This is a genomic window from Sphingomonas sp. CD22, assembly GCF_034556155.1.
GTDB lineage: Bacteria > Pseudomonadota > Alphaproteobacteria > Sphingomonadales > Sphingomonadaceae > Sphingomonas.
In genome coordinates, this window is the sequence record NZ_JAYDYX010000012.1 from 1 (window position 1) to 100,877 (window position 100,877).

General features: G+C 68.0%; 89 protein-coding genes and 2 pseudogenes. 46 read left to right on the plus strand and 45 right to left on the minus strand.

Going from position 1 to position 100,877, the window contains the following annotated elements; all coding sequences use genetic code 11:
- Nucleotides 1-152: 152 nt before the first annotated feature.
- A complete protein-coding gene (locus SFC76_RS18005; protein WP_322850789.1) occupies nt 153-2,369 on the minus strand; it encodes a beta-glucosidase in 2,217 nt (738 codons plus the stop codon).
- Between the two features lie 71 nt (nt 2,370-2,440).
- Complete coding sequence (locus tag SFC76_RS18010; RefSeq protein WP_322850790.1) at nt 2,441-4,795, minus strand: TonB-dependent receptor; 2,355 nt, start codon at nt 4,793-4,795, stop codon at nt 2,441-2,443.
- A gap of 252 nt (nt 4,796-5,047) precedes the next feature.
- On the opposite strand from SFC76_RS18010, the gene SFC76_RS18015 reads away from it, so the two are divergent.
- From SFC76_RS18015 to uxuA, 3 genes are read left to right on the plus strand one after another with little or no spacing between them, the layout of a single operon-like run.
- Nucleotides 5,048-7,741: a glycoside hydrolase family 2 TIM barrel-domain containing protein gene (locus SFC76_RS18015; protein WP_322850791.1), complete on the plus strand. Its 2,694-nt coding sequence runs from the start codon at nt 5,048-5,050 to the stop codon at nt 7,739-7,741.
- Nucleotides 7,738-9,021, plus strand: a complete 1,284-nt coding sequence (locus SFC76_RS18020) for an MFS transporter (protein ID WP_322850792.1) — start codon at nt 7,738-7,740, stop codon at nt 9,019-9,021. The genes SFC76_RS18015 and SFC76_RS18020 overlap by 4 nt, the downstream gene beginning before the upstream one ends.
- A gap of 10 nt (nt 9,022-9,031) precedes the next feature.
- The gene (gene uxuA, locus SFC76_RS18025) at nt 9,032-10,261 is read left to right on the plus strand and encodes a mannonate dehydratase (RefSeq protein ID WP_322850793.1); all 1,230 of its coding nucleotides are present in this window, start codon (nt 9,032-9,034) and stop codon (nt 10,259-10,261) included.
- On the opposite strand, the gene SFC76_RS18030 is transcribed toward uxuA, so the two are convergent.
- Nucleotides 10,218-11,678 (minus strand): PAS domain S-box protein, encoded by a 1,461-nt coding sequence (locus tag SFC76_RS18030; protein ID WP_416222443.1) that lies wholly within the window; start codon nt 11,676-11,678, stop codon nt 10,218-10,220. The two genes, uxuA and SFC76_RS18030, sit on opposite strands and share 44 nt — an antisense overlap.
- A gap of 160 nt (nt 11,679-11,838) precedes the next feature.
- Between SFC76_RS18030 and SFC76_RS18035 the strand changes: the two genes are divergently transcribed.
- From SFC76_RS18035 to SFC76_RS18045, 3 genes are all read left to right on the plus strand, one after another.
- A complete protein-coding gene (locus SFC76_RS18035; RefSeq protein ID WP_038658230.1) occupies nt 11,839-12,108 on the plus strand; it encodes a GlsB/YeaQ/YmgE family stress response membrane protein in 270 nt (89 codons plus the stop codon).
- A 144-nt stretch (nt 12,109-12,252) separates the two neighbouring features.
- On the plus strand, nt 12,253-12,555 hold the full coding sequence (locus SFC76_RS18040) for a hypothetical protein (RefSeq protein ID WP_322850795.1): 303 nt from the start codon (nt 12,253-12,255) through the stop codon (nt 12,553-12,555).
- Nucleotides 12,556-12,578: 23 nt separating this feature from the next.
- On the plus strand, nt 12,579-13,208 hold the full coding sequence (locus SFC76_RS18045; protein ID WP_322850796.1) for a hypothetical protein: 630 nt from the start codon (nt 12,579-12,581) through the stop codon (nt 13,206-13,208).
- A gap of 643 nt (nt 13,209-13,851) precedes the next feature.
- Here SFC76_RS18045 and SFC76_RS18050 read toward each other — a convergent pair.
- The 3 genes from SFC76_RS18050 to SFC76_RS18060 form a co-directional block, all read right to left on the minus strand.
- Entirely contained in the window at nt 13,852-15,672 is a 1,821-nt protein-coding gene (locus tag SFC76_RS18050) for a DUF885 domain-containing protein (RefSeq protein WP_322850797.1), read from the minus strand.
- Nucleotides 15,673-15,802: 130 nt separating this feature from the next.
- On the minus strand, nt 15,803-17,143 hold the full coding sequence (locus tag SFC76_RS18055; protein WP_322850798.1) for a sorbosone dehydrogenase family protein: 1,341 nt from the start codon (nt 17,141-17,143) through the stop codon (nt 15,803-15,805).
- On the minus strand, nt 17,140-17,622 hold the full coding sequence (locus SFC76_RS18060) for a DUF2231 domain-containing protein (protein ID WP_322850799.1): 483 nt from the start codon (nt 17,620-17,622) through the stop codon (nt 17,140-17,142). The genes SFC76_RS18055 and SFC76_RS18060 overlap by 4 nt, the downstream gene beginning before the upstream one ends.
- A 250-nt stretch (nt 17,623-17,872) precedes the next feature.
- Here SFC76_RS18060 and SFC76_RS18065 point away from each other — a divergent pair, with 250 nt between their 5' ends.
- The 3 genes from SFC76_RS18065 to SFC76_RS18075 all read left to right on the plus strand — a co-directional run bounded on the left by SFC76_RS18065 (nt 17,873) and on the right by SFC76_RS18075 (nt 21,943).
- Nucleotides 17,873-18,676 carry a hypothetical protein gene (locus tag SFC76_RS18065; protein WP_322850800.1) on the plus strand — a complete coding sequence of 268 codons (804 nt, stop codon included), beginning with the start codon at nt 17,873-17,875 and terminating at the stop codon, nt 18,674-18,676.
- Nucleotides 18,677-18,773: 97 nt separating this feature from the next.
- Nucleotides 18,774-19,772 (plus strand): ribosome small subunit-dependent GTPase A, encoded by a 999-nt coding sequence (rsgA, locus tag SFC76_RS18070; RefSeq protein WP_322850801.1) that lies wholly within the window; start codon nt 18,774-18,776, stop codon nt 19,770-19,772.
- A 560-nt stretch (nt 19,773-20,332) separates the two neighbouring features.
- Nucleotides 20,333-21,943: an FAD-dependent oxidoreductase gene (locus tag SFC76_RS18075; protein ID WP_322850802.1), complete on the plus strand. Its 1,611-nt coding sequence runs from the start codon at nt 20,333-20,335 to the stop codon at nt 21,941-21,943.
- 225 nt (nt 21,944-22,168) lie between these two features.
- On the opposite strand, the gene SFC76_RS18080 is transcribed toward SFC76_RS18075, so the two are convergent.
- The 7 genes from SFC76_RS18080 to SFC76_RS18110 form a co-directional block, all read right to left on the minus strand.
- A complete protein-coding gene (locus SFC76_RS18080) occupies nt 22,169-23,167 on the minus strand; it encodes an EthD domain-containing protein (protein WP_322850803.1) in 999 nt (332 codons plus the stop codon).
- Between the two features lie 37 nt (nt 23,168-23,204).
- The gene (locus SFC76_RS18085) at nt 23,205-24,068 is read right to left on the minus strand and encodes an NAD(P)-dependent oxidoreductase (protein WP_322850804.1); all 864 of its coding nucleotides are present in this window, start codon (nt 24,066-24,068) and stop codon (nt 23,205-23,207) included.
- Nucleotides 24,065-24,904 (minus strand): SDR family NAD(P)-dependent oxidoreductase, encoded by an 840-nt coding sequence (locus SFC76_RS18090; RefSeq protein WP_322850805.1) that lies wholly within the window; start codon nt 24,902-24,904, stop codon nt 24,065-24,067. The genes SFC76_RS18085 and SFC76_RS18090 overlap by 4 nt, the downstream gene beginning before the upstream one ends.
- Nucleotides 24,901-25,887: an aldo/keto reductase gene (locus SFC76_RS18095; protein WP_322850806.1), complete on the minus strand. Its 987-nt coding sequence runs from the start codon at nt 25,885-25,887 to the stop codon at nt 24,901-24,903. The genes SFC76_RS18090 and SFC76_RS18095 overlap by 4 nt, the downstream gene beginning before the upstream one ends.
- A gap of 109 nt (nt 25,888-25,996) precedes the next feature.
- Complete coding sequence (locus SFC76_RS18100; RefSeq protein WP_322850807.1) at nt 25,997-28,537, minus strand: ATP-binding protein; 2,541 nt, start codon at nt 28,535-28,537, stop codon at nt 25,997-25,999.
- An 89-nt stretch (nt 28,538-28,626) separates the two neighbouring features.
- Nucleotides 28,627-30,045 carry a M20/M25/M40 family metallo-hydrolase gene (locus tag SFC76_RS18105; RefSeq protein ID WP_322850808.1) on the minus strand — a complete coding sequence of 473 codons (1,419 nt, stop codon included), beginning with the start codon at nt 30,043-30,045 and terminating at the stop codon, nt 28,627-28,629.
- 102 nt (nt 30,046-30,147) lie between these two features.
- Nucleotides 30,148-30,318 (minus strand): hypothetical protein, encoded by a 171-nt coding sequence (locus SFC76_RS18110; RefSeq protein ID WP_322850809.1) that lies wholly within the window; start codon nt 30,316-30,318, stop codon nt 30,148-30,150.
- Nucleotides 30,319-30,475: 157 nt separating this feature from the next.
- Between SFC76_RS18110 and SFC76_RS18115 the strand changes: the two genes are divergently transcribed.
- From SFC76_RS18115 to SFC76_RS18140, 6 genes are all read left to right on the plus strand, one after another.
- Nucleotides 30,476-31,180: a DUF6607 family protein gene (locus SFC76_RS18115; RefSeq protein WP_322850871.1), complete on the plus strand. Its 705-nt coding sequence runs from the start codon at nt 30,476-30,478 to the stop codon at nt 31,178-31,180.
- A 207-nt stretch (nt 31,181-31,387) separates the two neighbouring features.
- Nucleotides 31,388-31,837, plus strand: a complete 450-nt coding sequence (locus tag SFC76_RS18120) for a DUF2721 domain-containing protein (protein WP_322850810.1) — start codon at nt 31,388-31,390, stop codon at nt 31,835-31,837.
- The gene (locus SFC76_RS18125; protein WP_322850811.1) at nt 31,834-32,391 is read left to right on the plus strand and encodes a DUF4337 domain-containing protein; all 558 of its coding nucleotides are present in this window, start codon (nt 31,834-31,836) and stop codon (nt 32,389-32,391) included. Before SFC76_RS18120 ends, SFC76_RS18125 begins: the two co-directional genes overlap by 4 nt.
- Nucleotides 32,392-32,443: 52 nt before the next feature.
- On the plus strand, nt 32,444-36,451 hold the full coding sequence (locus tag SFC76_RS18130) for a Pls/PosA family non-ribosomal peptide synthetase (protein WP_322850812.1): 4,008 nt from the start codon (nt 32,444-32,446) through the stop codon (nt 36,449-36,451).
- The gene (locus SFC76_RS18135; protein ID WP_322850813.1) at nt 36,448-37,023 is read left to right on the plus strand and encodes a hypothetical protein; all 576 of its coding nucleotides are present in this window, start codon (nt 36,448-36,450) and stop codon (nt 37,021-37,023) included. The genes SFC76_RS18130 and SFC76_RS18135 overlap by 4 nt, the downstream gene beginning before the upstream one ends.
- Nucleotides 37,020-37,553 carry a GNAT family N-acetyltransferase gene (locus SFC76_RS18140; RefSeq protein ID WP_322850814.1) on the plus strand — a complete coding sequence of 178 codons (534 nt, stop codon included), beginning with the start codon at nt 37,020-37,022 and terminating at the stop codon, nt 37,551-37,553. The genes SFC76_RS18135 and SFC76_RS18140 overlap by 4 nt, the downstream gene beginning before the upstream one ends.
- Here the strand turns inward: SFC76_RS18140 and SFC76_RS18145 are convergent.
- The gene (locus SFC76_RS18145; protein WP_322850815.1) at nt 37,550-38,278 is read right to left on the minus strand and encodes a potassium channel family protein; all 729 of its coding nucleotides are present in this window, start codon (nt 38,276-38,278) and stop codon (nt 37,550-37,552) included. The genes SFC76_RS18140 and SFC76_RS18145 overlap by 4 nt on opposite strands.
- Before the next feature lie 172 nt (nt 38,279-38,450).
- On the opposite strand from SFC76_RS18145, the gene SFC76_RS18150 reads away from it, so the two are divergent.
- The gene (locus SFC76_RS18150; protein ID WP_322850816.1) at nt 38,451-39,641 is read left to right on the plus strand and encodes an XRE family transcriptional regulator; all 1,191 of its coding nucleotides are present in this window, start codon (nt 38,451-38,453) and stop codon (nt 39,639-39,641) included.
- Between the two features lie 48 nt (nt 39,642-39,689).
- Here the strand turns inward: SFC76_RS18150 and SFC76_RS18155 are convergent, their stop codons facing one another.
- The 9 genes and pseudogenes from SFC76_RS18155 to SFC76_RS18195 form a co-directional block, all read right to left on the minus strand.
- Nucleotides 39,690-40,112, minus strand: a complete 423-nt coding sequence (locus tag SFC76_RS18155; RefSeq protein ID WP_322850817.1) for a flagellar export chaperone FlgN — start codon at nt 40,110-40,112, stop codon at nt 39,690-39,692.
- Nucleotides 40,109-40,411 (minus strand): rod-binding protein, encoded by a 303-nt coding sequence (locus SFC76_RS18160; RefSeq protein ID WP_416222444.1) that lies wholly within the window; start codon nt 40,409-40,411, stop codon nt 40,109-40,111. The genes SFC76_RS18155 and SFC76_RS18160 overlap by 4 nt, the downstream gene beginning before the upstream one ends.
- Nucleotides 40,408-41,922 (minus strand): flagellar basal body P-ring protein FlgI, encoded by a 1,515-nt coding sequence (gene flgI / locus SFC76_RS18165; protein ID WP_322850873.1) that lies wholly within the window; start codon nt 41,920-41,922, stop codon nt 40,408-40,410. Before flgI ends, SFC76_RS18160 begins: the two co-directional genes overlap by 4 nt.
- Nucleotides 41,923-41,925: 3 nt before the next feature.
- A pseudogene (locus tag SFC76_RS18170) lies at nt 41,926-42,126 on the minus strand (hypothetical protein); the annotation flags it as partial.
- On the minus strand, nt 42,120-42,737 hold the full coding sequence (locus SFC76_RS18175) for a HEAT repeat domain-containing protein (RefSeq protein WP_322850818.1): 618 nt from the start codon (nt 42,735-42,737) through the stop codon (nt 42,120-42,122). The pseudogene SFC76_RS18170 and the gene SFC76_RS18175, both read right to left, overlap by 7 nt.
- 17 nt (nt 42,738-42,754) lie before the next feature.
- Entirely contained in the window at nt 42,755-43,828 is a 1,074-nt protein-coding gene (gene cheB, locus SFC76_RS18180) for a chemotaxis-specific protein-glutamate methyltransferase CheB (protein WP_322850819.1), read from the minus strand.
- A 7-nt stretch (nt 43,829-43,835) separates the two neighbouring features.
- A complete protein-coding gene (locus tag SFC76_RS18185) occupies nt 43,836-45,437 on the minus strand; it encodes a chemotaxis protein CheW (protein ID WP_322850820.1) in 1,602 nt (533 codons plus the stop codon).
- Between the two features lie 28 nt (nt 45,438-45,465).
- Nucleotides 45,466-47,391 carry a methyl-accepting chemotaxis protein gene (locus tag SFC76_RS18190; protein ID WP_322850821.1) on the minus strand — a complete coding sequence of 642 codons (1,926 nt, stop codon included), beginning with the start codon at nt 47,389-47,391 and terminating at the stop codon, nt 45,466-45,468.
- 293 nt (nt 47,392-47,684) lie between these two features.
- Complete coding sequence (locus SFC76_RS18195) at nt 47,685-48,584, minus strand: LysR family transcriptional regulator (RefSeq protein ID WP_322850874.1); 900 nt, start codon at nt 48,582-48,584, stop codon at nt 47,685-47,687.
- Nucleotides 48,585-48,688: 104 nt separating this feature from the next.
- On the opposite strand from SFC76_RS18195, the gene SFC76_RS18200 reads away from it, so the two are divergent.
- The gene (locus SFC76_RS18200; protein WP_322850875.1) at nt 48,689-49,669 is read left to right on the plus strand and encodes an aldo/keto reductase; all 981 of its coding nucleotides are present in this window, start codon (nt 48,689-48,691) and stop codon (nt 49,667-49,669) included.
- A 158-nt stretch (nt 49,670-49,827) separates the two neighbouring features.
- On the opposite strand, the gene SFC76_RS18205 is transcribed toward SFC76_RS18200, so the two are convergent.
- Both SFC76_RS18205 and SFC76_RS18210 read right to left on the minus strand, forming a co-directional pair.
- Nucleotides 49,828-50,904: a catalase family protein gene (locus SFC76_RS18205; protein WP_322850822.1), complete on the minus strand. Its 1,077-nt coding sequence runs from the start codon at nt 50,902-50,904 to the stop codon at nt 49,828-49,830.
- A gap of 58 nt (nt 50,905-50,962) precedes the next feature.
- Nucleotides 50,963-52,084: an alpha/beta hydrolase gene (locus SFC76_RS18210; RefSeq protein WP_322850823.1), complete on the minus strand. Its 1,122-nt coding sequence runs from the start codon at nt 52,082-52,084 to the stop codon at nt 50,963-50,965.
- A gap of 107 nt (nt 52,085-52,191) precedes the next feature.
- Between SFC76_RS18210 and SFC76_RS18215 the strand changes: the two genes are divergently transcribed.
- Nucleotides 52,192-52,929: a Crp/Fnr family transcriptional regulator gene (locus SFC76_RS18215; protein WP_322850824.1), complete on the plus strand. Its 738-nt coding sequence runs from the start codon at nt 52,192-52,194 to the stop codon at nt 52,927-52,929.
- Nucleotides 52,930-52,940: 11 nt separating this feature from the next.
- Here SFC76_RS18215 and SFC76_RS18225 read toward each other — a convergent pair.
- Nucleotides 52,941-55,328: pseudogene (locus SFC76_RS18225) on the minus strand (TonB-dependent receptor).
- 280 nt (nt 55,329-55,608) lie between these two features.
- Between SFC76_RS18225 and SFC76_RS18230 the strand changes: the two are divergent.
- The 11 genes from SFC76_RS18230 to SFC76_RS18280 all read left to right on the plus strand — a co-directional run bounded on the left by SFC76_RS18230 (nt 55,609) and on the right by SFC76_RS18280 (nt 66,034).
- The gene (locus SFC76_RS18230) at nt 55,609-57,045 is read left to right on the plus strand and encodes a methyl-accepting chemotaxis protein (protein ID WP_322850827.1); all 1,437 of its coding nucleotides are present in this window, start codon (nt 55,609-55,611) and stop codon (nt 57,043-57,045) included.
- A gap of 286 nt (nt 57,046-57,331) precedes the next feature.
- Complete coding sequence (locus SFC76_RS18235) at nt 57,332-58,759, plus strand: methyl-accepting chemotaxis protein (protein WP_416222445.1); 1,428 nt, start codon at nt 57,332-57,334, stop codon at nt 58,757-58,759.
- Nucleotides 58,760-58,791: 32 nt separating this feature from the next.
- Nucleotides 58,792-59,097, plus strand: a complete 306-nt coding sequence (locus SFC76_RS18240) for an STAS domain-containing protein (protein WP_322850829.1) — start codon at nt 58,792-58,794, stop codon at nt 59,095-59,097.
- An 11-nt stretch (nt 59,098-59,108) separates the two neighbouring features.
- A complete protein-coding gene (locus tag SFC76_RS18245) occupies nt 59,109-61,283 on the plus strand; it encodes a chemotaxis protein CheA (protein WP_322850830.1) in 2,175 nt (724 codons plus the stop codon).
- Nucleotides 61,280-62,140, plus strand: coding sequence for a CheR family methyltransferase (locus tag SFC76_RS18250; RefSeq protein ID WP_322850831.1), 861 nt, complete (start codon nt 61,280-61,282; stop codon nt 62,138-62,140). The genes SFC76_RS18245 and SFC76_RS18250 overlap by 4 nt, the downstream gene beginning before the upstream one ends.
- The gene (locus SFC76_RS18255) at nt 62,137-63,177 is read left to right on the plus strand and encodes a chemotaxis response regulator protein-glutamate methylesterase (RefSeq protein WP_322850832.1); all 1,041 of its coding nucleotides are present in this window, start codon (nt 62,137-62,139) and stop codon (nt 63,175-63,177) included. Before SFC76_RS18250 ends, SFC76_RS18255 begins: the two co-directional genes overlap by 4 nt.
- Nucleotides 63,174-63,731 (plus strand): chemotaxis protein CheD, encoded by a 558-nt coding sequence (locus SFC76_RS18260; RefSeq protein ID WP_322850833.1) that lies wholly within the window; start codon nt 63,174-63,176, stop codon nt 63,729-63,731. The genes SFC76_RS18255 and SFC76_RS18260 overlap by 4 nt, the downstream gene beginning before the upstream one ends.
- Nucleotides 63,732-63,763: 32 nt before the next feature.
- The gene (locus SFC76_RS18265) at nt 63,764-64,129 is read left to right on the plus strand and encodes a response regulator (RefSeq protein ID WP_322850834.1); all 366 of its coding nucleotides are present in this window, start codon (nt 63,764-63,766) and stop codon (nt 64,127-64,129) included.
- A 23-nt stretch (nt 64,130-64,152) separates the two neighbouring features.
- Nucleotides 64,153-64,596 carry a chemotaxis protein CheW gene (locus SFC76_RS18270; RefSeq protein ID WP_322850835.1) on the plus strand — a complete coding sequence of 148 codons (444 nt, stop codon included), beginning with the start codon at nt 64,153-64,155 and terminating at the stop codon, nt 64,594-64,596.
- A gap of 89 nt (nt 64,597-64,685) precedes the next feature.
- Nucleotides 64,686-65,696 (plus strand): chemotaxis protein CheB, encoded by a 1,011-nt coding sequence (locus tag SFC76_RS18275; protein WP_322850836.1) that lies wholly within the window; start codon nt 64,686-64,688, stop codon nt 65,694-65,696.
- Nucleotides 65,693-66,034 (plus strand): hypothetical protein, encoded by a 342-nt coding sequence (locus tag SFC76_RS18280; protein ID WP_322850837.1) that lies wholly within the window; start codon nt 65,693-65,695, stop codon nt 66,032-66,034. Before SFC76_RS18275 ends, SFC76_RS18280 begins: the two co-directional genes overlap by 4 nt.
- Before the next feature lie 79 nt (nt 66,035-66,113).
- Here SFC76_RS18280 and SFC76_RS18285 read toward each other — a convergent pair whose 3' ends face one another.
- Both SFC76_RS18285 and SFC76_RS18290 read right to left on the minus strand, forming a co-directional pair.
- Nucleotides 66,114-66,494, minus strand: a complete 381-nt coding sequence (locus SFC76_RS18285; protein WP_322850838.1) for a hypothetical protein — start codon at nt 66,492-66,494, stop codon at nt 66,114-66,116.
- A gap of 121 nt (nt 66,495-66,615) precedes the next feature.
- Nucleotides 66,616-67,290: an MBL fold metallo-hydrolase gene (locus SFC76_RS18290; protein ID WP_322850839.1), complete on the minus strand. Its 675-nt coding sequence runs from the start codon at nt 67,288-67,290 to the stop codon at nt 66,616-66,618.
- Nucleotides 67,291-67,369: 79 nt separating this feature from the next.
- Here SFC76_RS18290 and pabB point away from each other — a divergent pair, with 79 nt between their 5' ends.
- The 4 genes from pabB (at nt 67,370) to msrA (ending at nt 71,398) form a co-directional block, all read left to right on the plus strand.
- Nucleotides 67,370-69,148, plus strand: a complete 1,779-nt coding sequence (pabB, locus tag SFC76_RS18295; protein ID WP_322850840.1) for an aminodeoxychorismate synthase component I — start codon at nt 67,370-67,372, stop codon at nt 69,146-69,148.
- A 34-nt stretch (nt 69,149-69,182) separates the two neighbouring features.
- Nucleotides 69,183-70,382: a pyridoxal phosphate-dependent aminotransferase gene (locus SFC76_RS18300; RefSeq protein ID WP_322850841.1), complete on the plus strand. Its 1,200-nt coding sequence runs from the start codon at nt 69,183-69,185 to the stop codon at nt 70,380-70,382.
- A 162-nt stretch (nt 70,383-70,544) separates the two neighbouring features.
- Nucleotides 70,545-70,691: a hypothetical protein gene (locus SFC76_RS18305; RefSeq protein WP_322850842.1), complete on the plus strand. Its 147-nt coding sequence runs from the start codon at nt 70,545-70,547 to the stop codon at nt 70,689-70,691.
- A gap of 53 nt (nt 70,692-70,744) precedes the next feature.
- The gene (gene msrA, locus SFC76_RS18310) at nt 70,745-71,398 is read left to right on the plus strand and encodes a peptide-methionine (S)-S-oxide reductase MsrA (protein WP_322850843.1); all 654 of its coding nucleotides are present in this window, start codon (nt 70,745-70,747) and stop codon (nt 71,396-71,398) included.
- A 158-nt stretch (nt 71,399-71,556) separates the two neighbouring features.
- On the opposite strand, the gene pdeM is transcribed toward msrA, so the two are convergent.
- Nucleotides 71,557-72,219 carry a ligase-associated DNA damage response endonuclease PdeM gene (gene pdeM, locus SFC76_RS18315; protein ID WP_322850844.1) on the minus strand — a complete coding sequence of 221 codons (663 nt, stop codon included), beginning with the start codon at nt 72,217-72,219 and terminating at the stop codon, nt 71,557-71,559.
- A gap of 137 nt (nt 72,220-72,356) precedes the next feature.
- On the opposite strand from pdeM, the gene SFC76_RS18320 reads away from it, so the two are divergent.
- Nucleotides 72,357-74,291 (plus strand): potassium transporter Kup, encoded by a 1,935-nt coding sequence (locus SFC76_RS18320; RefSeq protein ID WP_322850845.1) that lies wholly within the window; start codon nt 72,357-72,359, stop codon nt 74,289-74,291.
- Between the two features lie 152 nt (nt 74,292-74,443).
- On the opposite strand, the gene SFC76_RS18325 is transcribed toward SFC76_RS18320, so the two are convergent.
- On the minus strand, nt 74,444-76,849 hold the full coding sequence (locus SFC76_RS18325; protein ID WP_322850846.1) for a ligase-associated DNA damage response DEXH box helicase: 2,406 nt from the start codon (nt 76,847-76,849) through the stop codon (nt 74,444-74,446).
- Between the two features lie 174 nt (nt 76,850-77,023).
- Between SFC76_RS18325 and SFC76_RS18330 the strand changes: the two genes are divergently transcribed.
- Both SFC76_RS18330 and SFC76_RS18335 read left to right on the plus strand, forming a co-directional pair.
- Complete coding sequence (locus SFC76_RS18330) at nt 77,024-78,022, plus strand: ligase-associated DNA damage response exonuclease (RefSeq protein WP_322850876.1); 999 nt, start codon at nt 77,024-77,026, stop codon at nt 78,020-78,022.
- 172 nt (nt 78,023-78,194) lie between these two features.
- Nucleotides 78,195-78,491, plus strand: a complete 297-nt coding sequence (locus tag SFC76_RS18335; RefSeq protein WP_322850847.1) for a GIY-YIG nuclease family protein — start codon at nt 78,195-78,197, stop codon at nt 78,489-78,491.
- 62 nt (nt 78,492-78,553) lie between these two features.
- Here the strand turns inward: SFC76_RS18335 and rpoN are convergent, their stop codons facing one another.
- The 5 genes from rpoN to SFC76_RS18360 all read right to left on the minus strand — a co-directional run bounded on the left by rpoN (nt 78,554) and on the right by SFC76_RS18360 (nt 82,845).
- Nucleotides 78,554-80,038: an RNA polymerase factor sigma-54 gene (gene rpoN, locus SFC76_RS18340; protein ID WP_322850848.1), complete on the minus strand. Its 1,485-nt coding sequence runs from the start codon at nt 80,036-80,038 to the stop codon at nt 78,554-78,556.
- 53 nt (nt 80,039-80,091) lie between these two features.
- Nucleotides 80,092-80,871, minus strand: coding sequence for an LPS export ABC transporter ATP-binding protein (lptB, locus tag SFC76_RS18345; RefSeq protein ID WP_038661638.1), 780 nt, complete (start codon nt 80,869-80,871; stop codon nt 80,092-80,094).
- Between the two features lie 162 nt (nt 80,872-81,033).
- On the minus strand, nt 81,034-81,567 hold the full coding sequence (locus SFC76_RS18350; RefSeq protein ID WP_322850849.1) for an LptA/OstA family protein: 534 nt from the start codon (nt 81,565-81,567) through the stop codon (nt 81,034-81,036).
- Nucleotides 81,568-81,573: 6 nt separating this feature from the next.
- On the minus strand, nt 81,574-82,215 hold the full coding sequence (gene lptC / locus SFC76_RS18355; RefSeq protein WP_322850850.1) for an LPS export ABC transporter periplasmic protein LptC: 642 nt from the start codon (nt 82,213-82,215) through the stop codon (nt 81,574-81,576).
- A gap of 9 nt (nt 82,216-82,224) precedes the next feature.
- A complete protein-coding gene (locus SFC76_RS18360) occupies nt 82,225-82,845 on the minus strand; it encodes a ribonuclease D (RefSeq protein WP_322850851.1) in 621 nt (206 codons plus the stop codon).
- 273 nt (nt 82,846-83,118) lie between these two features.
- On the opposite strand from SFC76_RS18360, the gene SFC76_RS18365 reads away from it, so the two are divergent.
- The gene (locus tag SFC76_RS18365) at nt 83,119-83,982 is read left to right on the plus strand and encodes a cold-shock protein (protein ID WP_322850852.1); all 864 of its coding nucleotides are present in this window, start codon (nt 83,119-83,121) and stop codon (nt 83,980-83,982) included.
- Between the two features lie 613 nt (nt 83,983-84,595).
- On the plus strand, nt 84,596-85,447 hold the full coding sequence (locus SFC76_RS18370) for a glutaminyl-peptide cyclotransferase (RefSeq protein WP_322850853.1): 852 nt from the start codon (nt 84,596-84,598) through the stop codon (nt 85,445-85,447).
- Between the two features lie 55 nt (nt 85,448-85,502).
- Here SFC76_RS18370 and SFC76_RS18375 read toward each other — a convergent pair whose 3' ends face one another.
- A complete protein-coding gene (locus tag SFC76_RS18375; protein ID WP_322850854.1) occupies nt 85,503-87,077 on the minus strand; it encodes a cisplatin damage response ATP-dependent DNA ligase in 1,575 nt (524 codons plus the stop codon).
- Between the two features lie 50 nt (nt 87,078-87,127).
- On the opposite strand from SFC76_RS18375, the gene SFC76_RS18380 reads away from it, so the two are divergent.
- Nucleotides 87,128-87,946 (plus strand): metallophosphoesterase, encoded by an 819-nt coding sequence (locus SFC76_RS18380; RefSeq protein ID WP_322850855.1) that lies wholly within the window; start codon nt 87,128-87,130, stop codon nt 87,944-87,946.
- A 59-nt stretch (nt 87,947-88,005) separates the two neighbouring features.
- On the opposite strand, the gene SFC76_RS18385 is transcribed toward SFC76_RS18380, so the two are convergent.
- From SFC76_RS18385 to SFC76_RS18395, 3 genes are all read right to left on the minus strand, one after another.
- Nucleotides 88,006-88,497 carry a DNA starvation/stationary phase protection protein gene (locus SFC76_RS18385; protein ID WP_322850856.1) on the minus strand — a complete coding sequence of 164 codons (492 nt, stop codon included), beginning with the start codon at nt 88,495-88,497 and terminating at the stop codon, nt 88,006-88,008.
- 97 nt (nt 88,498-88,594) lie between these two features.
- Nucleotides 88,595-89,161, minus strand: a complete 567-nt coding sequence (locus SFC76_RS18390) for a TMEM165/GDT1 family protein (RefSeq protein ID WP_322850857.1) — start codon at nt 89,159-89,161, stop codon at nt 88,595-88,597.
- 7 nt (nt 89,162-89,168) lie between these two features.
- Nucleotides 89,169-89,507: a hypothetical protein gene (locus SFC76_RS18395; RefSeq protein WP_322850858.1), complete on the minus strand. Its 339-nt coding sequence runs from the start codon at nt 89,505-89,507 to the stop codon at nt 89,169-89,171.
- A gap of 172 nt (nt 89,508-89,679) precedes the next feature.
- Here SFC76_RS18395 and rpmG point away from each other — a divergent pair, with 172 nt between their 5' ends.
- Entirely contained in the window at nt 89,680-89,847 is a 168-nt protein-coding gene (gene rpmG, locus SFC76_RS18400; RefSeq protein ID WP_254289072.1) for a 50S ribosomal protein L33, read from the plus strand.
- 411 nt (nt 89,848-90,258) lie between these two features.
- Here the strand turns inward: rpmG and SFC76_RS18405 are convergent, their stop codons facing one another.
- On the minus strand, nt 90,259-90,621 hold the full coding sequence (locus SFC76_RS18405) for a response regulator (protein ID WP_322850859.1): 363 nt from the start codon (nt 90,619-90,621) through the stop codon (nt 90,259-90,261).
- Nucleotides 90,622-90,658: 37 nt separating this feature from the next.
- Here SFC76_RS18405 and SFC76_RS18410 point away from each other — a divergent pair, with 37 nt between their 5' ends.
- The 4 genes from SFC76_RS18410 (at nt 90,659) to SFC76_RS18425 (ending at nt 93,741) form a co-directional block, all read left to right on the plus strand.
- Nucleotides 90,659-90,934, plus strand: a complete 276-nt coding sequence (locus SFC76_RS18410; protein WP_322850860.1) for a DUF3572 domain-containing protein — start codon at nt 90,659-90,661, stop codon at nt 90,932-90,934.
- Nucleotides 90,931-91,551: an HAD family hydrolase gene (locus SFC76_RS18415; protein ID WP_322850861.1), complete on the plus strand. Its 621-nt coding sequence runs from the start codon at nt 90,931-90,933 to the stop codon at nt 91,549-91,551. The genes SFC76_RS18410 and SFC76_RS18415 overlap by 4 nt, the downstream gene beginning before the upstream one ends.
- Nucleotides 91,552-91,778: 227 nt before the next feature.
- Nucleotides 91,779-92,243 carry a RidA family protein gene (locus SFC76_RS18420; RefSeq protein ID WP_322850862.1) on the plus strand — a complete coding sequence of 155 codons (465 nt, stop codon included), beginning with the start codon at nt 91,779-91,781 and terminating at the stop codon, nt 92,241-92,243.
- Nucleotides 92,244-92,604: 361 nt separating this feature from the next.
- Nucleotides 92,605-93,741: a GNAT family N-acetyltransferase gene (locus SFC76_RS18425; protein ID WP_322850863.1), complete on the plus strand. Its 1,137-nt coding sequence runs from the start codon at nt 92,605-92,607 to the stop codon at nt 93,739-93,741.
- On the opposite strand, the gene SFC76_RS18430 is transcribed toward SFC76_RS18425, so the two are convergent.
- Nucleotides 93,722-95,341, minus strand: a complete 1,620-nt coding sequence (locus SFC76_RS18430; protein WP_322850864.1) for a hypothetical protein — start codon at nt 95,339-95,341, stop codon at nt 93,722-93,724. The two genes, SFC76_RS18425 and SFC76_RS18430, sit on opposite strands and share 20 nt — an antisense overlap.
- Nucleotides 95,342-95,532: 191 nt before the next feature.
- Nucleotides 95,533-96,750 (minus strand): argininosuccinate synthase, encoded by a 1,218-nt coding sequence (locus tag SFC76_RS18435; protein WP_322850865.1) that lies wholly within the window; start codon nt 96,748-96,750, stop codon nt 95,533-95,535.
- A 132-nt stretch (nt 96,751-96,882) separates the two neighbouring features.
- Between SFC76_RS18435 and SFC76_RS18440 the strand changes: the two genes are divergently transcribed.
- Nucleotides 96,883-97,281: an EF-hand domain-containing protein gene (locus SFC76_RS18440; protein ID WP_322850866.1), complete on the plus strand. Its 399-nt coding sequence runs from the start codon at nt 96,883-96,885 to the stop codon at nt 97,279-97,281.
- Between the two features lie 134 nt (nt 97,282-97,415).
- On the opposite strand, the gene SFC76_RS18445 is transcribed toward SFC76_RS18440, so the two are convergent.
- The 3 genes from SFC76_RS18445 to SFC76_RS18455 are packed head-to-tail and all read right to left on the minus strand — an operon-like array spanning nt 97,416 to nt 100,114.
- Entirely contained in the window at nt 97,416-98,645 is a 1,230-nt protein-coding gene (locus tag SFC76_RS18445) for a cyclopropane-fatty-acyl-phospholipid synthase family protein (protein WP_322850867.1), read from the minus strand.
- 18 nt (nt 98,646-98,663) lie between these two features.
- Nucleotides 98,664-99,410: a molybdopterin-dependent oxidoreductase gene (locus SFC76_RS18450; RefSeq protein ID WP_322850868.1), complete on the minus strand. Its 747-nt coding sequence runs from the start codon at nt 99,408-99,410 to the stop codon at nt 98,664-98,666.
- The gene (locus SFC76_RS18455) at nt 99,407-100,114 is read right to left on the minus strand and encodes a cytochrome b/b6 domain-containing protein (RefSeq protein ID WP_322850869.1); all 708 of its coding nucleotides are present in this window, start codon (nt 100,112-100,114) and stop codon (nt 99,407-99,409) included. The genes SFC76_RS18450 and SFC76_RS18455 overlap by 4 nt, the downstream gene beginning before the upstream one ends.
- Before the next feature lie 26 nt (nt 100,115-100,140).
- Between SFC76_RS18455 and SFC76_RS18460 the strand changes: the two genes are divergently transcribed.
- Nucleotides 100,141-100,758 (plus strand): flavin reductase family protein, encoded by a 618-nt coding sequence (locus tag SFC76_RS18460; protein WP_322850870.1) that lies wholly within the window; start codon nt 100,141-100,143, stop codon nt 100,756-100,758.
- Nucleotides 100,759-100,877: the final 119 nt, after the last annotated feature.

Below are 100,877 nucleotides of genomic sequence, written 5' to 3' on the forward strand. Positions count from 1 at the left end.
TCGTAAACAGCCCGCACGTCCAACGACTTGGCGGGCTTCTTCGCGTCTGGTTCATGAGCGTTGCGCTGAACCTTCGTCTCCTGGCGGGCCGAACCCAGCGCAAACGCCGCTGGATCCAAACGCAGGCCACCCGTCCTGTTCCAAAGCACCCTCTATCGGCGCAGCAAATTTCTCTCGCGCAGTCTTACTACACCGGTAAGGACCGGGTCCGATGCCGATTTGGCGACTGCCAGTGCGTATCGGCCGCGCTTGATGTGCCAGGCGCCCGCCGCCGTATCGTAACGGGCGAGCAGTCGCGGATCGGCGACGAGCGTCACCGTACGCTGTTCGCCGGGCGCCAGCTCGACGCGGCCGAAGGCGAGCAGGCGCGGCTCGGCGACGCCATCGATCGACCGGAGATACAGTTGCGGCACGTCGGCGCCGGCGAGCTTGCCGGTGTTGCGTACCGTCACGGTGGCGGTGACGGTCCTGCCGCCCTGGACCCTTAGCCCCGAATAAGCGAAGTCGGCGTAGGTCAAGCCATGGCCGAAGGCGTACATCGGCGTCAGACCCTTGCGGGCGAACCAGCGATAGCCGACGTCCGCACCCTCGTTTATCGCCACCGTAACGGGCGTGTTTTCGGGGGTGCCGAAGCTCGGGATCGTCGTTCGCGGCAATTGTTCGACGCCCATCGGGAAGGTGATCGGCAGGCGGCCCGAGGGATTGATCTTGCCGGTCAGCACGTCGGCAATGGCCTGCGCGCCTTCCTGTCCCGGATACCAGGCGGCGAGAATCGCCTTCACCTGGTCGCGCCACGGCATCGCGATGGGATTTCCGGTCTCGAGCACGACGATCGTATTGGGATTGGCCTTGGCGACCGCCGCGACGATCGCATCCTGCCCACGGGGGAGCGCCAGATCGGGCGAATCGAATCCCTCGACCTCATATTTGTTGACGAAGACGATCGCGACATCGGCGCGCGCCGCGACGGCGGCCGCCGCCTGCTGAGAGAGACCGGGATCGAATTCCACCTTCGCCTGCGGTGCGGCGGCGGCGAGCGCGTCGGTCGGGGCGCCGGCGAACCAGCGTGCGATACGCCAGCTACCCATCTGGCCGCTGCCGCCGATCGGATCGCTCGCCGCCCAGCCCTTGGGCGGCAGGCCCTGCGATGAACCGCCGCCGGATAGAACGCCGATCTGCGCCTTCTCGCCGATCACCGCGATCGTTCGTGCGGTCGCCGCGATCGGCAGCACGCCGTCGTTCTTGAGCAATACGATGCCCCGCCGCGCGACCTCGAGCGCGGTGGCGGCGTGCGCGGCCATGTCGACCGGCGCCTGCTGCGACCAGTCGGTGACACCGACCGCCTTCATCGAGCGCAGGATGCGCCGCACCATGTCTGAAAGGCGCGTCCGGTCGAAACTGCCGTCGGCGAGCTTCGCCTTCAGCGGCGCGCCGAACCAGATTTGCTTGTCGAGCTGGTCGCCGGATTGCTGGTCGAGGCCCTTGATCGCGAAATCGGCCGCGGAAACCGCGCCCCAATCGCTCATCACCCAGCCCTTGTAGCGCCAGTCCTGTTTGAGCACGCGATTGAGCAGGAAGTCGTTGCCGCATGCCTTGGCGCCGTTGACGAGGTTGTAGGCGCACATGATCGATCCGGGCTTGCCGGTCTCGATCGCGATCTGGAACGCGAGCAGGTCGGATTCGCGCAATGGCGCCTCATCGATCGTCGCGTTCCAGGTGTGGCGGTTCGTCTCGTTCGAATTGAGGGCGAAATGTTTGGCGGTGGCGATCACCCCGGCCTCCTGCGTGCCGCGGATCGCGGCGCCGCCCATCAAGCCGGAGAGCAGCGGGTCTTCGGAGATATATTCGAAATTGCGGCCGTTGCGCGGATCGCGGGTCAAATTGATGCCGCCGCCCAGCAAGACGTTGAAACCGCGCGCACGCGCCTCCTGGGCGACGAGGGTGCCGCCGCGCCGCGCCATCTCCGGGTCGAAGGTCGCGCCCAGCGCCAATCCGGCGGGAAGCGCGGTGGCGGTATCGTCCTTGCGGATCCCGAACGGATTGGTGACGCCGAGGCTCGCGTCGGTCTCGCGCAATGACGGCACGCCGAGCCGCGCAACGCCGGGAACATAGCCCGCGCCGGGTACGACATCGTCGGGCCAGACGAGATTGGGATCGCCGAAGCCGGGGATACGCAACGCCATGAAACCGTGGATCAGCGAGAACCGCTCGTCGTCGGTCATCCGCGCTTCGGTCTCCGCCGCCCAGCGATCCGCCGCCGCTTCGGCGGGCGCGACGGTGCGCGCCGCCGATCTGGCGAACAGGGGAGCATCGCAGCTTCCGACGACGGCAGCGCATAGCAGCAACAGCGTTCGCATCTTCGTCTTCATCGGGTCACCTGTCTGCGAAACGTGGATCGTAAGGGCCGGTCCCGCGACGCCGCCGCGGGACACGGACGGCATCAGAAGCGCGCGCGCGCGCGGATGCCGGCGTAGCGGCGGGCGTTGCGCGAGAAGGTCTGCGCGACCAGCCCGGCGGTGCCACCCGATGCGATGCCGAGCGCGCTGGCATAATGTTTGTCGAACACGTTGTTGACGAACAGCGCGACGCGCACGCCGCCGCGATCCTTCTGGTCGATGCCGATGCTGCCGTTGACGATCGCATAGGCGCCCTGCACGAGCGCGGGGTTGCTGAAGTCGAACTTCACCGCGCTCTGATAGCTGACGTCGGCCTGGACGAAGCCGTCGAACGGCAATTGCGGCATCGGTACGTCGTAATTGCCGCCGACGTTGAACTTCCAGCGCGGCGCATTGGCCAGGCGCTGCCCCGCCAGGTTCTGGAATCCCGTCGCCGATCCCGCCACCGGCAGGCAGCCCTGCGCCGCGGTCTGGCCGGTATAGCATTGCGCGTTGGGATATTCGCGGATCTTGGCATCGGTGAAGCTCGCGCCGCCGTCGATCGTCAGCATCTCGGTCGGCCGTGCCTGCCACTCCGCCTCGATGCCGCGGGTGCGTACCTTGCCGACGTTGTTGAGCTGCAACTGGATCGTCTGATCCGGCAATTGCACGCCGGACTGTGCCTGGAAATCCTTGAAGTCGGTCCAGAAGGCGGCGACGTTGAGCTGGAAGCGATTGTCGAGGAACCGGCTCTTGAGGCCAAGCTCATAGGCATTCGACGTTTCAGGCCGCACCGGCACCGCTGCGCGCGCGGCGGTGAAGCCCGTCGAGATGTCGTATCCCTGCCCCTTATAGCCGGTGGAATAGGACGCATAGGCCATGATCCGCTCGGCAAGATCCTGACGCAGCGCGATCTTGCCGGTCACGACGCTGTCCTTCGCCTTGCCGAGGCATTGGGCGAGGCAGGTGGCATTGTTCGCCGGCACCGTCGCGGGCGTCACCAGATTGATGAAACGGGCCGAAACATCCTCGTGATTGGCGCGCAGCCCGACATCCAAATGCGTCGCGCGGGCGAGGTCGTAGGAGGCTTGGCCGAACACCGCATAGGTCGTCGTGCCACTGGTCGAATTCCACCGGGCGACGACGGGACCCGAAGGGCCGCGGTCGAAGTTGCGATCGGTCTTGCCGTCGGAATAATAGAAACCGAAGACATAGCTTAGCGGATCGGAGCCCTTGGAGGCGATGCGCAGCTCCTGCGCGAACTGGCGGGCATGGAAGCCGCTCTGCGCGACGATGCCGTTGGCGAGGCCCAGCACCGGACTGGCGATATAGTCGAAATCCTCCATGAAGCGGAAGCGCCAGTCCTGATAGCTGGTGATCGAGACCAGGTTCGCCGCGCCAAGATCGACGGTGACGCGGCCGCTGCCGTTGGTCTGCAGGCTCTTGTTGAACAGCGGGCCGTTGAAGGCGGTGCTGAAATTGTCCTCGCCGGGGGTGATCCCCGTCAGCGTCGCGGTGAGCGGCGTGCCGTAGACCGCGGCGCCGGCGGGCACGGTGCGGAACGTCCGCGCCGTGCCACGGCTTTCGGACATCGAATGACCCGCGATCAGGTCGATGGTGAGGCCGGGCAGGGGATCGATCGCCAGGCGGCCACGCAGGCCGTAGCTGCGATCGTTGTTGAGCCGGCGGCCGTCGTAGACGTTCTTGATGAAGCCGTCGCGATCTCCGTAGAAGCCGTTGAGGCGGAAGCCGACATGCTCCGCGATCGGCCCGGAGATCACCGCATCGACGCGATATTCGTCATCCGTCGTCGCGGTGCCGCTGACCGCGCCGGTCAGCGTGGCGCTCGGCCCCTGCGATACGATGTTGAGCGCGCCGGCCGACGCGTTCTTGCCGAACAGCGTACCCTGCGGACCACGCAACACCTCGATCCGCGCTATGTCGCTGAGGCCCGAGAAGGCCTGCGCTTGCTGCAGCAGGGCGACGTCGTCGACGATGACGGCGACCGATGGCTCGATCGCGGTCGAAAAGGCGACCGTACCGATGCCGCGCAGGTTGATCGAATTGTTGGTCGGCACCGCGCCCGTAGTGACGGTGAGGCTGGGGGCTAGCCGCGTCAGGTCGCTGACCGTCGCGACGTTGCGATTGACCAGAGTATCGGCGGTGATCGCGGTGACCGCGACCGGCACATCCTGCAGATTCTGTTCGCGCTTCTGCGCCGTGACGACGATGTCCTCCAGGGCGCCGGTGTCGGTGGCCGAGGTGTTCGAACCCTGCTGGTCGCCGGGCGGCGAGAGCGGGCTGGCCGCGCCGTTACCGGATGGGGTGTTGGCGGGGGCGATGCCGCCCTCCTGGGCCAACGCCGGGTGCGCCAATGCCAGCGTCGCGACGCCACTCAGCCAAACGATACCTTTGCGCATGCTGTCCTCATCCCTGATGTAACGCCGCATGGTTGCGGTCTGGTAAGGCCACATTAGGTGACTGGTCTGTATAGTCAATATCACCTTATCCGACCACGGGTTGTCCGAAGGTGTTCATGGTCACCATGGGCTCGGCAAGAGGTGGTTTGAGGCCGCAGCGGGCAGGCGGAACGCGTGTCGCCTGATAAGTGGACGAGCCACTGGTAAGGCCGATATTTTGATGTTATCGCCGACCGGACAGGAGAGACAATCATGATGACTGACCGTTTCATGCGGCTGCTCGTCGCTGGCACGCTGGTATCCGGCGTGCCGATCGCCGCGGCACGGGCGCAGGTATCGACGCCGTCCGCGCAGGGCGACGCCCGCGCCAGCCAGCCGCTGACGACCGGCTGGCGTTTCCACCAGGGCGACGCGCCTGCGGACGTCACCGCCGAGGGCTTCGACGATGCGGGCTGGCAGGCGGTCACCGTGCCGCACAGCTGGAACCGCGTCGGCTTCTACCGCCCCGATCCGCAGAACCACATCCACCGTGCCGAAACGGTCGACAAGACGCAGGGGCTCGGCTGGTATCGCCAGCGCTTCGCCGTTCCGGCGGCGATGCGGGGCAAGCGTATCTGGCTGGAGTTCGACGCGGCGAGCCGGACCGCCAGCGTCTGGCTCAACGGCAGGAAGCTCGGCGATCATGCCGGCGGCTTTTCGCGGTTCCGGCTCGATGCCACCGACGCGGTGCGCAAGAGCGGCGACAACGTCCTGGTGGTGCGCACCGACAATAGCGTTCCCGCCGGCAAGGATGCGGCAACCGCCGACATCCTGCCGCTGACCGGCGATTTCTTCGTCCATGGCGGGTTATACCGTCCGGTGCGGCTGATCGCGGTCGATCCCATCCATGTCGATCTCTCCGATTCCGGCGGTTCGGGCGTCTTCGCGACCACCGCCAGCGCCAGCGCGACCGCCGCCCGGATCGATGTCCGGACGCGCGTCGCCAACGCCGGCCGTCGCGCCGGTGCCGCCCGGATCACCGCCAGCCTGATCGATGCCGAGGGACGCGTCGCGGCATCGGCCCGGTCGTCGCTGCAGCTCGCCGGCGGCGCCACGCAGGAGGGCGCGCTGGTCCTCGACGTCGCCGATCCCCACCGCTGGCAGGGGACCGACGATCCCTATCTCTACACGCTGTCGGTCGATGTCACCGATCCGCGCGGTCGCCTGCTCGATCGCGTCCGCCAGCCGTTCGGCATCCGCACGATCCGCATCGACCCCGATCAGGGTCTGTTCCTCAACGACAGGCACGTGTCGCTGCACGGCGTCGGCTATCATCAGGACCGCGAGGGGAAGGGCTGGGCGATCGACGCCGCCGATGTCGCCGCCGATGTCGCCATCATGCGCGAGATGGGCGTCAACGCGATCCGCCTGACGCATTATCAGCATGGCCAGACGATCCACGATCTCGCCGATCGTTATGGCATTCTGGTATGGGACGAGATCCCGCTGGTGTCCGCCTGGACGCGGCGCGGCGAGCTGGAGCCGCGCGCGGCGCTGGTCGACAATGCTCGCCAGCAGATGCGCGAACTGATCCGCCAGAACGGCAACCATCCCTCGGTCGTCACCTGGGGCATCGCCAATGAGGTCGATTTCGGCAATTCCTTCCCGGCCTTCCTGACCGGCTTCGCCGACGGCCGGACACCCGATCCGATGCCGCTGCTCAAGACGTTGCAGGACGTCGCGCATGCCGAGGACCCGAGCCGCCGCACCGCGCTCGCGACCTGTTGCGAAGGGCGGCTGTTCGACGACAAGGTGACCATTCCGACCACCGCAAATGCTGCCGATCTGGGCGGCGCGAACCGCTATTTCGGCTGGTATTTCGGCATTCCCGGCGATCTCGGCCCGCATCTCGACCTGCTCCACGCCAAACGCCCGCAACAACCTTTGTCGGTGACCGAATATGGCGCTGGCGGTGCGACCACCATTCATACCGACGACGTCCACGGCGGCCCGATCGACTCGCGCGGGCGCGTCCAGCCCGAGGAATATGAGAGCTATATCCATGAGGAGGCGTGGAAGACGCTGAAGGCGCGACCTTATCTCTGGGCGACGTTCCTGTGGAATTCGTTCGACTTCGCAACGACGATCCGGGCCGAAGGCGATGCGCAGGACATCAATACCAAGGGGCTGGTCACCTACGACCGGGCGATCCGCAAGGACGCGTATTACTTCTACAAGGCCAATTGGAGCCAGACGCCGACGGTCCATATCAACGGGCGGCGGTATGTAGACCGCGCCTATCCGGTCACCGACGTGCGCGTCTACAGCAACGCGGTCTCGACCGACCTGCTGCTCAATGGGCGCTCGTTGGGAACGCGCAGCGGCTGCCCGGATCGCATCTGCGTCTGGCAGAACGTCGCGCTCGCGGCGGGAAGCAACGCGCTCGTCGCGCGCGGCGGAACCACCGAGGACCGCGTCGATTGGACGCTCTCCGCTGACGCTGCTGCCAACGTCCGCATCGACGCCGGCGCGATCGTCCCTGCGCCCGCGACGCGGCGGTTCGGGTCCGACGCCTTCTTCACCGGCGGGACGGCGGGAACGCTGACCAAGCCCGCCGATTACGGCAAGCCTGCGGTCGCGGCGGTGATCGCGGGCACGGCGGATGCCGCGGTGGCGGCGACCTATCGCGAAGGCCGCTTCGCTTATGCGATCCCGCTGGCCGATGGTCGCTACACGGTGACCGTGACCTTCGTCGAACCGGCGCTGGCGGCGGGCGCACGCGTGTTCGACGTCACCGCCGACGGCAAGCCCATCGTCAAAGGGCTCGACATCGCGCGCCAAGCCGGCGGCACGGCGAAGGCGCTGACCCGCAGCGCGGTGGTCACGGTGCGCGGCGGCAAGCTCGATCTCGCCTTCGTCCCCGCCAAGGGCGACGCGATCGTCTCCGGCATCGAGATCGTGCGATGAGCCAGGCTCGGCGTAGCTGGCGCGACATTCCCTTACGCTGGCGGCTGATCGGGCTGGTGACGTTGGGGACGATCCTCAACTACCTCGCCCGCTCGACGCTGTCGGTCGCGGCGCCGCAGCTCAAGACCGAATTCGGCATGACGACCGAGGATTACAGTTGGGTCGTGCTGGCATTCCAGGCGAGCTATACCGTGATGCAGACCGTCGCGGGCGGGGTGCTCGACGCGCTGGGCACGCGGCTCGGCTTCTTCCTGTTCGCGATCGGTTGGGCGCTCGCCAACATGGCGCATGCGCTGGCGACGGGCTGGCCGAGCCTCGCGCTGTTTCGCGCGCTGCTCGGCGCCAGCGAAGCGGCGGCGATCCCGGCAGGCGCCAAGACGGTGTCCGAATGGTTTCCGCCGCGCGAACGCTCGCTGGCGACCAGCGTGTTCCAGATGGGCACCAGCGTCGGCAATATGATCGCGCCGCCGCTCGTCGCTTTCTGCATCCTCGCCTGGAACTGGCAGGCGGCGTTCGTCGTCACCGGGGGGCTCAGCCTCGTCTGGGCCTTGCTCTGGTATTGGGCCTATCGCAGCCCCGCGGATCATCCGGCACTGAGCGTCGCCGAGCGCGATGCGATTTCCGCGGCGCGTGACGAGGACGTCGGTGGCAAGCCGGCGACGCGCCGGGATCTGCTCAAAAGCCGCGCGTTCTGGGGTATCGCGGTCCCGCGGTTCCTCGCCGAACCGGCGTGGCAGACGTTCAACTTCTTCATCCCGCTGTATCTCGTCTCGGTCTGGCAGCTCGATCTGAAGAGCATCGCGCTGTGGGCATGGATGCCGTTCCTCGCAGCCGATTTCGGCAGTCTCGCCGCGGGCGTGCTGCCGAACTGGCTGATGCGGCGCGACGTGTCGCTGGTCGCGTCGCGCAAGATCACGATGACGGTCGGCGCGATCTGCATGATCGGGCCGGCGTGCATCGGTCTCGCCGCCTCGCCGGGGGTCGCGATCCTGCTGTTCTGCATCGGCGGATTTGCGCATCAGATGTTGAGCGGGGCGCTGATCACCTTGTGCGCGGACATGTTCGACAGCCGCACCGTCGGGACGGCGAGCGGCATGGCGGGCACCTCTGCCTGGGTCGGCGGCATGCTGTTCACCTTGCTGATCGGGCAGAGCGCGGATGCCTGGGGCTATGATCCGTTGTTCGCGGCACTGGCCGGCCTCGACCTGCTCGCCGCCGCCGTTCTGTGGAGCCTGCTGCGCGCCAAACCGCGCGCGGCCACGACGATTGTGGAAGACTGATATCGTGTTGATGACACAGACGATGCGCTGGTTCGGGCCGGCCGACCCGGTACGGTTGCGCGATATCCGCCAAGCGGGCGCAGGCGGTGTGGTGACCGCGCTGCACGAGGTGCCGAACGGCGCGGTGTGGCACCGCGACGCGATCGCCGAGCGCAAGGCGATGGTGGCGGCCGCGGGGCTCGACTGGACCGTGGTCGAGAGCCTGCCGGTCGACGAGCGGATCAAGACGCGCTCGGGCGATTGGGACATGCTGATCGACCATTACCGGCAGAGCCTCGTCAACCTCGCCAGCTGCGGGATCGATGTGGTGACGTATAATTTCATGCCGTTGCTCGACTGGACGCGGACCGATCTCGACTGGGAACTGCCCGATGGCGCGCGCGCGTTGCGGTTCGAGGCGGTGGCAGTCGCGGCCTACGACCTGCACATCCTGCAGCGGCCGGGCGCGGAGGACAGCTATGACGCGCCGACGCGCCGCGCGGCGGCGGCGCGTTTCGCCGCGATGGACGCGACGGCACGCGCAAAACTGGAGCGGACGATCATCGCCGGTCTGCCGGGAAGCGAGGAGGGGTTCACCTCCGCCGCATTCCTGCGGGCGATCGGCACCTATGCCGACGTCGATGCGGCGCGGTTGCGCGATCATCACGTCGCCTTTCTCGAGGCGGTGTGTCCGCTGGCGGACGAACTGGGGATCAGGCTGGTCGTCCATCCCGACGATCCGCCCTTTCCGATCTTCGGCTTGCCGCGCGTCGTCAGCACGGAGGCGGATGTCGCCGACCTCTTCGCGCGCGTGCCCAACGCATCGAACGGCCTGTGTCTGTGCACCGGATCGTTCGGGGTGCGGGCCGACAACGATTTGCCGGGCATGGTCGATCGGCTGGGCGATCGCATCGGTTTCCTCCATCTGCGCTCCGTCAAGCGCGAGGCGAACGGCGCGTTTCACGAGGCCGAGCATCTCGGCGGCGACGCCGGCATGACGGCGGTCGTCGCGGCGGTGCATCGCCTCTCGGTCCGCGAGGGGCGCAGCATCCCGATGCGACCCGACCACGGCCATCAGATGCTCGACGATCTCGGCCGGACGACCAATCCCGGCTATTCGCTGCTCGGGCGGATGCGCGGCCTCGCCGAATTGCGCGGACTCGAACGCGGCATCGCGCACGGCGCCGATGACTGTCGATCCGCGCTGGGGCCGCGAGCTACGAGCCGTGCGAGCCCATGCCGCGTTCCCGACCCCAGATGACCGCGCCGCTGCGCCGGCTCACCCCCAATTTGGCGTAGATCCGCGCGACGTGGTTGCGCACGGTGTTGCGTGACAGGCTCAGGCGCTCGGCGATGCCGGTATCGTCCAGATCGTCGCAGATCAGGCCGAGTACCTCCCGCTCGCGGGGGCTGAGGTCTTCGGCGGGAGACTGCGTCTGCGGGCGGCGGAGGGTGGCCAGCTTGTCGAGGATGGAGCGGCTCAACCAGCTCGTATCCTGCATCACCTCGTCGATGGCCTTGGCGAGTTCGAGTTCGTCGCGGCGGCGCTCGGTCACGTCCTGATAGACCCACAACACGCAATCCGTCCCATCGACGTTGATGGCCTCGCCCGACACGAGGCAGTCGATCAATCCGCCCGTGCGCGACCGCAGCCGCGCTTCATAGTGGCGCAGCGTGCCGTGTTCCGCCACGAGCCGGTCCGCTGCGTGATAGGCGTCGCGTACGTCCCACACGCCTTGGCCGTCCGTCGCGGGCCCGGTCAGCTCTGCGCCGTCATATCCCGTCAGTGCCCGGAACGCCGCGTTGACGCGGGTGATCGACCGGTCGGCGCCTTGCGTCACCGCCATGGCGACGGGGGCCATCTCGAACACGGTCAGAAGATGCCGTTCGCTGGCGGCGAGCGCCTGTTCCGCCTCGCGGCGCGGCTGAAGGTCGGCAAAGGTGAGCAGCAGCGCGTCCTCTTGCGTGACGTCGATCGGCTGGCCGGCAAACAAGACCAGCCGCCGCGATCCGTCCGCCGCGAGCAATTCGGCTTCGGCCTGGGGCACGACCCGCCCCTCCTCGATCAACGTCTTGACCTTTTTCGCGTCCGCCAAGCCGCCGAGCAGATCGAGGCCGAACAGCGCCTTGCCCCTCAGGTCGTCTTCGCCGAACCCCGTCAGCGCCTGGAATCCCTGATTGGCCCGCATCACGCGCAGATCGGACAGGCGCACGACCAGCGCCGGCGCCGGGTTCGCCTGGAACATCGCCTTGAACCGCGCTTCGGCATCGAACCGCGCGGAGACATCGCAGAGAACGAGGGCGAGATAGTCGGGCTCTCCGCCATCCACATCCATCGTGACGTCGCGAACCTGATGCACCCAGCGCACCTCGTCCTCGCCCGCCGGCATCACCTCGACGATCTCGTCCGGAAAGCTGTCCCCGGCGAGCAGCCGGAACAGCGGATAGTCGCGGCGCTTCAGCCGCCGGCCGGTGCCGGAGCGGAGCGTGAAGCGTTCGGCATAGCCTTCGGCGCTCGCACCCAGATCCTCGAGCTTTTCGATGCCGTGCATGCGCAAGGCCGCGGCGTTGGCACTCAGGATCATGCCGGTGGCATCGAGCAGGATCACACCGTCGAGCAACTGCGCCATAAGCTGTTTGAGGTGGCGGAGCGTCGGCGAGGAAGCGGGTGTCGGCATGGTCCTACAAGCGCGCGGGCGGCGCCGACGTTCCCGATCGATACTAGTCCGATTAGTGCTGGTGCACCAATGGTCCCGGCCCGCGATCCGGTGCCGATCTGAACATCATCGTGCCGTCGCCCGTTGAGCGACCACGAATTCATGATGTGAAGGAACCACCATGGGACTGATTGTACTTCTTATCGTCGGCGGATTGATCGGCTGGGTGGCGAGCATGATCATGCGCACCGACGGCCAGCAGGGGATTTTCCTCAACATCGTCGTCGGCATCGTCGGCGCCATGCTGGCGGGCTTCCTGATCACCCCGTTGATCGGCGGCGCACCGATCACCAGCGGCGTGATCAGCATCCAGTCCGTGGTGGTATCGCTGCTGGGCGCGGTGGTGCTGCTGGCGATCATCAACCTCTTTCGCCGCGGCGCGGTGCGCTGAGCGACAGCTCGGCCGTGCGTCCCGCCCGACCGGGCGGGGCGATACGGCCGGGCCGACGCGCGAGCGACATCGCCGGCCGGTCCCGCGAACGCGGGCCGTTCGCAGACCCGGCGAGCACACGACAACATCAACCCAGGAGAGTTTATGGTTCGATATCTGCTGGCCGCCTCGGCCGTCGCCCTGTTCGCCAGCGCCGCGCCGGCGCAGACGCAGGCCGGCTCCCATAACCCGGCGGTAAAGAACGGCGCGCCGCACGGCGTCGCGGCGCCCGCCAAGGGCGCCAATTCGTTCACCGAGGACCAGGCGCGCGGTCGCTTTGCGAAGGCGGGCTACACGCTCGCGTCCAAGCTCACCAAGCAGAACGGCCTTTGGCAGGGTGCGGCGACCAAGGGCGGAAAGCAGCTCACGGTGATGCTGGACTACAAGGGCAACATCACCACGCGCTGATCGAATTCACCAGGAGAGATTTCATGTCACAGACCATCACGCGACTGTTCGACAATTATGCAGATGCCACCACCGCAGTCCGCGATCTGGAACAGCTCGGGATCGCGCATGGCGATCTGAGCATCGTCGCGAGCAATGCCGACGGCCATCACGACGACCGTACCGCGCACGATCATGACGGTGTCAACGATCACGGCGATGTCAGCCGTGGCGTATCGACCGGCGCGATGCTGGGCGGGGCTGGCGGTCTGCTCGCGGGGCTCGGGCTTCTCGCCATCCCCGGGCTCGGACCGATCGTCGCTGCCGGATGGCTTGCGGCGACGGCCGCCGGCGCCGGGATAGGCGCAGCGGGCGGCGCGGCGACGGGCACCATCGTCGGCGCGCTCAAGGACGCCGGGCATGACGAGAACGACGCCCACGTCTATGCCGAGGGTGTCCGTCGCGGCGGGTCGCTGGTGAGCGCCAAGGTGCCCGACGCGTTGGTCGGCGAGGCCGAAGCCGTGCTCGACCGGAACGGTTCGGTGACGGCGGCGACGCGCGGCGCCAGCTATCGCGAGAGCGGCTGGAGCTCGTTCGATCCGGATGCGCCTGCCTATACCGCCGATCAGGTGCGCGAGGAGCGCACCCGCTACGCCCAGCCGGCGCGCTTCTGACCGCAGCCTCCGCTCCCGCCGACCGGCGGGAGCGGAGGGGCGGCGTTGATGTCGCAGGCCCTTGGATCGTCACCCCGGACTTGATCCGGGGTTCCGCTGTAGGCTTCGGCCGCAGGAAAGCGGGACCCCGGCTCAGGGCCGGGGTGACGGCTGATCACGGTTCCGATCAAAGCGATACGGCCTGGGTTGATGTCGCAGGCTCTTGGATCGTCACCCCGGACTTGATCCGGGGTCCCGCTGTGGGCGGGATCGACATTCATCGTCGGAGCGTAAGTCCTCCCCCGCCAGGGGGAGGTGGCATGCCGCAGGCATGTCGGAGGGGGAGGAAAGGGAAACGTCGGTTCCGTGTCCTCCCCTCCGTCACGGCTTCGCCGCGCCACAGTGCCGGGTCGGTCATGCCCCCGGCATGACCTTGAACGGCCGGGGGCCGTTCAACCCGGCACTCCCTGGCGGGGGAGGAATTACAATAGCCCACAAGCTGAATGGCGATCGGCCTTAGGCTCCGGCCTCGGGAAAAGCGGGATCCCGGCTCAGGGCCGGGGTGACGGTCGAAGGCACCGTTCGGATCAGAGCGATACGGGTTCGGCCCGTAACCCTGACCGTCGAACGGCCATGGCCCGATCGGCCATTCCTTCCCCGCCGCTCATGCGCGGCCGCCGTTGGCGATGAAGGCGTCGACGCGGGTTTCCAGTACCTTGAGCGGCAGTGCGCCGGCCAGCAGGACCGCATCGTGGAAGCGGCCGATCGAGAAGGCCGCGCCGAGGGCCGCTTTCGCTTTTTCGCGCAGGCGCAGGATGGTGATCTTGCCGACCATATAGCTGCTCGCCTGACCGGGGGAGACCGCATAGCGTTCGATCTCCTGCGTCGACAGCGAGATGGGGTCGCCGTCGATGCCGCTGAGCGTCGCGATCGCTTTCTCGCGGCTCCAGCGCTTGGCGTGGATGCCGGTGTCGACGACGAGCCGGCCGGAGCGGAGCAGCGCGTCGTGGATATAGCCCAGCTCCCACGCCGGCTGATCCCTGTAGAAGTTCATCTCGTCGGCGAGCTGTTCGGCATAGAGCGCCCAGCCTTCGATATAGGCGCCGAAGAACAGGATCTTGCGGTACATCGGCAGCGCCGATTCACGCTGCAGCGTGATCTGGAGATGGTGGCCGGGCACGCCTTCGTGGAAGGTCGTCGTCGGCATGTCCCAGAACGGCGCCTCGGCGGTGTCGCGCAGGTTGAGCCAGTAGATGCCGGGGCGCGTGCCGTCGAGGCTTCCCTCCGTATAATGGGTCGAAGAGGCCGCCTCGGTCGCTGCGGGGATGCGGCGGATTTCGAGCGGCGTCTTGGGCAGCGTCGCGAAATAGGCCGGCAGCCGCTGCTGCATCGCCTGGACCAGCGCGTTGAGGTCGGCGATCTCCTTGGTCTTGCCGGCGTCGGTGTTGGGATAGAGGTAGCGCGGGTCCTTGAAGAGGCCGGCGTACCGTTCGGCGACGGTGCCCTTGGTCATGCCGAGCTTGCCGAACAGCATGTCGGCGCGCGCACTCAATTCACGCGTGACGTCGAGCCCCATCTGGTGAACCTCGTCGGGCGACAGGTCGCTCGTCGTCGCCGCGCGCAGCGATGCGGCATAATAAGCGTCGCCGTCGGGCAACCGCCAGACGCCCGCATCGTGCACCGCCTTCGCCCGCAGCGTCGTGAGCAGCGCCATCTGCCGGTCGAGCGCCGGAACCACTTTCTTGTCGTAGATCGCGCTGGCACGGGCCTGCCAGTCGCCGGCGATCCCCTTCGCCTGCGCGCGGGTCGCGAGCGAGGTGACGAGCGTCGAGGATGCGGCGGGTTGGCGCAGCACCTTCATCTGCCCCAGCGCGCCGTCGATTGCGAAATCGGGCGGGACGACGCCGAGGCCGGCATCGTGGCGGACGCGCTCGATTTCCTGATCCATAACGACGGCGAAGGCGTCGAGGCGGGAGAGATAGGCCTCGCAGTCCGCCGCGGTCGCGATCGTATGCTGGCTGTCGAGGAAGTCGGGCGTACCCGAATAGGCGCCGCTCAGTTGCGACAGGACATACGGGCTGCCCGCACCGGTGCCGCCATAAGCGAAGCGGCGATCGGCGGCGTCGGTCGCTTCGGTGTCGTAGAGGACGGCATCATAATTGATCGCGGCAGGGGCGCTCAATTGCGCGCGGTCGATGCGGCGGAGCTGGCCGAGCTGCTCCGTCACCAGGCGCTTGCGCCGCGCGAGCGCGGCCGGCGACGCGTCGTCGAGGCGGCGCTTCGCCGACGCCCGCGTGTCGGTATCGACGCCGAGCGAGGTCGCCAGCGTCGGGCTCTCGTCGAGCGCGGTCTTGTAGAAATCGTCGAGCAGGCGCGCCAATGCCGCATCGGCGGGTCCGGCTGCCGTGGTCGCCGCAGCGGACGCGCCCCGCGACAGGGCCAGGGTCGCGGCGGAGCCCAGACAGAACAGACGGCGATCGAGCATCCATGATTTCCTTTGTCGCGCAACGGCTTCGGCCAGAATGCCGGGCGTTTCGCAGACGCCGCTATATCGAGCGGATTTGGGATAGGACAGTCGCGTAAGACCTATCGTCGCACCCCGGCGCGTCGCCTGCTCATCGTGCCGCGGACACCCGCCACACGACGTTGCCCGCATCGTCGGCGACGAGCACGGCACCGGTGCGATCGACGGCCACGCCGACCGGACGGCCGCGTACCTTGCTGCCGTCCGCGGTCAGGAAGCCGGACAGAAAATCCTGTGGCTTGGCGGAGGGGCGGGCATTGGCGAAGGGGACGAAGATCACCTTGTAGCCGTTGAGTTCGTCGCGGTCCCAACTGCCGTGTTCGCCGATCAACGCACCGCCGCGGTATTTCGCGGGCAGGCTGCTGCCGGTGTAGAAGGTGAGGCCGAGCGCGGCGACATGGCTGCTCAACGCGTAATCGGGGGGGATCGCGCGCGCGACGAGATCGGGGCGCTGCGGCATGACGCGGGGATCGACGTGCTGGCCGTAATAACTGTACGGCCAACCGTAGAAGCCGCCGTCGCGCACCGAGGTCAGATAATCGGGGACGAGGTTCGGCCCCAGTTCGTCCCGCTCGTTGGCGACGACCCACAAGGTGTTGGTGCCGGGATAGAAACTCGGGCTGTTCGGATTGCGCAACCCCGAGGCGAAGACCCGCGACCGGCCGGTCGCGCGATCGATCTCCCAGACTGCAGCGCGGTTCTTTTCCGCCTCCATGCCGTTTTCGGTGATGTTGCTGTTCGAACCGACCGTTGCGTACAACAGGGTGCCGTCGGGGCTGAGCGTCAGGCTCTTGGTCCAGTGATGGTCGATCGGGCCGCCGGGCAATTCGGTCAGGCGCACCGGCGCCGCGGTGATCCGGGTCTGGCCGAGCGCATAGGGATAGCGCAGCACCGCGTCCGTCGCCGCGACGTACAGATAGCCGTCGGCGAAGACGACGCCGAACGGCGAGTTGAGATGGCCGAGCAGGACGGTGCGCAGCTCCGGAACGCCGTCGCCGTCGGCATCGCGCAACAGGGTGATCTGGTTGGTCGCGCCCTTGGGCTTGGCGCCGCTCTGACCGGTTGCGCGCTTCTGCACCCAGGAGACGATCGGGTTCTTGGGGCGGGTGATCGGATCGAGATTGGGACCCTGCGATTCGACGACGAGCACATCGCCATTGGGCAGCGCGAGCATGTTGCGGGGATGGTTGAGATCGCGCGCCAGCGCCTGCACGCGCAGCCCGGCCGGTGCGATCGGCGTCTCGTTCGCGCCCCAGCCGACGACTTCGGCGACATGGATCGGTGGCACGAGATATTGCTGCGGGGCGGGCAGGACCGGATTGGGGCCGATCTGGCTGTTGCGATCGAATTTGGCACCGCCATCGTTACAGCCGGCTAGGGCCAGCACCAGCGCGGAGGCGGCGCCGGCGAGGATCGTACGGGTCACGGTCATGACCGAACCCCGACGCGATGCTTGTAGACGAGCGAACCGCCGAGCCACGCGCTGACGCCAAGCAGCAGCACCGAGATCGCCGACAGCGTCAGTCCGGTCGGCACCACGGCGGTCCAGCCGTCGCGGCTGTGGACGAAGGCGTTGACGATCTCGATCACGAAGACGCTGAGGTTGATGATCATATGCGGGGTCGCCGGGCGCGCGGCGCGGACGCGGCGATCGCCGGCGTAATCGATGATCCCGGTCAGCGCGGCGAGGCCGCCCATCACCAGTCCGGCGGTGATCAGCCAGATCGAGAAATTGCTCCACTGGACGTTGGCCGAGCCGAGATAGGCGAGATCGGTGATCAACGCGCCGACGAAGCAGACGATCGGGAAGGGCACCAGCATCGGATGCAGGGGGTGACCGAACAGCTTCGCCGTCGATCGCGGGTTGCCCTCGTCGCGCGCGGCGCGATCTGACGGTGTGTTGGCGCTCATCGCATTAGAGCGCAACGCACGCCGATCCGTTCCCTGATCGCGAAGATATGGCCGCGCCGTTCTTCTGTATAAACGTCGATCAAGAGCGTCGCGGGCAGGCGACGAATAGTCCGGATTATTTGCCGCCGGCGCAACGGACCCCGATCCTGCTTGTTACGAGCCGATGATGAGACGGATATCCCGAGGGGCAGGCCGCTGTGCCTGGATCGTCTGCGCCGGGCTGGCGGGTACCGGAGCGAGCGCGCAGTCGGTGCCGACGATCGATACCGAAGATGCCACGCTGGGCAGCGCCGATGTCGGCGACGGCCGGGTCCACCCGATGCTCGCATTCGATGCGCGCAACGGCGATTTCGCGCGCGGCAATTACGACGACGATCGCGCCGATCTCGCGCGCCTGCCCGTGCACGCGCAGATCGGCGCCGCGATCGACCTGTCGCACGGCGCGGACGGCGAGACGACGAGCTGGCTGGTGCTGCGCTCGTCCAACGGCGTCCACGCGCCGGGCCGAAGCGAGACGCGCGCGCCGCGCGCCTGGTACGAGAGCAACACCCTCGCCGCTTTGGTCTTCGCACCGTTGAAGGGGCTGCGGACCGCCGCGGTCTATACGATCAAGACCAGCCCCAACCACGTATCGGGCACGACGCACGAAGCCAGCGTGTCGCTCGCCTATGCCGGGAAGGACGGCTTCGGCAGGATCGCGCCGACCCTCGTCGTCACGACGCGGACCAGGGGGGACGGCGGCGTCTATGCGCAGGCGGCGATCGAGCCGGGCGTCGACCTCGGCAAGAGCGAACGCGCGCCGCGGTTCAGCCTGCCGCTCGCGATCGGGACGGGTTGGCACGGCTTCTACGGCACACGCAGCGGCAACCGATCGTTCGCCAGCGCCGGCGCGGCGCTGGAGGCGCCGTTCCTGCTCGGCGCGACGCATGGGACGATGCGCTGGGAGGCGCTGGCGCTGGTCCGCGACGACCGTCTCGCCGCGCTCAGCGGGCCGGGCGGCGAGACCGCGACGGTGATCCCGCTGGTGACCTGGTCGCTGTCGGTGGCCTATTGATCGCCGGGTCGCGACGACGATGGCGCATGACGGCCCGGGCAAGATCGTGCATGACCGGCGACGGGTCCGTGCTCAGAAAGATGCTGCTGCGAACATTATGAATTCGACCGACCAGACATTGCGCGACCTCGGGTGGGACGATCATTTCGCCGCCCAGTTGACGCCCGAGGAGGCGACGCAGACCCATGCCGTGCGGGTGATGGCGGTGCATCGCGGTCAGGTCGAAGTCGTTGGCGCGGGCGTCGACAGGCTCGTCTCGCCTTATGTGCAGGGCGCCAGACCGACCGACGATCATCCGACCGTCGGCGACTGGCTGCTGATCGCCGACGACACGCTGCTGCCCGTCCGCGTGCTCGCCCGCAAGAACCTGTTCAAGCGGCGCGCGCCCGGTGATGCCCGCAAGGAGCAGATGATCGCGGCGAACGTCGACACCGTCTTCATCGTCGCCTCGTGCAACCAGGATTTCAGCGTCGCGCGGCTGGAGCGCTATCTCGTCCTCGCCCGCGAAGCCGGGGTGCAGGCGGTCGTGGTGCTCACCAAGATCGACCTGACCGAGACGCCGGCGGACTATGTCGCCGCGATCCGCGCGATCGAGCCCGATCTGGCGATCGAGACGGTCGACGGGCGCGAACCGGCGCAGGTCGCGCGGCTCGCCGGCTGGTGCGGCGTCGGCCAGACGGTGGCGTTCCTCGGTTCGTCGGGGGTGGGCAAGTCGACCCTGGTCAACAGCCTGCGCGGATCGGACAGTATCGCCACCCAGGCGATTCGCGCGAACGACGACACCGGTCGGCACACGACGACGGTACGCCGGATGCATCGGCTCGACCACGGTGGCTGGCTGCTCGATCTGCCCGGCATGCGCGAGCTGCAATTGTCCGAAGCGGCGGAGGGCATCGCCGACGTCTTCGACGATTTCGCGCTGGCTGCGGCGGATTGCCGCTTCTCCAATTGTTCGCACGGCAACGAGCCGGGCTGCGCGGTGCGTGCGGCGATCGAGGCGGGAACGCTGACCCGCGAGCGGTTCGACCGCTGGCGCCTGCTCGCCGCCGCCGAGAGCGCCAACGCGGCGCCGGTCTACAAGCGACGGCCGCGCTAGGCCGGGTCGACATTCAAGTTGTGGAAGATGACAATTCCTCCCCCGCCAGGGAGTGTCGGGTTGAACGGTCCCCAGCCGTTCAAGGTCATGCCGGGGGCATGACCGACCCGGCACTGTGGCGCGGCGCAGCCGTGACGGAGGGGGAGGACACGGAACCGATGTTTCCCTTTCCTCCCCATCCGTCATGCCTGCGGCATGCCACCTCCCCCTGGCGGGCAGGGCGATCGCATATGGCCATTGGGGTGTTGCAACGGCTTTCCCATCCCCGTCATGCCGGACTTGATCCGGCATCCCGCTTCTTCGCGCCGTCCAAAGAAGCGGGACCCCGGCGCAAGGCCGGGGTGACGAAGTGGATTTGGAGGGCGAACGACTTACCGTGAGGGCCATATGCGATAGCCCTGCCCTGGCGGGGGAGGAATTCGGCTGATTATCGATCCCGCCTAGCGAGGCGTCGAGCGGGGGCGATACGGTAACGAACCGGCGTTCCGCGCCACGGACGATGACGGCGTTGCGGTGCGGTGATCGCGTCCTTAGCTTGGGCGCGATTGGGGAATGGGTCGATGGAAACGATTGGACGCGATCTCAACGAGATGCAGCGCATTCCGTTGGAGCCGGCGCATGTCCGCGCGATTCGCGCGACGGGCAGCGAGAGATGCTACCGCAAAGGTGAGCTGCTCGCCAAGATCGGCGATCCGGCGGACCGGTTCGTCTATGTCGAGACCGGCGAGATCGAGGTGGTCGATCCGTTCACCGGCGACCGTCTGGTCCCGTCGACGCTGGGACCGACGCAGTTCATGGCCGAAATCTCGCTGCTGTCGGGCGGCAGCTGGTCGATGACGATGCGCGCCGCCGCCGACGCCCGCGTCGTCGAAGTGCCGCGCGAGGACATGCTGCGGCTGATGTCCGAAATCCCCGAAATGTCCGACATTGTCATCACCGTGCTGGCGGCGCGGCGGCGGCGGCAGCTGGACGAGGGCACGGGCATGCTCGTGCTGGTCGGCGAGGAGGTCGACCGCGACGTGCGGCGGGTGGCGGAGTTCGCCGCGCGCAACCGCATGCCCTACCGCTCCTATCCGCTCGGCAGCGCGGATGCCGCGCGGGTGGCGGTGAGCTGCGGGACGCCGGACGACACGCCGGTGGTGCTCTACGGGCGCGACCTCATCGTCACCGATCCGACGCCGGAAAAGGTCGCGCGGCTGCTCGGGCTCGATCGCGACCTGCCCGAGCACGAGGCGTTCGACCTGCTGATCGTCGGCGCCGGCCCCGCCGGCGTCGCGGCGGCGGTCTATGCCGGCGCGGAAGGGCTGCGCGCGCTCGTCGTCGACGAGACCGCGATCGGCGGCCAGGCGGGCACGTCGAGCCGGATCGAGAATTACATGGGTTTCCCGACCGGGATATCCGGTGCCGATCTGGTCTGGCGGGGCGAGGTGCAGGCGATGAAATTCGGCACGCGCTTCGTCATGCCGCGGCGGGTCGCATCGCTGGAAACACTGCCCGACGACCAGTTCTGCGCGACCTTCGCCAATGGCGAGCGGGTGCGCGCCAATGCGGTGGTGGTCGCGACCGGGGTGCAATACCGCCGGCTGCCGCTCGACCGGCTCGCCGAATTCGAGGGCGTCGGCGTCTATTATGCCGCGACCGAGACCGAGGCGCGCTATTGCCGCGAGGCGGAGGTGGTGGTGATCGGCGGCGGCAATTCGGCCGGGCAGGCGACGATGTTCCTCAGCCGCAGCGCGCGGCACGTCCGGCTGCTGGTGCGCGGCGACAGTCTGGCGACGTCGATGTCGGACTATTTGTCGAGCCGGTTGCAGGCCGATCCCGGAATCACGATCGAATATGGCGCGCATGTCGCCGCCTTGCACGGCGCCGACCGGCTGGAGGCGGTGACGATCCGCGACAAGGCCGGCGACCGGCGGGTGGAAACCTGCGCGATGTTCGTGATGGTCGGCGCCGCGCCCAACACCGGCTGGCTGGCGCAACTGGTCGCGCTCGACGACAAGGGGTTCGTGCTGACCGGCGCGGACGCCGGTGCCGCCTCGCCCTATGCGACGTCGCGCCACGGCATCTATGCCGTCGGCGACGTGCGCGCAGGGTCGATCAAGCGGGTCGCCTCGTCGGTCGGCGAAGGCTCGGTCGTCATCTCCAAGGTGTGGGAATACGTCCGCCGCTGATCCGCCGCCGGTGGAGGGTTATCGGCTGTAGCTGCTCCACAGTGTTCCTGCGAAAGCAGGAACCCAGGGCCAGGCAGAACGATGATCTGCGGCGTTCCGGGCTCCTGCGTTCGCAGGCGCATCGGTGGGTTTACAGACGTCTCGGATCAGCCGGGGCTGGCAGGTTCGATTCGGAGGGCGCCGGCAGGGGCGCGCATATGCGTACCCCTGCTCGCCGACGGAGGGTCAGAACTCCGTCGCGCGCTCCGGGTGGAGGCGGTTGATGACGCTGTAGTTGATCGCCGTCCAATATTCCGAGCCTTCGCCGAGCAGATCGGCCTCCGCCGCGGCGATCGTCGCGCCATCCTTGCTCATCAGGAAATCCTCGACGTCGTTCATCGAGGCGAAGGCGAAGATCGACACCGCATCGATCTTGCTGCCCTCCGGGTCCTTCTGCGTCGAGCCGATATTGTGGAGCTGCGCATAGCGGCGGACGAATTCGCCCGTCGCCGGCTGCGCCATCACCAGCCGCGCATGCTCGCGCAACAGCCGCTCCTGGAACGCCTCGCGCGACAGATCGGGGCGGCGCATGTGGATCTTGACCAGGCTGACCGCGTCGCGGTGCCGCTCGCTGGGGATCAGGATATATTCGCGGGTGATCTCGCGCGTCACCATGCGGAAGGCGGTCTGTTCGTCGGCGATGATCCGCTTGGCGAATTTGTCCTGACTGAGCGTGCGCTCGATGTCGGCTTCCTCGGCATAAGCGATATAGGCGAGGCCGTCCCAGCGCGGGCGGACGAAGGCGGGCACCCGCTGCCAGGGATCGGCGGGCAGCAGACCGTGCTCGTCGACCATCGCGCGATAGGGCGGCGGGAAGGCGGAGGAGGGACCGCTCGCGACGCGGTGGATCTGGTCGTAGCGCACGACCCGCTCCGACGAGCTGCCCGGCTCGTCCCAGGCGAATTTCGGGCCGTGGACCTTGCGCCAATATTCGTCCCAATGTTCGAACGCGAGATTGGGGTCGCTCTCCAGCGCCAGTGCGCGCGGGCGCCAATTGGGCAGATGCACCTCATGCCCGTGACGGCTCTTCGCGGAGCCCGAATCCTGCGGGCGGTCGCCGCGCGCAGTATCGTCGACGCGGCTGACGAACGTCGGGGTGACGATCAGCGGCTTGCCGGTGGGTGCGTGCGTCTGGCCGAGGGGCGGGCGGTGAAGCGCGTCGCTACGGTCGAAATCGATGGACATGAACGTCTCCGGATCGAGGAAGGGATGAAGTCAGGCGTCAGGGCAGGCCGGCGGCGCGGCGCACCGCCAGCCCGGCGGCGGCCCAGTCGATATCCTCGCCCTCGGTGGCGATCGCGCTGCGCAGATGGTCGCGGACGATGCCGAGCAGCGGCATCGGCACGCGCGACGCGGTCGCCGCGGCATCGACCAGCCCCATGTCCTTGAGGCCGAGCGGCGCGGTGAAGCCGGCGGGGCGGAAGCGATCCTCGACCAGGAAGTCGCCATAGGTCTTGTAGATCGGCGCATTGAACAACGTGCCGGTCAGCACGTCGAGCAGGGTACGCCGATCGACGCCGCCCTTGTCGGCCAGCGTCATCGCCTCCGCCATCGCCTCGACCGCGGCCATGATCATGAAGTTGCCCGAGAGTTTGACGAGGTTGGCGGCGGACGGCGTATCCCCGACGCGGAAGGTGCGCTGGCCGATCGCCTGGAACAATGGCGCGCAGCGGTCGAGATGCGCCGCCGCGCCGGCGGCGACGACGAACAATTGCGCGGCCTCGGCGGCGGCGGGACGGCCGAAGACGGGCGCCGAGACGAAGCCGCCGGCGCCCGCCTCCGCGGCGAGCCGCTCGGCCATCGCGACGCCGATCGTGCTGTGCGAGACGTGCAGCGCCGGGCCGCCGGCGATCCCGTCGGAACCGAAGGTCACCGCCGCCAGCGCATCGTCGTCGGCGAGCATCGACATCACCACCTCGCCCTGCGCCGCATCCCGCGGGCTGGCGGCCAGCATCGCGCCTGCGGCGACCAGCGGACCGGCCTTGTCGGGCGAGCGGTTCCACACCGCGACCTCGTGTCCGGCGGTGACGAGGTTCTGCGCCATGGCAGCGCCCATCCTGCCGAGCCCGATGAAACCGACCTTCATCGTCCGTCCTCCATATATGCGGCGAAGGCCGCGGCGTGATCGGGGTGCCAGCGCGACAGCGCCGGTCGGTTTTCGATCAGGTCACCCGCCGCCCAGGCGATCCGGCGGCGGTCCTGTTCGGATGTCGTCTCATTGTCCGGGCAGATCAGGTAGAAATCGCCGGCGGCGATGCCGGTCATCATGAAGTCCACCACCTGATCGGGCGACCAGGCGCCCGGCGGCTGTTCGCTGCGGCCGCGCGCGGTCATGCCGGTCCAGGTGAAGCCGGGGACGAGCAGATGCGCGGCGACACGGTCGCCGGTCTGCGTGCGCAACGTATGCGCGAGGCCTTCGGTGAGCGCCTTCACCGCCGATTTGCTGACGTTATAGGCGGTGTCGCCCGGCGGCTGCGTGATGCCCTGTTTCGAGCCGGTGTTGATCACCACCGCCGGTCCGCCGTGCGCGATCATCGCCGGCACGAACGCCTGCACGCCGTTGAGTACGCCGAACAGATTGACGCCGAGCAACCGGTCCCAGCCGTCGCGGCTGGACAGCGCATCGCCGCCGCCGCCGACGCCGGCATTGTTCATCAGGACCGACACCGCCCCGAACCGCGTCGCGACATCCGCCGCCAACGCCTCGACCGCTTGCCGGTCGGACACGTCGCAGGCCATGCCGATCGCATCGCCCGCGATCGTCGCCACCGCCGCGTCGAGCGCATCCTGTTCGCGGTCGACGAGGCATAGCCGCATCCCCTCGCGGGCGAAGCGCCGGGCGGTGGCGAGGCCGATCCCGCCCGCCGCGCCGGTGATCACCGCGACCGCACCGGGTGCGAAGGCGCCTGCCGCGGCGCTCATCGGCCGAGCGACGCCATCTGCGGCGCGGCATAGCGCGTGCCGGTCGCCGCGCCCGGCGGCAGGATGCGATCGATCCGCGCGCGGTCGTCGTCGGTCAGCGTCACGTCGAGCGCGCCGATATTGTCCTCCAGATAGCGGCGCCGCTTGGTGCCGGGGATCGGCACGATATCGTCGCCCTGCGCCAGCACCCAGGCGAGCGCGAGCTGCGCGGAGGTGCAGCCCTTCTCCTGCGCCATCGCTTCGATCTCCTGCACCAGCGAAAGGTTCTTGGCGAAGGCCTCGCCCTGGAAGCGCGGATTGTCGCGGCGGTAATCGTCGGCGGGGATATCCTCGGGACGGCGGAACTGGCCGGTCAGGAAGCCGCGGCCGAGCGGGCTGTAGGGCACGAAGCCGATGCCGAGTTCGCGCACCGTCGGCAGGATCGCGTCCTCGGGATCGCGCGTCCACAGCGAATATTCGGTTTGCAGCGCGGTGATCGGATGCACCACATGCGCGCGGCGGATCGTCTCGGGCGCGGCTTCCGACAGGCCGAGATACTTGACCTTGCCCGCACTCACCAGCTCGGCCATCGCGCCGACCGTCTCCTCGATCGGCACCTCGGGATCGACACGGTGCTGGTAATAGAGGTCGATCACGTCGAGTCCGGTGCGTTGCAGGCTCGCGTCGCAGGCCTGACGGACGTAATCGGGGCGCCCGCTGATCCCCCGGAAGCTGCCGTCGGCGCCGCGCACGTTGCCGAACTTGGTCGCGACCACTACCCATTCGCGCCGTTCGCGCACGACGCGGCCGACCAGTTCCTCGTTGCGGCCGACGCCATACATGTCGGCGGTGTCGAGGAAGGTGAGGCCGAGGTCGATCGCGCGGTGGATCGTCGCCGCCGATTCGGCGTCGTCGCGACCGGCGTAGAATTCGGACATGCCCATGCAGCCGAGGCCGAGGGCGGAGACTTCGAGCCCTTGCGAGCCGAGCTTGCGCATTTCCATTGCCGAACATCCTATCTGGGGGTGCCCCCAAAGCGGATGAGGCGCGGCCATGTTCCCCGCGCCATGCGATCGGGCGACAGACAGACGCCGCCGCGATGCGTGCCGTCGATCAGCCGCCGAGCGCGGAGGCGGTGAGCGCCGACATGCTGGCGGCCAGCTCGGCGTTGCGGAACGGCTTGGTCAGCCGGGGAATGTCGGCATCGATCCCGTCCTCTTCGGCATAGCCCGAGACGATCAGCACCGGCAGGCCGGGATGGCTGTGCTTGAGCGCGCGGGCGAGCTGCGCCCCGCTCATCCCGGGCATCAGGTGATCGGTGACGACGATGTCGGGGGTCAGGCCGGCGTCGAGCAGCTGCAACGCCTCCTCGGCGGAGGCCGCCTCGACCACCGTGTAGCTCATGTCGGCGAGCATGTCCGCGGTGCTGAGGCGGACCAGTTCCTCGTCGTCGATCAGCAGCGCGGTGCCCAGACCCTGGATGGCGGGCAGGGGCTCGGCAGTGGCATCTTCCCGGCTGACCGCGATCGCGCTGATCGGCAGCCACAGGCTCATCGTCGTGCCGCGACCCGGCGCGCTCTCGATGGTCAGCCCGCCGCCGAGCTGCGCGGCGAGGCCGTGGACCATCGACAGCCCGAGCCCGGTGCCCTTGCCGACGCCCTTGGTCGAGAAGAACGGCTCGATCGCGCGCCGCTGCGTCTCGGCATCCATGCCGACGCCGGTATCGCGGACGCTGAGCCGCACGTAATGACCGCGCGCCAGCCCGCGCGCATCGCGCTCGCGCACGCTCTCCCGGCGCGCGGAAATGGTCAGAACGCCGCCATCCGGCATCGCATCACGCGCGTTCACCGCGAGATTGAGCAGCGCCATCTCGAGCTGGTTCAAATCGGCCCTCGCCGGCGGCAGGTCAGCGAGATCGACGCGGACCTCGATCATCGGGCCGATCGTCGAGCCGATCAGCCCGGTCATGCTGCCCACCACCCGCGTGACGTCGACCGCGGTCGGCTGCAACGGCTGGCGGCGCGCGAAGGCAAGCAGGCGCTGCACCAACGTCTTGGCGCGTTCCGCCGATTGCAGCGCGCCGCCGATCAGCCGCTGCTCGGGATCGCTGCCGATGCCCTTGCGCACCAGCATGTCGAGCGACCCGACGATCGGGGTGAGCAGATTGTTGAAATCATGCGCGACGCCGCCGGTCAGGCTGCCCATCGCCTCCATCTTCTGGCTCTGCCGCAGCGCCTCACGCGCGACCTCCAGATCGGCCTCGCGTGCCTTGCTGTCGCTGAGATCGCGGCCGACCGCGACGAAGTTGACGCCGTCCGCCTCGGGCGCGACGGTCCATTCAATGTCCTTCCAGCCGCCCTCGCGCGTCGCGATGCGGTTCTCGAAGCGCGTCGGCTGCCGCGTCTCGGCCATCCGGCCGATCGCCGCGAGCGTTTGCGGTTCGTCGTCGGGATGCATGAAGCTGGCATAGCCGCGCGCGAGCAGCTCCGCCTCGCTCCAGCCGAGCACCCGCGACCAGGCCGGGCTGACCGCCGACATCATCCCGCCGTAATCGGCGCGCGCCAGCATGTCCTGCGACAGGTTCCACAACCGGTCGCGCTCCGCCGAGCGCAGCGCGATCTGCTCCTCGAGCGTCTCGTTGAGCCGGCGCAGGCCCTCCTCGGCGCGGGCGCGCTCGACCGCGGTCTTGACCCGCTCGCCGACCTCCTGGACCAGGCTTTCCTCGGCGGGCGTCCAGACGCGCGGCGTCGCCGACTGGACGGCGAGCATCCCGACCCGGCCCGTCCCCTCGAACAGAATGACGTCGACGAACGCACCGACCTGCCGCTCGATCAGCCCGGTACGTGCCTCCTCGCTCAGCCGCTGGTCGCTGCCGACGTCGCGCACGACGACCGGCGTTCCGATGCGATAGGCGCCGAGCAGTTCGGGCCCGAAGGCCTGGAGCGAATGCTCGCCGACGATCGAGGCGACGCCGCGCGTATGATCGAAGGCGACCGTCATCCGGCCGCCGGCGATCTCGGCATAGAAGACGCGGCTGGCGTCGAGCCGCTCGCCGAGCCGTTCGGCGGCGAGGCGAGTGATCGCATCGGGCGTGTCGAGCGGGCGCAGCGCGTCGGCCAGCGCCAGCAGGAAAGCGGTGCGCCGCTCGCTTGCGACGCGCTCGGTGGTTTCCGCGAGGATGCAGATGACGCCGCCGGGCGTGCCGCTCTCGTCGAGCACCGGCGAATAATCGAGGTCCATCCAGACCTGTTCGGGCCGGCCGTGCCGGTACAATGTCAGTTCCTGGTCGTGATAGTGGAGCGTGCCGCCGGCGAGCCCGACCTTCATGACATTGTCGTTGAAGTCGGCGACCTCCGGCCAGCCCAGCCGCACCTCCGAGCCGAGCAATTCGGGATGGCGCCCGCCGGCGAACGCCGAATAGGCGTCGTTGTAGAGCATGACGCCGGCCTCGCCCCACAGCATCACGATCGGCACCGGCGAACGCAGCAGGATGGCGGTGGCAGTGCGCAGGCTCTGCCGCCACGTCGCGATCGGACCGAGCGGCGTCGCCGACCAATCGCGTGCCGCGATCAGCTCCGCGCACTCGCCGCCACCGGTCAGGAAGTCGAGCCCGGCGGCGTCGGGGTTGCGGTCTATCGCGATTAGGGCCGACATCGGGGCGGTAGGATCCTGCAGACTCTCGTGATCGGCCAGACCTTTACCCGCGCCCTCACACGATGGAAGAGGCAATGTCGCGCCGCGGTTCAGCCCGCATAGGCCTTCACCAGATCGTAGAGATAGTCGCGCCCGGTGTAGACCGCCTTGACGATCGCGCGTTCGTTGAGCCCGTGCGCGCCATTGCCGTCGGGATCGCCATACAGGCCCGGCGGGCCGTAGGAGGGGATGCCGATCGCGCCGAGATAGATGCCGTCGGTGGCGCCGGTCGACATCATCGGTGCGAGCGGTACGCCCGGATAATAACGCGCGAGCAGCCGTTCGGCGGGCTGGACGATCTTGGCGTCCAGCGGCGGCGGCACCGCGGCGGGGCCGCGATCGTCGACCTGCTTCACCGTCATCTTCGGGTCGGCGACGGCCGTCTGCAGCGCGACGCGGACGCTCTCCGCCGACACGCCGGGGAAGATGCGGCAGTTGACGTTAACGCCGGCGCGTTGCGGCAGCGCGTTGTTGGCGTGGCCGCCGTCGAGCAGCGTCGCGACGCAGGTGGTGCGCAGCATCGAATGATAGCTTTTGTCGGTATCGACCACAGCGAGCGCCGCCTTGTCGGTCGGGTCGGCGGCGACCCGCATCATCGCCGCGCCCATCGCGTCGCCGCGCGCCTTGCCGGCGATGCGGAAATAGGCGCGGGTGGTGTCGGTCATCTGCACCGGAAACTCGTAGTCGCGTACCTTGCCGATCGCATCGGCCAGCTCGTAGATCGCATTGTCGCGCACCGGCGCCGAGCTGTGGCCGCCCGGATTGGTCGCCTCGATTCGGTAATTGACCGCCGCCTTCTCGCCGACATGGATGTTGGCGATGACCAGATTGCCCTTGCCGTCGGAGCGGCCGCCGCCGCCTTCGTTGAGCGCGAATTCCGCCGCGATCAGGTCGGGCTTGTTCTGCGCCAGCCATTTGGCGCCGTTGAACGCCCAGCTCGTCTCCTCGCCGCAGGTCAGCGCCAGCTTGATCGTACGCTTGGGGCGATAGCCGTCCTGCTTGAAGCGGATCAGCGTATCGATCCAGATCGCGTCCATCGCCTTCATGTCCGAGGTGCCGCGGCCGTAGAAATAGCCGTTCTCCTCGACCATCTTGTACGGATCGCGCGTCCAATCCTCCGCCTTGGCGACGACGACGTCGATATGGCCGAGCAGCAGCATCGGCTTGGCGGTGCGCGACGACCCCGGCAGCACCACGACGAGGCCACCCTCCTTGGGATGGTCCGGCACGGCGAAGCGGGTGATCGCGCTATTCAGATAGCCCGCTGCCTTCAGCCGCGTTTCGACCTTGTCGGCGAGCGCGGCGCAGCTGCCTGTCGTGATGCTCGTGTCGGTCTCGACCAGCTCCTGGTACAAAGCGCGGAACCGCTGCTGGTCGGGACGCAGGCTTTGCGCGGCGACCTGCGCTTCCGCGGCGATCGGGACGCTGAGCGCCGCGATGGTGAGCACGATCCGGTTGCGCAGCGTCATGACGATCCCCCTGTGTCTATAGGGCTTACTATGCACGATCCCGATCCGGCGGGAACAGGCAAAGCGACCGCGTGCCCATCTTGATGACGCTATTGATTCGCATTAACGATCGCCCATCGGATTGGGGGATTGAGAATGATCGGTTTCGGTGGGCGGCGGGGCATCCATATCGCGGCCATGCTGGTCGCGCTCGCGGCGTCGGCGGGCACCGCCGCAGCGCGGCCGGCGGCGGCGGCGGTGCAGGCGGACTATGGCGACCAGGCGCGCGATCATGCCGCGATCCTGGCGATGGCCGGCACCTTCAAGGTGACGTTCGACATGCGCGAGACGACACCGCTCGTCGCCGGCTACACGCCCTATCCCGCCAAATCCCGCCAAGATCAGCGGCGGGCACGAACTGGTCCGCACGATCGTCGATACGCCGGATCATATCGTCCTCCAGCATCTGCTGGTCGTCGCGGACGGTTACGGCAAGACGATGGTGATCAAGCATTGGCGGCAGGACTGGACCTACCAGCCGCGCAGCGTGCTGACCTATGTCGCGCCCGGCCGCTGGACGCTGCGTCCCGTGGCGGAAGCGGAGCGGCGCGGCGCGTGGTCGCAGACGGTATGGCAGACCGACGACAGCCCGCGCTACGGCGGTCTCGGCCGCTGGCGCTACGACGACGGCGCGACCCGCTGGACCAGCGACGAGACGCGCCGGCCGCTCGCGCGTCGCGATGCGACGCGCGGCGTGCCCTACGACCATTATCTCGGCACCAACCGCCATGTCCTGACGCCGAACGGCTGGGTGCACGAACAGGACAATGCCAAGATCGGCAGCAGGGACGGCCGATCCGCGACCTTCGTCCACGAATATGTCGTCAACAGCTATGTCCCCGCGCGCGCCTTCCCCGTCGCGGCGGCGGAGGATTATTGGGCGAAGACGAAGGATTATTGGGCGATCGTCCGCGGCGAATGGGATGCGGCGATCGCGCGCGAGGGCGGGCTGGCGCTCGGCGAGGTCGCCGACAGCGGATCGGTGACCGGCCACCAACTCATGCTGCTCGCCGACGATATCGCGCACGGCGACGCCACGACCGCCGCCGCCGGTGAGGAGGCGCGCGACCTGATCCGCGGGGCGACGCGACGCTGACGGTTCATGCGGCAGAAACCGCGGTGGTTCCAAAGCCGGCGGCGGCAAGAAAATCGCCTGCCGATCGACGTTCTCTGCGGGACCAATAGACATCAGGGTCGTTATGTCCGTTATGACAAGGCCGGGGAGGATCGGGATGAGGGTAAGCGTCGCGTCGCGCGGTGACCGGCGCGATGGTCCCGCTCGCGCCGGGACGATGCCGCGATGATGTCGCAGCCGTTGAACGATGCCGCGCATGTCATCCAGCTCGCACTCACGCCGATTTTCCTGCTGACCGCGGTCGGATCGTTGCTCAACGTCTTCGCGACGCGGCTCGGGCGGGTGCTCGATCGCATCCATGTGCTGAAGGCGAGGGGGGAGAGCGCACCGGTCGAACTCGACCGGCTGCGGCTGCGCTCGAAGGTGCTCGATGCGGCGGTGCTGAGCGCGGCGCTGGCGGGTGGGCTCACCTGTTGTGCGGCTGCGACGATCTTCTTCGGCGTGCTGCGCGAGACGGGTACCGCGACGTTGCTGTTCGGCCTGTTCGGGGCGGCGCTGGTCGCCGCGATCGCCGCGCTCGCCTGTTTCGCCACCGAGGTCTTCCTGTCGGGACGGGCCGTGCGCGAGCATATCGACGAGGCCGCCGCGACTGCGGCGCAGACGGCGGACCGGGCATGAGCGAGGAGGAATGGGAAACGCGCGGCGCGCACGAGGACGCGGTCGAGGAGCGCGCGCATCACGAACCGCTCGGCCAGAAGATCGCGCTATTCTCGGCGATCCTCGCGACGCTCGGCGCGATCATCAGCTTCCTCGGCGGGCACGAACAGAATGACGCGCTCTATTACAAGAACGAGGCGGTGCTGATGAAGGCGCGGGCGTCCGATAATTGGGCTTATTATCAGGCGGAGGATCTCAAGCGTCACCTCGCCGAGATTGCCGCCTTGGTGCCGACTGCGACGCACGATTATGCCGCCGACGCCGCCCGTTACGCCAAACGCGGCAAGGCACTGCGCGCGGCGGCGGAAGCGTATGACCGTCGGTCGGAAGAGGCGGATGCCGAATCCCGGCGTGCGCTGCGCCCGCATACCAAGCTGGCGATCGCGATGACCTTCCTCCAGGTCGGCATCGCGCTCGCGTCGATCAGCGCATTGACCCGGCGGCGCTGGCTGCTCGGCGGGGCGGGACTGTTCGCGGCGGTCGGCGTCGCGCTCAGCATCGCCGCCTGGTTCTGACCCCGATACGATCGTAACGAAGGATTGAGACGTTGGGATGCACGCAGATTCTATGACGACTCTCGACCTCGCGCCGGCGGATCACACCATCCAGGCGTCGATCGCACCCGCGCCGGCGCTGCGCCCCGAAGAACCCTATGCACGCGACGAATTGCTGCACGAGCTGTTCGACGCGACCTGCCGGCGCAGCGGCGGCGTGGTCGCGCTGGAGCTGATCGGCGCCAGCGAGGAATATGGCCGCAGCACCAGCTGGAGCTATGACATGCTGGCGCGGCGCAGCCTCGCGCTGGCGCAGCGGCTGCGCGCGATGGGCATCGGCCGCGGCGATCGGGTGGTACTATGCCTGCCGCGCGGGCTCGACCAATATATGGCGATCCTCGGCGTGCTGCGGGCCGGCGCCGCCTACGTGCCGGTCGACTGGGGTTATCCGCAGGACCGGATCGACTACATCATCGAAGACAGCGGCGCCGCGCTGACGCTCACCGTCACCGGCCGTGCCGAGACGATCACCGGCGCGACGCTGGCGATCGACGCCGAGCTCGGCGACCTCGCCGCCGAGCCGATCGTCCCGCTCGGCCGCGACCAGACCGGCAGCGCGCCCGACGACCTCGCCTATATCATCTATACCTCGGGCACGACCGGCCGGCCCAAGGGGGTGATGATCACCCATGCCAACGCCTGCCACCTCGTCCGCTCGGAAAGCGCGATCCTGGCGCTCGACCCCGCCGATGTGGTGTTCGGCGGGTTCAGCCTCGCCTTCGACATGTCGGTCGAGACGATGTGGAGCGCCTTCTTCGTCGGCGCGCGGCTGCTCGTCGCGACCGAGGCGCTGGCGACGAGCGGCCCCGACGTCGCGATCGCGCTGGCCGCGGCGGGGGCGACGATCTGGCATGTCGTGCCGTCGCTGATCGCTCTGGTCGAGCATCCGGTGCCGACGCTGCGGCTCATCAACATGGGCGGCGAGGCCTGTCCGCCCGATCTGCCGCGGCGGCTCGCCCGGCCGGGGCTGCGGCTGCTCAATACCTACGGTCCGACCGAAACCTCGGTCACCGCGACCTGGACCGAGGTGCAGCCCGGCCAGCGCATCACGATCGGCAAGCCGCTGCCCGGCTATACCGCGTGGATCGTCGATGAGGCGTTGCAGCCGGTGCCGGCGGGGCAGGAGGGCGAATTGGTCATCGGTGGCCCCGGCGTCGGCGTCGGCTACGTCAACCGGCCCGACCTCACCGCCGAGAAGTTCACGATGACGCCGTTCGACACGGTGTCGGGCGGTCCCGAGCGAATCTACCGTTCGGGCGATCTCGTCCGGCTCGACGCAGCGGGCGACATCGATTTCGTCGGGCGCATCGACACGCAGGTGAAGATCCGCGGCTTCCGCGTCGAACTCGCCGAGATCGAGGCGGTGATCGGCGAATGGCCCGGCGTCGCGCAGGTCGTCGTGCAATTGTTCAACGACGACGACGGCTCCGAATTCCTCGCCGCCTTCCTCGTTGCGCGGGCGAACGAGACGATCGATCTTGCCGGCCTGCGCATTCTCGTCGCCGAACGGCTGCCCAATTACATGCGCCCCGCGGCCTATCAGACGCTCGCCGCGCTGCCGACCTTGCCCGCCTCGGGCAAGGTCGACCGCAAGGCGCTGGTCAAGCCGGCGATCACCGTCACCACCGATCGCGCGATCGTCGCGCCCGCGACGCCGATGGAGGAGACGTTGCACCGCGTCTGGGCAGAGGCGTTCGCGCCGCAGCCCGTCTCCGTGCTCGACGATCTGTTCGAAGACCTCGGCGGCCATTCGCTGAAAGCCGCACGGCTGGTGTCCGCCGCGCGCAAGGTACCGGGGTTGCAGGGCCTGTCGCTCGAGGACGTCTATGCCGCGCCGACGATCCGCGCGCTGGCGCTGCGCGTCGGCGGCAGCGCGGCGGTTTCGGTGCAGCAGGCGGACAGCTTCCACCATATCGCGGCGTGGAAGCGGCGGCTGTGCGTCGCGGCGCAGACGGTGGCGCTGCTGCCGATCTACACGCTCGCCGGGCTGCAATGGTTCTCGCCCTATATCGCCTATACGCATCTCGCCGGGCGGGTCGACCGGATCAGCGCGCTCGTGCTCAGCGCCTTGTTCTTCACGATCGTGCCGGTCGCGTCGATGTTCCTGTCGATCGCGCTCAAATGGCTGATCGTCGGCCGCTTCAAGGCGGGCGATTATCCGTTGTGGGGTTTCTATTATTTCCGCTGGTGGCTGATCCGGCGGATCATCGGCGTCACCGCGACGCCCTATCTGGCGGGCACGCCGATGATCCGCGGCTATTACCGGCTGCTCGGCGCCAGGATCGGCGCGCGCGTGCATATCGGCACCGGGATCATCGATACCGCCGATCTGCTCGACGTCGGCGACGATGCGATCATCAGCGACCAGGCGGTGCTCGCCACCAGCTCGGTCGAGCGCGGGCTGCTGCGCCTCGGCACGGTGACGCTGGCGCCGGGATCGTTCGTCGGGTCGCAGGCGGTGGTCGGGCGCAACGCGACGCTCGGCGAGGATGCGGTGCTCGACGATATGTCGGCCTTGCCGACCGATGCGGCGATCCCCGCGCGACAGCGCTGGACCGGATCGCCCGCGGCCTTCGCCGCCGACGCCCCGGCGCGGCCGCAGCGTCACGGCCGCGAGCCGCTCGGGCCGCTGCTCGGGCTGCTGCTCGGCGCGTTCATGCTGCCGATCATCGCCATCCTGCCGATCGCGCCGGGCCTGATCGCGCTGATCGAGCTGGACTGGGCGACCACCGGTTATGCCTATGTGCTCGTCTCGCCGTTCCTCGCGACCACCTATGTCGTGATGATGTGCGTGCTGACCGTCGCGGCCAAGCGGCTGATCCTCGGCAAGGTCGCGCCCGCCACCTATGCGCTCGATAGCTGGTTCTACGTGCGTTACTGGCTGGTCAAGCAGATCAACGATCTGGCGTTGCGGCTGCTGCATCCGATCTTCGCGACGCTCTACGTCATCCCCTGGTATCGCGCATTGGGCGTCAAGGTCGGGCGACGGGCGGAGATCTCCACCGCCAGCGCGATCGTCCCCGACCTCGTCGAGATCGGCGCGGAGAGCTTCATCGCCGATTCGGTCATCTTCGGCGCGGCGCGGATCGGCCACGGCACGATCGAACTTGCCCACACCCGCATCGGCCGGCGCAGCTTCATCGGCAATTCGGCGTTGCTGCCAAGCGGCGCGCAGATCGGCGACGAGGTGCTGATCGGCGTGCTCTCCAAGCCGCCCGAGGATCCGGCGCTGGCAATGGAGAGCGGCAGCACCTGGTTCGGCTCGCCCGCGTTCAAGCTGCCGGTGCGGCAGGTCGCGACGATGTTCGACGAGGGCGCGCGCTTCAATCCGTCGCGCGGGCTGATCGCGACGCGCCTGTCGATCGAGGCGGTGCGCACCACGCTGTCGCTCACCGCCTTCCTCGTCTTCTTCAGCCTGTTGCTGTCGGTGGTCGGCGACCTCGACGATCTCGAACGCGGTGGGCTGGTGATCGGCCTGGCCTTTCCGTTCCTCTACGTCGGCTTCTGTCTTGCCTGCGGCGGCTTCGTGCTGGCGCTCAAATGGCTGGTCGCCGGCCGCTACAAGGCGACGACCGCGCCGCTGTGGAGCACCTTCGTCTGGCGCAGCGAATTGGTCACCGCGACCTACGAGAATCTCGCGGTCGCCAATCTGCTCGAACCGCTGCGCGGGACGCCGTGGATCGCGGTCTATCTGCGGCTGATGGGGGCGAAGATCGGCAGGCGCTGCTATATCGACACCACCGATCTCACCGAGCACGATCTGGTGACGATCGGCGACGACGTCGCGCTCAACGACTTTGCGGGGCTCCAGACGCATCTGTTCGAGGACCGGGTGATGAAGGTCGGCCCGATCCGCGTCGGCGATCGCGCGACGATCGGTTCGCTGGCGATCGTGTTGTACGATGCGGAGATCGGCGCCGACGCGCAGCTCGGCGACCTCTCCGTGGTGATGAAGGGCGAGACGTTGCCCGACGGCACCAATTGGGAGGGCAGCCCCGCCCGGATCGCGACCGGCGCATGACGCCGCAATGGCACGACGGGCCGCTGGCGGCGCTGGACTGGAACGGGGAGGCGCCGGTGGTATGGCGCGCCGCCGCGGACGATGCGGCGGCACGGCGGGACCTCGCGCAGGCCCTGGTCGCGCGGCTCGCACGGCGGCGCGTCGAGGAGGTGCGGCTGGCGCGCACCGCCGCGGGGGCGCCGCGAGTCGCGGGGCCGCCGGGCTGGTACATCGGCCTGTCGCATCGCGGCGCGCATTGCCTGATCGGTGCCGCCACCCGCCCGATCGCGGTCGATCGTGAATTGGTCGATGACGCGCCGCCGCTGTGGGATATGCTGACCGATCGCGAAGGGCGCACGGTACGCCGGCTCGATCCGCTCGTTCAGCCGCGTGCCTGGCTGCGGCGCTGGACGATCAAGGAAGCACACGCCAAGCTGGTCGGCGAGCCGCGCCGCATCGCCCCGGAGACGATCGAGACCGAGGTGATCGACCCCGTGCACGCCACCGCCCGCTACGAGGGTGTGTCGCGCTGCTGGACGCGCGACGATGCCGAGGCGATCGAGACGGTCGCGTTGTGGCAGGCGGCGGCATGAGCCGGGTCGCGGTCCGCCCCTATGACACCGCGGATCGCGCGGCGGTGCTGGCGATCTTCGATTCCAACCTGCCCGAATATTTCGGTGCCGGCGATCGCGGCTGGCTGGAGGAGACGCTCGACGAGCCCGACGGCCCGGCGTTCGTCGTCACCGTCGATGGCGTCCCGGCGGCGTTCGGCGGGTATGAGATCTGGGACCATTACAACAAGGCGCTGCTCTATTGGGGCATGGCGGCGCGGCGCTTCCATCGCTGCGGGCTCGGCCGGCTGCTGCTGTTCGAGCGGCTGGTGCATGTCGCGCGTCATGCCGAGCCGCCGACCCGCTATGTCACCGTCGATACCTCGCCGTTGGTCGCGCCGTTCTTCCGCCGCTGCGGCTTCGCGTCGACCGCGGTTTGGCCGGAGGGCTATCGTTCCGGCATGGAGATGCACGAGCTGCATTTCGATCTCGCCGCGACGACGATCGACGCGCTCGACGAGCAGCGGCGTGCCGCGCTGATTGCGGTGGAGGCGGCGGTCGCGTCGGTCTAGCCGCGCTCCTCATGCGCGAGATGCAGGGCGACCAGCCGCGCGAGCAAAGTCGCCGGGAAGAGCTGGCCGATCACCGATTCCAGATTGGCGAGGCTGCGCGCCAGCGGTGCCACCGGGACGATGTCGCCGAAGCCGGTGGTGGTGATCGTCGCCAGGCTGAAATAGGTGAAGGCGGCATTCGCGCTGGTCGCCGTGTGCGGATCGAACCCGCTGCCACCGAACGCGCCCGGTGCATGCATCTGGATCGCGCCATAGGCGATAGCGAACAGGGCGGAGACGTTGAGGTAGAGCAGCACCGCGCCGCGGATGCGATGCGCGGTCACCCGCCCGGCGGCGAAGACGTGCGGCGCGACCACCGCGGTCACCGCCACGTTGAACAGGAAGGCGACCAGCGCGATCGCCTCATGCTGCTCGGTGGCGTCGAGCTGGAGCGAGGCGGAGACGACGCGGCCGAATGCCGGCCACGCCGTCAGCAGCGCGATCGACACGATCAGCAGCACCCGCCACAGCCGGTTCCGGGTGAAGACGGTGACGCAGATGAAGGCGAAGGCGAGGTGGCAGGCGTCGAGCAGGCTGCGGCCGGACGTCCAGCCCTGTGCCAGTGGCACGACCACGAACAAGGTGACGCCTTGCAGGACGAGCAGCGCCGACAGGCTGTGGTCGATCCGCCGGTCGCGGTCCGCCGCGGCGGTCTGCATCGCGGCGTGCTTCGGCATCGTCGGCATGATCGCGCGCATCCTCGTTCCCGGCAGCATCGTGGCGCTAGGCGCGGCCGGCTGAACGACGGGTTGATGAGCCGGCACCGCGGTTCGACGGGCCCGATCACGCGGGAATCGCACCGGAATGGCCACGAGCGCTGATCGACAGACCGCGCACATTCGGGCACAAGCTGCGCCGATGAGCCACGCAGACAGTGTCCGAGAGCAAGAAGGGGCGACCGAACAAGGGGTTAGCGCCGATGGCCCGGATATCGACCGCTATCGCTCGATCGTCTTCCCCAATGCCGTGCGCGAATTACGCAAGCAACAGGGCTTCGCCAGGCTGCTCGGATTGTCGGCTGTATTGCCCGACATCCCCTATGTCCGCCTCTCCAAGATCGAACGCGGCGAGGTGGTCGCCAAGGCGAGCGAATTGCGCAGCATCGCGATGGCGATGCGGGTCGCGCCCGAGGATCTGCTGCTCGACATCGACGATCCCGCCTTCGACATCGCCGCATGGGCGACCGAATTGCAGGACCTGACCGACGAGGAGATCGCCGAGGATCGCTTTGCGGTGCTGCTCGCCGCGGCGATCCGCGCGCGGCGCGATGCCGACCGGTCGCTGTCGATCGTCAACGTCGAACGCCGCTTCGGCATCGCGCCGGTGATCCTGTCGCGGCTGGAGAACGGCTACAAGCCGCTCGGCCGCTGGAATGCGCAGACCGTGGGTGCGGTCTGCCGATTGCTCGGCGTCGCGGATGCGCAAGCCCTGCGCGATTACGTCGCCCGGGCGGATGCCGATGGCATTTTGCGCGCGCATCTCCCCGCCGCGGCGAGCAGCGCGGCACGGATCGAGAAGACGCGCGCGCGCGTCGCGCTGCTGCGCGAGGAATTGCACGATCCCACCCAGCCGACGGCGATCCGCGCCAAGGCGGCGCAACCGCCGCGCGTCACGCCCGGCGCGACGCCGCCGAACGGGGTGGATGCCGCCGTCCTGGCCGCGATCGAACAGTCCGAGACCGCGACCGTCCGGCTGGTGCCGGTGTTCGGCGCGCCGCTCGCCGACGGGCTGGTCGATCGCGTGCCGATCGGCCGTACCGTCGAGGCGCCGCGCCATGCCCAGCCCAACAGCTACGGCCTGCGCGTCTGTCGTGCGACGCTGGGGCCGGCGCTGCCTGCGCATGCAATCGTGGTAGTCGATCCGGATCGTTTTCCGTCCTCGGGCGGCCTTGCCGTCGTGCGCGAGGCGGGCGGGTTGCGCCTGCTCGTCGTCACCTTCGATCGCCAGGGCCGGATGATCGGCTATAGCGTCAATCCCGATCGCGAGATCGACCTCGACACGCTCGACGCCGCCGACGTCGGCACCATCGTCGCGGTGCTGCTCGACTGACGCTGCCGCGGTCCGGCACGGGTTACGCGGGGCGGGCATCAATGGGGGTCAATAGCTCGAATTGACCGCGATCGGCATCGTCGGATCGAAGCGCGACAGATTGCCCTGTGCGCCATAGGTCGAGGTGGCGCGCCCCGCGAGCCGCTTCGCCTCGCTGGTGATCGCACCGATCATCTCCACCGACAGGTCGATCTGCCGCTCCAGCGCGGCGGCATTGGCGGCGGAGATCGGCTCCAGCCGCGCGAGCAGCTCTTCGAGCCTTGCGCGCTGCGCCTCGTCGAGCGAGCGGTTCCAGTCGACCGTGCTGCGCCCGTAGGCGGCGGTCATCTGTTCGAGCTGCCCGACGAGCCGCACCTTGGTCGCCGCCAATTCGGGCAACCCCGCGCCGAATGGACTCTCCTGCAGGTGCCGCGTCTCCTCCTCCATCAGCATCAGCAGCGATTCAAGCACGTCCGTCAGTCGTTCGATCACGCGCCGCCCTCCTGCAATTTGATGATCTGGTTGAGCACCGCCGGCGCGATGCCGAAGCCGCCGCGCCGCGCGATGGCATCGCCCATCTTCTCGGCGAGCACGCCGCGGAACATCTCCTCGCCATGGCCGCCGCTGAACGGGCCGTCCGATGGCGCGGTGTCCATCATGATCCGCACCATCTGGCCGACGAACACCGCCTCGAACGATTGCGCGGTCGCGGCGGGATCGTTGGCCTTGCGCGTCGGCTGCGGCGCCGGCGTCGCGGCAGGCAGAGGGGCGGAAAGGCTGCTGTCCATCATTGTACCTCGATTTCCGCCTGGAGCGCGCCGGCGGTGCGCAGCGCCTGGAGCACGGTGATCAGATCGCGGGGCGTGACCCCGAAGGCGTTCAACCCGGCGACGAGCGATACCAGGGACGTCGCATTGTGCAGGATGCCGAGCCCGCGGCCGTTGCCGTCGCTCACCCCGATCTGGGTGCGCGGCAGCACTTCGGTGGTGCCGTTGGAGAAGGGGCCGGGTTGCGACGCGATCGGCGTCTCGGCGATGCTGATCGTCAGCCCGCCCTGCGCGATCGCGACAGGGCTGATCCGCACGTCCGCACCCATCACCACCGTTCCCGACGATTCGTTGATCACGACGCGCGCGGGCAAATCGACCTCGACCGGCAGTTCCTCGATTCCGGCAATCAGATCGATGACGTGATCGGTCGAGCCCGCCGGCGGCGCGACTTCGATCGTGCCGGGGTCGAGCACGTGCGCGACGCGGTCGAAGCGGCGGTTGATCACCTCGGCGATGCGGAAGGCGGTGGTGAAATCTGGGTTCTTGAGCGCGAGCTTCAGCGTCGTCGCGGTGCGCAGCGTATAGGGCACTTCGCGTTCGACGATCGCCCCGCCCGAGATCCGCGCCGCGGTGGTCACGCCGCGGCTGATCGACGCGGCGGCGCCCTGCGCACGGAAACCGGACACCGACAGCGGCCCCTGCGCGACCGCATAGATTTCCCCGTCGAGCCCGCGCAGCGAGGTGACGAGCAGCAAGCCGCCCTGCAGACTGGTCGCGTCGCCCATCGCAGCGATCTGCACGTCGATCGCGCTGCCGGCCCGCGCGAAGGCGGGCAAGGTGGCGGTCACCGACACGGCGGCGACGTTCTGCGTGCGCATCGTGTCGCCGCGGATGTTGACCCCCATCCGTTCCAGCATCGACTGGATGCGGCTCATGCTCTCCGAATGGCCGAGGCAGATGACGCCGCCGGGCCGCATGCTGTCGTAGAGCGTCTCGACCGCCTCGCGCCGCGACACATCGTCGAAGTAGATCAGCATGTTGCGGCAGAAGATCACGTCGATGTCGCGGAACCGGCGCATCGCCATCGCGTCCGACACGTTGACGACCGTGAAGTCGATCGACTGGCGCAGCGCGTCGCAGATGCGGAAGCCCTCGGCGTGCTGCGTGAAATATTTGCCCTTGAGCTGCGCCGACAGGCGGTGGAGCGCGCGGTCGCTGTAGATGCCGGCCTTGGCATCGGCGATGACGCGGCTGTCGATGTCGGAGGCGAGGATCTGGATGTCATAGGCATCGGCCTGCGGCCAATTCTCCAGGATCTGCATCGCGATCGAATAGGGTTCCTCGCCGGTCGAACAGGGCAGCGACCAGATGCGGATCGGCTGGCCCGGTGCACGGTGCCTGGCGATCTCGGGCAGGACGTGCTGGACCAGCGCGTCGAACTGATAATCCTCGCGATAGAAATAGGTCTCGTTGACCGTCATCGCGTTGACGAGATGCTGCATCTCGACGCCCGCCGTTTCGAAGCGCACCATCGTGAAATATTCGCGGAACGTCGTCTTGCGCGTCGCCAGGATACCGTCCTGCAGACGGCGTTCGACGAAATAGGCCTTGGTGTCGCTGAACATCATGCCGGTCTTGCGGTAGAAGAACTCGCAGAACTTGGCGTAATCCTGGGGCGTGATGCTGGGCGCGCCCGGGGGTGGCGCGGCGTCGGCGTGTCTGGCTGCGCTCAGCACCGGTTGATCCTCTGCGCGGCGACCTGCACTGCGAAGGCGATGAAGCCTTCGCCGGGAAAACGGTCGGGCAAGGCGAGCAGCGCGGGCAAGGCGGTTTCGTCGCCGATCTCCGCCAGCCCGTCGATCGCCGCGGCGCAGACGTTGACATGCGCGTCGTCCAGAGCCGCGATCAGCCACGCGGCGGCGCGCGGATGCGGGAGCACGCTGAGCAGGTTCGCGGTGAAGATGCGCACGTCGTCGTCGGGATCGCGCAGCAGCTGTTCGACGTGCGGCGCGACCTCGTCGGGCATCGCCGCCAGCCCTTCCAGCGCGGCATTGCGCTGCGGCGCGCCTTCGCTGCGCAGCAACGGCAGCAGCGCGGTCACCACCTCGGGCGAGCGGCGCCGGATCAGCGCCGCCATGATCGCCTCGCGCACGCTCGGCGCATTCTCCTCGGCCAAGCGGGCGCAGAGCGGGGCGATGCCGTCGGCCTGCGCCTCCAGCCCGCGCACCGCGGCGCGGCGGTCCGCACCGCTCGGCGAGGCGAGCAGTTCGACCAGATCGGCGAGCGTACAGGCCGCCGCGGACGATGGTTCGGCGGGGGTGTCGATAGGGGCTTTGACCAGCGGCACGATACGTATCCTGTTCGTTATGACGCGCGCACGCGCCGGTTCGAGGCGAGCCAATTGGCGATCTGTCCGGCGATGGCATCGCTCGCCAGGACGAGGTTGGCCCCCGCGCGCCGGATGAGTTCGTTGGGCATGCCGAACACCGCGCAACTGTCGGCATCCTGCGCGATCGTGCGCATGCCGCGGCGGTGGCAGCGCGCCATCGCCTCGGCGCCGTCGTCGCCCATGCCGGTGAGCTGGACGCCGATCAGCCGGTCGGCGGGCACGTGCTCGGCGGCACTGTCGACCAGCCGGGTTACGCTGGGATGCCAATTATGCTGTTCGCTCGCCGGCACCGACATCGCGGTGAGCACGCCGCCGCGGCGCGCGACGATCATGTCGGCGTCGCCGCGCGCGATATAGACGTTGCCGCCGAGCAGCGGCGTCGGCGCGCGCACCTCCTGCACGTGGATCGCGCACAAAGCGTCGAGCCGGCGCGCGAAGACGCCGGTGAAGCTGCTCGGCATATGCTGCGCGACCAGCACCGGCCACGGCAGCGTCGCAGGGAGCGCCGGCAGGATCGTCTCGAGCACCGACGGGCCGCCGGTCGACACGCCGAGGATGACCAGGCCCGGCTCGATCGAGCCGTCCTTCATCATCCGCTCGGGCGGCGGGGCGGGGGCGGGGGGCGGCGGCTTGACCACCCCCGCGCGCCCGCGCACCCGCGCGCCGGCCGCCATGCGGACCTTGGCGACGAGCTGCGCGGCGATCTCGTCGAGCGACAGCGAGATCGTCCCGCCCGGTTTCTGCACGAAGTCGATCGCGCCGAGGCTGAGCGCCTGCAGCGTGGTCTCCGCGCCCGCCTCGGTGATCGAGGAGACCATGATGACCGCGCGGGGGCTGCCGACCATGATCCGCGACAGGCAGGTGATGCCGTCCATCTCTGGCATGTTGACGTCGAGCGTGACGACCTGCGGGTCGAATTCCGCGACGAGTTCCAGCGCCTCGACGCCGTTGCGTGCGGTGCGGACCTCGAAGCCGGGTTGCTGTTGGAGGAGCTGCGCGAGGTGACGGCGCATCAGGGCGGAATCATCGACGACGAGGACGCGGGTCATGGCAGATTCAAGCGGCGAGCGCCGGCTGGTGCGGCGGGAGCAATGCGTCGGTGGCCGGCTCGATCAGGCAGTCGACATCGAGCAGCTGGATCATGCGGTTCTGCGCGGTGAGGTTGGCGACGCCGCGCACCACCTTGGCGCGGGTGCCCGACAGATCGGGCGCGGCCGAGATCGTCGCATCGGGGATGCGACCGACTTCGGAGACGCTGTCGACGATGAAGCCGACGTGCTGGCCGTGGATGGTGAACACCATGATCCGCTGCCGGTCGGACCGCACCGCCTCTTCGAGGTCGAAGCGGCGGCGCTGGTCGATCACCGGCAGCACGGTGCCGCGCAGGTTGATGACGCCCTCGACGAAATCGGGGGTGCCGGGCACGTGGGTGAGCTGGTCGGGAACGCGGACGATCTCCTGCACCGCCTCCACCGGCACGCCATATTCCTCGCCCATCAGGCGGAAGATCACATATTGCGCATCTTCGGTGACGGCATCGCTCATCGTGGTCTCTCCTTCGGCGGCGCCGTCGCGTGCGGCACCGGCATCGCCCTGCGCGGCGCGCAGCGCGCGCAATTCGTCGGCGTCGAACATCGCGTCCGCCGACAGCACCGACACCAGCCGGCGGCCCTCGTCGAGGCGGCAGATCGCGCGGATATCGCTGTGTCCGCGCTGCGAGTGGAGCGCGGCAGGCACCGGCTCGACCAGCGCACGCTCGACGCGCAGCACCGCCTTCACCTTGTCCATCACCACGCCGACCGACAGCGGCTCGCCATCCTGTTCGCCGGGCAGCGAGACGACGACGACCTTGTTGGCGTCGGTGAACGCCTCCACCGGCATGCCGAACATCGTGCGCAGCGACACCAACGGCAGCAGCCGGTTGCGCAGCGTCGTCACGCCCAGCACATGGCCGGGGGTGCCGGGCACCTGGGTGATCGCGGCGGGAAGCTGGACGATCTCCTGCACCTCGCCGATCGGAAAGGCATATTCCTGGCCGTCGACCTCGAAACTGACCAATTGGTCCTCGTCGGCGGCACCGTCGGCGGCGTCGTCGTCGAGCGTGAGCGCGGTCGGCCCGGCGACGTCGGCGAAGCGCAGCGCCTCGTCCTGCGCCGCGAAGGTGCAGCCGATCGACTTGGACACGTCGAGCACCATGACGATGCCGCGGCCGTCCTCCTCCTTGATCATCCCGGTCAGCAATTCGGTATCGATCGTCGCCTGGATCTGCGTGACCGGCTCCAGCCGCTCGCGCTCGACGGTGACGACATTGGCGACGCGATCGACCATCAGGCCGACCGGGTGGCCGTGATCGAGCACGACGACGCGGCTGGCATCGTCGCTGAGCACCGGCGGCAGCCCGAACAGATTGCGCAGGTCGAGGACCGGCAGCACCGTGCCGCGGAGGTTGGCGAGGCCCATCAGCGCCGGCGGGCTGAGCGGCATCCGCACCACGTCGGGCACGCGGATGATCTCCTTCACCTGCTCCAGCGGCACGGCGAACATCTCGCCGGCGCTGTGGAAGATGACGAACTGGCAGAGGCCAGCGCGTTCGTTGGGTGCGGGTAGGGGATCGGCGGAGGCGATGTCCTCCGCCGTGATCGTCGTCATATCGTTCATGCGCCCGTCCTTTCGTTGCGGTCGGGGATCAGGCGGCCTGCAGTTCGTCGGCCAGCGAGGCGATCTCTTCGATCGCGGCGGCGAGCTGTTCGGCACCGCGCGCCTGTTCGCGCGCGGCGTTGCTCGCCTCGTTCGAGGTGCGCACCGCCTGTTGCGCGGCGGTGGCGATCTGCTCGATCGCGATCTGCGTCTCGCCGAGAGCGCGGGCGACGTCGCCGGCGGCATCGGAGATCTCGCCGTTGCCGCGCACGACCTCGCTGACGTCCGCGGCGATCCGCTCCAGCCCGGAGGAGATCGTCCGGCTCTTCTCGACCTCGCCCGCGGCGGTGTCGGCGATTTCCTGCAAATCGGTGCGGACGATGCCGATCGTGTCCTGGATGCTCTTCACCGTGTCCTTGATCCGCTCGGCATTCTCCGCCGAATCGCGGGCGAGGTTGCGGATGTCGGTCGACACGACCGCGAAGCCCTTGCCGAATTCACCGGCCCGAGCCGCCTCGACCGAGCCGCTGACCGCGAGCATGTTGGTCTGGATCGACACGGTGGTGATCGCATCGATGATCTTGTCGATGCGGCGGCTGACCTGTTCCAGCGCGCTGATCTGGTCGCGGCTGTTGCGGCCGGCGGCGACCGATGCGGCGACCCCCTGCATCATCGCACCAACCAGCGTCTTGTTCTCGTCGAGCAATTTGGCGATCTCCTCGCCCTTCTCGGCGCCCGACGCGGCGGCTTGCGCCGCGGCCTTGGCGTTCTGCTCAATCTGCTCGATCGCGGTCGCCGACTGCTGGGTGGCGGCGGCGGACTGCTGCGAGCCGCGGTTGATCTGCTCCAGCGCGGTCGACACCTGGACCGAGGCGCGGTTGATCTCTTCGACCGCGCTCGACAGTTCCTCGGCGGCGGACGCGACTTCCTCGGCGCTCTTGCTGATGTTGGTGCTGTTCTTCAGCTCTTCGGAGAGCTGGCCGAGTTCCTGCGCGGCCTGCTCGCTCTGTTCGAGCGCGCCGGTCTGCTGTTCGATCGTGTTGCTCGATTCCTGGCAGGCGGCGGCCTGCTGCTCGGCGGCGGCGGCGATCACCTCGGCGCCCTTCAGCGCTTCGTTGGCGGCCTGTACGGCATCCTCGGCGCCATTGGCGATAAGGGTGCAGCCCTTCAGGATGTCCGCCATCTCCTCGCGGATGCGATCGAGCCCGGCGGTGACGATCGTGCCCTTCTGCGCCTCCTCGCGCGCCGAGGTCGCCGATTCCTCGATGCCCTCGGCGACCTGCCGTACGTCGTCCTGCACCTGGACGATGAGGTCCTGGATGTCGCGCGCCGACTTCTCGCTGGTCTCGGCAAGCGTGCGCACCTCGTCGGCGACGACGGCGAAGCCCTTGCCGTGCTGGCCGGCGCGCGCCGCCTCGATCGCGGCGTTGAGCGCGAGCAGGTTGGTCTGGTCGGCGATGCGGGCGACCGCCTTGACCACCTCGCCGATCGCGCTCGCCTGACGATCGAGTTCCTCGACCAGCTTCACCGACGCCTCCTGACGCTCGGAGGCGCGGACGATCGCGCTGAGCGAATTGGCGACGTCGCTGCTCGTCGTCGCGACGAGGTTGGACAAAGACTGGGTCAGCGTCGCCGAGCCGTCGGCGCGCGTCTTCATCTCGCGCAGGCGGTCGGAGGCGAGCGTCATCGACTTCATCGTCTGCTGCGCCGCGGCCGACGCCTGTTCGGCACCGACGCTGATCTGCTCGGCGGCCTTGCGCAATTCCTCGGACGCCGACGAGGCTTCGGCGATGCCGCTGGACAGTTCGGCGGTGGCGGAGGCGAGCCGCTCCGAGCCCTTCTGCTGGCGCGCGAACGTGCGCGCACGGCGCTTTTCGGCATCGGCGGTCAGGCGGACGCTGCTGCTGTTCATGGCGCCGGCACGAGTGCTCGCCTCGCCGGAGAGGGAAATAGTGCTTTTCTTGGCGAGGGACATCGCGGGCTCCACTTGACGTTGTTATGTCCATATATGACCCAATTCGTGAAGATGAGTTAAAAATGGACCCAAAGCAGCTGTGGATCGTTTGCCCGGATAACCCTTTGTAAAAGCTCGATCTTTCCATGGCGGACGGAAGGCCGTGACGTCGGCGGTCGGCGGATTAATCTGGGTACGATAAGGATTTAGCCGCACCCCGCCCGCAGAGCTGTCGGCCATCGCCGTAGTTAAAAATTTGCAGGCGGCGACGACCGGCGCAGTTTTCTACCAAGATCGGGTCGTACGACGTTCGCTTATGCGAACGGATCGCGATAACGCAATGCTTCCAATACCAGCGCAAATGCCGCCGAGGGTTGGCGGCGCGACGGATAATAAAGAAAATACCCGTCGAACGGCGGACACCATTCAGCGAACAGGCGGACGAGCGTCCCGTCCGCGACCAAAGTTTGGACCCGATCCTCGACCACATGCGCGAGGCCATGGCCGGCGCGCGCCGCAGCGAGGATCAGATCGACGTCGTTGACGACGATCTGGCCCTCGACCTTGACGTTGAGCACGCGGCCATCCTTCTCATATTCCCAGACATACAGGCTGCCGTTGGGCATCCGCCGGTTGATGCACGCGTGGTCGGCGAGATCGTGCGGCGTTGCCGGCACGCCGCGGCGGGCGAGATAATCCGGCGCCGCGACCGTCGCCATCCGCAGCCGCGGGCCGATGGGCACCGCGATCATGTCCTGCTCTAGCCGCTCGCCGAGTCGCACCCCGGCGTCGAAACGTCCGGCGACGATGTCGGTCAGGCTCGCGTCGAGATCGAGTTCGACACAGATGTCGGGATAGGCGGCGGTGAGCCGGTCGATCGCCGGCCACAGGATGGTCCGCGCGGGCTGTTCGGGGGTGGTGATCCGCACCGTGCCCGCCGGCTTTTCGCGCAATTCGGTCAGCGCGGCGATGCGACCGTCGATCGCGTCGAGCGCCGGTCGCAGCGTCTCGATCAGGCGTTCGCCCGCTTCGGTCGGCGCGACGCTGCGCGTGGTGCGGGTCAGCAGGCGCAGTCCCAGCTTGGTTTCGAGCCGGCGCATCGCATGGCTCAACGCCGATTGCGACAGGCCGAGGCGGACGGCGGCGCGGGTGAAGCTGCGCTCCTCGGCGACCGTCAGGAACAACGCCAGGCTGGCGAGGTCTTCGCGGCGCAGATCGGAACTCATGACCGGCATTCATAGGCCCAAGCGATGTGGCCTGTCTAATCGCGCGCTCCCCGCCGCCCTATCTTGCGTCCGAACCAATCGGAGGACGAATGATGCAGACGCGTAAATTGGGCCGCGGGCTCGAAGTGTCGGCGTTGGGGCTCGGCTGCATGGGGCTGAGCCACGCCTACGGCCCCGCCACCGAACGCAGCGAGGCGATCAGGCTGTTGCGCGGCGCGCACGACCGCGGCGTCACCTTCTTCGACACCGCCGAAGCCTATGCGCAGGGCGCCAACGAGGATTTGCTCGGCGAGGCACTCGCGCCGGTGCGCGATTCGGTCGTGATCGCGACCAAGTTCGGCTTCACCAACGGCGTGACCACCGAAGGGCTCGATAGCCGGCCCGAGAATATCCGTGCGGTCACCGATGCGGCGCTGACCCGGCTGCGCACCGACCATATCGATCTGCTCTATCAACACCGCGTCGACCCGAACGTCCCGATCGAGGATGTCGCGGGCACGGTGGGTGAGCTGATCCGGGCCGGCAAGGTGCGCCATTTCGGTCTGTCGGAGGCGGGCACCGAGTCGATCCGCCGCGCGCATGCGGTGCAGCCGGTCACCGCGTTGCAGAGCGAATATTCCTTGTGGTGGCGCGAGCCCGAGGCGGAGATCCTGCCGCTGCTGGAGGAACTCGGCATCGGCTTCGTCCCGTTCGCGCCGCTCGGCCGCGGCTTCCTGACCGGCAAGATCGACGCGAACACGACGTTCGACGCCAACGACTTCCGCAGCAACGTGCCCCGCTTCGCCGCGGAGGCGCGGCAGGCCAATCAGGCGCTGGTCGATCTCATCGCGATGCTGGCGGCGGAGAAGGCCGTGACGCCCGCGCAGATTGCGCTCGCCTGGCTGCTGGCGCAGCGGCCGTGGATCGTGCCGATCCCGGGGACGACGAAGCTGCACCGGCTCGAAGAGAATCTCGGCGCGGCTGACGTCGTGCTGGGGGCCGAGGATCTGACGCGGATCGATGCCGCGCTGGCCGGGATCGAAATCCACGGCGCACGCTACTCGCCGTCACAGCAGCAGTTCGTCAGCCGCTGATCGAGTATCCCGCGGGGCCGTACCCCGGCGAAGGCCGGGGTCCAGTTGGGTAAGGGCTTGTAATGACTTACAACAGCCTCCCCAACTGGGCCCCGGCCTTCGCCGGGGTACATCAGACGTGACGTACGGCTCCTGATGCGCCTGCCCGATGGGTACGCTTACGCCCCCATCGGCTCGTGATACGGGCAGCCGTTCACCCGCGCGCGGAAGTCGGCGGAGTGGCGATAGGGTTCGTTGCGTGCGCGGTTGATGTTGCCGAGCGGGCGATGCGCGTCGAGTCCCGTCCAGATACTGAAGCGGCTCTCCTCGTTGATCGCGCGGACACTGTCCTCCGACCAGCTTTCCTGCGCGGCGGCGCGGACGATGCCGACGCGGTGGAACGGCGCCTCGTCCTCGTCCCATTCCACCGTCGGGTCCTCGATCGGCTGGCGGTCGAGGTCGCGGCACAATTGGACGCGAAATTCCCAGGCGGCGTCGATCGTGCGCATCTCGCTGCGCACTTCGTCGCGGATCGCATCTTCGCGACCGTCGACGTCGATCGTCTTGCCGGTCAGTGCCGTCATCTCCGGTGCGATCGGCTTCAGGCTGAACTTGGCGATATAATCGCCGTAGCGGAACGGCGTGACGCTGTAATAGGTCTCGCCGAGCGGCTCGACATTGGGCGCGCCGCCGAGCGAATTGAGCGCGGCGCTCTCGACGCCGACCGTCTCCAGCGTCGCGCGCACGCCCTGCAGCACCGACGACAGAACCTTCTTGGTGCCCTCCAGCCGGTCGGTGGTCTTGGCGAGGAGCTTGAGGTTGCCGAGGAATTTGTCGGCGGTCTTGGCCTGGAACACCGTGCCGTTGACCATGACGAAATCCTGCGACGTGCCCTCGGCGCCGGGCAGCCGCGCGCCCTTAACGTCGAACACCTTCATCGCGAGCCCGCGCGGCAGACTGATCGCGTCGGGCAGGATGTCGCCGGCGTTGGTCGACAGGCGCAGCAGCACCTTGTGCGTGCCGGCGTCGGCGAACAATCCCTGCGCAAGCTCCGGCGGCAGGCCGGCATCGACGGTCAGTTCGCCTTCGAGCAGGGCATGCGCCTTGGCGTGGACCGAGCGGACGGCGTGGCCGTAATCCTCGGCGGTGCGCTCCAGGATCGTGTCGAAGGTGGTGCACAACGCGGCGATCGTCTCGGCCTCGTCGGGCTGCACGTCCTCGACATCGGGGCGGTAGCGGATGGGGGCGTCGGTCATCGAAGGTCTCCTGTTCGAACAGGTAACGCGGGGCGGACGATTCCGCCCCGCGTACGGATCAGCGCTTGCGCGCCGGTGCGGCGAACGCCGTCTTCAGCCGTGCGACGGCGAGGTCGTTGGCGTCCTTGGCGCCGCGGACGACCTGTCCCATGCCGAAGAATTCGTGCGTAACGCCGGGGAAGGTGCGTTGTTCGACCTGATCGCCCGCCTTGCGCATCGCTGCGGCAAGCGTCTCGCCGTCCGAGCGCAGCGGATCGATCTGCGCGTTGATGATCGTCGTCGGCGGCAGGCCGCGCAGATCGGCGACGACGAGGTTGAGCCGCGGGTCCTGCGCATCGGCGGCACGCGTCTGATAGTAATACCCGAACCAGCCGAGCATAGCCGCATTCAACGGCTTGGCATTCGCCGAATCGCGACGCGAGGGCAGCGTCTTGCTGCTGTTGGCGATCGGATAGACCGAGACGACGTGCACCGGCGCAGTCAGGCGATTGTCGCGGGCATAGATCGCGGTCGCGACGGCAAGATTGCCGCCGGCGCTTTCCCCGGCGAGCGCGACCTTGGCGGGATCGCCGCCCCAGCCCGCCGCATTCTGCAGCGTCCAGCGATAGGCGGCGGCGGCATCGTCGTGCTGCGCCGGGAACTTGAATTCGGGCGCGTGGCGATATTCCACCGAGACGACGATCGCGTTGAGCGCCTTGGCCATCGCGCGCGGTGCCGCGTCATAGGTATCGACGTCGGCGATCACCCAGCCGCCGCCGTGATAATAGACGATCACCGGCAGCGGCGCACCGCCGGCGGGGGCATTGGCGGGCTTGTAGATGCGCACGAACTGCTTGGGATCGGCGCCATAGGGCTTGTCCTGCGTCGTCACGGAGGCGTCGGGCGTCGTCGGCATGCCGCGCTTCGCCATCACCGCCTTGGCGCCGTCGGCGGCGGACGGCTGCATACGTGCCTCGGCCGGGGTCAGCGTCTCGATCGGCTTGCCGCCGAGCCCGGCGAGCGCGTCGAGCACCGCCTGCATGTCGGGTGCAGCCTTGGGCGGCTGCGTCGCGGTGGCGGGCGGTGGGGGCGGCGGCGGCGCGCTCGGCGAGGGGGCGGACTGCGCCCGGACGGCGGTCGAGGCGAGCAGCGCGACGGCAAATGCGGTCGCGGTGCGCGCGGACGTGCGAGTGACGGACATGATTCCTCCTGTTGTTACTGTCGAGGAACAACCTTGATCAATCTATGTTGCTGTACGGAAGCGGACCAAAAGGTGTCGACGAAGCGGCGGGGGGATGCGGACGGCGGATGGCGACGGGGGTGAAGAGCGTGATCGGCACGCAGGATCGGGGCACCAGCAACCGGCTGCTGCTGCAATTGGCGGATGCGGATTGGGCGATGCTGACACCGCATCTGGAACGGGTGACGTTCGCGGTGGGCGACGATATCGCCAGCGCCGGCGAACGGATCGCCAGCGTCTGCTTCTTCGACGACGGCATCGCCGGCATCCTCGACGCGCTGGAGGGCGACCGCCGCTATGCGGTGGCGCTGGTCGGGGCGGAGGGGTTCATCGGCTGGCCGCTGCTGCTCGGCGACGACCGCTCGCCCTATGACGTGACGATGCGCGCCGAACATGGCGCAGCGCTGCGCCTGCCCGCCCCCGTGCTGCTCGCAGCGGTCGAGCAGAGCGCGGGATTGCGCGCGATGCTGCTGCGGTTCGTCCAGACGCTGATGCTGCAGATGGGGCGGACGATCGTCTCGTCACTGGCCCACCCGATCGAGCGGCGCATGGCGCGCTGGATCCTGCTCTATCACGATCGCGTCCGCGAGGATGATATCTGCATGACGCACGAGGAGTTCCGGCTGATGCTCGGCGTGCGGCGCAGCAGCGTCACCGACGCGCTGCACCGGCTGGAAGAGGAACAGGCGATCCGTGCCTTCCGCGGCCGCGTCGTAGTGCGCGACCGCGGCAAGCTGATGACGCTTGCCGGCGACACCTACGGGCATGCCGAGCAGGAATATCGTCGCCTGCTCGGCACCCGCTGACCCCCGGCGGGTCAGAAGCCGCGGCGTAAAGTGACGAACCACTGGCGCGGCGCACCGGCGAGCAGCGTCTGGTTGTCGCCGCTGGCGACATAGCCGTTGCTGCCGATCGTCGCGATGTAGCGCTTGTCGGTCAGGTTGGTGACGCTGCCCTCGATCGCCAGTCCCTCCAGAACGCCACCGAGGCCATGCAGCCGGTAGCCGATGCTCGCATCGACCAGCAGCCGCGCCCCGACCGACTGGTCGTTGAGATAGGTGAAGTAGCGCTTCGTCATGTAATCGCCACCGGCGCGCGCGAAGAAGCGGTCGTCGTCATAGACGATCTCGCCCTTGACCATATGTTCTGGCGTATCGACCACCGTCTTGCCCTTGGTCGGCGACAAGACGATGCCCGCCGCGCTGAGCACGTCGTCCTGATAGGTCGATTTGTTGTAGGAATAGCTGGCGAACAGCGTCAGCGGCCGGACGATGCGATAGCTTGCCGACGCTTCGGCGCCATAGCTCTCGACGTTGCCGGCGTTGTTCAGCGTCGGCGGATTGCCGATGATGCCGGCGCCGTTGGAAAAGGACAGCAGGCGATTGGCGAAGTCGACGTAATAGCCGACCGCAGACACCTGCAAGCCGCCGCTATGGAGGCGGACGCCGCCCTCGACGGTCTTCGACGTCTCCGGCTTCAAGTTCGAGCGGATCGCATCGAAGCCGTCCTTGCTCGTTGCGAAGGGCCCGGTCGTCGCAGACGATACGAAGGCACGCATGTTTTACGTGTAGCTGGCGAACAATTCAGCGCCGCTGCCGAGCCGGTACAGCGCACCGACCTGTGGCAGGAACCAGTCGCGCGCCTGGATTTTGCCGGTGCCAAGCGCACCGGTGAACAGATTGGCGCGGTTGCCGACGCGCATGCCCTTCCAGCCGCCGTTGAGCGTCAGCGCGCCGAGGTCGAGCGTATCGGCGACGTGATATTGCAGCGTTTCCGTATCGTATTTACCATCCCAGTCAGTCTGGAAGGGAGCGGACTGGAAGGACAACGTGTCGCGGTTGGGCGTATTGTCGCTGCCCATCCCGTAATAGCGGCGCGCCTGCCGGAAGCTGTTGCTTTCATACCAGCCGCCAAGTTCCAGCGCATTCGCCCCGGTCCGCAACGTCAGCCGGGTGATGTTTCCGGCACGGTCGATGCCATATTCCGTGGTGCGGAACGACAAGGGTGAGACCGCTGCGATCGTGCCGCCGCGGCCATCGGGCGCTCCGGCGGGAGTCTGGGCGTAAGGCGTGATCCACGAGCCTTGACCCTTGTTGTGATGATAATACGCCGTCGAGACGATCGACAGCGCATCGGTCAGCTTGGCGTCGAACGTGACGCCACCCAGCCAATCGCGGCGCAGGCCGCCGGCATCGTAATAAGCATCGTCTACCGTGGCGAAGCCGGCCGGATATGTGAAACCCGCGGTGGGCCAAGGCGGGATGAACCCCGCCGTCGAGCCATTGTTGGCATCCGAATATTGTTTGGCCTTGGCAAGGTTTTGGAACACGCGGCCGATTTGCAGCGCGAGCGGATAGTTGCCGGTGATGTTGTCGTTGTTCAGCCCGCGGCGGCGGATGATGTCGAGGCTGAGATCCTGATAGTCGTTCTCGCGCCGGTCGGAGAAATCGACGAAGCCGGTGATGCTGCCGCGCTCGCCGAAATCCTTGACCAGTTTGGCGTTGGCCTGGTGCTGACGCTGGACGCCCTGGCCCTTCCACTTGTCGGTGGTGAGGAAGCCGTAGCTCAGATAGCCCTTTAGCCCGCCGCCCATGTCGCCGCTCCCGGCGCGGACGAAGGCGCGATAGGTCTGGTCGCTGCCATAGGTGCCCGAGGCGACGAGATCGGGGGTATCGGAGGGCTTGCGGCTGGTGAATTGCAGTGTGCCGCCGAGATTGCTGGTCGATGCGGTGCCGAGCGCGCCGGCACCCTGCGCCACCGTCGTCGTCGCCAGGTTTTCGGAGATGATCGCGCGGCTGATGTGCAGCCCGTTGACGTTGCCGTAGCTCATGTCGCCGAGCGGCACGCCGTCGAGGGTGAAGCCGAGCTGGTTCTGGTTGAAGCCGCGCAGCGAGATGCGCGTCGACCATTCATAGGCACCGAAGGCGTCGGACGATTGGAAGTTGACGCCGGGCAGCTTGGCGACCGCCTTCAGCGGCGAGGTGCCCGGGGTCAGCCGCTCCATGTCGATCGCGGATACCGTCTGCACCTGCCGGCTCTGGCCGAAGCCCATGACGACGATGTCGCCGCCGGCGCCGCCGGTCGTCCCGTCGTCGCTCTGCGTCACCGCGGCGGCGGTGTCCTGCGGCACCTCCTGCGCCTCGGCGGCCTGCGCCATCAGCAATGCGGCCGAGGCGACGCCGACCCACCGAAACCGTTCGATCATGCTCTTATCCCCCTGGCGCCGATGCGCTTTCAGGGAGGCTGGTGACGTAGGCGCGTGACAGAATCGCGACCGTTGCACGACGGCGCGGTGACAACGGCGATCATGGCCGCATCGGGCACGATTCCTTTAAAAGCCGTTCTATAATGGCAACAGGTCCGTTCAGATTGGCTGTATTTAACGAGGTCTTCAGACTTTCGGTCCAATTTGAACGTTAGAGGCTGATTCGAAACGATGAAGAGGCCGGGATCGGCGGGAGCGTCCGCCTTCATCGAAGGACCTGATGATGTTTAAGTGGTTCGCGAATCACGCGCCCATCCGTACCAAGTTCAAGGTTTTGCTCGCACTGCACGGCACCGTGGCCGCGACCGGGGTCGCGACGACCTATCTCGCCGCGGAGGCGACGCCCGCCGAAGCGACGATCTACGTCGTCGTCGCCGCCGTGCTGTTCGTCGTGACGGTCGTCGCGGTCCTGGTCAGCGGCAAGGCGATCAGCGATCCCTATGTCGCATCGGTCGTCCGCATGGAGGAACTGGCCGCGGGCGACCTCAAGGCGCCGATCCCGTTCGCCGACCATCGCGACTGCATCGGCCGGATGTCGCGCGCGGTCAGCGTCTTCAAGCAGAATGCCGAAACCGTCCAGGCCGCCGCCGCCGCGCAGCAGCAGGTCGTCGGCACGCTCGGCGAGGGGCTGACGCGGCTGGCGGCGAGCGACCTCAGCTTCCGGATCGAGCAGAGCTTCCCCGCGGATTACGAGCGGGTGCGCGTCGATTACAACCGGGCGCTGGATGCGGTCGCCGAGACGATGCGCGCCGTGACCGAAGCGACCAGCGGGATCAACAACGGCGCGATCGACATCCGCCAGGCGTCCGACGATCTGTCGCAGCGCACCGAGCAGCAGGCGGCGAGCCTGGAGGAAACCGCGGCGGCGATGGACGAGATCACCTCGACCGTCCGGCAGACCGCCGCTGGCGCGGTGCGCGCCAACAGCGTCGTCGAGGAAGCACGTATCGACGCCGAGCAATCGGGTCAGGTCGTCCGCCGTGCGGTCGAAGCGATGGGCGGGATCGAGCGTTCCTCGAACGAAATCTCCGACATCATCTCGGTCATCGACGGCATCGCCTTCCAGACCAACCTGCTGGCGCTCAACGCCGGCGTCGAGGCGGCGCGTGCCGGTGACGCGGGCCGCGGCTTCGCGGTCGTCGCCTCCGAAGTGCGCGCGCTCGCTCAGCGGTCGGCCGAAGCGGCCAAGGACGTCAAGACGCGCATCACCGCCTCGTCCGAACAGGTCGATGCCGGCGTCGAGCTGGTCAGCGAGACCGGCAAGGCGCTCGACCGGATCATCGGCCGCATCGGCGAGATCAGCACGCTGGTCGGCCAGATCGCCTCGGCCGCCGAGCAGCAGGCGACCGGCCTGCAGCAGGTCAACACCGCGGTCAGCGAGATGGACGGCGTCACCCAGCAGAATGCCGCGATGGTCGAGGAAGCGACCGCCGCCGCGCGCAGCCTGTCGGCCGAGGCCGACGAGCTCGCCCGTCAGGTCGCGCGCTTCAAGCTGAACGCCGGCGAACCCGTCCTGCGCGCGGTGCCGGTGGTGCATCAGCTGCAGGACCGTGCCGCCGATGCCGGCCGCCGGATCGCGCGCTCGGCGCGGCGCACCGGCACCGGTGGCGGTGGTACCGCGGTCGCGGTCGCATCGGACGATTGGTCGGAATTCTAAGCGATCGCGACCGGCCACGGCCGGTCCGCTCTAGGAAGAAGGGAAGGGGGGCAGCGTGCAGTTTCATCGTATCGATCATCGCGACCGTGCTTGCCGCCGCTCTTCCGCCGGCCGCACGCGGTTCGTCACCGATCGCGGCCATGCCGCGCGGCGCGACCGCCGGCACCGCACCAATCTGATTACACCCAAAATGGGTGGTCAACGTCGCGTTAAGTCGATGCTGCCACCCCCCATCGTCATGGACCGGACGGACCGTTTCCGCCGGTCGTCGATGGAGACGTTGCCGATGTTGAGCTGGTTCGAGAAACGCGCGCCGATCCGCGTCAAATTCCGCGTCCTCGCAGGAATGCAGGCGCTGCTCGGTGCCATATTGGTCGCGATCACGGCGGGGGCGTCGACGGGCATGATCCATACCAGCCCGGCGATCGACATCGGCGTCGCGGCACTGACCGTCGTCGTGATGTGCGTGACGACGCTGTTCGCCGGCGGCATCATGTGCCGGCCCTATGTCCAGACGGTGCTGCGCATGGAAGCGCTCGCCGCGGGCGATCTGCAGGCGCCGATCGCGCATACCGACAACAAGGATTGCGTCGGCCGGATGACCAAGGCGATGGCGATCTTCCGCCACAACATGGAGGAAGCCAATACCGCCGGCGCGCAGCGGGCGATGGCGGGCGCGCTGGCCGAGGGGCTGGGGCATCTGGCGCAGGGCAATCTGACCTTCCGCATCACCAGCGACTTTCCGGCCGAGTTCGAGGCGCTGCGCAGCGATTTCAACATCGCGATGGAGGCGATGATGGCGGCGGTCGCGGCGGTCAATCACGCCGCCGCGAGCATCGACGGCGGCTCGGGCGACATCCTGCAGGCGTCGGACGATCTGTCGCAGCGCACCGAACAGCAGGCGGCGAGCCTCGAGCAGACCGCGGCGGCGATGCAGCAGATCACCGCCACCGTCCGCGACACCGCGGCGCGGGCCGAGCGCGCCAACGGCGTCGTCGGCGCGGCGCGCGGCGAGGCCGAGGAATCGGGCCAGGTCGTCGCCCGCGCGGTCGACGCGATGGGCGGGATCGAACGCGCCTCCGACGAGATTTCGGAGATCATCTCGGTGATCGACGGCATCGCCTTCCAGACCAACCTCCTCGCGCTGAACGCCGGGGTCGAGGCGGCGCGGGCCGGTGACGCGGGCCGCGGCTTCGCGGTCGTCGCCTCCGAAGTGCGGGCGCTCGCCCAGCGCTCGGCGGAAGCGGCCAAGGACGTCAAGACGCGGATCACCGCTTCGTCGGTGCAGGTCGATGCCGGCGTCGCGCTGGTCAGCGCGACCGGCGAGGCGTTGCAGCGGCTGATCGGCCGGTTCGGCGAGATCAGCGGGCTGGTGGCGCAGATCGCCACCGCCGCCGAGCAGCAGGCGACCGCCCTGCAGCAGGTCAACGTCGCGGTCGGCGAGATGGACGGCGTCACGCAGCAGAATGCCGCGATGGTCGAACAGGCGACCGCCGCCGCGCGCAACCTGTCTTCCGACGCGAGCGAGCTGGTCGCGCAGATGGTGCGCTTCCGCACCGGGCGCCCGGCCCAGCCCGCGCTGAAGGCGGTACCGACCGACAATCGCGTCCACCGTCTGCAGCGCCGCGCCGCCGACGAGGGCCGCCGCATCGCCGGACAGTCGCACCGGGGGACCGCCGTCGCGGTCGCCGGTGACGATTGGTCCGAATTCTAACCCGTTTCGAACGTATCGAAAGTCGAACCCGCATGTCCCTGCCCGCCACATCCCTGCTTCCCGAGATGCTCGATACGTCGGCGGCCGGTCCGCTGCGCGTCGCGCTGCTCGACCGGATCGACCGCGGTGAGCCGGTCCATCTCGACGGCAGCGAGGTGACGCGCGCAGGTCTTGCTTGCCTCCAGGTGCTCGCCAGCGCCCGCGCCACCGCGGTGGAACAGGATGTGGACTTCCGGATCGACCAGCCCAGCGAGGCGCTGGCGCGGATGATCGCGCTCGCCGGGCTCGATGCGGCGCTCGACCTGCCGGGCGACGACGACCGCGATCTGGCCGCCTGAAAGGATTGATGATGAACCTCGACGAGATCCAGCAGATCTTCTTTCAGGAATGCGACGAAGGCCTCGCCACGATGGAGGCGAGCTTCGGCAGCGTGCGCCAGGGCGATTACGATCCCGAGACGATCAACACGATCTTCCGTGCGGTCCATTCGATCAAGGGCGGCGCCGGCGCCTTCGGTCACGAGCGGTTGCAGGCCTATGCGCATGAATACGAAACGCTGCTCGACCTGGTGCGCAACGGCACGCTGACGCTGACCGCCGACCTGCTCGGCACGATCGTCGGCGCGTTCGACATGCTGAGCGACCACGTCACCGCGGCGCGCGACGGTGGCGACGCGCCCGCCGACGGCGCGATGCTCGCGCGGCTGGTCGCCGCCGCCTCGCCCGATGCGGCGCCCGCGCCGGTCGCCACCCCGGCGGCACCGGTCGCTGCCGAGGAGGTCGCCGACGAGATGGGCTTCGCGCCTGTCGCGTTCGCCGGCGACGATTTCGACGATCTGTTCGCCCTGTGCGAGGCGCCCGCGCCGGTCGGCGCGACCGGCGACTGGCAGGTGACCTTCGTCCCCGGTGCCGACGCACTGGAGAATGGCGGCGATCCGCTGCTGCTGCTGCGCGAATTGACGATGCTGGACGGCAAGGTGCTCGCCGCCGATCTGTCGGCGCTGCCGCCGCTCAACCAATTGCATCCCGAGCGCTGCTATCTCGGCTGGACCGCGATCGTGCCGGCTGCGGTCGCCGAGGACGACATTCGCGCGATCTTCGAATTCATGGGCGAGTGCGAGCTGCGCATCGAGCGGATCGGCGGCGCGGCGACCGCGGACAATGACGACGATCTGCCGTTCGACTTGCCGCTGCCGACGCTGGATGCGGACTTCGACGCGCCCGCACCGGCGCCGGCGCCGGCGCCCGCACCGGTGGCCGCGGCACCCGCGCCGGCACCGGTGGTGCCGCTGCTGCCGCCGGAGCCGGCCGCGCCGCGCGCCGCGGTGGCGCCGGCTGCGCAGACGATCCGCGTCGATCTCGACAAGCTCGACCGGCTGGTCAACCTCGTCGGCGAGCTGGTCATCACCCAGGCGATGCTGGCGCAGCGCCTGTCCGAACATGCGATGGCGGGGATTTCCGAGCTGACCGACCTAGACCATCTGACGCGCGAATTGCAGGAATCGACGATGGCGATCCGCGCACAGCCGATGAAGACGGTGTTCAGCCGCGTGCCGCGTATCATCCGCGAGTTGGAGGTCGAGACCGGCAAGCGCGTCCGCCTCGATATCGTCGGCGAGATGACCGAGGTCGACAAGACCGTGGTCGAACGGATCGGCGAGCCGCTGACCCACCTCATTCGCAACGCGGTCGACCACGGCCTGGAAACCCCGGCCGAGCGGCTCGCCGCGGGCAAGCCGGAAGAAGGTGTGGTAACGCTATCCGCGGCGCATCATTCCGGGCGGATCGTCATCACCGTCGCCGACGACGGCCGCGGCATCGATCGCAAGCGCGTCCGCGCCAAGGCGGTCGAACGCGGCATCATCGCTGCCGACGCTCTGCTGAGCGACGAGGAGACCGACAATCTGATCTTCGCGGCGGGTTTCTCGACGGCGGCGACCGTCTCCAACATCTCGGGCCGCGGCGTCGGCATGGACGTGGTGCGCAAGAACGTCCAGGCGCTCGGCGGCCGGATCGGCATCACCTCGCATTTCGGGTCGGGTTCCAGCTTCGCGCTGTCGTTGCCGCTGACGCTGGCGGTGCTCGACGGCATGATCGTCACCGTCGGCGACCAGACCTTCGTCATCCCGCTCGGCCATATCGTCGAGAGCCTGCGTCCCGATCAGGACGGTGTGAAGGTGCTCGGGCCGAGCGCCTCGCTGCTCGACGTCCGCGGCTCCTACGTGCCGGTGCATCGCGTCGCCGAACAACTCGGCATCGACGGCGCGCAGACCGATCCGTCGCAGGCGGTGCTGATCGTCGTCGAATCCGACGTCGGCCAGGCGATCCTGATGGTCGATACGATCCAGGACCAGCGGCAGGTCGTGGTGAAGAGCCTGGAGGCGAATTACACCGCGATCCCCGGTCTTGCCGGTGCGACCATCCTCGGCGACGGGCGCGTTGCGCTGATCCTCGACGTCGATGCGCTGATCTCGCGCTGGCGGCGCGACCGCGTCGCCGCCGCGCCGCTGGGCCTCGCCGCATGAGCGCGGTGATGCTGGCGGCGAACCGCCCGACCGAATTCCGTTTCGAACCCGCGGATCATGCGGCGATCAGCGCCTTCGTCTACGACGCGGCCGGCATCCTGCTGCCGCCGGGCAAGATGCAATTGGTCTATGGCCGGCTGGCGCCGCGGGTGCGCGCCTGCGGCCTGACTTGCTTCGCCGATTATATCGATCTCATCGATCAGGACGAGGTGGAACGGACCCGCGCGCTCGACGCGCTGACCACCAACCACACCAGCTTCTTCCGCGAATCGCATCATTTCGACCATTTCATGGAACATGCCTGGCCCGCTCTCGACCAGCGGCTCGCGTCGCGCGGCAAGGTGCGGATCTGGTCGGCGGCCTGTTCGAGCGGGGAGGAGCCGTATTCGCTCCTGATGGCGATGTTCGGCACCGAACGCGGCAACGGGCAGCGGCTGGCGCGGACCGATCTGCGCGTGCTCGGCACCGACCTCTCGACCGAGATCCTGGAGGCGGCGCGCGCCGGACGCTATTCGCTGGAGACGGCGGCGAGCATTCCGCAGCCGTTGCGCTCGGTCTGGGTGGCGCGCGACGGCGACCAGGCGGAGGTGCATCCGCTGGTCCGCGAGCGGGTGGCGTTCCGCAAGCTCAACCTGCTCGAATCGTGGCCGATGCGCGGCATGTTCGACGCGATCTTCTGCCGCAACGTGATGATCTACTTCGACGAGACGACGAAGGAACGGCTGCAGTCGCGGCTCGCCGACCAGCTCGAACCGGGCGGCTTCCTCTACATCGGTCATTCGGAGCGGCTTGCCGCGTCGGTGGCGCCGCGGTTCACCTGCGTCGGGCGGACCACTTTCCAGAAGGTAGCGTCATGATCGCCTCGCATCCCAAGACCGCGCCGACCCGCGTCCTGATCGTCGACGATTCGCCGACGATGCGCGCGATGGTGTCGCACAGCCTGTCGCGGTACGACGATATCGAGGTGATCGGCACCGCCGACGGGCCGCACAGCGCGCGCGAGATGATCAAGGCGCTCAACCCCGACGTGATCACGCTCGACATCGAGATGCCCGACATGAACGGCCTCGAATTCCTTGAGAAGATCATGCGGTTGCGGCCGATGCCGGTGGTCATGCTGTCGACGCTGACCGGGCGCGGTGCGGAGGCGACGATCCGCGCGCTCGAACTCGGCGCGTTCGACTGTTACGAAAAGCCCAAGACCGCGTTCGGCGAAGGTCTGGGCGACGATCTCGCCGAGCTGGTGCGCACCGCCGCCAAGAGCCGCCGGCGCCCGCGCTTCGTCACGCCGGCCGCCAAGCCCGCGACCGATTACGAACCGCGTGCCGATGCGATGATCGCGATCGGATCGTCGACCGGGGGCGTCGAGACGCTGATCGAGCTGTTGTCGGGCTTCCCGGCCAATTGCCCGCCGACGGTGATCGTCCAGCATATGCCCGAAACCTACGTGCCGACCTTCGCCGCGCGGCTCGACCGACTGTCGGCACCGCAGGTCAGCGTCGCACGTTCCGGCGCGACGCTGGAGCCGGGCCATGTCTATGTCGCGCCGGGCGGTTCGCACCATCTGGAGGTCACCGGCGGCACGCTGCGCCGCTGCCGCCTGGTCGCCGACGAGAAGATGAGCGGCCACCGCCCCTCGGTCGACCGGTTGTTCCTGTCGGTGGCGCGCTGGGCGGGGGCGTCGGCGGTCGGTGCGATCCTCACCGGCATGGGTGCCGACGGCGCCGAGGGCCTCAAGAAGATGAAGGATGCCGGCGCGATGACGATCGGCCAGGACCAGGATAGCTGCGTCGTCTACGGCATGCCCGCCGCCGCCAAGCAGATCGGCGCGGTGACGGTGCAATTGCCGCTGTCGCGGATCGCGGCACGCCTGCTCACCGAGTGCCGCGCATGAAAAACGCCGTACGGACGGTCGATGGCCTCCGCCGTATCACGATCATGCAGGGCGAGACCAAGGTCTCGGACGATCCCGAGGCGGTGCTGACCACCGTGCTGGGCAGCTGCATCTCCGCCTGCCTGTTCGACCCGGTCGTCAAGGTCGGCGGGCTCAACCATTTCCTGCTCGCCGAACCGGGGAGCAACGACACCGACGTCTCGTCGCTGCAGCGCTACGGCGTCTATGCGATGGAGGTGCTGATCAACGCGATGCTGGCGATGGGTGCGACGCGCACCAATCTGAAGGCGCGCATCTATGGCGGCGCCTCGCTGCGCGACGGCTTCCGCGACATCGGTGCGACCAACGCGCTGTTCGCACGCCGTTTCCTGCGTGACGAGCGGATCGCTTTGGTCGGCGAGGACGTCGGCGGCTACGGCGCGCGTCGTGTCGAGTTCCGCCCGACGCTGGGCCTCGCACGCTGTCGCGTCGCCAACGTCCGCCCGGTCGAGCAATTGCGCGTCGCCCCTGTCCCCGTCCCGGTCGCCGCGGTCGGCGACGTCGAATTCTTCTAATGCGCCCCAATTATCCCAGTGAAGGAAGTTCCGTGCCCAGCACCATCATGACCGTAGACGATTCGCCGAGTATGCGGATGCTGCTGAGAGCGGCGTTGACCGACCTCGGCTATGACGTTCTCGAGGCGGAAGACGGCGTGCAGGCGCTGGAACGGCTGGACGGAGTCGAGCCCGACCTGCTGATCACCGACATCAACATGCCCCGGCTCGACGGCTTCGGCCTGATCGAGAAGGTGCGCGAACAGGACCGGCACCGCAATTTGCCGATCCTGGTGCTGACCACCGAAAGCTCCGACGAGAAGAAGCAGCGAGCCCGTTCGGCCGGCGCGACCGGCTGGATCGTCAAGCCGTTCCACCCGGAAAAGCTCGCTGCGGCGATCCGCCGCGTGCTGCACTGATCGCCTTTTCAGGAGACCGTTCCATGTCCCGCCAGCTCATTACCTTCCAGATCGGCGAGCAGATCCTCGGCGTCGATATCATGGCGATCCGCGAAATCCGCGCCTGGTCGCCCGCCACCCCATTGCCCAACGTGCCGCCGCACGTCCGCGGCGTCGTCAACCTGCGCGGCATCGTGCTGCCGGTGCTCGATCTCAGTCATCGGCTCGGCTGGGGGATGACCGATCCGTCGGCACGCCACGTCATCATCGTCGTGCGCATCGGCGAGCAATTGCAGGGCCTGATCGTCGATGCGGTCAACGACATCGTCACCGTGCCCGACGACGGCATGCAGCCGCTGCCCGATATTGGCGAGACGCCCGCGGCGAATTTCCTGGAAGGGCTGGCGACGATCGACCAGCGTCTGATCCTGGTGCTGGCGCTGGAACGGCTGATCGACAGCACGATGGCGCTGCCCGACGCGGCATGAGTCGGCCGTCCATCGCATTTCGGTAAATCTGGCCGGTCCGCGGACGTTCCTCCCTTTTTACCTCCATTTTCGTTCAAGGAAGCCTGGCCATGGCCGCTGCGGTCAAAGTTCTCGTCGTCGATGATTCGCTCACCATGCGCGCCTTGCTGTCCGGCGCGCTGGAACGGATCCCCGGCGTCGTCGTCGTCGGCTCCGCCGACGGTGCGGAAGAGGCGCGCGCGATGCGCCAGCAATTCCACCCCGACGTGATGACGCTCGACGTCGAGATGCCGGGGATGAGCGGCATCGACTATCTCGCCGAGCTGATGGCGGACCGGCCGATGCCGGTGATTATGTTCTCCACCCGCACCGAGGCGGGGGCGGAGGCATCGATCGAGGCGCTGCGGCTGGGCGCGATCGACTGTTTCCCCAAGCCCAAGGTCGCGGTGGCGGCGGAGTTCGACAAGATCCTCGCCAAACTAGGCAAGCGGATCAAGGCCGCCAAGGGCGCCGTGGTGAAGAGCAGCACGGCGGGCAAGTCGGTCGCGGCGCCGCCGATCGACTGGAACGGCCGCCTGCTCGCGATCGGCGGCGAGGCGGCGGCGACGCAGGCGTTGTTCGATCTGTTCGGCAGCTTTTCCGCCAATTGCCCGCCGACGGTGGTCGTCCAGCACCTCGGTGCCGGGCTCGCCGGTACGCTGATCGACAAGATGGCCGCCGAGATCGCGCCGAAGATCGTGCTCGCCGAGGACGGTATGGCGATCGAACAGGGGACGATCTATCTCGCGCCGCCGGGCGATCATCACGTCGTCGTCGACGGGTGGCCGAACGGCAGGTTGCGCATGCTGCCGCGCGATCCGGTTGCGGGCGAACGGCCCTCGATTTCGATCCTTTTCGCCTCGGTTGCCAAAGCGGCGGGGGCGGAAGCGGTCGGCCTGCTGCTCGGCGCGGATGGCGAGGACGGCGATGCCGGCGTCCGTGCGCTGCAGGCGGGCGGCGGCTATTGCATCGCGCCCGCCGAACAGCGCGCCGACGGCTTCGTCATGACCCGCCGGATGGCATCGCAACCCGTGCCGCCCGACCAATTGTCGCGCAGCGTCATCAGATTGTGCTCGAAATGACCGGTCTCATCCAGAACGCTCCACTTGCCGTCGACGGCGTCGAGCCTGCGCTCGCGCATGCTTTGGCCGACGAGCTGGCCGGCCTCACCACCGTGCTCGCCGATCTCGCCTACGACCTCGCCGCGAATTCGGAGACGTTGCGCCAGCATATGCACAGTCTGCAGGCGATCGACCGGATCACCCAGGCGCAACTCGCGATGGCGGACGTGCTGCGCTCTTCGGCCTCGGCGGAGGAGCGGGTGGCGGCGGTGACGCTGGAGGAACTCGGGACCCGCCTGCTCGCATCGCTGCGGCAATATCGGCAGCAGGGTGTGCCGGTGGCATTCGATATCGCTTGACCGTATCCGCCGCGGGGCAGGGCGGCGGATGCGGCCGGGATCGCGGGCGGACGACCGGTTGGCCGTCCGCCCGTCGACGTTACGCCTTCTTGCGCGCGCGCTTCGGAGCGGCGGCGGCGGCGGTGTCTTCTTCCTCGTCGGGCTGGTCTTCACCCGCTTCGGTCAGCGCTTCGCCCAGTGCCTTCAGCTTGTCCTGCGACTTGTCCGCCTTGTCGGCGATCTTGGTCGTCGCCGCGCCGAGACGGTGCAGCAGCGCATGGACGCGATCGGCGTCCGGCTGGTCCTTTTCGAGCTGCTTGCGGAGCGAGCCCAGGTCGCGCAGGATGCCCTTGGCGCCCGTGACGTCCAGATCGGCCAGTGCCGCTTCCCAATCCTCGACCATGTCGGCGCCCTTGTTGGGCTTGGTTTCGTCGAGCCCGCGATTGATCGCGTTCATCGTTCCGGCAAACTTGATGGCCATGCGGCTTATCCTCTCGTCGGGGTAATCCCACGCCGCTAACGAGGCACCCTACATATGTGTCCGGTAGAAACGTTCTAATTCAGCAATTTACCGATTTCGCAGCCGCAACGATCCGCCGTCTTCATTCGGCCAGCGCGCGGTCGCTGACGAACATGTTGCTGGCCCGCTCGTGCGCGAAGGTGCTGGGGTTGCCGTGGCCGGGGATGAAGGCGGTGTCGTCGCCGAGCGGCCACAATTTGGTGACGATCGTCTCGATCAATTGCTTGTGGTTGCCGCCGGGCATGTCGGAGCGGCCGACCGAACCCTGGAACAGCACGTCGCCGACCTGCGCGAACTTCGAAGGCGCATGGTGGAAGATGACGTGGCCGAGCGTGTGGCCCGGCGTTTCGTAGACGTCGAGTTCCAGATTGCCGATCGTCACCGTATCGCCTTCGACCAGCCAGCGATCGGGTTCGAAGACGACGCCGGTCATGCCGTAACTGCGGCCGTCGTCGTCGAGCCGCGCCAGCCAGAACCGGTCCGCCTCGTGCGGCCCCTCGATCGGCACGCCGAGGTCGTCGGCGAGCGGCTTGGCCTCGCCGGCATGGTCGATATGGCCGTGGGTGAGCAGGATCTTCTCGACGGTGACGCCCGCCTGCGCGATCGCCGCCTTGATCCGCGGCAGATCGCCGCCGGGATCGACGATCGCCGCCTTCATCGTCTCGGTGCACCAGATCAGGGTGCAATTCTGCTGGAACGGCGTCACCTGGACGATGACGGCCTTCAGGGGCGTGGCGCGGGCCGGCGTGCTGGTCATGGCGGGGAGATAAGCCGCTGATGCCGTGGCGGCAATCGCCGCTTGCGCGGAGGGCGTCACGCCGTGCATTCGTGAGCGGATGCTGAACGCGCCCCTCGTGCTGCTCGACGATGCCCGTCCGGATGGCGCCGGCGCGCGGCTCTATACCGATCCGGTCGAGATCGTCAGTGCCGCGACGCCGGAGGCGGTGGCGCCGGCGCTCGCGACGTTGCGCGCGGCCGGGGCGCGGGGTCTGCATGCCGCGGGCTATCTGACCTATGAGGCGGGCGCGGCGCTGATGCCGCGCGCGGTCGCCACGCGCGACGGCGAGGGGCCGCTGCTGTGGTTCGGGCTGTTCGCCGGCTATCGCCGGATCGAGGCGGATGCGGTGGCGGCGTTGCTGCCCGATCCCGCCGGTGCCTGGGCGGCGGCACCGCGGCCGCGGATCGCGCGGGCGACCTATGACGAGGCGCTGGCACGCGTGCTGGAGATGATCCGCGCCGGCGACATATACCAGGCGAACTTGACGTTGCGTGCCGATGTCGCGGTGGCGGGCGATCCGCTGGCGCTCTACGCCCGGCTGCGGCGGAGCGCGGCGGCGGGCCATGGCGCGCTGGTCGCCACCGGGGAGCGGCATCTGCTGTCGCTGTCGCCCGAGCTGTTCTTCGCGCTCGACGGTGACCGGCTCACCTGCCGGCCGATGAAGGGCACGGCGACGCGGGGCGACGGCGCGGACGAGGATGCGGCGCGGATCGCGGGCCTGCGCGGCGATGCCAAGCAGCGGGCCGAGAATCTGATGATCGTCGACCTGATGCGCAACGACATGTCGCGCGTCGCGGTGGCGGGCAGCGTCGCCGTGCCGGAGCTGTTCACGATCGAAAGCTATCCGACCGTCCACCAGATGACCTCCACCGTGACCGCGCGGCTGACGGCGGGACGCGACGCGGTGGACGTGCTGGAGGCGCTGTTCCCCTGCGGGTCGATCACCGGCGCGCCCAAGCAGCGCAGTATGGAGGTGATCGCCGCGATCGAGGATGCGCCACGCGGCGTCTATACGGGCGCGATCGGCCGGATCGACGCGGGTGGCGACGCCGCGTTCAACGTCGCGATCCGCACGCTGGCGATCGCCGCCGGCGCGGATAGCGCGGAACTCGGCCTCGGCTCGGGGATCGTCGCCGACAGCCGCGCCGACGACGAATGGGCGGAGGTGCAGGCCAAGGGCGCGTTCGTCACCGCCGGACAGCGCCCGCTCGACCTGATCGAGACGATGGCCTTCGATCCCGAGGACGGCGTGGTGCTGCTCGAACGCCATCTCGCGCGGCTGACCGCGAGTGCGGCGGCGCTCGGCTTCCGCTTCGACCGGCATGGCGCGCGCAACGAATTGCAGGCGGCGACCTTCCGGCTGCGCGGGGCGGCGCGCATCCGGCTGCTGCTCGCGCAAAGCGGCGCGATCGCGATCGAGATCGCGCCGGCGCCCGTTTCGCGCACCGGTCCGCTGCGGGTCGCGCTGGTGCCGCTGCCGGTCGCGACGAGCGATTTCCGCCTGCGCCACAAGACCAGCGATCGCGGCTTCTACGATACGGCGCGGCATGCGGCGGGGACGGACGAAGTGGTGTTCGTGCGACCCGACGGGCTGCTGACCGAGGGCAGCTTCACCTCCTTGTTCGTGCCGGCAGGCGGCGGCGGGCTGGTGACGCCCGCGCGAGCACTCGGGTTGCTGCCCGGCGTGCTGCGCGCCGAAATGATCGAAACGGGCCGCGCGACAGAGGGTTATCTGTCGCGCGACGACCTTGCCGCGCCATTTTTTGTCGGAAACGCGCTACGCGGACTGATGCCGGCGGTTGTTGCGATTGCGAAAGAGCCGGTGCTGTCGCTATAGGCGCGGCGTCCTATCCGCCATCGAGGCCCGATTCATGAAGCCCTCCGCCGCCCTCGGCCGCATCAGCCCGTCGCCGACGCTCGCCATCACCAGCCGCGTGCTCGAGCTGAAGCGGGCGGGCGTCGACGTGATCGGCCTCGGCGCGGGCGAGCCCGACTTCGATACGCCCGACTTCGTCAAGGACGCGGCGATCCAGGCGATCCGCGACGGCAAGACCAAATATACCAACGTCGACGGCACGATCGAGCTGAAGCAGGCGATCGTCGCCAAGTTCGCGCGCGACAACCACCTGACCTATACGACCGATCAGGTGACGGTGAACGTCGGCGGCAAGCACACGTTGTTCAACGCGATCGTCGCGACGGTGGATGCCGGCGACGAAGTGGTGATCCCGGCACCGTATTGGGTGAGCTATCCCGACGTCGTCCAGTTCGCCGGCGGCACGCCGGTGTTCGCGGTCGCCGGGCCGGAGCAGGATTACAAGCTCTCGCCCGAAGCGCTGGAAGCCGCGATCACCGAGCGGACCAAATGGGTGATCCTCAACTCGCCGTCCAACCCGACGGGCGCGGCCTATTCGGTCGACGAGCTGAAGGCGCTCGGCGCGGTGCTGGCGCGGCATCCGCACGTCTGGATCTTCGCCGACGATATGTACGAGCATATCGTCTATGACGATTTCCGCTTCGCGACGATCGCCGAGGTCTGCCCCGAGCTGTACGAGCGCACGCTGACCGTCAATGGCTGTTCCAAGGCCTATGCGATGACCGGCTGGCGGATCGGCTTCGCCGCCGGCGCGCCGTGGCTGATCAAGGCGATCGCCAAATTGCAGTCGCAGTCGACCAGCAACCCGTGTTCGATCGCGCAGGCGGCGGCGGTCGCGGCGCTCAACGGCCCGCAGGATTTCCTGAAAGAGCGCAGCCGCGCGTTTCAGACGCGGCGCGATCTGGTCGTCGACATGCTCAACGCGATCCCCGGCATGCACTGCCCCAAGCCGGAAGGCGCCTTCTACGTCTATCCGTCGTTCGCCGAGCTGATCGGCAAGACCAGCCCGAACGGCCGCCGGATCGATACCGACGAGGATTTCGTCGGCTATCTGCTCGACGATGCCAAGGTGGCGGCGGTGCAGGGCGCGGCGTTCGGCCTCTCGCCGGCGATGCGGATCAGCTATGCGACGTCGGACGACCTGCTGCGCAAGGCCTGCGAGCGCATCCAGCAGGCGTGCGCCGACCTGCGCTGACCCGACGGCGGCGACCCTGCTGAGCGATGAACGCCGCGGCCACGCGGCGTTAATGCAGCGTTTCTATAAATGCTATTGCGAACGGGGCGCAGAGAGACGATCTCGGCGTCCACAATAGGGCAGGACGAATGACCTGCCCGCCCGACAACAAAGGCATGCGTCATGCGCAAGGTGATCAAGAGCGGCTTCTTCTGGCAATTCGTCGGCGGCTTCGCCATCGGCGCGGTCGGTGTTGTGACCTTGCACCCGGCGGCGGCGCAGACGGTGCAGCCAATCCCGGCCGCCTCGCCGATCGTACAGGCGCAGTGATTGTGTCGCCGGTCGCTCTTGGTGAGAGGCGGCCGGCACCCCATCTGGGTAACATGCTGAAAATCCTGTTGCCGATCGCCGGTGCCGCTGCCGCCGTGCTTGCCTCCACCGGCTTTGCCGAGGCCGAACGCGCGGTGCCGATTCCGGTCGCCAAGGCCGACGTGCCGGCCGCGACCGGTACGCAGACCGCGGTCTTCGCCGGCGGCTGCTTCTGGGGTATGGAGGCGGTGTTCGAGCATGTGAAGGGTGTACGCGTGGTCACCGCGGGTTATGCCGGCGGCGCGGCGCGCACCGCGACCTACGATCAGGTCTCGACCGAGCGTACCGGCCATGCCGAGGCGGTGAAAGTCGCCTACGACCCGCGTGTGGTGAGCTATGCGACCTTGCTGCGCGTCTATTTCTCGATCGCGCACGATCCGACGCAGCTCAACCGCCAGGGGCCGGACAGCGGCCCGAGCTACCGTTCGGCGATTTTCCCGCAGGATGCGCGGCAGGCGGCGGTGGCGCGTGCGTATATCGCGCAGCTCGGCGCGGCGAAAAGCTTTCCGTCGCCGATCGTCACCAAGGTGGAGCAGGGCGGCTTCTATCCCGCCGAGGCGTATCACCAGAATTTCTACGATCGCAATCCGGGGCATCCGTACATCGTCCATTGGGACAAGCCCAAGGTCGCGGCGTTCAAGACCGGTTTCCCGACGCTGTATCGTTAACGCGTAAGTCCTCCCCCGCCAGGGGGAGGTGGCAGCGAAGCTGACGGAGGGGGAGGAAAGGGCGGGAGCCTCGTTGCAGCACTCCCGACCTTTCCTCCCCCTCCACCACTCGGCTGGCGCCGAGCGGTCCCCCTCCCCCTGGCGGGGGAGGACTTTCGTCAGGCGGCGATCGGGAAGCGGAGCAGTCGTTGTTCCACCGGCACCAGCGCTTCCGCGCCGCGGCCGACCGCCTTGGTCAGCGCGGGATGGTCGACATCCAGCCCGCCGGTCAGCGCACCGAAGGCGGGCAGCACGATCTTGCGCGCGGTCGCGACGAAGCAGCGGCGCGCGACCTTCTTGCCTCGCACGTGGATGCGCAGCTTGGGGTGGAAATGCCCCGACAGTTCCGGCCGCGTCTCGGCCGGATCGGCCTCGTGGCGCAGGATCAGGCCGTCGACCTCCGCCTCGTCCGCCGTCTCGCCACCGCAGCGGTCCTTGATGTCGGGATCGTGGTTGCCGGTGATCCACGTCCAGCGCAGCCCCTCGGTCAGCGCGCGCAGCCGGATCTGCGCTTCCGGCGGCAGCCGTTCGCAGCCGTCGCTGTCGTGGAAGCTGTCGCCGAGGCACCACAATTCCTCGGCACCGGTCGCCTGCACCAGCCTTGCGAGGTCGGCGAGCGTCGCCAGCGAGTCATAGGGCGGCAGCATCTGCCCGCGCGCGGCATACCAGCTCGCCTTCTCGAAATGCAGGTCGGCGACGAGCAGCGCGCGCCGCGCCGGCCACAGCAAGGCCCCTTCGGGCAAAGCATAAAGCGCGTGACCACCGAACGAAAAGGGAACCATGGCCTCGCCTTGCCCGCAAAGGGACAGGCGATCAAGGCCTTGCGCGGCTTCACGCAAATCCGCTTGCGTGGCCGGCCAATCGGCGTAAAGCGCGCCGTCCTTCCGCCGGAAGGCTTTTGTCAGGGGTAGTCGCGCGCATGTCGCTCGCCGTCGAAGCACCCGTTTCCCAAGGCCAGTCCCACCCCGCATTGATCGGCCTCACTATCGGCGCGATCGGCGTGGTGTTCGGCGACATCGGCACCAGCCCGCTCTATGCCTTTCGCGAGGCGTTGCAGCAGTCCGCGGCGGATGGCATCGACCCGACCGAGATCCTCGGCGTGCTCAGCCTGGCGCTGTGGACGCTGACGCTGATCGTCACGGTCAAATACGTGCTGTTCCTGATGCGCGCCGACAATCACGGCGAGGGCGGCGTGCTCGCGCTGGCGGCGCTGGCGCGGCGCTCGCTCGGCATGCGCAGCCGCGTCGCCTTGGTGCTCGGCGCGGCGGGCGCGGCCCTGTTCTACGGCGACGCGATCATCACGCCGTCGCTGTCGGTCTTGTCGGCGATGGAGGGGCTGCGGACGATTCCCAGCGCCGCCAAATTCTTCGACGAGGGGACGATCCGCGCGCTGACGATCGCGATCCTCGTCGCTCTGTTCTTCATCCAGCGGCGCGGCACCGCGATCGTCGCCAAGCTGTTCGGCCCGGTCTGCATCCTGTGGTTCCTGACGATCGGCGGCCTCGGTATCTGGCATATCGCCGACGAGCCCTCGATCTTCCGCGTGCTGCTGCCGCAATATGGCATCCACTTCCTCGCGACGCACGGCACGATCGGGCTGTTCGTGCTCGGCGCGGTGTTCCTCACCGTCACCGGCGCCGAGGCGCTGACCGCCGACATGGGCCATTTCGGCAAGAAGCCGATCCGCATCGCCTGGCTGATCCTGGTCTTTCCGGCGTTGATGCTCAATTACCTGGGGCAGGGGGCGTTCGCGCTGTCGCACCTCGAAGCGGCGCAGGCGGCGGGCACCGTGTTCAAGAATCAGGACTGGTTCTTCCTGATGGCGCCCGAATCGATGCGCGGCGCGCTGATCGTCCTCGCCGGCTTCGCGACCGTGATCGCCAGCCAGGCGGTGATCACCGGCGCCTTCTCGCTGACCCAGCAGGCGGTGCAGCTCGGCCTGTTGCCGCGGATGAAGCTGCGCCAGACCTCGGCCGATTTCGTCGGGCAGATCTATCTGCCGACGATCAACTGGCTGCTGCTCGTCGGCGTGCTGATCCTCATCATCCAGTTCAAGACCTCGTCGGCGATGGCCGCGGCCTATGGCATCGCGGTGACCGGCACGATGGTGGTGACGACGCTGCTCGGCTATCTCGTCGCGCGGCACGTCTGGCACTGGAAGCGGGCATGGGCGCTGGCGGCGATCCTGCCGTTCCTGTGCCTCGACCTCGTCTTCTTCGGCGCCAACATCCTGCGCGTGGTCGAGGGGGGCTGGGTGCCGCTGGTGATCGCCGCGGCGATCGGGCTGCTGATCTACACCTGGGTGCGCGGCAAGGGCATCGTCCGCGCGTTCGAGGCGCGGCAGAGCATCCCGCTCGCCGACCTCGCCGCCGCGCTCGCCAAGCGGCCGCCCGAGCGGGTGCCGGGCACCGCCGTGTTCCTCACCGCCAACCCGCGCTCGGCGCCGGGCGCGCTGCTCCACAATCTCAAGCACAACAAGGTGCTGCACGAGCGCAATCTGGTGGTCAGCATCCGCACCACCGACCGGCCGGTGGTCGACGCCGAGCACCGCCGCACCAGCGAGCGGCTCGACGACAATTTCGAGATCGTCGTGCTCAATTACGGCTTCATGGAATCGCCCGACGTGCCCGCCGATCTGGGCGTCGGCGGCAAGACCGAGATGCGCAGCCTCGACGCGATGAAGACGAGCTTCTTCATCGGCCGCAATACGCTGAAGCCCGAGGCGGACGTGGGCATGCCGATGTGGCAGGACCGCATCTTCATGTTCATGCAGCGCAATGCCGCCGACCCGACGGAGTTCCTGAAGATCCCGCCGGGCAAGGTGCTGGAGCTGGGCGAGCAGGTGACGGTGTAGCTAAGTCCTCCCTCGCGCAGCGGGGGAGGGGGACCGCTCGGCGTAGCCGGGTGGTGGAAGGGGCGTTTCCGCATACGATTACGTTCGCCGCATCCTCCCCCTCCGTCACCGCTTCGCGGCGCCACCTCCCCCTGGCGGGGGAGGATTTTGGGTCAGTCGATCCGCATCGCTTCGGCCGCGAGCGCCTCGGCTTCGATCAGCAGATGGTCGTCGGCGGAACCGGTCGACACCTTCTCGCGGCCGATCAGCGTCAATACCGGCACCGCGAGCGGCGTGACGCGCTCCAGATCGACGTGGAGCATCGTTTCCGCCGCGCGGTCGAGAAGGCCCGCCAGACGCCCGACGTCGGTCATGCGGGCTCGGGCGTCGTCCCAGGCGGCCTGTAGCAGCAGATGCGTCGGCTCGTATTTGCGCAGCACGTCGTAGATCAGGTCGGTCGAGAAGGTCACCTGCCGCCCGGTCTTGCGCTTGCCGGGATGCTGGCGCTCCACCAGCCCGCCGATCACCGCGACCTCGCGGAACGCGCGCTTGAGCAGATGCGACTGTTGCACCCAGTCGACGAATTCGTGTTCGAGGATGTCGGGGCTGAACAAGGCGGCGGGATCGGTGATCTTCTCGATGCCATAGACCGCGAGCGCATAATCGTTGGCGACGAATCCCAAAGGCTTCAGCCCCTCCGCCTCCATTCGCCGGGTGATGAGCATGCCGAGCGACTGGTGCGCGTTCCAGCCTTCGAAGCTATAGGCGACCATATAGTTGCGGCCTTCGCGCGGGAAGGTTTCGACCAGCAGCTCTCCGGGGCGGGGGAGAGCTGAGCGTTTCCCCTGGAATTCTAGCCATTCGCGCACATCGTCGGGGAAGCGCGACCATTGCGTGGGGTCGGCGAGGAAGCCGCGGACGCGGTCGGCGAGGTTGGTCGACAGCGGCATGCGGCTGCCGCCATAGGTCGGGATACGCGCGGGCTTGGACGAGGCGCGGACGATCAGATCCTCGGTGTCGATCTTCTGCACCTCGCAACTGAGGCCCGCGAAGAAGAAGGTGTCGCCGGGGCTGAGCTGCGCGGCGAAGCCCTCCTCGACCTTGCCGAGATTGCGGCCGTTCTTGAAGCGGACGTTGAGCATCGTCGCCTCGACGATGATGCCGGCGTTGAGGCGATGCTGCGTCACGAATTTCGGATGGCTGACGCGCCACAGGCCGTCCGTCTCCTGCGTCAGCCGCTTGAAGCGGTCATAGGCCTTGAGGCTGTAGCCGCCGTCGCGGATGAAGCTCAGCACGCGATCGAACGTCTCGTCGGTCAGCGCCGAATAAGGGAGGGCGGAACGCACCTCGTCGAGCAGCGCCGCCTGATCGAACGGTGCCGCACATGCCATCGCCATGACGTGCTGCGCCAGCACGTCGAGCGCGCCGGGGCGGAACAGGTCGGGGTCAAGCTCGCCCGCCTCGACCGCGTCGAGCGCGGCGCGCGCCTCGAGATATTCGAAGCGGTTGCCGGGGACGAGGATCGCCTCCGACGCCTCGTCGAGCCGGTGGTTGGCGCGGCCGATCCGCTGGAGCAGGCGCGACGAGCCCTTGGGCGCGCCCATCTGGATGACGCAATCGACGTCGCCCCAGTCGACGCCGAGGTCGAGACTGGCGGTGGCGACCAGCGCGCGCAGCCGGCCCGAGGCCATCGCGCCCTCCACCTTGCGCCGCGCCTCCAGCGCGAGGCTGCCGTGGTGGACGCCGATCGGCAGGCTCAACGTGTTGACCTTCCACAGGTCCTGAAAGATCAGCTCGGCGAGGCTGCGCGTGTTGCAGAAGATGATCGACGTCTTGTGCAGCTCGATCTCGGCCATCACCTGTTCGGCGGCATAGCGGCCCGAATGGCCCGACCAGGGGATGCGATCCTCGGGAAGGAGGATCGCGATATTCGGGGCGGCGCCCGGCTCGCCCTGGACCATCGCGACCTGATCGATGTCGCCATCCGGGGCGAGCCACGCGCGATAGCCGTCGGAATCGGCGACCGTCGCCGACAGCGCGACGCGGCGCAGGCCGGGGCTGATCCGCTGCAACCGCGCCATGCACAGCGAGAGCAGATCGCCGCGCTTGCCGGTGGCGAAGGCATGGACCTCGTCGATGACGATCGTCCTGAGCCCTTCGAACATCGTGAAGCTGTCGGGGTAGCTGAGCAGCAGCGACAGCGATTCGGGGGTGGTGAGCAGGATTTGCGGCGGACGGACGCGCTGGCGCGCCTTGCGGTCGCTGGGGGTATCGCCCGTCCGCGTTTCGACGCGCAGCGACAGGCCCATCTCGTCGATCGGGGTGACGAGGTTGCGCTGGATGTCGACCGCCAGCGCTTTCAGCGGCGAGACGTAGAGCGTGTGCAGTCCCTCGGTCGGTGCCTCGATCAGTTCGGCGAGTGTCGGGAGGAAACCGGCGAGCGTCTTGCCCGCCCCGGTGGTGGCGACGAGCAACGCGTGGCGGCCGGCGCGGCCCTCGCGCAGCATGTCGAGCTGGTGGCGGCGCGGGCGCCAGCCGCGGGTGGCGAACCATGAGGCGAGCGGCTGGGGGAGGTCCATCGCGCCCTATGTAGGGCGCGGGGTGGGGCGGGGGAATGTATGGCGGCAAATCATCGGCTTCGCCCGAAGGTCGTAGATGGTCACGATGACGCGCGGAGGTCCACCAACGTCCGTGGAGCGGTGTGCGTCGCGATCATCGCGGCACCGACTGCCGCGCTGGCGCGTAGTGACGGTATGGCACGATTGGGCGACTGGCTGGAACCGCATCCGCATGGCATCTACGTCAGGCCGGCGGATGCGTGGATCGATCCGTCCGAACCCGAAGCGCGCGCGCTGGTGACGCACGGTCATGCCGACCATGCGCGCGGCGGGCATGGCGCGGTGTGGGCGACGCCGGAGACGCTGGCGATCATGGACGCGCGTTACGGCGAGCAGGCGGGACACCCGGTCGCTTATGGCGAGACGATCCGCATGGGCGAGGTCGAGGTGGGCTTCGTCCCCGCCGGGCACGTGCTCGGCTCGGCGCAGATCGTGCTCGACTATCGCGGCGAGCGCGTCATCGTCTCGGGCGACTACAAGCGCCGCGCCGACCCGACCTGCACGCCGTTCGAGCCGGTCAAATGCGACGTCTTCGTCACCGAGGCGACCTTCGCCCTGCCGGTGTTCCGCCATCCCGACACCGGCGACGAGATCGACAAGCTCATCGCGCGGCTCCACGCCAATCCCGATCGCTGCGTGCTGGTCGGCGCCTATGCCTTGGGCAAGGCGCAACGGGTGATCGCCGAGCTGCGCGCGCGCGGCCATGAGGCGCCGATCTACATCCACGGCGCGCTCCAGCGGTTATGCGACCTGTATCAGGAGCATGGCGTGCGGCTCGGCGAATTGCTGCCGGTCGCCGATGCGAAGAAGGCGGATATGGCGGGGCATGTCGTGATGTGCCCGCCGGGGGCGCTCAACGACCGCTGGTCGCGGCGGCTGCCCGATCCCATCACCGCGATGGCGAGCGGCTGGATGCGCGTGCGCCAGCGCGCGGTGCAGAAGAACATCGAATTGCCACTCATCCTGTCCGACCATGCGGATTGGGACGAACTCACCGACACCTTGTCGGAGATCGCGCCCAAGGAGGTGTGGGTGACGCACGGCCGCGAGGAGGCTTTGGTCCATTGGTGCGAACAGCGCCAGATGAAGGCGCGCGCGCTGGCGCTGGTGGGGTTCGAGGACGAGGATGATTGAGACCCGCCCGCCGTCATGCCGAACTTGATCCGGCATTCCGATTTGGGTTTGTGCGATTGCGACGACAAAGCGGGACCCCGGCTCAAGGCCGGGGTGACGGGATTTCGGGTGGCAGGTCGGAGCGTTAGTGATCGCGGCTTGACCGTGAAGCTTGCCAATTTCACGATGGGCTATGGCTTATGGTCGTGGCGGCTGGGTCTATATCATGAGCGATCGCTATCGCGGCGCCATGTACGTCGGCGTTACTTCGCATCTGGCCGCGCGCATTCATCAGCATCGAACCGGGGACGGATCAGACTTTTGCCGGCGTTACGGCCTGCACCTGCTCGTCTGGGCGGAACACGGCGACACCATCGATGCGTGCATAGCGCATGAGAAGCGGCTGAAACGCTGGCGCCGGGAGTGGAAGTTCGCGCTGATCGAACGCGGCAATCCCGACTGGCGTGACCTGTTCGATTCAGTGGCTTAGCGCCGCAACGATCTCTCTATCGTCACCCCGGGCTCGACCCGGGGTCCCGCTGACGGGCGCCGTTAGCCCGTCCCCTCTAAGGTCCGCGCGCGGCGGCGCTGGACCGAGCTGCCGATGCCCATCGCCTCGCGGTATTTGGCGACGGTGCGGCGGGCGATGTCGAAGCCCTTGGCCTGCAGCAGTTCGACCAACGTGTCGTCGGACAGGATCTTGGCGCCTTCGTTGGCGATCAGGCTGCGGATCGCGCTCTTCACTGCCTCCGCCGACACTGCATCGCCGCCGTCCGCCGCCTGGATCGCGCTGGTGAAGAAGTACTTCAGCTCGAACACGCCGCGGGCGCAGCTCAGATATTTGTTGCTGGTCACGCGGCTGACGGTCGATTCGTGCATCTCGATCGCCTCGGCGACCTTGGCGAGCGTCATCGGCTTGAGGTGCGCGACGCCCTTGAGGAAGAACGCTTCCTGTTGCTTGACGATCTCGGTGGCGACCTTGATGATCGTGCGCTGGCGCTGGTCGAGCGCCTTGATCAGCCAATTGGCCGAGGCGAGCGCATCCGACAGCCACGCCTTGGCCGTCTTGTCCTGCGGGCCGTGGCTGAGTTCGTGGTAATAGCGGCGGTTGACGAGGACGCGCGGCAGCGTCGCGGCGTTGAGTTCGATGCCCCAGCCCGCCTTCGTCCGGGCGACGAACAGATCGGGGGTCACCGCCAGCGCGGGCTCGCCGCCGTAGCGGCAGCCGGGCTTGGGATCGTAGCCGCGCAGTTCGCGGATCATGTCCGCCATATCCTCGTCGTCGACGCCGCACATCCGTTTGAGCCGGGCGAGATCGCCGCGCGCGAGCAGGTCGAGATTGTCGATCAGCCGCGCCATGCAGGGATCGTAGCGGTCCGCCTCGCGCGCCTGGAGCGCGATACATTCGGCGAGGTCGCGGGCGCCGACGCCGGTCGGCTCCAGCGTCTGGATCTGGCGCAGCACGTGCTCGACGCGGGCGAGCGCGGTGCCGAGGCGGTTGGCGATGTCGAGCAGCGGGACGGTGAGATAGCCGGCCTCGTCGATCTGGTCGATCAGATGCTGCGCGATGAACCAGTCGGCGCCGTCGATCACCGTCCCCGCTTGCGCGAGCAGATGGTCGGCGAGCGTGCCTTCCCCTTGCGCGAACGAATCGAAGTCGAGCCCGTCCTCGCCGCCCAGGCCTCCGCCGGTGCTGCCGCCGGTCATCGACAATGCGCCGTCGAAGCCGCCGCCGCCGTCGGCGACGCTGTCCTGCTGGTGGCTTTCGGTGGCGTAATCGAGGTCGAGCGGATCGGCGGCCGCGGCGCCGCTGACCAGTTCGTCGGCACCGGCGGGTTCGTCGCGCTCGACGCGTTCGGGGCGGACGATCTCGTCGGTCTGTGCGGCTTCGAGCAGCGGGTTCTTCTCGACCTCCTCGGCGATGAAGCCCTCGATCTCGAGATTGGACAGCGCCAGCAGCTTGATCGCCTGCTGGAGCTGCGGCGTCATCACCAGCGACTGCGACTGGCGCAGGTCGAGGCGCGGCGCGAGGCTCATGAAACCGCTGCTTCCCGCGCCGTGACGGAACAAGGCGGGACCCAGGCCATATGCTAGAGCGAGAAGCCCTCGCCGAGATACAGGCGGCGGACGTTGGCGTCGGCGACGAGTTCCTCGGGGCTGCCGGCGAACAGCACGCGGCCGTCGTAGATGATGTAGGCGCGGTCGACGATGTCGAGCGTCTCGCGGACGTTGTGATCGGTGATCAGCACGCCGATGTCGCGGCGCTTGAGATCCTTCACCAGATCGCGGATGTCGGCGATCGAGATCGGGTCGATGCCCGCGAAGGGTTCGTCGAGCAACATGATCGACGGGTCGGCGGCGAGCGCGCGGGCGATCTCGGCGCGGCGGCGCTCGCCGCCCGACAGCGCCATGGCGGGGCTGGCGCGCAAACGGGTGAGGCCGAACTCGTCGAGCAGCTTGTCAAGCTTGGCGGGGCGCGCCGCAGGATCGGGCTCGGACAGTTCGAGCACCGCGCCGATGTTCTTCTCGATCGACAGACCGCGGAAGATGCTCGTCTCCTGCGGCAGATAGCCGAGGCCGAGGATCGCGCGGCGGTACATCGGCAGCTTGGTGATATCCTCGCCGTCGAGCATGATCCGGCCCGAATCGGGCTTCACCAACCCCATCACCGAATAGAAGCAGGTCGTCTTGCCGGCGCCGTTGGGGCCGAGCAGGCCGACCACCTCGCCGCGATCGACCGAGACCGAGACGTCGGTGAGCACGACACGCTTGTCGTAGGATTTGGCGATCGAGATCGCCTGTAACCCGCGATTGGCGGGCGGCTCGTGGATCGGCTCGGCGGTCTGGAGGTCGGAAACGGCGGCGTCCATGGGCTCGATGCCTCGCATCAAAAGAGTGGCAAAGCCTTGGCAGGCTTCGTGCATGCCGTTGCGTCATGGCGCGGAGACGCGCGCGAGGGAAGACCCTTTAGGTCGTACGGATTTCCCGTCGGCATGTCGCGGGGGTGGGCGCGCGCATCGGCCCGCCGGGCCTCAGTCCCGCTTGGGGACCGAGAAGGTGCCGGTGACGCGGCCGCTCGGGGCGGTGGTGGTGGTGCTGCCCGGGGCGGCGCCGCTGGAGTCGCGGACCGAATTGCCGTCGACCACGGCGCGGCCGGTGTCGAGGTTGATCGTCAGCCGGCCGCCGTTGACCGTATTGCCGCCCTGCGTCAGCGTCACCGCGCCGAGCATGGTGATGACGCGGCGGTTGAGGTCGTAGATCGCATATTGGCTCTTGGCGGTCTGGTCGGGGCGGCGGACGGTGACGCCGCCGCTCGCGTCGATGCGCGACACCTGCGGGCTGCCGCCGACCACCTGGCCGGTATAGCTGACCGTCATCCGCGCCGAGTTGAGCGTCATCTCGGCCTGGCGGACCGAGACGTTGCCCGACAGCACACCGCGATTCGCCTTGTCCTGCAATTCGATATGGTCGGCGCCGAAATCGATCGGGGCATTGGAGTTATGCGCCGTCTGTGCCGCCAGCGGGGTGGCGGCGAGCAGGGCGACGGCGAGAAGGGGGGTGCGCATGGCGGGCTATTTCGCCCGTCGCGGCACGATCCGCAAGCGGGCATTGCCGCTCAGCCGGACGGTACGGCCCGCCAGGTCGGCGGTCAGCGCATTGGCGCTGAAATTGCCCTGCGGCACCGTGCCCGTCACCTTGCCGCCGCTGCGCATCGTCTTGGTTTTCAAGTCGATCGTCGCGTCGCTCGTGTCGAGTCGATAGCCGTTGGCGGCGCGGAAGGCGATCGGGCCGTCGACCTTCATCTGTTCGGTGTTGAGGTCGTAGCGGCCCTTGTCGGCGCGCAGTGTCGCCGGCCCGTCGTCGAGCGCGAGATCGGCGGTCATGCCGTTGATCTGGACGATCGGCACGCTGCTGCTCTGCTGCACGGCGGTGCCGGCATTGAGCGCGAACGCCTGCCCCTTGTCGTCCTGGCCGCGATAGGTCGCCGCCTGCAGCTTCAGCCGCTCCTTGGCGACCTCCACCTTGTTCTTGTCGAGGACGAACGACACTTCGTTGGCGGCGGTGAGCGGCGCCAGCACCAGGAAGGCGGCGAGCACGCCGATCCCGATCGGCAGCCCGGTGTTGAGCAACGTGACGATCCGGTCCTGCCGGCCGCCGGGCGCGGCCCAGCGCTGCCGCGCCGAGCGCGTCTGGCGTGCGGTCGCGGCGTTCACCGCAGGGCCTCAGGCATGGGCGAAGATGTCGATCTCGGGCCAGCCGGCAAGGTCCAGCGCGGCGCGGGTCGGCAGGAAGTCGAAACAGGCCTGCGCCATCTCCATCCGGCCCTCGCGTTCGAGCCGGCGGTTGAGCTCGGCCTGCAGGCGATGGAGGAAGCGCACGTCGCTCGCCGCATAATCCTTCTGCGCGTCCGACAGTTCGGGCGCGCCCCAGTCGGACGATTGCTGCTGCTTGCTGAGTTCCTGGCCAAGCAGTTCGCGCACCAGTTCCTTGAGGCCGTGGCGATCGGTATAGGTGCGGATCAGTCGCGACGCGATCTTGGTGTCGTAAGCGGGAATCGCGACGATGCCGAGATAATGCTGAAGCGCGGCGATATCGAAGCGCCCGTAATGGTATAGTTTCACACGGGCGGGATCACTGAGCACCGCCTTTAGGTTGGGCGCAGCATAGTCGCTGGTCGGGCCGAAACGGACAAGATGTTCGTCGGGTCCGCCGTCGGACAATTGTACGACGCACAGCCGGTCGCGCGGCGTGATGAGGCCCATCGTCTCGGTATCGACGGCGATCGAGGCGCCGGGAGCGAAGACGTCGGCGGGGAGGTCTTCCTCGTGGAAGTGAACGGTCATGGCGGTGCCCTACGCTGCAACGCCCGTATGCTCAACGATTAAGCGTCATCGGCCGGAAATCCGCACCATTGCTGTGGCGGGCCGGGTAAAGGCCGGTATCCGGTATGGATTGGCAGACGATTGCGACGAATTCATTCGCGGGGACTTGTTTTCTGCGCTATGACGACTCCCAAGGCGCAATAGGTTTCGCGCCCGAGGGCTCGCGTTCGTCGTCCGGCGCACGGGTTCTTGTTACGGATTGGATGCGGGCGAACCGGGAAGACGAATAGGGTTATGGGTTACGACAAAGGTGGCCGCGGCAATCGTGGCGGACGTGGTCGCGACAAGCGCGACGATTTCGGTGGCGGCAGCAGCGATTTCGGCGGTGGCGGCGGCTTTGGCGGCGGCGGCGGTTTCGGCGGTGGCGGCTTCGGCGGCGGTGATCGCGGCGGCTTCGGCGGCGGCAGCAGCTTCGGCGGCGGCGGCGGTGATCGCGGCGGCTTCGGTGGCGGCGGCGGCGGTTTCCGTGGCGGCGGCGGTGGCGGCTTCGGCGGCGGCGGCGGTGGTGGCGGCGGGTTCAGCGGCGGTGGCCGCGGCATGCCCCCCCAGGTCGTCGGCGAAGGCACTGGCGTAGTCAAATTCTTCAACGCGCAGAAGGGCTTCGGCTTCGTCGTCCGTGATGACGGCGGCGAGGACGTGTTCGTGCACATCTCGGCCGTCGAACAGGCCGGCATGAGCGCGCTCGCCGAAGGTCAGCCGCTCGGCTTCACCCTGGTCGACCGCGGCGGCCGCATCTCGGCGACCGAGCTGAAGATCGACGGCGAGCCGATGGCCGTCACCGAGCGTGCGCCCCGCGAGCCGCGCGAAGGTGGCTTCGGCGATCGTGGCCCGCGTCCGGGCGGCGCCGGTGGCGCCGGTGCCGCGCCGCAGCGTCAGCTGACCGGTGAGAAGGCGACGGGCACCGTCAAGTTCTTCAACGCGATGAAGGGCTTCGGCTTCATTCAGCGCGACGATGGTCAGCCCGATGCGTTCGTGCACATTTCGGCGGTCGAGCGCGCCGGCATGTCGACCCTCAACGAGGGCGACAAGCTGCAGTTCGAGCTCGAAGTCGATCGTCGCGGCAAATATGCCGCGGTGAACCTGTCGGCCGCGTCGTAACGGTCCCGACCCGCTAACGAAAAGCCCGGCCCGCAACCTGCGGTGCCGGGCTTTTTGCGTTTTGGGATGGGGTGTTTGCGAAAACGGCTGTTGCGGGAGGGGCGTTCATATCGGCGCCATGCTTTCCCCGCTTGCTCCGTCACCTCGGACGGGTTGAAGACATCCGCGAACGTTCGCCTCGCGGGTGAAGCAGCGCAGTGCTCCTGCGGAAGCCGGAGCCTAGGGCCAAGCAAAACAACGCCTTATGACGCTCGGGACTCCTGGGCTCCTGCCTTCGCAGGAGCACTGGGCGGTTTTGTAGAGGTTTCGACCGGGCCTCGCGTCCACGCTGCGGCGAGGGGGTACGGCTTGAGGCGACACCGTTCTCCTGCGGCTCGGTGGACCCCGGAACGAGTCCGGGGTGACGGACCTGTCAAAGAGACCGATCGAACCTCACTGCCGCCGCATCTCGGTGGTGGACGCGACGAGTGCGACAGCCTTTCGACTCGACTCAGTCTTCGCCGGCATATGGGTGTAGCGAACGCGCCATCGCCCGATCCGATCGACGCGGGGATGACGCCCGCGCCGGTGCGGGCTATGCCGCGGGGTGCCGCGTCGGCGGAGAGATGAGGACATGCGTGTGGTGAAGGTGACATTGGCGCTCGGGCTGTTCGGCGCGATCGGGGCGTCGGCGTGGCAGGCTGCGCCCACGGCCGCTCCGCCGGCGGCACAGGCGGTCCCGGCCACGCCAGCGGCACCAGCCGAGGCGGGCGTCCCGGTCTATGCCGCCACGGTCGTCGCGCGGCTGCCGCACGACACCGGCGCGTTCACCGAAGGGCTGCTGTTCTGCGGCGGCGAGCTCTACGAAAGCACCGGCAAGGAGGGCGCGTCGGATATCCGCCGCGTCGGCCTCGCCGACGGCAAGGTCGCGGCGCGCGCGCGGCTGAGCCCCGAGCTGTTCGGCGAGGGCATCGGCTGTTTCAGGAACAGCCTGCTCAGCCTGACGTGGAAGACCGGCATCGGCTTCCGCTGGTCGTTGCCTGCGCTCAAGCGGATCGGCCAGCCCTTCCACTACGCCGGCGAGGGCTGGGCGCTGACCGGCGACGGACGCGCGCTGATCCTCTCCGACGGTACGCCGACGCTGCGGCGGATGGACCCGGCGTCGTTCGAGGAACGCGGGCGGATCGCGGTGACGCTCAACGGACGGCCGTTGGCCAAGCTCAACGAGCTCGAATATGTCCAGGGGCGCATCCTCGCCAATGTGTGGATGACGGGCTTCATCGCGCGGATCGATCCCGCGACGGGCAAGGTCGACGGACTGATCGATCTCCGTCCGCTCCTCGCCGAGATCCACAATCCCGATCCCGATGCGGTGGCCAACGGCATCGCTTACGACGCGGCGCACGATCGGTTGTTCGTGACGGGCAAATATTGGCCGACATTGTTCGAGATCCGGATCGGCGAAGAGGTCGGCCGGGCGGGATAGGACCGAGCCTGCCGTCGCACACCTAGCTCGTACCCCGGCGGGGGCCTGCGCCCGCTCAGGTCACCAGTCGGCGCAGCGTCTCGACCCGGTCCGCCTCCGCGGCGGGCTTGTCCGTCCTGATCCGAGCGATGCGGGGAAAACGCATCGCGACGCCGGACTTATGCCGGGTCGAACCGTGGATCGAATCGAACGCGATCTCCAGCACCATCGTCTTCTCGACCTCGCGCACCGGGCCGAAGCGCGCGAGCGTGTGGCGGCGGACGAACCCATCGAGCATCTTCAATTCCTCGTCGGTGATGCCCGAATAGGCCTTGCCGACGGGCAGCAACTCGCCCTCTTCGGTCCAGCAGCCGAAGGTATAGTCGCTGTAATAAGAGGACCGTCGGCCGCTGCCGCGCTGCGCATACATCATCACGCAATCGGCGGTCAGCGGATCGCGCTTCCATTTGTACCACAGGCCGGCGCGGCGGCCGCCGACATAAGGCGAATCGCGGCGCTTGAGCATCACGCCCTCGATCGCGGCGTCGCGCGCACCGGCGCGGATCGCTTCCAGTTCGGTGAAATTGGCGGCGTCGATCACCTGGCTGAGGTCGAACCGGTCGGGGTCGAGGCGCGGCACGAACGCTTCGAGCCGTTGTCGCCGCTCGCTCCACGGCAGCGGGCGCAGATCCTCGTCGCCATCGAACAGCAGGTCGTAGAGCCGGACGAAGGCGGGATAATCGCTCAACATCTTCGCCGACACGGTCTTGCGGCCGAGTCGCTGTTGCAGCGCGTTGAAGCTGGCGGCCTCGCCGCCCTGCGCATCGCCCTTGACCAGCAATTCGCCGTCGACCGTGCCGGGGGTGGAGAAGGCCGCGGCGACGTCGGGGAAGCTGCCGGTGACGTCGTCACCGGTGCGGCTGTAGAGTCGCGTCTGGCCGGCGACGTGGACGATCTGGACGCGGATGCCGTCCCATTTCCACTCGGCGGCGTAATCGGCGAGATCGACCTGCGCGTCCTCCAGCCCGTGGGCGAGCATGAACGGCCGGAAGACGGGGACGTCGGCGGCGGTGGGTTGCTGGCCGGTACCTTCGGCCCAGGCGAACAGGCTGGCATAAGGCGGGGTAAGGCCGTGCCAGACCTCCTCGACCGCATCGACGTCGAGCCCGAACGCCTGCGCCAGAGCGGTCTTGGCAAGGCGGGCGGAGACGCCGATGCGCAACGCCCCGGTCGCCATCTTGAGCAGGGCGAACCGTTCCTCCGAATCGAGCCGGTCGAGCATCGCGGCGAGCACCGCAGGCGCGTCCGATCGCGAGAGGTGGCGCAGCGCGTCGACCGCCGCGCTGATCGACAGCGGCGCGCCCGCAGGTGCGGGGACCGGCGCCGGCCAGAGCAGTGCGACCGTCTCGGCGGTGTCGCCGACATAGTCGCGACTCATCCGGAACAGCACGGGATCGACGCGCGCCTCGATCAACGCCCGGATCTGCGCGGGCTTGACGCCGGGCAGGTCGAGATCGCCGGTCAGCGCCGCCATCGCCCAGCCGCGATCCGGATCTGGGGTGGCGAGCAGATAATCGACGATCAGCTTGAGCTTGGCGTTCCGGCCGCGCGTGTAGATGAGCGAATCGAGGAGCGCGGCAAAGGCGTGCATGAAGGGGGGAACGCCTGGCGAGCGCGATCCGCTCCCGCTATCACCGCGCGATGCCAAGGATCGTCCGGATCGTTGCCGCACTCGGCCTGCTGCTGCTCGGTGTTGCCGGCTGGGGGTACAGGAACGCGCGGGCCGACCCGTTGGTGCGGGAACGGACCGTGTCGCTGCCCGGATGGCCCCGCGGCGCGCGGCCGATGCGGCTGGCGCTGCTCAGCGATATCCACATCGGCAATGCGACGATGGACGTCGGCCGGCTGGCGCGCATCGTCGCGCAGGTGAACCGGGAGCGCCCTGACGTGGTGCTCCTCGCCGGCGACTATGTGGCGGGGCATGACCCGGCGGTGGCGCGTGCCGGCGCCCGGGCGATGATCGCGCCGCTTGCCGGCCTCCGCGCCCCACTGGGCGTGGTCGCAGTGCTCGGCAATCACGACCAGTCGGAACCCGCGTTGATCGCGGCTGCGCTGCGCCGTGCCGGCGTGACGGTCCTCGACAATGCGGCGGTCGTCCGCGGCCCGTTGGTGATCGGCGGGGCAGGTGATGCGTTCAGCCATCATGACGATCTGTCCGCGACGATGCATGCCATGGCGGCGAGGCGCGGCGCCAAGATCATCCTTACCCATTCGCCCGACCTGTCGTTGCAGGTGCCGCCAGGCGTCGGGCTGGTGCTGGCGGGCCATACGCATTGCGGTCAGGGAGTCTTCCCGGTGATCGGGTCGATCCGCGTCTTCTGGAAGCCCGGACTGCGCTGCGGCATCGTCCGGCGCGGCGCGACCACGACGATCATCACTGCGGGGCTGGGCACGAGCGGCGTGCCGCTGCGGGTCGGGGCGCCACCGGACCTCTGGCTCGTGACGGTCAAGGGGCGGTGATGCCGTCTGCCGTTCGCACCCAGCCTCCGGGAGGCCGGGTGCGAACGGCACCGGGTGGCTCAGCCCTTGCGGCTGGCCTCGAACAGGAACCAGGCGCGTTCCTCGGCCTGGTCGGTCCAGTCGTCGACGATGCCGCTGGTGGCATTGTCCTTCGCTTCGTCGGCCGCGTCCTTCACGACGCGGAAGCTCTCGACCAGCTTGAGATTGTCCTCGCGCAATTCGGCGAGCATCGCGGCGGCGTCGACGAAGTCGAGGTCGTTGTCGGCGATCGTCTGGCGGCGGCTGATGTCGCCGATCGAGCGCAATGTCGTGTTGCCGGTCTTGCGGACGCGCTCGGCGATCGCGTCGGTGACGCCGAGGATCTGCGCCGCCTGATCGTCGAGCAGCAGATGATAGTCGCGGAAATGCGGCCCGGAGACGTGCCAGTGAAAGTTCTTCGTCTTGAAATACAGCGCGAAGCAGTCGGCGAGCGAGGAGTTGAGCGCATCCGCCACCGAACGGGTGTTGCTAAGGTCGGTCGGCGTGTTCAGCGCCGGGTTGATGTCGGCCATGGAAATCTCCGTGGAAAAAGGATCGTTGCGGCAACGATCCGATAGCCGAAACGCTCCGCCCGCCGCAGCCATTTTGCGCATGTCGATGATCGACGGATCAGATCAGTCGCAGCGCGGAAAGCCCCAGTCCCAGCGCCGCGAGGACGAACATCGCGCCGACGATCCGGCGCAGCGTGACGAGCGGCAAGGCGGTCCAGCCTGCCTCTCCCAGGATCGCGGCGGGCGCGATCACCGCAAGCGAGCCGAGCATCGCGCCGACCGCGGCCAGCCAGGGCAGTTGCGCCCGAGCGGCGAGCGCGAGGACGATGAACTGCACGCCGTCCCCGAAGGCGAGGATGAACAGGCCGATCAGGCTGGTCAGCGCCGCGCCGAGGCGCCATCCGGCGAGTCGGTCGGGCGGCTTGACCGGGAACAGTACGCCGCCGCCCTGGAACAACAGCGCCAGCGCGAGGAAGAGCTGGCTGGCCTCCGGCGTCAGCCGCGGTGCGAGCAGCGCGCCCGCCGCGGCGGCGAGCAGGCCGGCGCCGAGCAGCGCCACCGCCGCGGCGGCGATCACCAGCCCCGGCGCGCGATACCGGTCCGACAGGATGGACGCGAGCCACGCCGGCCGATCGCCGACCTGTGCCAGAGCGGCGGCGACCAGCGCCGCCATCAATGCGTCCATCCCCGCGTCAGCCTGCCAGCCGTATCGAACAGGCGGCGGCAAAGGCTTCGCAGGCGCGCACGTCCTGCCGCTCGGACGCGACGGCATCGCCGAGCACCGACAGCCAGCCGTGGAGCAAGGCGCCATGTTCGCCGCGCGACAGCGCCGAATCGACGAAATGCGCGACGGTGACCGCCGGGTTGAGGCCGTTGCGATGCGCGATCAGCCGGATCTGGTTGATGTCGGGCTTCAGGTCATAGGCCCGCGTGTAGGGCGCACGCACGTCGATCGCCGCGATTCGCGCGGCGAGGTCGGCGCGGACCGCGTCCAGCAGGTGTAGCTCGCCGTCGATCGCCTGTGGCATCATCCGCTCCCCTTTTTTGCGTCGTGATCGTGCGCGTCAAAAGGTAATAGGAGGGTTAAGGCAGCGGCGCGGCGCCGTCGACGGTTGACTTTATCGCGGCCATCCGCCATGCGCCGCGACTGATCGAGCGGCGGCGTTGTTGCTGCCGCTCTCCTTGTTTTCAGGATTAGGGCTCATGGCCAAGCCGACTACCGTCAAGATCAAGCTCGTCAGCACCGCCGATACCGGCTTCTTCTACGTCACCAAGAAGAACCCGCGGACGAAGACCGAGAAGCTGAGCTTCAGCAAGTATGATCCCGTCGTGCGCAAGCATGTCGAGTTCAAGGAAACCAAGATCAAGTAAGCGGCCGGGCGGCGCATTGCGCCGCCGCTGTTTGCGGGTTTCGAAAAGCCGCCGGTGCATGGGCGCCGGCGGCTTTTCGCATGCGCTGCCGCGCCGCGACTGACGCCTTGATCCGGGCGCGCTTCGGACACATTGCGTTCATCTTCTTTTGGCATAGCGAACACTGGCGGCTGGATCCTCCGGCTGCCCTGTATCGCGTCACTACGGGCCAAGGGCGGTGTTCTCTTAACGAGGATGCCGCCCTTGGTTTGTGTGGCAGCGAGGGTCGGGGTGCCGGGGGGGGGCGGGAACCGGACGGCCGGTGTCACGTTTTTAGCAGGCTTGCAGCATCTGGCCCTTTTCGGGGGGCAGGGGTCTGGAAGCGCGCGGCGCCCTGTCGATGCCTCGCCGGCTCGGCAGGGCGTCTTTCCGTCAGAGCAACGCGTTCACCGCATCCATGAACCGGGCGAGGCTGATCGGCTTCGACACATAGGAGCGTGCGCCGGCAGCGCGAATGCGCTCCTCGTCGTCGCGGCCGGCATAGGCCGTCACCGCCATCACCGGGATTTCGCGCAATTGCTCGTCGGCCATCAATTCGAGGATCAGCTCGTAGCCGGTGACGTGCGGCATCTGGATATCCATGACGATCAGGTCGGGACCGAAGGCGCGCGCGCGCGCCACCGCCTCGCGCCCGTCGCGCACCGGCTCGGCGGTCATGCCGTGCGCGCGCAACAGGTCGCAGAACAGTTTCAGATTGAGTTCGTTGTCCTCGACAACGAGTACCCGTTTCGCCACGTGCGTCACCAACCCTTCCGATAATGGACGATAGGCAATGCGCGCGCGCGATACAAACATCCCCGATCCCGAGGTGCTCGCCCTGCAGGCGTTGGTGTGGGCGATCGGCGAGCCAGACCGCGCCGACCGGCTGATCGCGGTCACCGGCCTGTTCCCCGACGATCTGCGCGCGCGGGCGGGCGAGCCGGCGGTGCTGGGCGCGGTGATCGAATATCTCGAATCCTACGAACCCGATCTGATCGCCTGCGCCCATGCGCTGGGCGTTCCCCCCGAGGCGCTGGTCGGCGCCCGCCAGGCTTTGGAGCTGCGATGAAACCGTTGTTGATTACCGATTGCGACGAGGTGCTGCTGCACATGGTGAAGCATTTCGGCGCCTGGGTCGGGGAGGCGCACGCCATCGACTTCACCCCCGACGGTGCCGATTTCGCCAACAGCATGCGCCGCCGCGACGGCGGCCCCGCGCCGACGCGCGAGGAGATGTGGGACATGCTCGGCGGCTTCTTCCCCGACGAAATGCACCGGCAGACTCTGGTGCCCCATGCCGCCGAGGCATTGGCGCGGCTGGCGGAGCAGGCGGACATCGTCGTGCTCACCAACATCACCGATGCGTGCAAGCCGGCGCGGATCGAGCAATTGGCGCGGTTCGGCATCGCGCATCGCGTCGAATGCAACCAGGGCGGCAAGGGCGATCCGGTCGCACGATTGCGGGCGGAATATGGCGACCCGGTGACGGTGTTCGTCGACGATCTCGCGGTGCATCACGAATCGGTCGCGCGCCACGCCCCCGAGGTGCATCGCCTGCACATGGTGTCGGAACCGACTTTGGCACCCAACGTGCCGCCGGCCGAGCATGCACATGCGCGGATCGACGACTGGCGCGAGGCGGCAGACTGGATCGCCGCGCGGTTTGCCGCGGGGGTGGGGGCTTAGGTTTTTCAGGCCGGCTCTCCACACCACCTTCGTCATCCCGGCGAAGGCCGGGACCCATGGACACGGCGCCATCGGCGTCAGCGAGCCTCGCTACCCCCCCCGCCACCATGGGTCCCGGCGTCCGCCGGGATGACGGAACGGGTTGGAGATCGACGCGCGACGGCGTTCCACCCGCCCGCCCAATCGGCTAAGCGGCCTCGCATCACATTCCGAAAAGGACCCCAGCCATGACCACCCACGTCGATCGCAAGCTCGAGGAACTCGGCCTGTCGCTGCCCGAAGCCGCCGCCCCCGTCGCCGCGTATGTGCCGGTGGTCGAGGCGGGCGGCATGCTCCATCTGTCGGGACAGTTACCGTTCAAGGCGGGGCAGCTCGTCACCGGCCGGCTCGGCGACGGCGTCTCGCTGGAGGACGGGCAGGAGGCCGCGAAACTGTGCGGGCTGATGATCGTCGCGCAGGTGAAGAAATATCTCGGCGGCGATCTGTCGCGGGTGAAGCGGATCGTGAAGCTCGGCGTGTTCGTCAATTCGGCCGCCGATTTCACCGACCAGCCCAAGGTCGCCAACGGCGCGTCGGAGCTGATGGTCGCGCTGTTCGGCGACGCCGGCAAGCATGCCCGCAGCGCGGTCGGCGTGCCGGTGCTGCCGCTCGGTGCCGCGGTCGAGGTGGATGCGATCGTCGAACTGGCGTGATTTGGGGGGGGCGTCGCCCCGCCCACACCGTCGATAGGAAGAGACGGTCCACGCGGAGGTGTCGCGCCCGCCGCGTCAGCGGCGCTTTCACCGAGGCGTGAAATGACAGGGCCCCGCCACCCCAAGCGAGACATCTCCGCGCCTCCGCGCCTCCGCGTGAACATGATTTCCTTTGCAGGATGCGGGAGGGCGTGAACGGCGATCGCCACGACCGCCTCCGGCTGTTCTCCTCGCCGCAGGGTGGACCCCGGAACGGGTCAGGGGTGGCGCATGGATTGTGCGAGCGATCGTGCCGGACACCCCTCCGCAACGGCAGCAGAACGCCTATATCGGCGGCGATGACCTTCACGATCCTCGCCGCATGACCCAGGTCGCCGCCCGCCTCGTCGACGGCGTCCGCGCCATCCCGGCCGAGCAATGGGATGCCTGCGCCGGCACCGGCAATCCCTTCGTCCGCCACGCGTTTCTTGCCGCGCTCGAGGAGTCGGCGAGCACCGGCGGCCGGTCGGGATGGCAGCCGATCCCGATCGTCGTCGACGGTGCCGACGGTATGCCGGCCGCGGTCGCGCCGGCCTATGCCAAGAGCCACAGCCAGGGCGAATATGTCTTCGACCACGCCTGGGCCGACGCGTGGGAGCGGGCAGGGGGGCATTATTATCCCAAGCTCCAGATCGCCGCGCCGTTCAGCCCGGTGCCGGGCCCGCGCCTGCTGCTGCGCGAGGAGAGCGCCGGCCCGGCGCTGATCGCGGCGCTCGAGGCGGTGACCGACCAGCATGGCCTGTCTTCCGCGCACGCCACCTTCCTCAGCCCCGAGCAGGTGCCGTTGTTCGAACAGGCGGGCTGGCTGATCCGCGAAGGCACGCAATTCCACTGGGCGAACCAGGGATATGCCAGCTTCGACGATTTCCTCGCCGCGCTCGCCAGCCGCAAGCGCAAGGCGATCCGGAAAGAGCGTGAGGCGGCGGTGCAGGGGCTGACGATCCGGCATCTGACCGGCGCCGAGATCCGCCCGGAACATTGGGACGCCTTCTGGACCTTCTATCAGGATACCGGCAGCCGCAAATGGGGGCAGCCCTATCTCAAGCGCAGCTTCTTCCCGCTGCTCGGCGCGACGATGGGCGATGACGTGCTGCTGATCCTCGCCGAGCGCGACGGCAGGCCGATCGCGGGGGCGCTCAACCTGATCGGCGCGGAGACGCTCTACGGCCGCTATTGGGGCTGTACCGAGGAGGTGCCGTTCCTCCATTTCGAGCTCTGCTATTATCAGGCGATCGATGCCGCGATCGCACGCGGGCTCAAGACGGTCGAGGCGGGCGCGCAGGGCGAGCACAAGCTGGCGCGCGGCTATGTGCCGGTGCCGACCTGGTCGGCGCATTATATCCCGGATGCGGGCTTTCGCCGGGCGATCGCCGATTTCCTCGTCCGCGAGCGCGCCGCGGTGGCGGACGAGCAGAGCTACCTCGCCGAACTGGCGCCGTTCAGGAAGGGAGAAGGCTGACCGGGCGCCGCCGCGGCGGCAGCAGATCGGGGTCGAGCACCACGTTCGGGCGGCGGCGATCGTCGATCCGGTAGAGAACGTCGCGACCGCTGCGCCAGATCGGCGTCAGGCCGGTGAGGAATTCGGGCTCGACCGGCGCCGGATTGATCAGCCAGACGTAATCGAATGCGTCGCGCGGCAGATAGGCGAGCGAGACGCGCAGCGGCCGCCACCATTCGCCGCGGCAGCGCCGGTCGGTGACGAGCTGCGACGGGTCGTGCGCGAAGCGTCCGGCGGGCGTGTAGCGGACGGTGAGCAACTGCCCGCCGGCCATCGACCATTGATCGTTGGCATAAGCGATGCGGCGTTCGAGCGCGATGCCGGCAGCATGTTCGAGCCGCGAATAGAGCCATTCGTCGCGGCAGGTCCGCCCGACCATCGTCAGCAGCCGCGCGCCTTTGGGGACGTGATCGAGCGCGGCGAGCGTGCGGTCATATTCCCGATCGAACTGGAGATAGCTGATCGTCGTGCCGACCAGCCGCGCGCCGCAGAACAGCAGGCCGAGCGCGGCCAGCGTCGAGGCGCCACGGAACGACAGGCCGTGACGCGGGCGCAAGGCGATCAAGGCGATCGCGATCACGAACGGCGCGAGCCGCATGTCGGCATAGGCCGAGCCGAAGACGATGCGCGGCAGCAACACGAAGATCGCGGTCAGGAACAGCGTCGAGAGCAGCAGGTTGCGCGAATATTCGACGCGATGGTCGCGCACGCCCTTGAGCAGGATGACGAACAGCACGGTGGCGGAGGCGAGGTCGAACGCCATCCAGCGGTCGCGCAGCACCATGATCACCCAGCCGACCTTCGCCCGCCAGTTGAACCAGTCCATCGTCTTGCCGGTGACGTGATCGCCCGAGCGCCACAGCACCATCATCAGGAACGGCAAGGCGAGCGGCAGGCAGCCGATCGCGGCGCGTGTCCAGCTTTCCAGCCAATGCCCGCCGCGGCCGTCCTTGCGCAGGTCGTGCTGGCGGACCATCTCGGCCGAGAAGGCGAGGATGCCGAGCACCCCCCAGCCGAAGGTGTGGCAGACCCACAAGGCGCAGGACAGCGGCACGAACAGGATCGCACGCAGTTTGAGGCTGCCGAGCCGGCCCATCCGCAGCCACAGCGCGAACAGGTTGAGCGCCAGCGCCATCGACAGCGCGAAATTCACGAAGCCGAACTGGAAGGGATAACTGTAGGCGAGCGGCAGCGCGAACAGCGCGGTGGCGGGGATGCGGCCGTGCACCTCGCGCGCGATCCACAGCAGCCCCGACACGGTGAGCGCGGGGATCGCCATGATGATCAGCTTGACCGCGAGTTCGAGGCCGAAGATCGGCGCGAGCGGCTCGATCAGCAGGTCGACGCCGAGATTGCCGATCAGCGCCCAGCGGAAGTCGTACCATTCGGCGAGCCACGGATAGGCGGCGCCGTCGAGCTGGACGCGATAGCGGCCCATATGCCCGGGCAGGTCGACTAGCGGCGGGATGTCGGGCCACAGCAACGGGATCACCGCCGCGATCACCATCGCCACGACGAACCACCGCGTTTGCCACCAGTGCAGCTTATGCCCCTGCATCATCCTGCCTTAGTGGGTGGGGACGGCGTCCGACAAGCATTGTCGTGCCGGGTGCGCCGAATGGAGGTGAGCTCCGTCATGCCGGACGTGATCCGGCATCCCGCTTCGTCGGTGACCGGGAAGAAGCGGGACCCCGGCGCAAGGCCGGGGTGACGGCTGATATGGCTGAGCGCGCCGCTTCGTCGAACGGCAGCTTACGCGTCGCGGCGGCCGAGCAGACGGAGGCGCAGCGCGTTGAGCTTGATGAAGCCGGCCGCGTCGCGCTGGTCGTAGGCGCCCTGATCGTCCTCGAAGGTCACGACCTTTTCGGAATAGAGCGAATTGGGCGACTTGCGGCCGACGATATAGACGCCGCCCTTGTAGAGCTTGAGGCGGACGGTGCCGCTGACCTTCGCCTGGCTGTGGTCGATCGCCGCCTGCAGCATCTCGCGCTCCGGGCTGAACCAGAAGCCGTTGTAGACCAGCTCCGCATAGCGCGGCGCCAGCTCGTCCTTGAGGTGCGCCGCGCCGCGATCGAGCGTGATCTGTTCGATGCCGCGATGCGCGAGGTGATAGATGGTGCCGCCCGGCGTTTCGTACATCCCGCGGCTCTTCATCCCGACGAAGCGGTTCTCGACGAGGTCGAGCCGGCCGATCCCGTGACGGCGACCGAGCTCGTTGAGCTTGGTCAGCAGCGTAGCCGGGCTCACCCCCTCGCCGTTCAGCGCCACGCCGTCGCCGCGCTCGAAGTCGATCGTGATATATTCGGGTGCGTCGGGCGCGTCCTCGGGGTTCACCGTGCGCGAATAGACGTAATCGGGCACCTCCTGCCACGGATCCTCGAGCACCTTGCCCTCCGACGAGGTGTGCAGGAGGTTCGCGTCGGTCGAGAAGGGCGATTCGCCGCGCTTGTCCTTGGCGACCGGGATCTGATGCTGTTCGGCGAATTCGATCAGCCGGGTACGGCTGGTCAGATCCCATTCGCGCCACGGCGCGATCACCTTGATATCGGGTGCGAGCGCATAATAGCCGAGTTCGAAGCGGACCTGGTCGTTGCCCTTGCCGGTCGCGCCGTGGCTGACCGCATCGGCGTTCACCTGACGGGCGATCTCGATCTGGCGCTTGGCGATCAGCGGCCGCGCGATCGAGGTGCCGAGCAGATACAGGCCTTCGTACAAGGCGTTGGAGCGCATCATCGGGAAGACGTAATCCGCCACGAATTCCTCGCGCAGGTCGTCGATGAAGATATGCTCGGTCTTGACGCCGGCCATCTGCGCCTTCTGGCGCGCGGGCTCCAGCTCCTCGCCCTGGCCGAGGTCGGCGGTGAAGGTCACCACCTCGCAATTATACGTCTGTTGCAGCCACTTCAGGATCACGCTCGTATCCAGCCCGCCCGAATAGGCGAGAACGACACGGTTGATCTGATCGGTCACGGCAGCATCCTTGGCTATGGTCGGGTCGCCGCGCCCCTAGGCTCCTGCGCGCGCCCGCGCAACGGTTGCGTTCACGGTGGGTTTAAACGGCTGCCGCTAGTATCGCGGCCGATCCCTTTTTTCGGAGACATCATGTTTCGTCCGTTGCTCGCCGCATTGCCCGTTCTGATGCTCGCCACGCCGATGGTGGCGGCGCAGGCGATCGATCCCAAGCTGAAGGCCGAATTCGACCGCAGCGATGCCAATCACGACGGCGTGCTGACCCGCGCCGAGATCGACGCGCGCGTCGCGCGGATGGATGTCGGCAAGAACAAGATGCCGCCGGGCAAGGCCAAGGCGATCAGCACCGCATGGTTCAACACCGCTGACGCCAATCACGACGGCAAGGTGACCCCCGCCGAGATGCAGGGCCTGTTCCGTGCGCTGGCGTCGCGGTACGACACCAACCACGACGGCGTGGTGAGCCTCGAGGAGCGCACCGCCGCGCGCGCGGCGATCATCGCGCCGGCACCGGTGCCCAAAGCGCGGTAGGGCTTAACGACTCCATCCCTACCGTCATCCCGGCGAAAGCCGGGACCCATGGTTGCGAGCGGCTGATGGTGCGCGCGACTAGCGGCGACACCGTGACCATGGGTCCCGGCGTACGCCGGGATGACGATAGGGGGTTACGATCCCCGCAGCGCGCGTTCGCCCTCGAACATATAGTCGCGGGTGATCGGCAATTCGGTGCGGCTGCGGCTGAACTGGATCTGGAAATTGACCAGCCCGCCATTCTCGAACGCATTGGCCGCGCCGGCGAGATAGAAGGTCCACATCCGGTAGAAGCGCTCGTCGTAGAGCGCGACGATCGCGTCGCGTGCCGCCACCGTCCGGCGATACCATTCGTACAAAGTGTAGGCGTAATGGAGACGCAACACCTCGACGTCGGTGAGGAACAGCTTCAGCCCCTCGAACGCCGCGATCGTCTCCGACAGCGCCGGATTGTAGCCGCCGGGGAAGATATATTTCGTCGTCCAGTCGTCGGTGACGCTGGGCGGCCCGAGCCGGCCGATCGTGTGGATCAGCGCGACGCCATCGGCGGTGAGCAGGTCGCGGCATTTGCGGAAATAGGCGCGATATTGCGGCGGGCCGACGTGTTCGAACATGCCGACTGAGACGATGCGGTCGAATTGCCCCTCGACGCGGCGATAGTCGATCAGCTCGAACTTGACCTTGTCGGCGACGCCGGCGGCGGCGACGCGTTCGCGCGCGATCTTGAGCTGCTCTTCCGACAGCGTCACGCCGAGCACTTCGACCCCGAAATGCTTGTTGAGATACAGCGCCATGCCGCCCCAGCCGCAGCCGATGTCGAGCACGCGCATGCCCGGCCGGATCGCCAGCTTGGCGGCGATATGCGCGAGCTTGTCGCTCTGCGCCTGTTCGAGGCTGTTGTCGGGATCGGTGTAATAGGCGCAGCTGTATTGTTTGTCGGCGTCGAGGAAGAGGTCGTAGAGTCGCGCGGACAGATCGTAATGATGCGCGACGTTCTGCTTCGAGCGGCGCTCCATGTTGATCCGGTCGAGCCGGTGCTTCACCGCGCCGAAGCCGCGCACGAAGGCGGAGGGTTGCAGCGCGTTCTGGCCGGCTTCCCACGCGCTGTTGCGCTTCATCAACTGGACGAGGCCCATGATGTCGTCGCCGTCGACGGTCATGCGGCCGTCCATATACATCTCGCCGGCGGCGAGCGCGGGGTTGCGGACGATCCGTCCGGCGACGCCGTTATCCTGGAACCGGAGCTGGATATGACCGAGCTCTGGATCGGGAGTGCCGAAGGTGGCGGGCGGTTTGCCGGGACGGTGGAGGGTGAGTTGGCCACGCTTGACGGCGCGGCTGAGGAACATATCGATCAGCGCCATGCGCGCTGCCTTAATCCGCTAGATGCCCGCATACCAATCGTAATCGACATTGTCCTCCCAATAGCCGCCCTTGCCCTTGCCGATGGTGGCGAGGCTGGCGACCGCGTCGATGCCGGTGACGTATTTGGCGTGCTTGTAGCCGAGCTGGCGCTCGACGCGCAGCCGCACCGGCGCGCCGTGCGGGACGGTGAGGCGGGCGCCGTTCATCTTGAGCGCCAGGATCGTCTGTGGGTGGAAGGCGTCGATCGTGTCGATCGATTCGTAATAGGGCTGGCCGTTGTAGAGGTCGGCGCAGGTGAAGACGACGTAGCGTGCGCCGGTGCGCATCCCCGCCGCCTTCAGCACGGTGCCGAGCATCGGTCCCTGCCACTGGCCGATCGCGCTCCAGCCCTCGACGCAATCGTGGCGGGTGATCTGACTGCGCGCGGGCATCGACGCGAGCTGATCGAGCGACAGCGAGAGCGGCCGGTCGACGAGGCCGCCGATCTTGAGGCGGTAACCCGCGAATTGGTCGGCGACCATCGCGGCATAATCGGGCGTGCCGGGATCGCGTGTGCCGTTGGCGCGGAAGATCGGCGACATCTGCTCGCGGCTGAATTCGGGCGCGAGCGCGCCGCGATCGAGCAACGCGCGTTGCAGGCCGCGGTGGATATTCTCGCCGGCGAACAGGATCTTGCGCGTTTGGGGAAGCGCGGCGACCTTGTCGCAGCCGGCGAGCAGCAGCCCGGCGCCTGCCGTCAGCAATGTACGGCGGGGGAGGATCATGCTTCGGGCACCTTCCACTTGCCGGTGATCATCGAGCGCAGTTCGTTGCCCGCGCCGGCGAGGATGACGAGCGTCAGATGGACGACGACGAAGCCGCCGATCGTCGCCGAGGTGACGAAATGCAGCGACCGCGCCGACTGGCGGCCGCCGAACAGGTCGAGCAGCCACGGCCAGGCCGCATCCATCCCCGGCGACAGCGCGAGCCCGGTGAGGATCATCAGCGGCAGCGCGAGGAAGATGACGAGGATGTAGCTCCATTTCTGAAGGCTGTTGTACGCGCCGGGGTCGTCCGCGTCGTGGAAGCGGAGATTGAGGTGGTCGCGGACATCCTCGGCGAGATGCGCGGGACTGACGTCGGCGCGCGTCAGCCGCAGCTTGCGCGCGAAATGGCGGTTGATCAGGCTGGCGATCATGAAGGCGAGCAGGCCGAAGGCGAGCACCAGCGCGAACAGTAGGTGCCAGCGGCGCGAGATGGCGAGATTGTAATTGGCGGGAATGGTGATCCACGCCGGAAAGCGCGGCAACTGCGCCCAGGCGTGGTCGAAATTCGCCCCGTACCGCCCCCAATAGAGCCGCGGATGCGCATTGGAGATGCCGAGCCCGCTGCCGAGCAGGATGACGACCGCGACGGCGTTGATCCAGTGCCAGATGCGCGTCGCCAGCGCGTGGCGGAAGATCGACGTGCCGGGTCGTGTTGCGTCCATTCCCGCGTCATAGCAGTTAAGCAGCCATGATCGAATGGCATTTCTACGAACCGCGCGACGGCCACCGGCTGCCGCACGACCCGCTCAACGCGATGGTCGCACCGCGACCGATCGGCTGGATCAGCAGCGTCTCCGCCGATGGGGTGCGCAACATCGCGCCCTATAGCTTCTTCAACGTGATCAACTATTCGCCGCCGCTGATCGCCTTTTCGTCGATGGGGTGGAAGGACAGCGTCGCCAATATCGACGCGACCGGCGAGTTCGTCTGGAACCTCGCGACGCGCGACCTTGCCGAGGCGATGAACGCGACCGCGGCGATCGTGCCGCCGGAGGTGGACGAATTCGGGCTGGCGGGGCTGGAAACGCTGCGCTCGCGGCTGGTGACGCCGGAGCGCGTGGCGGCGAGCCCGGTGGCGTTCGAATGCAAGCTGACCCAGCTCATCCGGCTGACCGACCGGCATGGCGTGGAGCTGGACCAGTATCTGGTGATCGGCGAGGCGATCGGCATCCATATCGATGCCGCGATGCTGGACGACGGCGTCTACCAGACCGCCCGCGCCCGCCCGATCCTGCGCGGCGGCGGTCCGGCGGATTATTTCGAAGTCACGCCCGAAACGCGGTTCGAGATGCGCCGGCCTGGATAGGCGCGCGGCTTTTTGCGGATTACCCGAATGCTTTCGCGATCTTGGCAAAACGCTCGATGTACCCCGGCGGAGGCCGGGGCCCAGTTGGGTGGAAGTTGGTAATAACTTACGACGGCTTC

Bases quoted from the DNA above. Each gene is read 5' to 3' on its own strand.
- SFC76_RS18005 (WP_322850789.1), bottom strand. From the start codon at position 2,369: ATGAAGACGAAGATGCGAACGCTGTTGCTGCTATGCGCTGCCGTCGTC.
- SFC76_RS18010 (WP_322850790.1), bottom strand. From the start codon at position 4,795: ATGCGCAAAGGTATCGTTTGGCTGAGTGGCGTCGCGACGCTGGCATTG.
- SFC76_RS18015 (WP_322850791.1), top strand. From the start codon at position 5,048: ATGATGACTGACCGTTTCATGCGGCTGCTCGTCGCTGGCACGCTGGTA.
- SFC76_RS18020 (WP_322850792.1), top strand. From the start codon at position 7,738: ATGAGCCAGGCTCGGCGTAGCTGGCGCGACATTCCCTTACGCTGGCGG.
- uxuA (WP_322850793.1), top strand. From the start codon at position 9,032: ATGACACAGACGATGCGCTGGTTCGGGCCGGCCGACCCGGTACGGTTG.
- SFC76_RS18030 (WP_416222443.1), bottom strand. From the start codon at position 11,678: ATGCCGACACCCGCTTCCTCGCCGACGCTCCGCCACCTCAAACAGCTT.
- SFC76_RS18035 (WP_038658230.1), top strand. From the start codon at position 11,839: ATGGGACTGATTGTACTTCTTATCGTCGGCGGATTGATCGGCTGGGTG.
- SFC76_RS18040 (WP_322850795.1), top strand. From the start codon at position 12,253: ATGGTTCGATATCTGCTGGCCGCCTCGGCCGTCGCCCTGTTCGCCAGC.
- SFC76_RS18045 (WP_322850796.1), top strand. From the start codon at position 12,579: ATGTCACAGACCATCACGCGACTGTTCGACAATTATGCAGATGCCACC.
- SFC76_RS18050 (WP_322850797.1), bottom strand. From the start codon at position 15,672: ATGCTCGATCGCCGTCTGTTCTGTCTGGGCTCCGCCGCGACCCTGGCC.
- SFC76_RS18055 (WP_322850798.1), bottom strand. From the start codon at position 17,143: ATGACCGTGACCCGTACGATCCTCGCCGGCGCCGCCTCCGCGCTGGTG.
- SFC76_RS18060 (WP_322850799.1), bottom strand. From the start codon at position 17,622: ATGAGCGCCAACACACCGTCAGATCGCGCCGCGCGCGACGAGGGCAAC.
- rsgA (WP_322850801.1), top strand. From the start codon at position 18,774: ATGAATTCGACCGACCAGACATTGCGCGACCTCGGGTGGGACGATCAT.
- SFC76_RS18075 (WP_322850802.1), top strand. From the start codon at position 20,333: ATGGAAACGATTGGACGCGATCTCAACGAGATGCAGCGCATTCCGTTG.
- SFC76_RS18080 (WP_322850803.1), bottom strand. From the start codon at position 23,167: ATGTCCATCGATTTCGACCGTAGCGACGCGCTTCACCGCCCGCCCCTC.
- SFC76_RS18085 (WP_322850804.1), bottom strand. From the start codon at position 24,068: ATGAAGGTCGGTTTCATCGGGCTCGGCAGGATGGGCGCTGCCATGGCG.
- SFC76_RS18090 (WP_322850805.1), bottom strand. From the start codon at position 24,904: ATGAGCGCCGCGGCAGGCGCCTTCGCACCCGGTGCGGTCGCGGTGATC.
- SFC76_RS18095 (WP_322850806.1), bottom strand. From the start codon at position 25,887: ATGGAAATGCGCAAGCTCGGCTCGCAAGGGCTCGAAGTCTCCGCCCTC.
- SFC76_RS18100 (WP_322850807.1), bottom strand. From the start codon at position 28,537: ATGTCGGCCCTAATCGCGATAGACCGCAACCCCGACGCCGCCGGGCTC.
- SFC76_RS18105 (WP_322850808.1), bottom strand. From the start codon at position 30,045: ATGACGCTGCGCAACCGGATCGTGCTCACCATCGCGGCGCTCAGCGTC.
- SFC76_RS18110 (WP_322850809.1), bottom strand. From the start codon at position 30,318: ATGATCGCGCGCCTGGTCGCCATAGTCCGCCTGCACCGCCGCCGCCGC.
- SFC76_RS18120 (WP_322850810.1), top strand. From the start codon at position 31,388: ATGTCGCAGCCGTTGAACGATGCCGCGCATGTCATCCAGCTCGCACTC.
- SFC76_RS18125 (WP_322850811.1), top strand. From the start codon at position 31,834: ATGAGCGAGGAGGAATGGGAAACGCGCGGCGCGCACGAGGACGCGGTC.
- SFC76_RS18130 (WP_322850812.1), top strand. From the start codon at position 32,444: ATGACGACTCTCGACCTCGCGCCGGCGGATCACACCATCCAGGCGTCG.
- SFC76_RS18135 (WP_322850813.1), top strand. From the start codon at position 36,448: ATGACGCCGCAATGGCACGACGGGCCGCTGGCGGCGCTGGACTGGAAC.
- SFC76_RS18140 (WP_322850814.1), top strand. From the start codon at position 37,020: ATGAGCCGGGTCGCGGTCCGCCCCTATGACACCGCGGATCGCGCGGCG.
- SFC76_RS18145 (WP_322850815.1), bottom strand. From the start codon at position 38,278: ATGCCGACGATGCCGAAGCACGCCGCGATGCAGACCGCCGCGGCGGAC.
- SFC76_RS18150 (WP_322850816.1), top strand. From the start codon at position 38,451: ATGAGCCACGCAGACAGTGTCCGAGAGCAAGAAGGGGCGACCGAACAA.
- SFC76_RS18160 (WP_416222444.1), bottom strand. From the start codon at position 40,411: ATGATGGACAGCAGCCTTTCCGCCCCTCTGCCTGCCGCGACGCCGGCG.
- flgI (WP_322850873.1), bottom strand. From the start codon at position 41,922: ATGGTGCGCTTCGAAACGGCGGGCGTCGAGATGCAGCATCTCGTCAAC.
- cheB (WP_322850819.1), bottom strand. From the start codon at position 43,828: ATGACCCGCGTCCTCGTCGTCGATGATTCCGCCCTGATGCGCCGTCAC.
- SFC76_RS18185 (WP_322850820.1), bottom strand. From the start codon at position 45,437: ATGAACGATATGACGACGATCACGGCGGAGGACATCGCCTCCGCCGAT.
- SFC76_RS18190 (WP_322850821.1), bottom strand. From the start codon at position 47,391: ATGTCCCTCGCCAAGAAAAGCACTATTTCCCTCTCCGGCGAGGCGAGC.
- SFC76_RS18200 (WP_322850875.1), top strand. From the start codon at position 48,689: ATGCAGACGCGTAAATTGGGCCGCGGGCTCGAAGTGTCGGCGTTGGGG.
- SFC76_RS18205 (WP_322850822.1), bottom strand. From the start codon at position 50,904: ATGACCGACGCCCCCATCCGCTACCGCCCCGATGTCGAGGACGTGCAG.
- SFC76_RS18210 (WP_322850823.1), bottom strand. From the start codon at position 52,084: ATGTCCGTCACTCGCACGTCCGCGCGCACCGCGACCGCATTTGCCGTC.
- SFC76_RS18215 (WP_322850824.1), top strand. From the start codon at position 52,192: ATGGCGACGGGGGTGAAGAGCGTGATCGGCACGCAGGATCGGGGCACC.
- SFC76_RS18230 (WP_322850827.1), top strand. From the start codon at position 55,609: ATGATGTTTAAGTGGTTCGCGAATCACGCGCCCATCCGTACCAAGTTC.
- SFC76_RS18235 (WP_416222445.1), top strand. From the start codon at position 57,332: ATGTTGAGCTGGTTCGAGAAACGCGCGCCGATCCGCGTCAAATTCCGC.
- SFC76_RS18240 (WP_322850829.1), top strand. From the start codon at position 58,792: ATGTCCCTGCCCGCCACATCCCTGCTTCCCGAGATGCTCGATACGTCG.
- SFC76_RS18245 (WP_322850830.1), top strand. From the start codon at position 59,109: ATGAACCTCGACGAGATCCAGCAGATCTTCTTTCAGGAATGCGACGAA.
- SFC76_RS18250 (WP_322850831.1), top strand. From the start codon at position 61,280: ATGAGCGCGGTGATGCTGGCGGCGAACCGCCCGACCGAATTCCGTTTC.
- SFC76_RS18255 (WP_322850832.1), top strand. From the start codon at position 62,137: ATGATCGCCTCGCATCCCAAGACCGCGCCGACCCGCGTCCTGATCGTC.
- SFC76_RS18260 (WP_322850833.1), top strand. From the start codon at position 63,174: ATGAAAAACGCCGTACGGACGGTCGATGGCCTCCGCCGTATCACGATC.
- SFC76_RS18270 (WP_322850835.1), top strand. From the start codon at position 64,153: ATGTCCCGCCAGCTCATTACCTTCCAGATCGGCGAGCAGATCCTCGGC.
- SFC76_RS18275 (WP_322850836.1), top strand. From the start codon at position 64,686: ATGGCCGCTGCGGTCAAAGTTCTCGTCGTCGATGATTCGCTCACCATG.
- SFC76_RS18280 (WP_322850837.1), top strand. From the start codon at position 65,693: ATGACCGGTCTCATCCAGAACGCTCCACTTGCCGTCGACGGCGTCGAG.
- SFC76_RS18285 (WP_322850838.1), bottom strand. From the start codon at position 66,494: ATGGCCATCAAGTTTGCCGGAACGATGAACGCGATCAATCGCGGGCTC.
- SFC76_RS18290 (WP_322850839.1), bottom strand. From the start codon at position 67,290: ATGACCAGCACGCCGGCCCGCGCCACGCCCCTGAAGGCCGTCATCGTC.
- pabB (WP_322850840.1), top strand. From the start codon at position 67,370: ATGCTGAACGCGCCCCTCGTGCTGCTCGACGATGCCCGTCCGGATGGC.
- SFC76_RS18300 (WP_322850841.1), top strand. From the start codon at position 69,183: ATGAAGCCCTCCGCCGCCCTCGGCCGCATCAGCCCGTCGCCGACGCTC.
- SFC76_RS18305 (WP_322850842.1), top strand. From the start codon at position 70,545: ATGCGCAAGGTGATCAAGAGCGGCTTCTTCTGGCAATTCGTCGGCGGC.
- msrA (WP_322850843.1), top strand. From the start codon at position 70,745: ATGCTGAAAATCCTGTTGCCGATCGCCGGTGCCGCTGCCGCCGTGCTT.
- pdeM (WP_322850844.1), bottom strand. From the start codon at position 72,219: ATGGTTCCCTTTTCGTTCGGTGGTCACGCGCTTTATGCTTTGCCCGAA.
- SFC76_RS18320 (WP_322850845.1), top strand. From the start codon at position 72,357: ATGTCGCTCGCCGTCGAAGCACCCGTTTCCCAAGGCCAGTCCCACCCC.
- SFC76_RS18325 (WP_322850846.1), bottom strand. From the start codon at position 76,849: ATGGACCTCCCCCAGCCGCTCGCCTCATGGTTCGCCACCCGCGGCTGG.
- SFC76_RS18330 (WP_322850876.1), top strand. From the start codon at position 77,024: ATGGCACGATTGGGCGACTGGCTGGAACCGCATCCGCATGGCATCTAC.
- SFC76_RS18335 (WP_322850847.1), top strand. From the start codon at position 78,195: ATGGCTTATGGTCGTGGCGGCTGGGTCTATATCATGAGCGATCGCTAT.
- rpoN (WP_322850848.1), bottom strand. From the start codon at position 80,038: ATGAGCCTCGCGCCGCGCCTCGACCTGCGCCAGTCGCAGTCGCTGGTG.
- lptB (WP_038661638.1), bottom strand. From the start codon at position 80,871: ATGGACGCCGCCGTTTCCGACCTCCAGACCGCCGAGCCGATCCACGAG.
- SFC76_RS18350 (WP_322850849.1), bottom strand. From the start codon at position 81,567: ATGCGCACCCCCCTTCTCGCCGTCGCCCTGCTCGCCGCCACCCCGCTG.
- SFC76_RS18360 (WP_322850851.1), bottom strand. From the start codon at position 82,845: ATGACCGTTCACTTCCACGAGGAAGACCTCCCCGCCGACGTCTTCGCT.
- SFC76_RS18365 (WP_322850852.1), top strand. From the start codon at position 83,119: ATGGGTTACGACAAAGGTGGCCGCGGCAATCGTGGCGGACGTGGTCGC.
- SFC76_RS18370 (WP_322850853.1), top strand. From the start codon at position 84,596: ATGCGTGTGGTGAAGGTGACATTGGCGCTCGGGCTGTTCGGCGCGATC.
- SFC76_RS18375 (WP_322850854.1), bottom strand. From the start codon at position 87,077: ATGCACGCCTTTGCCGCGCTCCTCGATTCGCTCATCTACACGCGCGGC.
- SFC76_RS18380 (WP_322850855.1), top strand. From the start codon at position 87,128: ATGCCAAGGATCGTCCGGATCGTTGCCGCACTCGGCCTGCTGCTGCTC.
- SFC76_RS18385 (WP_322850856.1), bottom strand. From the start codon at position 88,497: ATGGCCGACATCAACCCGGCGCTGAACACGCCGACCGACCTTAGCAAC.
- SFC76_RS18390 (WP_322850857.1), bottom strand. From the start codon at position 89,161: ATGGACGCATTGATGGCGGCGCTGGTCGCCGCCGCTCTGGCACAGGTC.
- SFC76_RS18395 (WP_322850858.1), bottom strand. From the start codon at position 89,507: ATGATGCCACAGGCGATCGACGGCGAGCTACACCTGCTGGACGCGGTC.
- rpmG (WP_254289072.1), top strand. From the start codon at position 89,680: ATGGCCAAGCCGACTACCGTCAAGATCAAGCTCGTCAGCACCGCCGAT.
- SFC76_RS18410 (WP_322850860.1), top strand. From the start codon at position 90,659: ATGCGCGCGCGCGATACAAACATCCCCGATCCCGAGGTGCTCGCCCTG.
- SFC76_RS18415 (WP_322850861.1), top strand. From the start codon at position 90,931: ATGAAACCGTTGTTGATTACCGATTGCGACGAGGTGCTGCTGCACATG.
- SFC76_RS18420 (WP_322850862.1), top strand. From the start codon at position 91,779: ATGACCACCCACGTCGATCGCAAGCTCGAGGAACTCGGCCTGTCGCTG.
- SFC76_RS18425 (WP_322850863.1), top strand. From the start codon at position 92,605: ATGACCCAGGTCGCCGCCCGCCTCGTCGACGGCGTCCGCGCCATCCCG.
- SFC76_RS18430 (WP_322850864.1), bottom strand. From the start codon at position 95,341: ATGATGCAGGGGCATAAGCTGCACTGGTGGCAAACGCGGTGGTTCGTC.
- SFC76_RS18440 (WP_322850866.1), top strand. From the start codon at position 96,883: ATGTTTCGTCCGTTGCTCGCCGCATTGCCCGTTCTGATGCTCGCCACG.
- SFC76_RS18445 (WP_322850867.1), bottom strand. From the start codon at position 98,645: ATGGCGCTGATCGATATGTTCCTCAGCCGCGCCGTCAAGCGTGGCCAA.
- SFC76_RS18450 (WP_322850868.1), bottom strand. From the start codon at position 99,410: ATGATCCTCCCCCGCCGTACATTGCTGACGGCAGGCGCCGGGCTGCTG.
- SFC76_RS18455 (WP_322850869.1), bottom strand. From the start codon at position 100,114: ATGGACGCAACACGACCCGGCACGTCGATCTTCCGCCACGCGCTGGCG.
- SFC76_RS18460 (WP_322850870.1), top strand. From the start codon at position 100,141: ATGATCGAATGGCATTTCTACGAACCGCGCGACGGCCACCGGCTGCCG.